Source organism: Streptomyces coffeae, assembly GCF_016741875.1.
Lineage (GTDB): Bacteria > Actinomycetota > Actinomycetes > Streptomycetales > Streptomycetaceae > Streptomyces > Streptomyces coffeae.
In genome coordinates, this window is sequence record NZ_JAERRF010000006.1 from 112,714 (window position 1) to 228,056 (window position 115,343).

At 71.6% G+C, this 115,343-nt stretch carries 71 protein-coding genes (2 of these 71 only partly in view); 42 read left to right on the forward strand and 29 right to left on the reverse strand.

All coding sequences use genetic code 11. The features are described from left to right. Both JK363_RS11920 and JK363_RS11925 read right to left on the reverse strand, forming a co-directional pair. Nucleotides 1–1,102, reverse strand: partial view of a HAMP domain-containing sensor histidine kinase gene (locus JK363_RS11920; protein ID WP_236075701.1) — the 5' portion only. 332 nt of this gene lie to the left of the window's left edge; 1,102 of the gene's 1,434 nt are visible here — the first part of the coding sequence; the start codon lies at nt 1,100–1,102; the stop codon falls past the left edge of the window. Then, nucleotides 1,099–1,845 (reverse strand): response regulator transcription factor, encoded by a 747-nt coding sequence (locus tag JK363_RS11925; protein WP_236075702.1) that lies wholly within the window; start codon nt 1,843–1,845, stop codon nt 1,099–1,101. The genes JK363_RS11920 and JK363_RS11925 overlap by 4 nt, the downstream gene beginning before the upstream one ends. 74 nt (nt 1,846–1,919) lie before the next feature. On the opposite strand from JK363_RS11925, the gene JK363_RS11930 reads away from it, so the two are divergent. Both JK363_RS11930 and JK363_RS11935 read left to right on the forward strand, forming a co-directional pair. Then, nucleotides 1,920–2,564 (forward strand): GNAT family N-acetyltransferase, encoded by a 645-nt coding sequence (locus tag JK363_RS11930; protein WP_215910843.1) that lies wholly within the window; start codon nt 1,920–1,922, stop codon nt 2,562–2,564. Nucleotides 2,565–2,685: 121 nt separating this feature from the next. Beyond that, a complete protein-coding gene (locus JK363_RS11935) occupies nt 2,686–5,811 on the forward strand; it encodes an endo-alpha-N-acetylgalactosaminidase family protein (protein WP_215910844.1) in 3,126 nt (1,041 codons plus the stop codon). An 18-nt stretch (nt 5,812–5,829) separates the two neighbouring features. Here JK363_RS11935 and JK363_RS11940 read toward each other — a convergent pair whose 3' ends face one another. Next, nucleotides 5,830–7,617 carry a beta-galactosidase gene (locus tag JK363_RS11940; protein ID WP_201874609.1) on the reverse strand — a complete coding sequence of 596 codons (1,788 nt, stop codon included), beginning with the start codon at nt 7,615–7,617 and terminating at the stop codon, nt 5,830–5,832. 208 nt (nt 7,618–7,825) lie between these two features. Between JK363_RS11940 and JK363_RS11945 the strand changes: the two genes are divergently transcribed. The 4 genes from JK363_RS11945 (at nt 7,826) to JK363_RS11960 (ending at nt 13,586) form a co-directional block, all read left to right on the forward strand. Continuing rightward, nucleotides 7,826–8,728: a helix-turn-helix domain-containing protein gene (locus JK363_RS11945; protein ID WP_201874611.1), complete on the forward strand. Its 903-nt coding sequence runs from the start codon at nt 7,826–7,828 to the stop codon at nt 8,726–8,728. Between the two features lie 162 nt (nt 8,729–8,890). Next, nucleotides 8,891–9,994 (forward strand): hypothetical protein, encoded by a 1,104-nt coding sequence (locus JK363_RS11950; protein WP_236075703.1) that lies wholly within the window; start codon nt 8,891–8,893, stop codon nt 9,992–9,994. Continuing rightward, nucleotides 9,991–11,151 (forward strand): S8 family peptidase, encoded by a 1,161-nt coding sequence (locus JK363_RS11955; RefSeq protein ID WP_236075704.1) that lies wholly within the window; start codon nt 9,991–9,993, stop codon nt 11,149–11,151. The genes JK363_RS11950 and JK363_RS11955 overlap by 4 nt, the downstream gene beginning before the upstream one ends. Before the next feature lie 143 nt (nt 11,152–11,294). Continuing rightward, nucleotides 11,295–13,586, forward strand: coding sequence for a HelD family protein (locus tag JK363_RS11960; RefSeq protein ID WP_236075705.1), 2,292 nt, complete (start codon nt 11,295–11,297; stop codon nt 13,584–13,586). On the opposite strand, the gene JK363_RS11965 is transcribed toward JK363_RS11960, so the two are convergent. Next, nucleotides 13,567–14,352, reverse strand: a complete 786-nt coding sequence (locus tag JK363_RS11965; protein WP_307821711.1) for a DUF427 domain-containing protein — start codon at nt 14,350–14,352, stop codon at nt 13,567–13,569. The two genes, JK363_RS11960 and JK363_RS11965, sit on opposite strands and share 20 nt — an antisense overlap. Before the next feature lie 150 nt (nt 14,353–14,502). Continuing rightward, nucleotides 14,503–15,264 carry a GNAT family N-acetyltransferase gene (locus JK363_RS11970; protein ID WP_201874617.1) on the reverse strand — a complete coding sequence of 254 codons (762 nt, stop codon included), beginning with the start codon at nt 15,262–15,264 and terminating at the stop codon, nt 14,503–14,505. Nucleotides 15,265–15,811: 547 nt separating this feature from the next. Here JK363_RS11970 and JK363_RS11975 point away from each other — a divergent pair. Continuing rightward, entirely contained in the window at nt 15,812–16,594 is a 783-nt protein-coding gene (locus JK363_RS11975) for a CAP domain-containing protein (RefSeq protein ID WP_201874619.1), read from the forward strand. 84 nt (nt 16,595–16,678) lie between these two features. On the opposite strand, the gene JK363_RS11980 is transcribed toward JK363_RS11975, so the two are convergent. From JK363_RS11980 to JK363_RS43755, 4 genes are all read right to left on the reverse strand, one after another. Next, nucleotides 16,679–17,095 carry a (2Fe-2S) ferredoxin domain-containing protein gene (locus tag JK363_RS11980; RefSeq protein ID WP_201874621.1) on the reverse strand — a complete coding sequence of 139 codons (417 nt, stop codon included), beginning with the start codon at nt 17,093–17,095 and terminating at the stop codon, nt 16,679–16,681. A 69-nt stretch (nt 17,096–17,164) separates the two neighbouring features. Further along, on the reverse strand, nt 17,165–17,827 hold the full coding sequence (locus JK363_RS11985; protein WP_201874623.1) for a M15 family metallopeptidase: 663 nt from the start codon (nt 17,825–17,827) through the stop codon (nt 17,165–17,167). Nucleotides 17,828–17,883: 56 nt separating this feature from the next. After that, on the reverse strand, nt 17,884–29,295 hold the full coding sequence (locus JK363_RS11990; protein ID WP_201874625.1) for a type I polyketide synthase: 11,412 nt from the start codon (nt 29,293–29,295) through the stop codon (nt 17,884–17,886). A 32-nt stretch (nt 29,296–29,327) separates the two neighbouring features. After that, nucleotides 29,328–42,830: a type I polyketide synthase gene (locus tag JK363_RS43755; protein WP_201874627.1), complete on the reverse strand. Its 13,503-nt coding sequence runs from the start codon at nt 42,828–42,830 to the stop codon at nt 29,328–29,330. A gap of 208 nt (nt 42,831–43,038) precedes the next feature. On the opposite strand from JK363_RS43755, the gene JK363_RS12000 reads away from it, so the two are divergent. Genes JK363_RS12000 through JK363_RS12015 form a run of 4 tightly spaced genes read left to right on the forward strand, consistent with a single transcriptional unit; the run spans nt 43,039 to nt 50,773 of the window. Next, nucleotides 43,039–46,653 (forward strand): amino acid adenylation domain-containing protein, encoded by a 3,615-nt coding sequence (locus JK363_RS12000; RefSeq protein WP_201874629.1) that lies wholly within the window; start codon nt 43,039–43,041, stop codon nt 46,651–46,653. Between the two features lie 21 nt (nt 46,654–46,674). After that, a complete protein-coding gene (locus JK363_RS12005; protein ID WP_201874631.1) occupies nt 46,675–47,805 on the forward strand; it encodes an adenine nucleotide alpha hydrolase family protein in 1,131 nt (376 codons plus the stop codon). A gap of 20 nt (nt 47,806–47,825) precedes the next feature. Further along, nucleotides 47,826–50,393 carry a type I polyketide synthase gene (locus JK363_RS12010; RefSeq protein WP_201874633.1) on the forward strand — a complete coding sequence of 856 codons (2,568 nt, stop codon included), beginning with the start codon at nt 47,826–47,828 and terminating at the stop codon, nt 50,391–50,393. After that, on the forward strand, nt 50,390–50,773 hold the full coding sequence (locus JK363_RS12015; protein ID WP_201874635.1) for a LuxR C-terminal-related transcriptional regulator: 384 nt from the start codon (nt 50,390–50,392) through the stop codon (nt 50,771–50,773). Before JK363_RS12010 ends, JK363_RS12015 begins: the two co-directional genes overlap by 4 nt. A gap of 61 nt (nt 50,774–50,834) precedes the next feature. Here the strand turns inward: JK363_RS12015 and JK363_RS12020 are convergent, their stop codons facing one another. After that, complete coding sequence (locus JK363_RS12020) at nt 50,835–51,569, reverse strand: SDR family oxidoreductase (protein ID WP_201874637.1); 735 nt, start codon at nt 51,567–51,569, stop codon at nt 50,835–50,837. Nucleotides 51,570–51,708: 139 nt separating this feature from the next. On the opposite strand from JK363_RS12020, the gene JK363_RS12025 reads away from it, so the two are divergent. After that, nucleotides 51,709–52,542: a helix-turn-helix transcriptional regulator gene (locus JK363_RS12025; RefSeq protein ID WP_201874639.1), complete on the forward strand. Its 834-nt coding sequence runs from the start codon at nt 51,709–51,711 to the stop codon at nt 52,540–52,542. Between the two features lie 26 nt (nt 52,543–52,568). Here the strand turns inward: JK363_RS12025 and alr are convergent, their stop codons facing one another. The 4 genes from alr to JK363_RS12045 all read right to left on the reverse strand — a co-directional run bounded on the left by alr (nt 52,569) and on the right by JK363_RS12045 (nt 57,593). Beyond that, nucleotides 52,569–53,813, reverse strand: coding sequence for an alanine racemase (gene alr, locus JK363_RS12030; protein WP_201875054.1), 1,245 nt, complete (start codon nt 53,811–53,813; stop codon nt 52,569–52,571). 160 nt (nt 53,814–53,973) lie between these two features. Beyond that, on the reverse strand, nt 53,974–55,611 hold the full coding sequence (locus JK363_RS43760; RefSeq protein WP_201874641.1) for a PucR family transcriptional regulator: 1,638 nt from the start codon (nt 55,609–55,611) through the stop codon (nt 53,974–53,976). A 148-nt stretch (nt 55,612–55,759) separates the two neighbouring features. Beyond that, complete coding sequence (locus JK363_RS12040; RefSeq protein WP_201874643.1) at nt 55,760–57,094, reverse strand: hypothetical protein; 1,335 nt, start codon at nt 57,092–57,094, stop codon at nt 55,760–55,762. A 94-nt stretch (nt 57,095–57,188) separates the two neighbouring features. Then, nucleotides 57,189–57,593 (reverse strand): DUF6336 family protein, encoded by a 405-nt coding sequence (locus JK363_RS12045; protein WP_215910845.1) that lies wholly within the window; start codon nt 57,591–57,593, stop codon nt 57,189–57,191. A 186-nt stretch (nt 57,594–57,779) separates the two neighbouring features. Here JK363_RS12045 and bglX point away from each other — a divergent pair, with 186 nt between their 5' ends. Continuing rightward, nucleotides 57,780–60,074 (forward strand): beta-glucosidase BglX, encoded by a 2,295-nt coding sequence (gene bglX / locus JK363_RS12050; protein WP_201874645.1) that lies wholly within the window; start codon nt 57,780–57,782, stop codon nt 60,072–60,074. 22 nt (nt 60,075–60,096) lie between these two features. Here the strand turns inward: bglX and JK363_RS12055 are convergent, their stop codons facing one another. Together JK363_RS12055 and JK363_RS12060 are read right to left on the reverse strand one after the other, a co-directional pair. Then, nucleotides 60,097–60,651, reverse strand: a complete 555-nt coding sequence (locus tag JK363_RS12055; RefSeq protein WP_201874647.1) for a GNAT family N-acetyltransferase — start codon at nt 60,649–60,651, stop codon at nt 60,097–60,099. An 86-nt stretch (nt 60,652–60,737) separates the two neighbouring features. Then, the gene (locus tag JK363_RS12060) at nt 60,738–61,547 is read right to left on the reverse strand and encodes a class I SAM-dependent methyltransferase (RefSeq protein WP_201874649.1); all 810 of its coding nucleotides are present in this window, start codon (nt 61,545–61,547) and stop codon (nt 60,738–60,740) included. A 365-nt stretch (nt 61,548–61,912) separates the two neighbouring features. On the opposite strand from JK363_RS12060, the gene JK363_RS12065 reads away from it, so the two are divergent. The 4 genes from JK363_RS12065 to JK363_RS12080 all read left to right on the forward strand — a co-directional run bounded on the left by JK363_RS12065 (nt 61,913) and on the right by JK363_RS12080 (nt 67,229). Next, nucleotides 61,913–62,809, forward strand: coding sequence for a LysR family transcriptional regulator (locus tag JK363_RS12065; RefSeq protein ID WP_201874651.1), 897 nt, complete (start codon nt 61,913–61,915; stop codon nt 62,807–62,809). 91 nt (nt 62,810–62,900) lie between these two features. Continuing rightward, nucleotides 62,901–63,989: an SMP-30/gluconolactonase/LRE family protein gene (locus JK363_RS12070; protein ID WP_201874653.1), complete on the forward strand. Its 1,089-nt coding sequence runs from the start codon at nt 62,901–62,903 to the stop codon at nt 63,987–63,989. Nucleotides 63,990–64,037: 48 nt separating this feature from the next. After that, nucleotides 64,038–65,906: an amidohydrolase gene (locus tag JK363_RS12075; protein ID WP_201874655.1), complete on the forward strand. Its 1,869-nt coding sequence runs from the start codon at nt 64,038–64,040 to the stop codon at nt 65,904–65,906. An 87-nt stretch (nt 65,907–65,993) separates the two neighbouring features. Then, nucleotides 65,994–67,229: a cytochrome P450 gene (locus tag JK363_RS12080; protein WP_201874657.1), complete on the forward strand. Its 1,236-nt coding sequence runs from the start codon at nt 65,994–65,996 to the stop codon at nt 67,227–67,229. Nucleotides 67,230–67,278: 49 nt separating this feature from the next. On the opposite strand, the gene JK363_RS12085 is transcribed toward JK363_RS12080, so the two are convergent. From JK363_RS12085 to JK363_RS12105, 5 genes are all read right to left on the reverse strand, one after another. Further along, a complete protein-coding gene (locus tag JK363_RS12085; RefSeq protein WP_201874658.1) occupies nt 67,279–68,145 on the reverse strand; it encodes an SAM-dependent methyltransferase in 867 nt (288 codons plus the stop codon). Nucleotides 68,146–68,260: 115 nt separating this feature from the next. Next, nucleotides 68,261–69,490 carry an ABC transporter permease gene (locus tag JK363_RS12090; protein WP_201874660.1) on the reverse strand — a complete coding sequence of 410 codons (1,230 nt, stop codon included), beginning with the start codon at nt 69,488–69,490 and terminating at the stop codon, nt 68,261–68,263. Next, entirely contained in the window at nt 69,487–70,275 is a 789-nt protein-coding gene (locus JK363_RS12095) for an ABC transporter ATP-binding protein (RefSeq protein ID WP_201874662.1), read from the reverse strand. Before JK363_RS12095 ends, JK363_RS12090 begins: the two co-directional genes overlap by 4 nt. Continuing rightward, nucleotides 70,272–71,351, reverse strand: a complete 1,080-nt coding sequence (locus JK363_RS12100; protein WP_201874663.1) for a peptidoglycan-binding protein — start codon at nt 71,349–71,351, stop codon at nt 70,272–70,274. The genes JK363_RS12095 and JK363_RS12100 overlap by 4 nt, the downstream gene beginning before the upstream one ends. After that, complete coding sequence (locus JK363_RS12105) at nt 71,348–71,992, reverse strand: hypothetical protein (RefSeq protein WP_201874665.1); 645 nt, start codon at nt 71,990–71,992, stop codon at nt 71,348–71,350. The genes JK363_RS12100 and JK363_RS12105 overlap by 4 nt, the downstream gene beginning before the upstream one ends. Before the next feature lie 133 nt (nt 71,993–72,125). On the opposite strand from JK363_RS12105, the gene JK363_RS12110 reads away from it, so the two are divergent. The 3 genes from JK363_RS12110 to JK363_RS12120 are packed head-to-tail and all read left to right on the forward strand — an operon-like array spanning nt 72,126 to nt 74,781. Then, nucleotides 72,126–72,812 carry a response regulator gene (locus JK363_RS12110; protein WP_201874667.1) on the forward strand — a complete coding sequence of 229 codons (687 nt, stop codon included), beginning with the start codon at nt 72,126–72,128 and terminating at the stop codon, nt 72,810–72,812. Beyond that, complete coding sequence (locus JK363_RS12115) at nt 72,809–74,281, forward strand: ATP-binding protein (RefSeq protein WP_201874669.1); 1,473 nt, start codon at nt 72,809–72,811, stop codon at nt 74,279–74,281. Before JK363_RS12110 ends, JK363_RS12115 begins: the two co-directional genes overlap by 4 nt. Continuing rightward, complete coding sequence (locus tag JK363_RS12120) at nt 74,278–74,781, forward strand: hypothetical protein (RefSeq protein WP_201874671.1); 504 nt, start codon at nt 74,278–74,280, stop codon at nt 74,779–74,781. Before JK363_RS12115 ends, JK363_RS12120 begins: the two co-directional genes overlap by 4 nt. Before the next feature lie 44 nt (nt 74,782–74,825). On the opposite strand, the gene gdhA is transcribed toward JK363_RS12120, so the two are convergent. Next, complete coding sequence (gene gdhA / locus JK363_RS12125; protein ID WP_201874673.1) at nt 74,826–76,169, reverse strand: NADP-specific glutamate dehydrogenase; 1,344 nt, start codon at nt 76,167–76,169, stop codon at nt 74,826–74,828. Nucleotides 76,170–76,612: 443 nt separating this feature from the next. Between gdhA and JK363_RS12130 the strand changes: the two genes are divergently transcribed. The 8 genes from JK363_RS12130 (at nt 76,613) to JK363_RS12165 (ending at nt 85,674) form a co-directional block, all read left to right on the forward strand. Next, the gene (locus tag JK363_RS12130) at nt 76,613–77,950 is read left to right on the forward strand and encodes a S8 family peptidase (protein WP_201874674.1); all 1,338 of its coding nucleotides are present in this window, start codon (nt 76,613–76,615) and stop codon (nt 77,948–77,950) included. Then, nucleotides 77,947–78,195 carry a hypothetical protein gene (locus JK363_RS12135; RefSeq protein ID WP_201874676.1) on the forward strand — a complete coding sequence of 83 codons (249 nt, stop codon included), beginning with the start codon at nt 77,947–77,949 and terminating at the stop codon, nt 78,193–78,195. Before JK363_RS12130 ends, JK363_RS12135 begins: the two co-directional genes overlap by 4 nt. Nucleotides 78,196–78,534: 339 nt before the next feature. Then, a complete protein-coding gene (locus JK363_RS12140) occupies nt 78,535–79,902 on the forward strand; it encodes an MBL fold metallo-hydrolase (protein WP_201874678.1) in 1,368 nt (455 codons plus the stop codon). 238 nt (nt 79,903–80,140) lie between these two features. Beyond that, on the forward strand, nt 80,141–80,548 hold the full coding sequence (locus JK363_RS12145) for an SAV_915 family protein (protein ID WP_201874680.1): 408 nt from the start codon (nt 80,141–80,143) through the stop codon (nt 80,546–80,548). Nucleotides 80,549–80,562: 14 nt separating this feature from the next. Further along, nucleotides 80,563–81,909: a diaminopimelate decarboxylase gene (lysA, locus tag JK363_RS12150; RefSeq protein WP_201874682.1), complete on the forward strand. Its 1,347-nt coding sequence runs from the start codon at nt 80,563–80,565 to the stop codon at nt 81,907–81,909. Nucleotides 81,910–82,021: 112 nt separating this feature from the next. After that, nucleotides 82,022–82,357, forward strand: a complete 336-nt coding sequence (locus JK363_RS12155) for a YnfA family protein (protein ID WP_201874684.1) — start codon at nt 82,022–82,024, stop codon at nt 82,355–82,357. Nucleotides 82,358–82,531: 174 nt separating this feature from the next. Continuing rightward, entirely contained in the window at nt 82,532–84,523 is a 1,992-nt protein-coding gene (locus tag JK363_RS12160; RefSeq protein WP_201874686.1) for a LodA/GoxA family CTQ-dependent oxidase, read from the forward strand. After that, nucleotides 84,520–85,674, forward strand: a complete 1,155-nt coding sequence (locus JK363_RS12165) for an FAD-dependent monooxygenase (RefSeq protein WP_201874688.1) — start codon at nt 84,520–84,522, stop codon at nt 85,672–85,674. Before JK363_RS12160 ends, JK363_RS12165 begins: the two co-directional genes overlap by 4 nt. Before the next feature lie 148 nt (nt 85,675–85,822). On the opposite strand, the gene glpK is transcribed toward JK363_RS12165, so the two are convergent. Together glpK and JK363_RS12175 are read right to left on the reverse strand one after the other, a co-directional pair. Beyond that, nucleotides 85,823–87,325, reverse strand: coding sequence for a glycerol kinase GlpK (gene glpK / locus JK363_RS12170; RefSeq protein ID WP_201874690.1), 1,503 nt, complete (start codon nt 87,323–87,325; stop codon nt 85,823–85,825). Between the two features lie 42 nt (nt 87,326–87,367). After that, nucleotides 87,368–88,135 carry an IclR family transcriptional regulator gene (locus JK363_RS12175; RefSeq protein WP_201874692.1) on the reverse strand — a complete coding sequence of 256 codons (768 nt, stop codon included), beginning with the start codon at nt 88,133–88,135 and terminating at the stop codon, nt 87,368–87,370. Between the two features lie 302 nt (nt 88,136–88,437). Between JK363_RS12175 and JK363_RS44175 the strand changes: the two genes are divergently transcribed. Then, on the forward strand, nt 88,438–89,088 hold the full coding sequence (locus JK363_RS44175) for an ATP-binding protein (RefSeq protein WP_307821692.1): 651 nt from the start codon (nt 88,438–88,440) through the stop codon (nt 89,086–89,088). 50 nt (nt 89,089–89,138) lie between these two features. Here JK363_RS44175 and JK363_RS12185 read toward each other — a convergent pair whose 3' ends face one another. From JK363_RS12185 to JK363_RS12195, 3 genes are all read right to left on the reverse strand, one after another. Further along, nucleotides 89,139–90,308 (reverse strand): PP2C family protein-serine/threonine phosphatase, encoded by a 1,170-nt coding sequence (locus JK363_RS12185; protein WP_307821693.1) that lies wholly within the window; start codon nt 90,306–90,308, stop codon nt 89,139–89,141. Between the two features lie 129 nt (nt 90,309–90,437). Beyond that, entirely contained in the window at nt 90,438–91,736 is a 1,299-nt protein-coding gene (locus JK363_RS12190) for an MFS transporter (RefSeq protein ID WP_201874694.1), read from the reverse strand. Further along, on the reverse strand, nt 91,733–92,344 hold the full coding sequence (locus tag JK363_RS12195; protein WP_201874696.1) for a winged helix-turn-helix domain-containing protein: 612 nt from the start codon (nt 92,342–92,344) through the stop codon (nt 91,733–91,735). Before JK363_RS12195 ends, JK363_RS12190 begins: the two co-directional genes overlap by 4 nt. Before the next feature lie 279 nt (nt 92,345–92,623). On the opposite strand from JK363_RS12195, the gene JK363_RS43765 reads away from it, so the two are divergent. The 9 genes from JK363_RS43765 (at nt 92,624) to JK363_RS12240 (ending at nt 108,767) form a co-directional block, all read left to right on the forward strand. Beyond that, nucleotides 92,624–93,283, forward strand: a complete 660-nt coding sequence (locus JK363_RS43765; protein ID WP_201874698.1) for an MFS transporter — start codon at nt 92,624–92,626, stop codon at nt 93,281–93,283. Continuing rightward, nucleotides 93,187–93,954 carry an MFS transporter gene (locus JK363_RS43770; protein WP_201874700.1) on the forward strand — a complete coding sequence of 256 codons (768 nt, stop codon included), beginning with the start codon at nt 93,187–93,189 and terminating at the stop codon, nt 93,952–93,954. Before JK363_RS43765 ends, JK363_RS43770 begins: the two co-directional genes overlap by 97 nt. 39 nt (nt 93,955–93,993) lie before the next feature. After that, entirely contained in the window at nt 93,994–95,016 is a 1,023-nt protein-coding gene (locus JK363_RS12210; RefSeq protein WP_307821694.1) for a 3-oxoacyl-[acyl-carrier-protein] synthase III C-terminal domain-containing protein, read from the forward strand. Nucleotides 95,017–95,230: 214 nt separating this feature from the next. Then, complete coding sequence (locus tag JK363_RS12215; RefSeq protein ID WP_201874702.1) at nt 95,231–100,984, forward strand: type I polyketide synthase; 5,754 nt, start codon at nt 95,231–95,233, stop codon at nt 100,982–100,984. Nucleotides 100,985–100,997: 13 nt separating this feature from the next. Beyond that, nucleotides 100,998–104,249, forward strand: a complete 3,252-nt coding sequence (locus JK363_RS42285; protein ID WP_236075707.1) for a type I polyketide synthase — start codon at nt 100,998–101,000, stop codon at nt 104,247–104,249. 77 nt (nt 104,250–104,326) lie between these two features. Next, nucleotides 104,327–105,160: a class I SAM-dependent methyltransferase gene (locus JK363_RS12225; protein ID WP_201874706.1), complete on the forward strand. Its 834-nt coding sequence runs from the start codon at nt 104,327–104,329 to the stop codon at nt 105,158–105,160. Nucleotides 105,161–105,317: 157 nt separating this feature from the next. Then, the gene (locus JK363_RS12230; RefSeq protein ID WP_201874708.1) at nt 105,318–107,744 is read left to right on the forward strand and encodes a hypothetical protein; all 2,427 of its coding nucleotides are present in this window, start codon (nt 105,318–105,320) and stop codon (nt 107,742–107,744) included. Nucleotides 107,745–107,782: 38 nt separating this feature from the next. Then, nucleotides 107,783–108,064: an acyl carrier protein gene (locus JK363_RS12235; RefSeq protein ID WP_201874710.1), complete on the forward strand. Its 282-nt coding sequence runs from the start codon at nt 107,783–107,785 to the stop codon at nt 108,062–108,064. A 220-nt stretch (nt 108,065–108,284) separates the two neighbouring features. After that, on the forward strand, nt 108,285–108,767 hold the full coding sequence (locus JK363_RS12240; RefSeq protein WP_201874712.1) for a DUF2867 domain-containing protein: 483 nt from the start codon (nt 108,285–108,287) through the stop codon (nt 108,765–108,767). Between the two features lie 86 nt (nt 108,768–108,853). On the opposite strand, the gene JK363_RS12245 is transcribed toward JK363_RS12240, so the two are convergent. Continuing rightward, on the reverse strand, nt 108,854–109,852 hold the full coding sequence (locus JK363_RS12245) for a beta-ketoacyl-ACP synthase III (RefSeq protein ID WP_201874714.1): 999 nt from the start codon (nt 109,850–109,852) through the stop codon (nt 108,854–108,856). A gap of 100 nt (nt 109,853–109,952) precedes the next feature. Beyond that, entirely contained in the window at nt 109,953–111,581 is a 1,629-nt protein-coding gene (locus tag JK363_RS12250; protein ID WP_201874716.1) for an AMP-binding protein, read from the reverse strand. A gap of 614 nt (nt 111,582–112,195) precedes the next feature. Here JK363_RS12250 and JK363_RS12255 point away from each other — a divergent pair. The 4 genes in view from JK363_RS12255 to JK363_RS12270 are tightly spaced (at most 37 nt apart) and all read left to right on the forward strand, a layout consistent with a single transcriptional unit that may run on beyond the window. Then, a complete protein-coding gene (locus JK363_RS12255; protein WP_307821695.1) occupies nt 112,196–112,450 on the forward strand; it encodes an acyl carrier protein in 255 nt (84 codons plus the stop codon). Next, entirely contained in the window at nt 112,447–113,310 is an 864-nt protein-coding gene (locus JK363_RS12260) for an SAM-dependent methyltransferase (RefSeq protein ID WP_201874718.1), read from the forward strand. The genes JK363_RS12255 and JK363_RS12260 overlap by 4 nt, the downstream gene beginning before the upstream one ends. 37 nt (nt 113,311–113,347) lie before the next feature. Continuing rightward, entirely contained in the window at nt 113,348–114,670 is a 1,323-nt protein-coding gene (locus JK363_RS12265) for an NAD(P)/FAD-dependent oxidoreductase (RefSeq protein WP_236075708.1), read from the forward strand. After that, a protein-coding gene (locus tag JK363_RS12270; protein ID WP_201874721.1) for an SDR family oxidoreductase crosses the window boundary here: on the forward strand, nt 114,667–115,343 show its 5' portion. Its footprint extends 352 nt past the window's final position; 677 of the gene's 1,029 nt are visible here — the first part of the coding sequence; its start codon is at nt 114,667–114,669; its stop codon lies beyond the right edge, outside the window. The genes JK363_RS12265 and JK363_RS12270 overlap by 4 nt, the downstream gene beginning before the upstream one ends.

The following is a 115,343-nucleotide window of genomic DNA, read 5'->3' on the forward strand; positions in this document are numbered from 1 at the left end:
GCAGCCGGGCCAGCCGCGCGGGCACCCCGTCCACGGTGACCTCGGCAAGCTCCGTGGTGAAGGCGGTGTGTGCCCAGTGCGAGCGCGCCTCCTCGACACAGCGCGCGGCCAGCAGATCCAGCCGCACCGGCTCCACCAGCGGCTGCGGCTCCTCGTCCCGTGCCAGCTCGATCAGATCGTTGACCAGGCCGGTCACCTCGCGCAGCCGGCCGCCGAGCGCCGACGCGGCCCGGTCCCGCTGGGCGGGGGAGAGCCGGTCGGCACGGGCCAGCAGCTCGGCGTTGGTACGCAGTGCGGTCAGCGGGGTGCGCAGCTCATGGGAGGCATCGGCCACCAGACGGCGCTGGGCGGCCACCGACTCCTCGAGCTCACCGAGCATGGTGTTGAAGCTCCCGGCCAGCCGGGTGATCTCGTCCCCGCGCCGCAGCTCCTCCGGCGGCAGCTCGATGCGATGGGCCGGGTCGCGGGTGGCGGCGATCCGTTCGGCGGTGGCGGTGAGCCGGGTGACGGGCGCCAGCGCCCGGCGGGAGGCCAGATAGCCGAGCCCGGCGGCGAGCAGCGCCCCCGCCGCGCCGATGGCGGCGAGCAGCCGCGCGGCCTGGCGTTCGCCCTGCTCCACGGTGTCGGAGCGCAGGGCGAGCTGAAGTGCGCGATGACCGCGCAGCGGGGTGGTCAGCGTCCGCATCCGGTGCCCGCGCACGGTGACGTCGCTGTGGTACGCGCCGCGGGAGCCCGCGGCCACCTGGCGGGTGGCGTCGGTGACCGGGACCACCAGGTCCTTGCCGAGCGGGTGTCCCGGGGTGCCGGTCTTCTGGGTGACGACCTGCGCGCAGGCGGGCGCGGCGAGCCAGCGGCATTCCCCGTACAGCGTCCCGGTGCCCTCGTCGCGCCGGTCCTGGGCCAGCAGGGTGGCCTGCTGGGTGAGCTGGAGGTCGAGCTGACGCACCAGCTCGTAGCGGATGACCACGTACGCGGCCGCGCACACCCCGACCGTGACCAGCGCCACCGCGACCGAGGTGATCAGCGCCATCCGGGCGCGCAGCGGCAGACGCCCCGTCAGCCGGCCCGTCGGACGGCCTCCGGTCCGGTGGGCGGCGCTCATCGCTCGGCCAGTGCGTAGCCGGTGCCGTGCACCGTGTGGACCAGCCGCGGGGCGCCGTCCGCCTCCAGTTTGCGGCGCAGATAACCGATGTACACCGCCAGCGAGTTGGAGTCCGAGGCGAACTCGGTGCCCCACACCAGCTCCTGGATCAGCTCCCGCGGCAGCACCTGGCCCGGATGGCGGAGGAACACCTCCAGCAGCCCGAACTCGGTACGGGTGAACTCCATCCGCCGTCCGCCGCGCACTCCGGTGCGGCTCTCCGGATCGACGGTCAGATCGGCGAAGGACAGCGCCCCGGACACGTTTTCGTCGAGCGGCCCGGCGGGTGCGGCACGGCGCAGCAGCGCCCGCAGCCGGGCCAGCAACTCGTCCAGCGCGAACGGCTTGACCAGATAGTCGTCGGCCCCCGCGTCCAGGCCCGCCACCCGCTCGCTGATCTCGTCCCGGGCGGTGAGCACCAGGACGGGCGTACGGTCGCCGAGCCCGCGCAGTCTCCGGCACACCGCCAGCCCGTCCATCACCGGCATGCCCAGGTCCAGCACGATGGCGTCCGGCGGCTCGGCGGCGACCGCGCTGAGCGCCGCCAGACCGTCCCCGGCCACCCGTACCTCGTACCCCTCCACGGCCAGCCCGTCCACGAGGGCGGCGCGGACCTCCGGATCGTCGTCCACCACCAGCACGGCCGCCGTCCGGGGGTCGGTGGGCTTTCCCCGGCCGGACGGGGAGGACGCGGCAGCGGACATCACGGGGCCTTTCGGATGGGCACAGGTCAGTCCCTACCCTGGCAGAACGCGCTCTTAGAACCCTCTTAACCGCCATGGGCGACAATCGTCGGGTGCAGATCCTGTCCTTCCCCGAGGCCGAGACTCCGCCCCCGCTCCGCGCCCAGGTGTGGGAGCTCCAGCAGGAGGCGTGGCCCCCGGTGGAACCCGGTGCCGAGGGTGAACCCCGGCCCGTCCACGATCCCGCCCTGCGACCGCTGACGATGCTGCTCGTGGACAGCGGGGACGGCACCTACGACGGCGAACAGGGCGGTGGCGTGGGGGGCGGCACGGTGCTGGCCGCCCTGGACATCCTCACCAAGACGATCACCCACGTGGGCCGTTCCTACCGGGCCGGGGGCCTCAGCACCGTGGTGACCCGGCGGGCGGTACGCGGCCGGGGATACGGCGCGCGCCTCGTCGCCGCCGCCCACCAGGCCATGGCCGCCTCCGGTCTTGACCTGGGCGTCTTCACCTGCGACCGGGAGCTGCAAGATTTCTACACGGGCGCGGGATGGCAGCCGCTGCCCGGTACGGTGCTCATCGGAGGCACACCCGAGGCTCCTTTCCCCAGCGACCGGCCCTCCTTCGACAAGGTCACCATGGCGGACTTCTTCTCCGCCGCGGCCCGGTGCCACCGCGCCGACTTCGTGTCCGCCCGGATCGAGCTGTACCCCGGCGAGATCGACCGCCTGTGGTGACCGGCGCGGGAGACACGGCCCGTTAGTCCAACACTCCCGCGCACTTGTCCATGGGCGCCCGGCCCGCCGCGGTTCCAGGGTGGAGCACTGTTCCCACCAGCGAGGCGGAGGAGCCGGCGCGTTGACTCACACAGAGGAGAGGCGGCCTGAGGAGGGGCGTCCCGGCCGCAGAGCGGTCGTGGTCACCACCACACTGGCCGGAATCGGAACGGCCATCGGCGCGGGCGGCGGCACCGCACACGCCCGTGACACCGCACACGCCCGCGCCACCGAGCGCACACTGCGGACGAAGCGGCTGGAGGTCCGGGTGGACCCCGACTTCCCGCGCATCATCGCGTACACCGACCGCGAGAGCGGCGCGGTGCTGTACGGACAGCGGGAGCCGGTGCGTTCGCTGCTCATCGACGGCACCGAACACACTCCCCGCACCACCGCCGTCACCAGCGGCCCGGACCACATCACCTACACCCTCGCCTTCGGCGCGGACACCGCCCCGGACGCCGAGATCGACATCCGGATCCGGGTCAGCGGATGGCAGGCCGAGTGGCGGGTCACCCGGATCGCGGACACCAAGGCACTGCGCGTGGGCACCCTGCGCATCCCCGGTCTGGCGTTCCTCAGCGTCCGCGCCGACCAGCCGGGGGCCACCCTGCTGGCCGCCCGGATCGAACTCGACAAGGCCAAGAGCGGTGACACCGTCGTCCGCCCGGCGGCCGACACCCCCACCGACAGCGAACCGATCGGCTGCGCCTACGCGGTCGTTCATACCGACCGGCTCGCCGCCGCCGTCGAGACCAACACGGTCTGGGACAAGCCCTCTTCCGCCGCGGGCACCACCTGGGAGAACGGACGGCTGCGGCGGCAGACCGTGCGGGAGGACGGCCAGATCACCGTCCGCCTCACCTGCGGTGAGTGGACCCACCGGGCCGCCACCGCCACCGTCGGCGCCACCGAGCCGCTGCCCTGGGCCACCGTGGTCCTCACCCGGGACCGCAACGGTGACGGTGTGGTCGACTGGCAGGACGCCGCCATCGCCTTCCGCGACATCATGGTCAATCCGCGCGGCGCCGATGAGCAGCATCTGCGGGTCGTCCCGCATATCCCGTTCAACTTCGCGAGCCAGGCCACCAACCCCTTCCTCGACACCCTCGACAATGTCAAGCGCATCGCGCTGGCCACCGACGGGCTGGGGCAGTACACCCTGCTCAAGGGCTATCAGTCGGAAGGCCATGACTCCGCCCACCCCGACTACGCGGGCAACTACAACACCCGCGCCGGCGGCCTGGCCGACCTCAACACCCTGCTGCGTGCCGGACGCCGCTGGAACAGCGACTTCGCGGTGCACGTCAACGCCACCGAGTCCTATCCGGTGGCCAACGCCTTCTCCGAAACGCTCGTCGACAAAAACGACAAGCAGTGGGACTGGCTCGACCAGTCCTACCGCATCGACGCCCGGCGCGACCTGGTCTCCGGTGACATCATCCGGCGCTTCCAGGACCTGCGGAACGACACCGACCCGGCCCTCAGCGCCCTCTACATCGATGTCTTCCGCGAGTCCGGCTGGAACTCCGACCGGCTCCAGCGCGCCCTGCGCGACCAGGGCTGGCACCTCACCACCGAATGGGGCCACGGCTTGGAGCGTTCCTCGCTGTGGTCGCACTGGGCCACCGAGACCGACTACGGCCCGGACAGCTCGCGCGGTATCAACTCCCGGCTCATCCGCTTCATCCGCAACCACCAGAAGGACGTCTTCGCCGACAAGTGGCCCACCCTGCTCGGCATCCCCCGGATGGGCAACTTCGAGGGCTGGACCGGCAAGACCGACTGGACCGCCTTCTACAAGCTCATCTGGACCCACAGCCTCCCGGCCAAATACCTCCAGGCGTACCCCATCCGCACCTGGGGCGACCATGAGATCACCTTCGAGGGGCCCGGCCGTACCTCGGTCACCGACACCGGGGGCGTCCGCCGCATCACCACCGACGGACGGTTGGTCTACGACGGTGGCGGCTATCTGCTGCCCTGGGAACCGCGCGAGGCCACCGACCCGGCCAAGCTCTACCACTACAACCCGGCGGGCGGTACCACCCGTTGGCGGCTGCCCCGCGGCTGGTCGGGGCAGCGCTCCGTGGTGCTCCACCGACTGACCGACCAGGGGCGTGCCGAGCCCGTCACCCTGCCGGTGCGCGACGGCGGCGTCAGCATCACCGCCGACGCCGGTGCCCCCTATGTGGTGCTGCGCTCCCGCGCCCGTGCCCAGGCGGCACCCGGCTGGGGCGAGGGCACCCCGCTGTACGACCCCGGATTCCACTCCGGCTCACTGCGCGGCTGGCAGACCACCGGTCCGGCGACCGTCGAACGCAGTGAACTGGGCGATTACGAACTGGTCATCGGCGAGGGCGCGGCCGCCACCGTCGGCCAGCGGCTCGACCGGCTCGCCCCCGGCGGCTATGTGGCCTCCGTACAGGTGGAAGTGGGAGCGAAGGCCGGTGAACGACGGCGGGCAGCGCTGCGGGTGCACACCGCCGACGGTGTCACCGCGGAGAACTGGACCGAGACCTCCACGGCCGCCAACCACATGGCCGCCGACCGCAAGCACGGCACCCGTTTCCAGCGGATGTTCACCTTCTTCACCGTCCCCGACGGCGGCGGACCGGTCACCCTCACCCTGGCGGCGGCCGAGGGCCGGGCCAGGGTCCGCTTCGACCGGCTGCGGGTGGTACGCGCTCAGCGCACCGAGAAGCCCGGCACCCTGGTGTACGAGGACTTCGAGCGGGTGCCGCAGGGCTGGGGCCCGTTCGTCAAGGGCGACGCGGGCGGTGTCACCGACCCCCGCACCCATATCGCCCAGCGGCACGCCCCGTACACCCAGGCCGGATGGAACGGCAAGGTGATCGACGATGTGCTCGAGGGCGGCCAGTCGCTGAAGTCACGTGGTGAGAACGCCGGGCTGGTCTACCGCACGGTGCCGCACACCGCCCGCTTCCGCCCCGGACGGCGCTACCGGGTGAGCCTGACCTACGCCAACGAGGCGGCCGGTCAGTACGCGTGGATCACCGCCGTGGACGAGCCCTCTGCGCGGGAGCTGGAACGTACCCCGCTGCCCGCCGCCACCGGGCGGGCCACCCACACCTACACCGTCACCGCGCCCGCGGACGGTGAGATGTGGGTCGGGCTGCGGAAGACCGGTGACAGCGGAACCGCGGAGTTCACCCTGGACTCCTTCACCGTGGAGGAGCTGGACTGAGAAGGGTGAGCGGGGGCGTCAGCGCAGGAACACTGCCCGCTCACCCGCGCCCTCCAGCTCCAGCACCAGCACCGTGTTCTCCCCGGCCCGCAGCAGCGGGCCGGGGACGTACAGCGTCCGCTGCGGGCCCACCGACCAGTAGCGGCCCAGACAGTGGCCGTTGACGAGGACAAAACCACGGGTCCAGCCGGGCAGTTCGAGGGTTGCGTCCCCCACGGCGGACACCGTGAACAACCCCCGGTACAGCCCTTCACCCGGACCTTCCGGGCCCTCCTCCGCCAGGTCCCGGAACGGCACCCGGGCCACCGCGTCCCTGTCCTCCACCGCGCTGAGCCGCAGTGGCCGCGCCCGTACCCCGTGCAGATACTGGCGCTCGTGGAGCACCCCGCCGGTGATGCCCTTCGGCTCGGCCAGCCGCGGCCCGTAACCGACCCGGCCCAGCGACTCCACCCACAGCTCCACCGCGGCCGGACCGGTCACCCCCTCGACCACCGCGTCCGTCTCGTCCAGCACCGCGCGGCGCTCCCCGTCCACCGAGCACACCGCGCGGTCCCGCAGCCCGGTCACCCGCAGCGGATACGAGCCGCGCGGGCCCGGTACGTCGAGGCGGTAGCGGACCACACCCCGGTCCACATCCAGTTCCTCGAAGGTCGGTGGCATCGGCGCCACCACTTCCTCATCGCCCAGCGCCCCCAGCACATCGCTCAGCGGCGCCCACTGCGTCAAGGCGATCCGCACCGGCTCCGCGAGGACGGGAGGCGACGGCGGCACATCCGGCAGCGGCCGGTCCGCGTACTCCGCCAGCACCTCGCGGAACCGCCAGAACTTCTCCGTGGTCCGCCCCCGTTCGTCCACCGGGGCGTCGTAGTCGTACGAGGTCACCACCGGCCGCAGCGCGCCGAGGTGGTCCTCACCGGCGCGGTTCGCGCCCGCCCAGCCGCAGGTGTTCGTTCCGCCGTGCGCCATGTAGATGTTGACCGACGCACCGCACTCCAGGATCTCGCGCAGCGCCGCCGCGGCGTCCGCCGCGTCCCGGACCGGGCTTTCCGCACCCCAGTGGCCGAACCAGCCGCACCAGAACTCCATGCACATCAGCGGCCCCGAGGGCCGGTGGCGACGCAGCGCGGCGAAGGCGTCCCGCGCCCCGGATCCGAAATTGACGGTGGCCAGGACGCCCGGCAGGGAACCACCGGTGAGCATATGGTCCTCCGGTCCATCGGAGGTGAACAGCGGTACGCTGACGCCCAGTTGCCGCAGGCGCCGGGCCAGCCGCCGCAGATATCCCCGGTCCGAACCGTAGGAGCCGTACTCGTTCTCCACCTGCACCATGAGCACCGGACCACCGTTCCCGGACCCGGATCCCGGCGTCGCCGGGGCCGTGATCTGGCGTGGCACCACCTCGGCCATCAGCCGCTCGAACCACCCCTCCACCGCCGCCAGATACTCCGCGTCCGCGGTCCGTACCCGGCGGCCCACCGGTCCGGTCAGCCAGTGCGGCAGTCCGCCGTTCTCCCACTCCGCGCAGATGTACGGCCCGGGGCGCACGATCGCCCACAGCCCGGCCTCTCGCACCGCGTCCAGGAACCGCCCGAGCGCTTCCACATCCTCGAACCGGCCCGGCGAGGGTTCGTGCAGATTCCACGGCACATAGGTCTCCACACAGTTCAGCCCCATCGCGCGCAGCATCGCGAGCCGGTGTCCCCAGTGGCCCTCGGCCACCCGGAAGTAGTGCAACGCCCCCGACAGCAGCCGGACCGGCCGCCCGTCCAGCTCGAAATGCTCAGCCCCGACCACGAACTCCGGCACAGTCCGGCCCCGCCTCTCGTGCGTCCGCTCTCGTCCATCCGCTCCGACCGGGTCACCCTTTCCCCCTGGCGGGCGGGCGGTCCATGGACAAAGATCGGCGATTGATTGGACGCAGCTGAGACGCGGCTGTGAAGCAGCTGACGGGAGGCGGTGGCGGCACCGGCGCCACCGCGCCCTGGACAACACCACCGGCCGGACAGGAGCGCGGATGTATCACACCTGGATGCGGTACTTCACGCCCAGCCCGGCCCATCACCGGCTCGGCCTGGTGTGCCTGGGCGTCGGTCTCCAGCACGGCGCCCTGCCCGTCGTCGGCCCGCGCGTCCTCGGCCACCATGTGGCGGTGGTCATCAGCGCGGGCGGCGGATGGTTCCGCGGTGCGGACGGCCGCCGCCGTACTGTCACCGCGCCCGCACTGCTCTGGCTCACGCCCGGTGTCACCCACCACTACGCCCCGGACCCGGACACCGGATGGGACGAGGCGTTCGTCGACTTCACCGGACCGGCCACCGCCGCCTACACCGACCTGGGCTATATCGACCCGGACGAGCCGGTGGTCGCGCTCACCGACACCGCCACCGCCCGTACGGCCATCGGCCGGATCGTCCGCGCCGCCCGCCAGGGCAACCCGTTCCTGGAGGTCGAGACCGCCGCCGCCGTCCATGAACTCCTCGTCGCCCTGCGCCGCGTGCGCGCCGACACCGGTGCCGATGGACATCCGGTGCTCCAGGCGCTGGCCCGGGACGCCTTCCAGCCGCTGTCGGTGGCCGAGCACGCCGCCCGGCACGGCATGACACCGGCCGAACTGCGCACCGCGGTACGGCGCGGCGCGGGGTGCAGCCCCAAGGACTACCTGCTCGGGATCCGGCTGGGCCGTGCCAAGGAGCTCCTCGTCGGCACCGAACTGCCGGTGGCCGCCGTCGCCCGCCGTGTCGGCTACGACGACCCCGCCTACTTCAGCAGGCTGTTCGCCCGCCGGGTGGGCACGGCACCGGTCCGCTTCCGTGAGCAGCAGGGCCGTTCGGTGCCCGGCGGCTTCACCGATCGGATCCCGGACCCGGACCGCCCGCCGACGATTCCGCCCTCCGCGCCGGTGGACGGCGGCGGATGACGCGACGTCGGGTCGCGGAGTGGCGGAAGGGGGCCCGGTGACACGTTGTCCGAGGTGATCGATAGTGTCGTGCCTCGCACGTGCGGGGGCGTGTGCTGGAGGAGTGCTGTCTTCCTGCTGTTCTGCGCCCGCTCAGGGACGCCGACACCGAGGAGGGGAGCCATGTCGTACCCAGGGCCGCCCGAGTATCCGGGCAACGCCGGGGCCTACGGCCAACAGCCGCAGGGGCCCTGGCAGCAGGGCCAGCTACCAGGCCAGGGCCAGGGCGGGGCCGCGCCACCACCGATGCCATCGCCCATGCCACCGCCGCCACCACCGTCCCAGGCGCCGCCGGGCCGGCAGGGCGCACCCCAGCAGCCGGGCCCGATATCCCATCAGCCGGGCCACCCGGGCCACCCGGGCCACCCCGGCCACCCCGGCTACCCCGGTCAGCCGCCCGCCGGGCCGTGGGCGTCGCCGGGTATGCCGCCCGGCGGTATGCCCGTTCCGCCCCAGACCCCGGCCGCGCAGAAGAACGCGGGGCGCACCTGTCTCACCGTCGGCCTCGGCGTCGTCGGTGTGCTGGCGCTGCTCGGCGGTGGTGGGCTGACCGCCCACGCCTTCTCCAACCACAGCCAGACCATCCCCAACCGCTCCGCGTACGGCCCCGCGATGTGGCGGAACGAACCGGCGGACACGCTGTTCCCGGAGACCCTCTCCGTCCGCGAGAACGCCCAGTCCCAGTCCACCGACCGTACCCGGGCCATGTGGCACCGGATCGGTATCTCCGAAAAGAGCGGCTGCGACGAGGGGTTGGCGGGCGCCACCGCGGCCGAGGCGAAGAAGCTGGGCTGCAAGGCCGTGCTGCGTGCCACCTATGTCGATCCGACCGGTAACACCGTGGCCACCGCCGGCCTGATCGTCTTTCCCAAGGGCGATGCCGCCAAGACGGAGATGAGCACGTTCTTCGACGCCGAGAAGGACAAGCGCAACCCACTGCCGGGAGTGAAGGCGTACGCGGTGCCGGGCACCGCCGGCGCCCGGTGGAGCGATCAGCACAGCAACGGCTCGGCCGGGAGGTCGGTCACCGAACTCAGCATTCCCTGCGCCGTCGTGGCTTCCGCCGGTGCGGTCGACGGCCGCAAGGCGGGTCCGCTGCCCGGTCAGTGGGGCGGTTCCAGCCTTGACGCGAAGCAGGACCGCGCTCCGTGGCGGGGCGCCGCCGACAGCCTGGCGGGCGCACTCGACCAGCACCTCGGTGCTCTGCTGTTGGAGGAGACGTCATGAGTGTCCGGCGCAACGCCACGGCGTTGACCGCGGCCGCGCTCGGCGCGCTGCCGGCCGTGCTGCCCGCCACGTCCGCGTCCGCCGCCCCCGTCCCCACTCCGGCCGGCTGGGAGTCCCAGGCGCTCGGCCTGCCCGCGGCACAGCGGATCGCCCAGGGCGAGGGCATCAAGGTCGCCGTGCTGGACAGCGGGGTGATGACGAACCATCCGGCGCTCCGCGGCAAGGTGACCACGGGTCCCGACTTCTACCGCGACGGGCTTCAGCCCGGCAATCCGCGCTGGGGACGGCACGGTACGGCAATGGCCTCGGATGTGCTCAAGGTGGCCCCGAAGGCCGACATCCTGTCGGTCCGGGTGATCGACGACAAGCATGAACACGACGTCGACGAGGGTCCGTCCGGTCCCAGTCCGGTCGGTCAGGGCATCGACTACGCGGTCGACCATGGCGCCGATGTGATCTCGATGTCGCTCGGCGGTGAGATGTGGGGCGACCGTTACGACGACACCGAGGTCAACGCCCTGGCGCGAGCCGCGCAGAAGGGCATTCCGGTGATCGCGTCCGCGGGCAACGAGGGGGATATGTTCAACGAAGCCTCTTTCCCCGCCGGTTATCCGGGAGTGGTCGCCGTCGCCGCGACCCAGAAGGGCGGCACCCGCGCCGCATTCTCCACGGTGCGGACCTACAACGCGGTGGCCGCGCCGGGTGTGGGCATCGTGAGCGCGAAGCACACCGGCGGCTGGGCATCGGTCGACGGCACCTCGCCCGCCGCGGCGCTGACCTCCGGTGTGGTGGCGCTGATGCTCTCCCACAACAACAAGCTGACACCGGCGCAGGTGCGCGCGGTGCTGACCAAGACGGCCACCCATCCGTCCGGCGGGCGCAACGCCCTGGTCGGATACGGCCCGATCAACGCCGCCGCGGCGGTGCGGTCCTCGGCGAAGCCGCCGCACGGGCAAGAAATTCCTCGCGGAACCGGACGGCACCCCCAAAACGGAGCATCCGCCGATGGAGACCGAAGTGCTCACCGTCGGTCTCGGTGCCGCGGGGGCGGGGTTGTTGATGATTGCCGCGGCGGTGCTGATCCGCCGTGCGGGCCGCCGTCGCGCGGCCGCTCTGACGTAGTCGTCGGAAAAGCGGAAACACCCCGGTCGCCTTGACGACCGGGGTGTTTCTCTGCGTATATTGGGGATTTGCATGCCCTTATGAATTCCAGGCACGGCTAAGTCTGATGCAGTGATATTACCCGGCGGGAGTCGAATTGTCAAATGAGGAATTGCGTCGAGAACAACAATTTCTTGACATGCTCTACGGACGTCTCGCCGAGCTGAGGGACGAAGCGGAAAGGGCCGTGTCCGAGGCCCTGACCCTGGGCGACACCACCTCCCAGGGGCGGCTGGAGCGGGATGTGCTGGTCGCCGAGCGGTCCGGTCTCCTCGCCGCGTTCGACGCGGGAGAGCGCGGGCTGTGTTTCGGCCGGCTGATGTTCCGCGACGGCCGTGACCACCACATCGGGCGCATCGGTATGCGGCGCGACGACGCCGAGCGCACCCCGCTGGTCGTCGACTGGCGGGCCGATGTGGCGCGCCCGTTCTACCTCGCCACCGGACACACCCCCATGGGGCTGCGCCGCAGACGGCATATCAGCACCGAAGGCCCGCGGGCCACCGCCCTCCATGACGAGATCCTGGACCTGACCGACACCATACGGACCGGTCATGAGGGCAGCGACGCGGACGCCGTGCTGCTCGCCGCCCTGGACACCGCCCGCACCGGCCGGATGCACGAGATCGTGCAGACCATCCAGGCCGAACAGGACCGGATCATCCGCGCCCCGCACACCGGTGTCCTGGTCGTCGAGGGCGGCCCCGGCACCGGAAAGACCGCCGTCGCCCTGCATCGTGCCGCGTATCTGCTCTACGCGCAGCGGGAGTTGCTGGCCCGCCGTGCGGTGCTGATCGTCGGCCCCAACCCGGCGTTCCTCGGGTACATCGGGGAGGTGCTGCCCTCGCTCGGCGAGACGGGGGTCATGCTCGCCACCCTCGGTGAGCTGTTCCCCGGGGTGACGGCCACCGGTATCGACACCCCCGCCGCCGCGGAGGCCAAGGGCCGCGCCACGATGGCCGACGCGCTGGCCCGGTTCGTACGGGACAAGCAGTCCCTGCCCGACCCGGCGATCGTCATCCCCCATGAGGACGGTGACCTGGTGCTGGACGCGGACATCGCGTCCGACGCCCGCTGGCTGGCGCGTGGCACGCGGCTGCCGCACAACCTCGCCCGTCCGCATTTCGCGTTCTCCGTCATCGACGCGCTGACCGACCAGTTGACCGACCGCATCGGCGCCGACCCCTACGGCGGCCCCAACCTGCTGGGCCCCGATGACATCGCCCAGCTCGGCAAGGCGATCGCCACCAGCTCCGAGGTGCACGCCGCCATCGGGGAGCTGTGGCCCCACCTCACCCCGCGGCAGCTGGTCGCGGACTTCCTCAGCGAGCCGGTCCACCTCCCCGAGGCCGACGCCGAGGCGATCCGCCGCACCGGCGGTGCGTGGACCCCCGCCGACGTTCCGCTGCTCGACGAGGCCGCCGAACTCCTCGGTGAGGACGACTCCGCCGCCCGCGCCGCCGCCGAGGGCCGACGACAGCAGCGCATCGCCTACGCGCAGGGTGTGCTCGACCTCTCCTACGGCTCCCGCACCCAGGAGTTCGAGGACCGCGAAGACGAGGACTCGGAGGTGCTGGCCGCCCATGACCTGATCGATGCCGAGCGGCTGGCGGAGCGGAACGAGGAGGCCGATCACCGCAGCGCCGCCGAGCGCGCCGCGGCCGACCGCACCTGGGCCTTCGGCCACATCATCGTGGACGAGGCGCAGGAGCTGTCCACGATGGCGTGGCGGCTGCTGATGCGGCGCAGCCCGACCCGTTCGATGACCCTGGTGGGCGACCCCGCGCAGACCGCGGAGCCCGGTGGCTGCGGCTCCTGGTCGGAGATCCTTGCCCCGTACGTCGAGGACCGCTTCGAGCACACCCGGCTCGGTGTCAACTACCGCACACCGGCCGAGATCATGGCCATCGCCGCGGAGGTGGCTCGGTCCGCGGACCCCGCCTTCGAACCGCCCAGTTCCGTCCGCGCCACCGGAGTACGCCCCTGGGCCCGGCATACCGCGGATCTGCCGGGCGCGGTGGCCGGGGCCGTGGCACGGGAGACACGGGAGGAGGGCCGGATCGCGGTGATCGCGCCACGCGATCGCCTCGATGCCCTCCGTACCGCCCTGCCGGACGCCTCCGCCGGACGCACTCCGGATCTGACCCGCCCGGTGGTCCTGCTCGACCCACGGCAGGCCAAGGGGCTGGAGTTCGACACCGTGATCGTGGCCGAACCGGCGGAGTTCGGGACGAGCGACCTCTATGTGGCGCTCACCCGGGCCACCCAGCGGCTGGGCGTGGTGCACACCGGACCGCTGCCGAGGGGTCTGGACGGCCTTGCGGCGGATGGTCCCACGGCGGGTCCCGAGCCGGAGGAGGGGACGCCGGGAAACGGGACACCGGGGAACGGGACGCCGGGGGAGGGGACGCTCACCGCTCCGGAGAAGTGAGGAAACCGGTGACCGGGCGCTCCTGGCGTACACCGTCGACCGTGATGTCGACCGCCTCGTTGTAGAACGCCACCCGGTCCCTGATGACCTCCACGGCCGGCAGCGGATCCGGATAGCTCCAGGCGATGCCCGGTGGCACCTCGCCACCACCCGCCCAGGACCAGTACGCGGTGGCCACCCCCTTGTACGGGCAGCGGGTGGTCAGCTCGGCCGAGGTGAGCAGATCCAGCCGGACGTCCTCGCGCGGGAGGTAGTAGCGGACGGGCAGATGGGTCTCGAAGAGCAGCACCGGGGAGTGCGAGTCCGCCACCACCGTCCCCTCGATCGAGACCTGGACATGGCGGGTGCTGGGCAGTGCGTCCACGCGCTTGTGGGGGTCGCGGGGATGTACGAAGATCTCCTCCTCCTCTTCGTACCAGTGGTCCAGCACGTCCCTTCCGAACCAGGCGAAGGAGAGGTATCCCGCCAACTCCTCACCGGGGTAGGTCCAGGCCGCGTCCGGGACGATCGCCTCGCCGGTGTCCAGGTCGTAGTGGGTCGCCCCCGGTGTCGGGTTGGCGGGCGGTGCGCTCTCGCGCAGCAGATCCATTCGGACGTCCTCGCGGGGAAACGCGTACAGCGGGACCGGGCGCCCCGGCTCCCACACCAGGATCGGACGGCGGCTGTCCACCACAGTGATCCCGCCCTTGGTGCCACGCACCCAGCGCTCGCTGGGCTCCCACACCAGGGCCCGGTCGGGCCCGGAGTCCCGCCGCCTCACGGGCACGGGCTCGCCCCCGCCACCGGTGTCCGCCACGAACGCCACCTCACCCCTGATTCCGGTCCGGTCCCCCTCGGCACGGTGTGCACCGTGCCAACGGTCGACCTCCACCATGCCCGGTCGGAGGGGATTCCGCAGCTCCGCCAGGGGCGACCGTCAGCGGGCCGTGATCCGCGCGGCCACGCAGGGGTCCTCGTTGCGGTAGCCGAGCCGGTTGTACAGCCGGTCCGCGGGGGCGTTGTCGGCCAGCTGCCACAGGGTGCAGAACCCGTGGCGGCGTACCGCGTACCGGGTCAGCCACGAGGTCAGCGCCGCGCCGAGTCCCTGGCCGCGCATCCGGGCGTCGGTGGCCACCGACGCCATCAGCGGCGCCCCGCTGTCCCGTAGCGTGCTCAGGGCGCCGCACGCCACCATCCTGCCGTCGTCGTCCCGGATGCCGGCCCACAGGCTGACACCGGCGGAACCGGGACCGGTGGAGTGGGCCGGGCTGTGCTCGTTGAGGAACGCCAGCAACTCGTCGTGGTGACGCGCGCCGCACTCGACCACCCGCTCCTCGCCACGCTGGACCGGTGGCTCCTCCAGTGTCCAGCGGAAGACCCACTCGACCACGTCGGTCACCGGCAGATGGCGAGCGACCAGGGTGTCGGTCCCCCGCGGCCCGGTGAACTCACGCACCCGGTCGGGACGGCGCTGCGCCGCACGCAGCACGAGGGCGGCGGCGGCCACCGGCTCACCGACGCTCCACACATGGCCACGGGTGTCGTCCAGCCAGGCCGCGGCGCCGTCGGCGGTCCAGCTGATCCGGTCGGTCGGGCGTTGTCGTGCGGCGCCGAACCTCAGCAGGGCGGAGCCCGGCCGCTGTTCCAGGCCCTGGTCGAACAGGTCCGCGGGGCGGGGGAGGACAGTCGTTGCCTGCATCGCTACTCACACGAAGACATGAGGAAGGACAAGGAAGGACGGCTGAGGAGCCACGGGGAGGGGGTATGGGGGAGGCGGCCGACCACTCTGGCACACCGCCCCTGGTCGGGGGCAAATCCGTGGCGGCGGCACCGCGCCATGCCATGAGATCTGTCACATCGATCCGTGGAGCAAAAGGTGCGTGAAGGTCGATATCTCCTAGGCGACATAAGAGGGTTTTTCCGCTCTGGTGGACATGTGTACTCCGGCTCGCGATGCCGTCCGGATCGGAGCGCCATGGTGTCCAGTCACGTCGGTGCCAGGTGTTCTGACGGGGTGGCAGTGCGGTGGCGAAGTTATGAAGCCGCACCAGCACGCATCGGCGAGGAGTGCAAGCCACATGAACCACTACGAAGCCGCATAGGACCGAACACTTGTTGCCCCGGACCTCCGGCGGATCTAAGAATGGCGGCCCGCAAGGCGCCCCGGCGGCTCATGCGCGACATCGTGCGGAACCCCGCCGGACCAGGGGGAGAGGGCGTGCCGCGATTACCGAGTGAGGTCATGTATGAGCAAGCACCGCAGCCAGAAGACGCACCACCGGAAGATAGCCGTCGCGGCCGTGGCCGTCGCCGCCGTGGGTGTGCCTTCCGTTGCCATGGCCTGTCTGGACGGGCAGGACAACAAGGGCTCCGAGGCCCGCGGCGAATGGACCACGACCGCCCGCCACCATGGGCACACCGACTCGGACAAGAAGAACGACCACCGGTGGAAGCACCGCGCCGACCGGTCCAAGCCCGCCCCGAGCGCATCGCGGTCGGCCTCGCCGCGTCACACCCCGTCCGCTCGCCCCTCCTCCGCGGCACCGTCCTCCGCCGCCCCCACCCGCACCGCCCCGGCCAAGGCCACCACCAAGGCCGCCTCGCCGTCCTCCGCGGCCCCCGCGTCGAGCACCGCCACCAAGAGCTCCGGTTCGTCCCTCCAGGACCAGATTGTCGCGCTGGTCAACAAGGAGCGCGCCAAGGTCGGCTGTAAGCCGGTGACTGTCGACGCCAAGCTGACCAAGGCCGCCCAGGCTCACAGTGAGGACATGGCGGCGCACAGCAACATGTCGCACACCGGGTCCGACGGATCGTCCCCCGACGACCGCATCGAGCGGGCCGGATACTCCTGGAGCACCTACGGCGAGAACGTGGCCTACGGCTACAGCTCGCCCGAGAGCGTCATGCAGGGCTGGATGAACAGCTCCGGCCACAAGGCCAACATCCTGAACTGCGACTTCAAGGAGATCGGCGTCGGCCACGCGCAGCCCGGCCACTACTGGACCCAGGACTTCGCCGCCGCCCGCTGACCCACTCGGCCACTTCGCCCTGCGGTGCCCGGCCGCCAACGGGCACCGCACACGGCACCCGCGCACACCGGCCGGGGCCGGCGCTCAGCCGTCGGCCCCGACCGCCCGCGCCCGCGCCTCGCCGGGCGGGCGGATGAACTGGAGCTCCAGTGTGGCCGGTGGCTCGGCCACACCCGGCCCGCCCGCGAGCGCCCAGGCGAGCAGATCGTCGGTGCTCTCGTCGTCCAGCGCCCAGCCGACCCAGGTCGGCCGGCCACCGACGCGGCGTCCGGTGGCGGAGGGCTGGACCACCACCACATTGGCCTGACCGCAGGGGCCCAGACAGTCGGTCGTCCGGACCGCCAGACACCCCGGCGCGGCGTCGGCCGCCGCCCGCAGCCGGTCCAGCTGACCCTGGTGATCCGTACGCGGGTGCTTGGCCGCATCGCCGCAGCAACAGCCCCGGCAGACAACGAGGGTGCACGGCCGTTCCGGTACGCCGCGCCGCGGCCAGCTCTGCATCAGAGCATTGTGGCACGGCGGTTCAGCGCCGCGTCCGGCCCCGAACGGTGCCCACCGCGAGGCGCGCGTTCAGCCGGGTGTCCGCTCCCGGGGCCCGTAGAGCGCCTGGTCCTGGCCGGTGGCCAGGGCCCAGTACCGGTCGCCGTAGGACCAGTGCCACCATTCGGTGGGGTAGTTGACCATGCCCACCGCCGTCAGTGCGTCGGCGAGTATCCGCCGGTTGGCGCGGGCCTGTGCACCGATACCGGGAGCGTCGGTGTAGCAGGCGCCGTCGCTCTCCTCCGGGCTGGCGTTCATCGGGGTCCCCATGTCGAGTTCCCGCCCGTCGGCCGTGGTGGCGAGAGTGAGGTCGACCGCGGCACCGGCACTGTGCGGGGCGATCTCGGGAGGGGACACATAGCGGCTCGCGGCGCGGTGGACCTCCTCGGCGGACCAGCCGGGATGGGACGCGCGCAGCTCGTCGGCGTACTCCTGGAAGTAACGCCGTTGCAGGGCGGGCGGCCGGTAGCCCTCGACCATGAGCAGCCCGATGCCGTCCGGCAGCAGCTTCCGCGCCTCCAGCAGCCGGGCCAGCACACCTTCCCGCAGCCAGGCGAACGCACCCTCGGCGTCCGCTCTTTCGGGGGCGGTGGCCAACGACGCATGGAGCCGGACGTCGAGGAGCGGTTCACCGCAGTCCACCACAGGGATGGATGTGACTCTCGGATCTGACATCAGGACAACATCGGTCATGGACCGATCATCGCCTGCCGGTGGCGGCGTGGTGGGAGGCCGCGTTGTGATCGTGGTCACCGGAGCGTGTCCCCATGTGCGACAAGCCATTCCTGGACGGCCCGGCCGGTCGCCTCGGAGTGGTCCTCCATGATGGTGAAGTGGTCTCCTGACACATCGATGGGGATATGCGGCAGCGGCCATGTCGCCTGCCAGGCGCCCTCGGCCGCCTCGACGGGGGTCGCGGCGGTGGATCCGCCGGGTGGATAGGCCGCGCGCACCAGCAGGGTGGGCGCGGTGACCGGCACCGGGCTCCAGTTCTCGAACGCGCGCAAGTAGCAGCCTTCGGCGGTGAGTTGGGCGCCGGTCAGCAGCTCGAGCTCCTCCGGGGAGGCGGCGTTGACCCGGGCCACGATCTCGGGCCACAGCTGGTCGTCAAACCTGTCGGTCACGGGGTAGGTGTCCAGCAGCACCACCGCGCCCACCGGGACACCCCACTGTTCCAGGCGCGCCGCCACCGCGTTGGCCATCAGACCGCCCGAGGAGTAACCGGCCAGGGCGAACGGGGCGCCGCCGGTGTGGGCGCGCACCACCTCCGCCTGGAAGTCCACCGCCTGCTCCACCCCGGCGGGCAGTGGCTCCCCGGTGCGGAAGCCGGGATAGGGCAGTACGGTGACCTTCCGGTGGCCACCGAATACCGTGGCGAAGCGGGTGTAGAAGTGCGGACCGGACGGCGCCACCAGCGGGGGGAAACAGAGCAGTTCGGTGGCGCTGCCGGTGGCCAGCCGCACCGGCGGCGGAGGGGGGGCCACCTCGGCCGCCACGGTGAACGTGGGCCGCAGAACCGCGGCCGCCCGCAGCAATTCCACACTCTCCACCCACAGACCGAGGCGACACGCCTGGAGATACAGCCCGCGCAGGGTGTCCTCGGGGGCGATGGCCGAGGCCTCGTCACCGAGGGCGAGTTCGGCGCACAGGTGGGCGCACAACGCCTCCCCGCTGGGGTGGTCGAAGGCGAGGGTGGCGGCCAGGCTCAGCCCGGTGGCTTCCGCCAGCCGGTTGCGCAGCTCCAGCGCGGTCAGCGAGTCGAAGCTCCACTGCCCCCGGGCATCGGTCATATCGAGCTCGTCGGGCGAGGCGTAGCCGAGGACGGCGGCCGCGTGGTCGCGCACCACCTCCGTCAGCACACGCTCCCGCTCGGCCTCCGGCAGTCCGGCCAGCCGGGTGGCGGTGTCCCCACCCGTGGCCGTCGCGGCCGCCCGAGCCGCCCGCTTCACCGGTGCCCGCACCAATCCGCGGAGCATCACCGGCACGGCGTCCGGGGTGGCGCGCAGCGCACCGGTGTTCAGCCGCATCGGCACCACCACGGACGTCGGTGACTCCAGGCCCAGGTCGAACAGGGCCAGCCCCTCGGCCGCGGACAGCGCGGCCACACCCGACCGGGAGAGCCGGGACACATCGGCCGCCGACATCCCTCCCGTCATACCACTGCTGTCCGCCCACAGACCCCAGGCCAGGGACACCGCGGACAGGCCCGCCGTCCGGCGGTGGTGGGCCAGCCCGTCCAGGAAGGCGTTGGCCGCCGAGTAGTTGCCCTGGCCGGGGCCGCCGAGCGTACCGGCCGCCGACGAGAACAGCACAAAGGCCGACAGCTCGCTGTCGAGGGTGAGTTCATGCAGCAGCCAGGCGGCATCGGCCTTGGGCCGCAGCACCCGCCGCACCCGCTCGGAGTCGAGGGCGCCGATCACCCCGTCGTCGAGCAGCCCGGCCGTGTGCACGACTCCGGTGAGCGGATGTGCCGCGGGCACAGCGGCCAGCAACGCGGCCAGCGCGGCACGGTCGGACACATCACAGGCGGTGAGCGTCACCTCCACGCCCAGCGCGGTCAGTTCGGCGCACAGCTCCTCGGCACCGGGTGCCGCCGGCCCGCTCCGGCTGACCAGCAGCAACCGGTCCACACCGTACGCGGTCACCAGATGGCGGGCGACGAGGGCACCGAGGGTTCCGGTGGCGCCGGTGACCAGTACGGTGCCACCGGGCACGAAGCGGGCCACGTCGGCGCCGGTGGCGCGGGCGGTACCGGCCCGGGTGAGCCGTGGCACCCGTACCTCGCCCTCGCGCAGGGCGAGTTGGGGTTCGCCACCGGCCACCGCTTCGGCCAGGGCCGTCGGCAGGGCCGTGTACGAGGCGGCGGATCCGTCGAGGTCGAGCAGGACGAACCGGCCGGGGTTCTCGGTCTGGGCGGACCGGATCAGCCCCCACACCGCGCTGCGCGCCAGATCGGAAACATCCTCCTCCTCGCAGGTCGCCACCGCCCGCCGGGTGACCAGCACCAGCGGAACGCTCGCGAATCGCTCATCGGACAGCCACTCCTGGGCATGGCGCAGCGCCTCCAGCGTGGCTTCTCCGGCGGTGGCCGCCGGATCAGCGCCGGACACATCGCCGAACGACACCAGCACCGCGTCGGGTGACCCCTCCCCCGCGCCGATGGCCGAGGCCAGACCGGCGCGGGGGGTGACGCTGCCGCCCCCGGCGGCGCACGCGGGCCCCAGCCCGAGGTGGTCAGGACCGGCCACCACCCAGCGGAGAGCCGTGGCCGGGGCGGACTGCCGCGGCCGGGCCACCCAGTCCAGCCGGAAGAGCGCATCGGCGGGTGCGCCACGGCCCGTTCCGAGCCGGTCGGCATCGACCGGCCGCAACACCAGCGACTCCACGGTGGCCACCGGTTCACCCGCGGGGTCCGTCAGCGACAGGGCGACCGCGTCCGGTCCGGCCGGGCTCAGTCGCACCCGCACCACAGCGGCGCCGACGGCGTGGCGCCGCACCCCGCGCCAGGAGAACGGCAGCCGGACCCGGCCCGCGTCCTCGAGGAGTCCGCCGAGGTCGATCGCGTGCAGACAGGCGTCGAGCAGCGCGGGATGCACCCCGTAGGCGTCGGCCTCGGTCCGCTGCTCCTCGGCGAGTTCCACCTCGGCCAGCACCTCGTCCCCGTGGCGCCACGCCGCGCGCAGCCCCTGGAACGCCGGGCCGTAACCGAGCCCCGCGGCGGCCATCGTCCGGTACACCCCGTCCACGTCCAGTGGCTCCGCTCCGGCCGGTGGCCAGACCGGAACGGAGTCCGGTGCTCTACCGCCGCCCACGGTGAGCACACCGACCGCGTGCCGGGTCCACTCCTCGGCGCCGTCCATGCCGCCCGCCCCGTCCTCGCCGGACGGGCTCTCCGAGCCGTCCGGACGCGAGTCCACGGTGACCGTGCGACGCCCGGAACCGTCGTCCCCGGCCACGGTGAGCCGCAGCCGCACCCCGCTGTGCTCGGGCAGCACCAGCGGCGCGGTGAGCGTCAGCTCCTCCAGCGTGTCACAACCGGTCAACTCACCTGCGGTCAAGGTCAGTTCCACCAACGCGGTACCCGGCAGCAGGGTGCTGTCACCGACCGTGTGATCGGCGAGCCAGGGGTGGGTGGCCGTCGCCAGCCGGGCGGTGCAGACCAGCCCCTGCCCGTCGGCCAGTTCCACCGCGGCACCGAGCAGCGGATGCGCTGCGGAGGTGAGCCCCAGCTCCGTCACGGCGGCCTCGCCGGCCGCCACCCGGGGCGCCTCCAGCCAGTAGCGCTGCCGCTGGAAGGCATAGGTGGGCAACTCCACCACCGGCCGGTCCCCGGACACAGGCTCCGCCCAGACCACCGCCGCGCCCCGGACATACGCCTCGGCCAGCGACAGCCGGAACCGTCCGCGGCCTCCGTCGTCGCGGCGCAGTGTGCCCAGGGTCGCGCCCTCGGTGTCCCGCAGGGTGTCCTGCATCGGCAGGGCCAGTGTCGGATGCGGACTGACCTCGATGAACACCTGGTGTCCGGCATCCGCCAGGGCCCGGGTGGCACGCTCGAAGTCGACGGTGTGCCGCAGACTGCGGTACCAGTAACCGGCGTCCAGACAGGCGGCGTCCACCCGTTCGCCCGTCAGCGCCGAGTAGTACGGCACCCGCGGCACCCGCGGCCGGATACCGCCCAGCGCCTCGGTGAGGTCGGCCTTGACCGCCGCCACCTGCACCGAGTGGGAGGCGTAGTCGACCGCCACCCGGCGGGCCCGCACCCCGTCCCGTTCGGCCGAGGCCAACAGCTCCGCCAGCGCGGCCGGTTCCCCGGACACCACCACCGCCCGCGGTCCGTTGACGGCCGCGACCGACAGCCGGTCGGCCCAGCGGGCGATGCGGCGCGCGGTGTCCTCCGCGGACGCCACCAGCGAGACCATCCCGCCGTGCCCGGCAAGGATGCGCAGGGCACGGGAGCGCAGCGCCACCACCAGAGCGGCGTCCTGGAGCGACAGCGCACCGGCCACACACGCGGCGGCGATCTCCCCCTGGGAGTGGCCCACCACCGCCGTCGGGGTGACACCGTGCGCACGCCACACCTCGGCCAGCGACACCATCACCGCCCACAGAACGGGCTGCACCACATCCACCCGGTCCAGACCCGGAGCGCCGGGCGCGCCACGCACCACATCGAGCAGCGGCCAGTCCGTATGGGGTGCCAGCGCGGCGGCGCACTCCGCCATCCGCGTGGCGAACGCCGGTTCGGCGTCGAGGAGTTCACGGCCCATGCCGACCCACTGGGAGCCCTGGCCGGGGAAGACGAACACGGGCCGTGGGTCCGGCCCCACCACCCCGCGCACCACCGACGGCAACTGCTCGTCCCGTGCCAGCGCGGCCAGTCCGTCCAGCATCGCCGCACGGCCGTCGGCCACCACCACGGCCCGGTGGTCCAGGGTGGCCCGGCCGGTGATGAGCGCATGGCCCACCTCGGCCGCGTCCAGTCCGGGCCGGGCCAGCAGATGCGCATGGAGCCGTTCGGCCTGACCGCGCAGCGCGGCAGCCGAGTGCCCGGAGAGCACCCACGGCACCGGTGGCAGCGGCGCGGCGGAACGCGCCGGTTCGGCCGGTGCGCCCTGCTCCACGATGACATGGGCGTTGGTACCGCTCACCCCGAACGACGACACCCCGGCCCGGCGCGGGCGCGAGCTCTTCGGCCACGGCCGCCCCTCGGACAGCAGCCGCACCGTCCCGGGGGACCAGTCCACCAGCGATGACGGCTCCTGGGCGTGCAGGGTCGGCGGCAGTACACCGTGCCGCATCGCCATCACCATCTTGATGATCCCGCCGACCCCCGCCGCTGCCTGGGTATGGCCCACATTGGACTTCAACGAGCCCAGCCACAGCGGCCGTTCGCGATCGCGCTGCCGTCCGTAGGTGGCCAGCAGCGCCTGGGCCTCGACGGGATCTCCCAGCCGGGTGCCGGTGCCGTGTGCCTCGACCGCGTCCACCTCGTGCTCGGTGAGCCCCGCGTCGGCGAGCGCCTGCCGGATCACCCGCGCTTGCGACGGGCCGTTCGGCGCGGTCAGGCCGTTGGACGTACCGTCCTGGTTGACCGCGCTGCCCCGGACCACGGCCAGCACCGGATGCCCGTGGCGGCGCGCGTCGGACAGCCGCTCCACCAGCAGCATTCCGGTGCCTTCGCTCCAGCCGGTGCCGTCGGCGCCGTCGGAGAACGCCTTGCACCGGCCGTCCGGCGCCAGCCCGCGCTGCCTGCTGAACTCGATGAACGGAGCCGGGCCCGCCATCACCGCCACCCCGCCCGCCAGCGCGAGCGAGCACTCGCCACGGCGCAGCGCCTGCGCCGCCAGATGCAGTGCCACCAGTGACGACGAACACGCGGTGTCGACCGTGACGGCGGGGCCCTCCAACCCGAACGTGTAGGACACCCGGCCGGACGCCACACTCCCGGCGCTGCCGACCCCGAGATGGCCCTCGAACCCCTCGGGCATCCGGTGGTGCAGCCGGGACGCGTAGTCGTGGTACATCACACCGACGAACACACCGGTCCGGCTGCCGCGCATCCCGGCCGGGTCGATCCCCGCCCGCTCGAACGCTTCCCAGGTGGTCTCCAGCAGCAGCCGCTGCTGTGGATCGATCGCCAGCGCCTCACGCGGGGTGATGCCGAAGAACCGCGGATCGAAGTCTGCGGCGTCGTACAGAAAGCCACCGTGGCGGGTGTACGAGGTGCCGGGCCGGTCGGGATCGGGGTCGTACAGGTTCGCCACGTCCCAGCCGCGGTCCTCGGGGAACCCGCCGATCGCGTCGCCCCCGCTGTCCACCAGCCGCCACAGCTCCTCCGGGGACCCGACACCGCCCGGATAGCGGCAGCTCATCCCGATGATGGCGATCGGCTCGTCGACCGCGGCCGCCGTGGTGGCCACGGGAGCCACCGGGGCGCCCATGACCTCCTCGTCCAGATGGCGGGCGAGCGCGTCGGGTGTGGGGTGGTCGAAGACCAGGGTGGGCGGCAGCCGCAGACCGGTGGCCGCGCCGAGCTGGTTGCGCAGCTCCAGCGCGCTGAGCGAGTCGAAACCGATCTCGCGGAAGGTGCGTTCGGCCGCCACCGCACCGGCCGAGCCATGGCCCGCCACGGCCGCAGTCTGCCCGGTGACCAGCTCCAGCAGGGTACGAGCCCGTTCCTCCGGCGACATCGCGGCCAGCCTCCGCACAAACGCCGAACCGCCGTGCCCCAACGCCCCACCCTGGTCCGCCGTCCGCCGGGTCACCGTCCGCACCAGACCGCGCAGAAGCGGTGGCACCGGCCGCACCCGGGCATCCCGGTGCACGGCCGGCAGATCCAGCCGGGCGGGCACCAGCAGGGCCCGGTCCGCCCCGTGCGCCACGTCGAACAGGGCGAGCCCCTGCCCGGGTGTCAGCGCGGTCAGACCGGCCCGGCTCATCCGCCGCCGGTCGCCCTCGTCCAGCCCGCCGGTCATCCCGCCGTCCTGGCCCCACAGCCCCCACGCGAGCGACAGCGCCGGAAGCCCCCTGGCCCGCCGGTGGCACGCCAGCGCGTCCAGGAACGCGTTCGCCGCCGCGTAGTTGGCCTGACCCGGGGAGCCGAGCGTGCCGGACAGCGACGAGAACAGGATGAACGCCGAGAGACCCAGGTCACGGGTCAGCTCGTGCAGATGCCAGGCCGCGTCCGCCTTCGGGCGCAGCACCGCGTCCACCCGCTCCGGTGTCAGCGACGCGAGGACACCATCGTCCAGGACGCCCGCCGTGTGCACCACGGCGGACACCGGACAGCGCGCCAACAGGTCGGCCACCGCGTCCCGTTCGGACACATCACACGCCACCACGGCCACGTCGGCGCCCAGCTCCGTCAGCTCCGTACGCAGCTCCGCCGCGCCCGGCGCACTCCCGCCACGGCGGCTCACCAGCAGCAGCCGACGCGCCCCGTGCTGCTCCACCAGGTGCCGGGCCACCAGTCCGCCCAGTCCGCCCGTACCACCTGTCACCAGCACCCGGTCCGCACCGAGGTCGAGACCGGCGCCGGCGGCCGGGGTGTCCGCCGGTCCCTCCGCCGCGGGCACCCGGGCGAGCCGCGGGGCACACACCGCACCGGACCGCACCGCGAGCTGGGGTTCGTCCGAGGCCAGCGCGGACGGCAGCACCGCGAGCGAGGAATCCTCACCGTCCTCGTCCACCAGGACGAGGCGTCCGGGATTCTCCGACTGCGCGGACCGGACAAGACCCCACACCACCGCGCCCGCCGGATCGGGTACGTCCTCGCCCGTGTTCGCCGCCACCGCACCCCGTGTCACCAGCGCCAGCCGTGCTCCGGCGAACCGCTCGTCCGCCAGCCACCACCGGACCGTGTCCAACGCCCAACGAGCCGCCGAGCGCACCGCGTCGGGCCCCGCGGCGGCATCCGGTGCGGAGCGGCGCAGCACCACCGTCTCCGGCAGCGCTCCGCCGTCCGCCACCACGGCGTCCACCGCCGCCCTGCCGCCGAATTCACCGACCGACGTGGTGACCTCGGAGGACACCGCCACCGGCGCCCACTCCACCTGGAACAACGACTCCCACACACCGTCCGGGGCGGTCAGCTGCCCGGCCGACACCGGCCGCAGCACCAGGGACGCCACCGACGCGACCGGGGCACCCATGGCATCGGCCAGCTCCAGGGACACCGCGTCCGGACCCGCCGGGGCGATGCGCAGCCGTGCCGTCCGCGCACCCGACGCATACAGCCGCACCCCCGACCAGGCGAACGGCAGCCGCGCGCCGTCCACCGCGCTCTCCACGCCCAGGCCGATCGCGTGCAGCGCGGCATCGAGCAGCGCCGGATGCAAACCGAACGCCGCCGCCTCGGTTCCGTCCGCCAACGCCACCTCGGCGAACACCTCGTCGCCGCGCCGCCATACGGCCCGCAGCCCCTGGAAGACCGGTCCGTAGTCGAACCCGTCCTCCTTGCGGCGTTCGTAGAAGCCCTCCAGATCGACGCCCCGGGCCTCCGCAGGTGGCCACACCTCCAGGGCGGCCGGTCGATGCCTGTCGTCCACGCTCAGCACACCACGGGCATGGCGGGTCCAGGGCGCGTCGGCGTCCCCGTCCTCGGCCCGTGCGTACACCGTCAGCCTCCGGCGACCGGCCTCCTCCGGTGCCCCCACGACGAGTTGCAGCCGTACGGCACCCCGCTGGGGCAGCACCAGCGGGGCCTCCAGCGTCAGTTCCGCCACCACCGCGCACCCCACCTCGTCGCCCGCGCGTACAGCCAGCTCCACCAAGGCCGTACCGGGCAGCAGGACGGTGCCGAACACGGCATGGTCGGCGAGCCAGGGGTGGGTGGCGAGTGAAAGCCGCGCGGTGAACAGGTACCCCTCCGTGTCGGCGGTCGGCACCGCCGCGCCCAGCAGGGGATGATCCGCCGAACCCAGCCCGGCCGCGCCCATGTCCCCGGCCGCCACCGGGGCGTCCAGCCAGTAACGGCGGCGCTGGAAGGCGTAGGTCGGCAGATCCACCCGGCGCGCCCCGGTCCCGGTGTAGTACGCGTCCCAGTCCACCGGCACTCCGCGGACATGCAGCTGCCCCAGCGCCGACGCCAGGGCCGACGGCTCGGACCGCTCCTCGCGCAGGGTGGGGACGAACACCGCGTCGGACGCCACCTCCTGGCCCAGGGCCGAGAGTGCCGCACCCGGACCGACCTCCAGAAAGGTCCGCACCTCCTGCCCGGCCATCGTGGCCACCGCGTCCCCGAACCGCACCGGTTGCCGTGCGTGCCGCACCCAGTGGCCGGGATCCGCCCACTCCTCCGGCGTGGTGATCCGCCCGGTGAGCGTGGAGACCACCGCGATCTCCGGCGGGGAGACGGCGATTCCCGCCACCACCTGCCGGAACTCCTCCAGCATCGGTTCCATCAGTGGCGAGTGGAAGGCATGGCTGACCCGCAGCCGGGACACCTCACGGCCCCGGCCCCGCCACTCCTCGGCCAACGCGACCACCGCCGCCTCCGGGCCCGAGAGGACCACGGACCGCGGCCCGTTGACCGCCGCGACACCGACCTCGTCGGGCAGTCCGGAAGCCACCTCGGCCTCCGACGCCCGTACCGCCACCATCGCGCCGCCCGCGGGCAGCGCCTGCATCAGCCTGCCCCGTGCGGACACCACCGACGCCGCGTCCGCCAGCGACAGCACACCGGCCACCTGCGCGGCGGCCAGCTCCCCGACGGAATGTCCGGCCACGACGTCCGGCCGCACCCCCCACGACTCCAGCAGCCGGAACAGCGCCACCTCGACCGCGAACAGCGCGGGCTGGGCGCACCCGGTCCGGTGCAGCGCTTCCTCGTCGTCGCCGAACAACACCTCGCGTACGGAACCGTCCAGCCGCTCCAGTACCGCGTCCAGCGCCTCGGCGAAGGCGCGGTACCGGACGTACAGCTCGCGCCCCATGCCCAGCCGCTGCGCGCCCTGACCCGAGAACACCATGCCCAGCCCGCCGGGTACCACCGCTCCGGAGAGCACCCGGGGGGAGGGGATGCCCTCGGCGAGTGCCGAAAGTCCCTCCGTGAACCCTTCGAGGTCCTCGGCCAGCACCGCCGCGCGGTGCTCGAATGCCGAGCGTGTTGTCACCAGGGAGTAGCCGATGTCCAGCGGTGTCGCGTCGCTGTGGGTGGTGAGGTGGGTGTGGAGTTGTTGTGCTTGGGCGGCGAGTGCGGTGGGTGTTTTGGCGGTGAGGATCCAGGGGGTGGTGGGTTGGGGTGTGGGTTGGGGTGTGGGTGTGGTTTCTGGTGTGGGTGGTGCTTGTTCGATGATGGTGTGGGCGTTGGTGCCGCTGACGCCGAAGGAGGAGATGGCGGCGCGGTGGGGTTGGTGGGTGTGGGGCCAGGGTTGGGGTTGGGTGAGGAGTTTGATGGTGTTGGTGGTCCAGTTGGTGTGGGGTGTGGGGTGGTTGATGTGGAGGGTTTGGGGGAGGGTGTGGTGGTTGATGGCGAGGATGGTTTTGATGAGGGCGGCGATGCCTGCGGCGGCTTGGGTGTGGCCGATGTTGGTTTTGAGGGAGCCGAGGTGGAGGGGGTTGTCGGGGGTGTGGTGGGAGCCGTAGGTGGTGTGGAGTGCTTGGGCTTCGATGGGGTCGCCGAGGGTGGTGCCGGTGCCGTGTGCTTCGACGTAGTGGATGTCGGCGGGGGTGAGTTGGGCGTTGGTGAGGGCTTGGGTGATGACGGTTTGTTGGGAGGGTCCGTGGGGTGCGGTGAGTCCGTTGGAGGCGCCGTCCTGGTTGATGGCGCTGCCGCGGATGACGGCGAGGACGGGGTGGCCCAGGCGTTGGGCGTCCGACAGCCGCTCCACCACCACCATCCCCACACCCTCGCCCCAGCCGGTGCCATCGGCCGCCTCGGCGAACGCCTTGCAGCGCCCGTCCGGGGCCAGCGCCCGCTGCCTGCTGGTCTCGATGAACGTCCGGGGTGTGGCCATGAAGGTGGCACCCCCGGCCAGGGCCAGCGAACATTCGCCCCGGCGCAGTGCGTGGCAGGCCAGATGGAGTGCCACCAGGGAGGACGAACAGGCGGTGTCCACTGTGAGCGCCGGACCCGTCAGCCCGAGGGTGTACGCGATCCGGCCCGAGGCGATACTGCCCGCGCTGCCGTTGGCCAGATAGCCTTCGACGTCCTCCGGCACCTGGGCGAACCGCGCCGCGTAGTCGTTGTACATGACGCCGGCGAACACCCCGGTCCGGCTGCCCCGGATCCGTGCCGGATCGATCCCGGCCCGCTCCAGCGCCTCCCAGGAGGTCTCCAGCAGCAGCCGCTGCTGCGGGTCCATGGCCAGGGCTTCGCGCGGGGTGATGCCGAAGAACTCCGCGTCGAAGTCGGCGGCGTCGTGCAGAAAGCCACCGTGGCGGGTGTACGAGGTGCCGGGCCGGTCGGGGTCGGGGTCGTACAGCGCCTCGAGGTCCCAGCCCCGGTCGGTGGGGAACTCGCTCACCGCGTCGACACCCTCGATCAGCAGCCGCCACAGATCCTCGGGGGACATCACACCGCCGGGCAGCCGACAGCCCATGCCGACGACGGCGATGGGCTCCCGCTCCCGCTCCTCGGCGTCGCGCAGCCGCCGCCGCGCGGTGTGCAGATCGGTGCTCGCCCGCTTGAGGTAGGAGCGGAGCTTTTCCTCGTTCTCCATCTGACGACTCTTCCTGGTGGCGGGGGACACGGTCACTGATCGGGGTCCTGGGTTTCGAGTTCCTGGTCGAGGAAGTCGAAGAGTTCGCTGTCCGTCGCGGTGCCGAAGTGGTGTTCGGCCTCGGGCTCCGGCCCGGTGCGCAGGGCGCCGCCCCACCGGGCCATCAGGGTGCGCAGCCGGGTGTCGATCCGGTCGGTCGTGGCACTGTCATGGGCGGGGTCCCCGGCGAGGCCGAGGACCGCGGCCTCCAGCCGGTCGATCTCCTCGAACACGTCGTCCGGTCCGTCATCGGGCCCGTCCAGGCCGTACTGGGCGAGCACATGGGCGGCGATGGCGGCGGAGGTGGGGTGGTCGAAGGCGAGGGTGGCGGACAGCCGCAGACCGGTCACGGTGTTCAGCCGGTTGCGCAGCTCGATGGAGGTCAGCGAGCCGAACCCGAGGTCGCTCAGCGCCCGTTCGGGATCGATCCGGTCGGTGCCGGAGTGGCCGAGAACCTCCGCCACCTGGGCGCGCACCGCCGCCAGCGCGGCGGCATGGCGTTCGGCCACGGGCAGCGCGGCCACGGTGTCACGCAGGCTCACGGCCGGGGCGGGCGCCACCCGCACCGGACGGCGTGCGGCGGGCAGTCGTACGCCCAGGCCGCTGAGCAGGGGCGGAAGGGTGCCTGCCGTGGCCTGGTCGCGCAGCGCCACGGGATCCAGCCGGAGCGGCACCAGCAACTCCCTGCCGTCGGCGACCGCCGTGTCGAACAGCGCGAGTCCGTCCCGCGTGGACAGCGCGGCGATACCGGACCGCCGATACCGTGCGTGATCGGCCCCGTCGAGCGCGGTAGTCATCCCGCTCGCCTCCGCCCACAGCCCCCACGCCAGGGACACCCCGGGCAGACCGGCCGCCCGGCGCCGCTGTACGAGGGCGTCGAGCGCGGCGTTCGCGGCCGTGTATCCGGCCTGTCCGGCGCTTCCCATCACCCCTGCCGCCGACGAGAACACCACAAACGCCGACAGGTCCGACTCCCTTGTCAGTTCGTCCAGATGGACCGCGCCGTCGACCTTCGGCGCGAGCACCCGTTCCACACGTTCGGGATTCAGCGAGCCGAGGACACCGTCGTCGAGCACCCCGGCGGTGTGCACCACCGCGCCCACCGGACGGTCCAGGGACGCCAGCAGCCGCGCCACCGCCCGCCGGTCGGACACATCGCACGCCACCACCGACACCTCGGCACCCCGCTCGGCCAACTCGTCCCGCAGGGCTTTCGCGCCCTCGGCCTCGGGCCCACGGCGGCTGATGAGGACAAGCCGCCGTGCGTTCCACCCGGTGACCAGATGGCGTGCCACTGTGGCCCCCAGGGTGCCAAGACCCCCGGTGACCAGGACCGGGCGCTCCGGATCGAAGCGGGCGGGCACGGTGAGCACCAGCTTGCCGATATGCCGCGCCCCGCTCAGGAAACGGAACGCCTCGGGAGCGCGCCGCACATCCCAGGTACGGGTGGGCAGGGGCCGCAGCGCGCCCCGCCCGAACAACTCCACCAGCTCCGTCAGAATGTCCTGGACCCGGTCCGGCCCCGGGCGGCTCAGATCGAAGGTGTCGTAGCCGACCCCGGGGTGCGCGGCCGCGATGGCGTCGGGCTCGCGTACATCGGCCTTGCCCATCTCCACGAACCGGCCGCCCCGCGGCAGCAGCCGCAGGGAGGCGTCGATGAACTCGCCGGTCAGGGAGTTCAGCACCACATCCACGCCGCGCCCGCCGGTGGCCGTGGCGAACCGGTCCGCGAACTCCACATCCCGGGAGGAGGCCAGGTGGGTGTGCGGAACTCCGGCCGACCGCACCGCGTACCACTTGCCGGGTGCCGCCGTGGCGAACACCTCGGCGCCCCAGTGACGGGCGAGCTGGACGGCCGCCATACCCACACCGCCCGCCGCCGCGTGGATGAGCACCGACTCGCCACCGCGCAGTCCGGCGAGGTCGTGCAACGCGTAGTACGCGGTGAGAAACGCCACCGGCACCGACGCGGCCCGTGGATACGACCACTCGTCCGGCATCCGCGCGACCAGCCGGTGGTCGGTCACCGCAAGCGGTCCGAAGCCACCGTGGACCAGGCCCATCACCCGGTCACCCACGGAGAGTCCGGTGACATCGGCGGCCACCTCGGTGACCACCCCGGCAGCCTCACAGCCCAACGGCGCATCCCCGGGGTAGGAATCGAGGGCGATCAGCGCGTCCCGGAAGTTCATACCGGCGGCGCGGACGGCAAGACGCACCTCACCGGCCGCCAAGGGGCGTTCCGCCTCCGGGTGGGCGATGAGCGCCAGTTCGTCCAATGAGCCCCTGCGCGGGATGTCCAGCCGCCAGGCATCGGCCCCCGGGGGCACCGCCAGCGGTGCCCGCCCGGCGGCGCGGGTCAGCCGCGGTACGAGCAAGGCGCCGTTGCGCACCGCGAGTTGCGGATCCGCCGTGGCAAGTGCGGCGGGGAGCGCCTCATGGGAGGCCGGATCGTCGTCGAGATCCGCCAGGGCGAAGCGCCCCGGGTGCTCGGCCTGCGCCGTACGCACCAGCCCCCAGACGGCCGCCTGCGCCGGGTCGGGCGACCCGGTGTGCACCGCGCCCTGGGTGAGGAACACCAGCCGACCGGCCGGGCACCGTTCGTCGGCCGACCACGACCGTGCCAGCTCCAGCGCCCAGATGGTGGCCGCGCGGACCGCCCCGGCCACGTCCTCGCCGCACCGCACCGGGCAGGGCGCGAGAAGCACCACCCCGGCGCCGTCCGCCGCCTTGAGCTCGTCGAGATCCGTGATGCGGGTGACGGACCGCGCCGGATCCGCGAAGCCGAGGTCGCCGAGCAGGAACAGCCGTTCGGAGGAGGGGACTTCGGAGCCGTTGACCGGTGACCACACCACCTCGAAGAGGCAATCCGCGGCCACGTCGCCGGGCGCGGCGAGCCGGTCCAGCTCCACCGGCCGCATCACCAGCGAATCGACTGCCGCCACCGGCCGGCCATCGCCGTCCGCGAGGGACAGCGCCATCTCGCCGGAGCCCTTCGGCGACCAGCGCACCCGCAGGGAGGTACCGCCCGCGGGGGCGTACAACCGCACCCCGGACCAGCTGAGCGGCAGCCGGGCCCGGCCGCCCTCCTCCTCCAGAGCGGCCAGCACCGGCGCGTGCAACGCCGCGTCCAGCAGCGCGGGATGCAGTCCGAACGACGTACCGTCCCCGGTGTCGGCGCCGCCGGGCAGGGCGACCTCGACGCACATGTCGTCACCGCAAGCCCACGCCGCCCGCAGTGCCCGGAAGGCCGGGCCGTAGGTGTAGCCGAGCCCGGCGGCCCGGTCGTACACATCGGAGACGTCCAGGGGGACCGCACCGCGCGGTGGCCATGCGGTCGGTTCCCTGGGCGGCCGTTCGCCCATGGTCAGGGTGCCGCTCGCATGGTGGATCCACGGGGCGTCCCGTTCCGCGTCCTCGGCACGCGCGTGGATGTCCACGCTGCGGCGCCCCTCGGTCTCGGCCCCGGCGGTGACCCGCAGCGCGACCGCGCCCCGCTCGGGCAGCGCCAGCGGAACCCGTAGTGTCAGTTCCTCGACCTGGTCGAACCCACAGTGCCGGGCGGCGTGCAGCGCGAGTTCCACGAAGCCGGTGCCGGGGAACAGGATCCGGCCGCCCACCACATGGTCGGCCAGCCACGGGTGTGTACGCACCGACACCCTGCCGGTGAACAGCACACCGTCGTCCTCCGGCAGGGCGACCGCCGCGCCCAGCAGCGGATGGCCGGTGGGAGTGAGCCCGAGCCCGGACGCGGCCGTGTCCGCCACGGCGGCCTTCAGCCAGTAGTGCTCCCGCTGGAAGGCATAGGTGGGCAGTTCGGTCCGCCGGCCGGACCGGCCGGAGAGAAACGCGGGCCAGTCCAGATCCGTGCCCCGCACGAACAGGTGCGCCGCGGCGGCGGTCACGGCGGCCGCCTCCGGACGGTCGGTGTGCAGCGACGGCAGGAAGGACGCATCGGGAGCGCACTCCTGGCCCATCGCGGTGAGCACACCGCCCGGGCCGATCTCCAGCAGGGTGGTCATGCCCCGGGCCACGAGCGATCCGACCCCGTCGGCGAACCGCACCGTGGACCGCGCGTGGCGGACCCAGTAGTCGGGCGAGCACAGCTCATCCGGTCCGGCGGGCCGCCCGGTCAGCGTGGACACCACCGGAATCCGGGGCGGCTGGAACGACACCTCCGCCACCACCTGCCGGAACTCCGCAAGCATCGGTTCCATCAGCGGCGAGTGGAACGCATGGCCCCCGCGCAGCCGGGTGGTCTTCCTGCCCTGCCGCTCCCACTGGCCGGCGGCGTCGAGGACGTCCGCCTCGGCTCCGGACAGCACCACGGCCCTCGGCCCGTTGACGGCGGCGATGGCCACCTGCCCGGACAGCAGGGGAGTGACCTCGTCCTCGGTGGCCCGCACCGCCACCATCGCCCCGCCGGGCGGCAGCGCCTCCATGAGGGCGCCCCGCGCCGCCACGACGGCGCACGCGTCGGCGAGCGAGAGCCCCCCGGCCACATGGACGGCGGCCAGCTCACCGACGGAGTGACCGGCCAGCGCGTCAGGCCGCAACCCCCACGATTCCCACAACCGGAACAGCGCCACCTCCAGGGCGAACAGCGCGGGCTGGGTAGCGGCGGTGCGGTCGAGGAGACCGGTGTCCTCGCCGAACATCACCTCGCGCAGCGGGCGGTCCAGCAGGGGATCCAGATGTGCGAAGACGGCGTCGAGGGCATCCGCGAACACCGGATAGCGCTCGTACAACTCCCGTCCCATGCCGGAGCGTTGGGATCCTTGTCCGGAGAACAGCAGGGCCACTTTCCCGCCGTCGGCCACCCCGCACGGTACGGCGGGGGTGTCGGTACCGTGGGCCACCGCCTCCACCCCGGCCAACAGCTCGACCCGTGTCGCGCCGAGAGCCACCGCCCGGTGTTCCAACCCCGCACGGCCCGAGACGAGGGAGTACGCGATGTCCGCCGGGTCCGCCTCATGGAGTTCCGTGACGGACCCGCCGCCGAGAGCGCCTTCCGCGACGGACTCGCCGCCGAGAAAGGTGTGCAGCCGCCGGGCCTGCGCGCGCAGTGCCTCCGCGTTCCGCGCGGACATCACCCAGCCCACCACCGCTCCTTCAGGCCCCTCGGGGGGCCCGGACGGGGCGGCGTCGGCGGGCTCTGCCTGCTCCAGGATGACGTGGCCATTGGTGCCGCTGACCCCGAAGGAGGACACCCCGGCCCGGCGCGGACGTCCGCTCTCCGGCCACGGCCGGGCCTCGGTCAGCAGCCGCACCGCGCCCGAGGACCAGTCCACGTGGGACGACGGACGGTCCACATGCAGGGTCTTCGGCAGGACACCGTGCCGCATCGCCAGCACCATCTTGATGACACCGCCGATACCGGCCGCCGCCTGCGCATGGCCGATGTTGGACTTCAGAGCCCCCAGCCACAGCGGATGGCCGTCGTCCCGGCCCTGTCCGTACGTGGCCAGCAGCGCCCGCGCCTCGATCGGATCGCCCAGTGTGGTGCCCGTACCGTGGGCCTCCACCGCGTCCACCTCGGTGCCGGACAGCCCGGCGCCCTCGAGCGCCTGACGGATCACCCGTCGCTGTGCGGGCCCGCTGGGCGCGGTGAGGCCGTTGGACGCGCCGTCCTGGTTGACCGCGGTGGCCCGCACCAGCGCCAGGACGGGATGGCCGTGGCGGCGCGCGTCGGACAGCCGCTCCAGCAGCAGCATTCCGGCGCCCTCGCTCCAGCCGGTGCCGTCGGCCGCGTCGGCGAACGGTTTGCAGCGGCCGTCCGGCGCCAGTCCGCCCTGACGGCTGAACTCGGCGAACGACGTGGGCGCCACCATCACCGCCGCACCACCCGCCAGCGCCGTCGAGCACTCGCCCCGCGACAGCGCCGAGCAGGCCAGATGCAGCGCCACCAGCGAGGACGAACACGCCGTGTCCACCGTCATCGCGGGTCCGCGCAGACCCAGCGCGTAGGCCACCCGCCCGGACACCACACTCAGCGCGTCACCGGTGAGCCGATAGCCCTCCGTACCCAGCGCGGCCTGCTCCAGGGTGCCGGCGTAGCCCTGCGGCGAGGCACCGATGAACACCCCGGTCGCGCTCTCCCGCATCGTCCCGGGGTCGATACCCGCCCGTTCCAGCACCTCCCAGGACAGCTCCAGCACCTGCCGCTGCTGCGGATCCATCGCCAGTGCCTCACGTGGCGAGATACCGAAGAAGTCCGCGTCGAAGTCGCCCGCGTCGTAGAGGAAACCTCCCTCGGCCGTGGTGCTGTGGCCGACCGCTTCGGCGTCCTCCTCATACAGCCGGTCGAGGTCCCAGCCCCGGTCGGTGGGGAACGGCCCGATCACATCCCGCTCGGCGAGCAGCAGTTCCCACAGGTCCTCCGGGCCGCGCACTCCGCCGGGATAGCGGCAGGCCATGGCGACCACGGCGATCGGCTCGTCCGCGGCCGTTGCCACGTCGGACAGAGCGGGCCGGGCGTCGTCCGGACGGTCCTCCAACAGACCGGCCCCGAGATGGCGGGCGAGCTCCCGGGGGGTCGGATGGTCGAACACCACCGTGGTGGGCAGGGGCAGACCGGTGGTGTCGCACAGCCGCTTGCGCAGCTCCACCGCGATCAGCGAGTCGAACCCCAACGCACGGAAGGGCCGGTCGGCGGCGATCTCCCCGCCTCCCGACAGCCCCAGCACCGCCGCGGAGTGCGCGCGCACCAGCTCGAGCACCACCCCGTGCCGCTCGGCCTCCGGTAACCCGGCCAGCCGCTCGGCGAGTTCCGACCGGTCGCCGGACATCGGATCCTGGGCGCCCCTCGTCCCCTGGCCGGCGGCCGTCAGATGCGCCACTTCGGGGAGGTCACCGATCAACGGACGCGGCCGGGCCGCGGTGAAGGCCGCCGCGAACCGCGCCCAGTCCACATCCGCCACGGCCACCGTGGTCTCCCCGCCGCTCAGCGCGGCACCGAGGGCGGCCACCGCACGCTCCGGAGCCATCGGCCGCAGGCCGATCCGCCGCAGCCATCCGCTGATGGCGCCGTCGGCCATACCACCGCCGTCCCAACTCCCCCAGGCGACCGAACACGCGGGCAGCCCACGGGCCCGGCGCCACTCGGCGAGCCCGTCGAGAAAGGCGTTGGCCGCACCATACGCACCGAGCCCGGCGCTTCCCCACACGGCCGACGCCGACGAGAACAGCACAAACGCGTCGAGCTCCCGGCCCTCCAGCAACGCGTCCAGATGCGCGGCCCCGGTGGCCTTCGCGCCCAGCACCTCGGCAAGCTCGGCCGGACCGGTGTCCATCAGAGGCAGCGACGGTCCGACACCGGCCGCATGGAACACCGAACGGACGGGTGTACCCTCCGCGTCCAGCCGCTCCAGCAGACCGGCGAGCGCCGCACGGTCGGCGGTGTCGCAGGCGGCCACCGTCACCCGCGCGCCGAGCGCGCCCAACTCCCGTTCCAGCTCATCGGCGCCGGCCGCGTCCGCTCCGCGCCTGCTTACGAGCACCAGATGCGCCGCACCACCGACGGCCAGCCACCGGGCGACCTGGCCGCCCACCGCGCCGGTGCCCCCGGTGATCAGCACGGTGCCGCGCGGACGCCACTCGGGTACGCCTCCGGTGCCGTTGAGCGGCGCGGGAACGAGCCGCCGCACCGACACCCCCGAGGGGCGGACGGCGAACTGGTCCTCGTCGCCGATACCGGCGAGCACCGCGGCCAGCCGGTCCGCGGCCCGGCGGTCGGCCGCCTCGGGCAGATCGAGAAGACCGCCCCACCGGTCGGCGTGCTCCAGCCCCGCCACCAGACCGAGCCCCCACACCTGCGTCTGCGCGGGGCTCACCACCCGATCGGACCGGCCGACCGCCACCGCGCCCCGGGTGGCCAGCCACAGCGGTGCGTCGACCCCCGCGTCGCCGAGTGCGCCGACGAGAGCCAGTGTGGCGGACACCCCCCTGACGAGGGAGGGCTGTTCGGGTTCGGGGCGCTCGTCCAGCGCCAGCAGCGACAACACCCCCGTGGGCCCGCACTCGCCCAGGGCCTCGTTCAGCCGCCCGGTGAGCGCGGCCCGGTCGGTGCCGACGCAGTCGACGGTCACCACGGACGCGCCACGGCGGCGCAGCGCCTCAGCGGCGGCCTCGGACCAACCGGACGCCGGGCCGTCCGCATCCGCCGGGACGAGCAACAGCCAGCGGCCGGTCATCTTGTGCCCGGCCGGTGTGTCGACCGGCCGCCAGATGACGCGGTAGCGCAAGGAGTCGATCGCCGCCCGTTCGTTCCGCCGCCGTCGCCAGTCGGCCAGCGTCGGCAGCAGCGCCGCGAGGGATGCGTCGGCCGGAGCGTCCAGCGCCGTGGCCACCGCCGCCATGTCCTCCCGTTCGACGGCGGACCAGAACGCCTCGTCGGCGGCGTCCCGCGGATGCGACGACGCGGATGCGTCGGGGGAGGGGCGATCGATCCAGTAGCGGCGCCCTTCGAACGGATAGGTCGGCAGATCCACCCGGGTGGCGTTGTCCGGAAACGACAACCTCCAGTCCACCGGCACACCGTGGACGAACGCCTCCGCCATCGAGGTGGTCAGCCGGGCCGTACCACCGTCGTCGCGGCGCAGTGTGCCCACCACGGCGATGTCATCGGCGAGCGCCTCCACCGTCGCCCGGACCCCCACGGTCAGCACCGGATGCGGGCTGACCTCGACAAAGCTCCGGTAGCCCGACCCGACCAGCTCCGTGACGGCCCGCTCGAACTCCACCGTCTCGCGCAGATTGCGGTACCAGTACCCGGCGTCGAGCTCCGGTCCGGACACATAGTCCCCGGTGACGGTCGACAGCAGTGGCACCTTCACCGGGCCCGGCCGGATCCCCGCCAGCTCGGTCAGCAACTCCTCGCGCACCCGCTCCACATGGCGTGAGTGCGAGGCGTAGTCCACCGGAAGCCGCCGGGTGTCCACACCGTCGGCGGCGCACGACTCCTCCAGCGCCTCCAGCGCGTCGGGGTCGCCCGCGACGACCACCGAGGCGGGGCCGTTGACGGCGGCCACCGAGATCCGGCCGTCCCACGCCGTCAGCCACTCCCGGACCCGCGCCACCGGCAGGGCAACGGACACCATCGCACCGGTACCCGCCAGGGCGGTCAGCGCCCGGGAGCGCAGCGCCACGGCCCGGGCTCCGTCGGCCCGCGACAGCGCGCCCGCCACACAGGCCGCCGCGATCTCGCCCTGGCTGTGTCCCACCACCGCCCGTGGACGTACGCCCGCCGACCGCCAGACCGCCGCCAAGGACACCATCACCGCCCACAGCGCGGGCTGCACCACATCCACCCGGTCCAGGGACGCCGCACCGGGCAGCCCCCGGACCACGTCCACCACCGACCAGTCGACGTACGGTTCCAGGGCATCCGCGCACGCCCGCAGCTCCGTACGGAACACCGGCGACGCCTCCCACAGTTCGGTACCCATCCCGAGCCACTGCGCGCCCTGGCCGGGGAAGACGAACACCACCTTCCTGGCGCCGTCGGCGACCCAGCCCGTCACCACCCCGGCCGCCGGAGCGCCGTCGGCCAGGGCCACCAGGCCGCGGAGCAGTTCGTCGCGGTCGCCGCCGATGACCACCGCGCGGTGCTCGAACGCCGAGCGGGTCGTCACCAGAGAGTGGCCGATGTCCCCGATGGCCGGCTCCGGCCTCGTGCGCAGGTGGGTGTGGAGTTGTTGTGCTTGGGCGGTGAGTGCGGTGGGTGTTTTGGCGGTGAGGATCCAGGGGGTGGTGGGTTGGGGTGTGGGTTGGGGTGTGGGTGTGGTTTCTGGTGTGGGTGGTGCTTGTTCGATGATGGTGTGGGCGTTGGTGCCGCTGACGCCGAAGGAGGAGATGGCGGCGCGGTGGGGTTGGTGGGTGTGGGGCCAGGGTTGGGGTTGGGTGAGGAGTTTGATGGTGTTGGTGGTCCAGTTGGTGTGGGGTGTGGGGTGGTTGATGTGGAGGGTTTGGGGGAGGGTGTGGTGGTTGATGGCGAGGATGGTTTTGATGAGGGCGGCGATGCCTGCGGCGGCTTGGGTGTGGCCGATGTTGGTTTTGAGGGAGCCGAGGTGGAGGGGGTTGTCGGGGGTGTGGTGGGGTCCGTAGGTGGTGTGGAGTGCTTGGGCTTCGATGGGGTCGCCGAGGGTGGTGCCGGTGCCGTGTGCTTCGACGTAGTGGATGTCGGCGGGGGTGAGTTGGGCGTTGGTGAGGGCTTGGGTGATGACGGTTTGTTGGGAGGGTCCGTGGGGTGCGGTGAGTCCGTTGGAGGCGCCGTCCTGGTTGATGGCGCTGCCGCGGATGACGGCGAGGACGGGGTGGCCCAGGCGTTGGGCGTCCGACAGCCGCTCCACCACCACCATCCCCGCGCCTTCCGCGAGGCCGAATCCATCGGCGTCGTCCGAGAACGCCTTGCACCGGCCGTCGGGCGAGAGCGCCCGCTGACGGCTGAACTCGATGAACAGCCCCGGTGAGGAGAGCACGGTGACCCCACCCGCCAGCGCCAGCGAGCATTCGCCCCGGCGCAGTGCCTGACCGGCCAGATGCAGTGCCACCAGGGAGGACGAACAGGCCGTGTCCACCGTGAGCGCCGGACCCGTCAGCCCGAGGGTGTACGCGATCCGCCCCGACGCCACACTCACGGTGTTGCCGGTGAGCAGATGCCCCTCCAGGTCGGCCGGTGCCTCATGGAGTCGTGGCCCGTAGTCCTGGGCGATGGCCCCGATGAACACCCCGGTCCGGCTGCCGCGCAGGGTTGTCGGGTCGATCCCCGCCCGTTCCACGGCCTCCCAGGAGATCTCCAGCAGCAGCCGCTGCTGCGGGTCCATCGCCAGTGCCTCACGCGGTGAGATCCCGAAGAAGGCCGCGTCGAACCGGTCGGCGTCGGTGAGAAAGCCCGCCTGGCGCTGATAGCAACGGCCGGGCCGGCCGGGCTCCGGATCGTACAGCTCCGCGAGCCGCCAGCCCCGGTCGGTGGGGAAGGGGCCCAGGGCTTCGCCGCCCGAGGACACCAGATCCCACAGCTCCTCCGGGCTGCGCACCCCGCCCGGCAGTCGGCAGCTCATGGCCACGATCGCGAGGGGCTCGTCGTCCTCCGCCGCGGCGATCGGCGGCAGCACGGCGTCATCCTCGGCGGAACGGCCGGTGATGGCCCGGTCGAGACAGTCGGCGAGAGCGGTCACCGTGGGGTGGTTGAACACGGTCGTCACCGGAAGCCTCAGACCGGTGGCCGCGTTGAGCAGTGCGCGCAGCTCCACCCCTGCGACCGAGTCCACGCCCAGCCCGGACAACGGCGTCCGCTCGTCGACCGGATGGCCGGGGTCCCGGTCGAGCACCGTGGCGATCTGGGCTTGGACCAGATCCAGCAGTTCGTCGTACCGTTCGGCCGCCGGTGCGGAAGCGAGTCGGTCACGTGGGGAGACCGCGTCGTCGGCAGGGCGCTCGGGGGCGGGGCCGGTACGGAACGGATAGGTGGGCAGCGGCACCCGCCGTACCACACGGCCCGCGAACGCACCGCCCCCGAACACACCGCCCCACTCCGGCTCCACCCCGTGCGCGTACAGCTGGGCCAGCGAGGTGAGCACCCGGCGCGCACCGCCCTGGCCACGGCGCAGGGTGCCGGTCACCAGGGCTCCGGACCGCGCGTCCTCCGCCGTCTCCTCCAGCGCGTGGGTGAGCACGGGATGCGGGCTGACCTCGAGCAGCACACCGTGTCCGGAGTCGAGCACCGCGCGGGTGGCGCCCTCGAAGTCCACCGGGGTACGCAGCGCCCGGCACCAGAAGTCCCCGGTGAGCGCGAGCGGGTCGACTCTGCCACCGGCGGCCGAGGAGTAGAACGCCACCTCGGTCGGCCGGGGCCGGATGGACGCGAGGTCGGCGCCGAGTTGTCCGAGCACCGGATCGACCTGGCGGCTGTGTCCCGCGAGCCCGAGCGCGATCCGCCAGGTACGCACCCCGTCGGCCACGAGTTCGGTGTGCAGCCGCGCCACGGCGTCCTCGGGGCCGGAGACCACCACCGAGTGGGGCGCGTAGACGGCCGTGAGCTCGAGTTCACCGCCGAACCGGGCCAGCCGGGGCCGTACGGTGTCGGCGGATGCCATCACCGACAGCATCACCCCCTGACCCACCAGCTCCCGCTGCGCCCGGCTGAACAGCGCCACGGCCCGCGCCCCGTCGTCGAGCGACAGCGCACCGGCCACCGTGGCCGCGACGATCTCGCCCGCGCTCGCGCCCAGCACCGCGCTCGGGGTCACACCGAACGACCGCCACATCTCCGACAGTGCCACCATCACCGCCCACAGCGCGGGCTGGGCCACCTCCGGGCGGCTCAGGGCGGGGCCGTCCGGCGCCGCGTTGCGCAGGACGTCCATGACCGGCCAGTCGACATACGGCGCGAGAGCGTCGGCGCAGCTGTGCAACCGCTCCCGGAATGCCGTCGATGTCGCAAGCGGTTCCCTGGCCATGTCCGGCCACTGCGGGCCCTGTCCGGGGAAGACGAAGGCCGCACGGCGCCGGTCGCCCGCCGTGCCGTGCACCAGTCCCGGCCAGGGGGTCCCCTGGGCCAGCCGGTCGAGTTCGGCGGCGAGTTGGTCCCGGTCATGGCCGACGAGGACGGCCCGGTGGGGCAGGGCCGCCCTGGTGGTGGCGAGTGAGTACGCGATATCCGCGAGCGGCAGCCCGGGGTGTGCGTCGAGGTGGCTTCGCAGATCGCGGGCCATGTCCCGGAGCGCGTCCGGCCTGTGCGCGGACAGCGGCAGAGCGACCGGCTGTCCCTCGTCGCCCGATCCGGCCCCGGCCGCGGATCGCTGAAGCGCGGGACGTCCGCCCCGGAGTGCGGCCTCGACCACATCCCACACCCGCGTGGTCACACCGGGGGACAGCGCGCCCGGATAGCCGAAGCCCTCCCCTTCGCCCGTCGCGTACCCCTCCGCGCATCCGTTGTCCGGGGAGTCGTCGGGGTGCTCGTCGGCGCTCTCCTCATAGCCGTCGTCCCAGCCCTCGTCATGCTCCTCGCCACCAGGCCCGCCCGAACCGACTGCCTCCTCCGCGCGCAAGGACGAGGAGCCCGAGAGCAGCGCGGCCACCGCCCCCTCCACGGGGTCCACGGCCACCGCGAGGGCGAGGCCGCACGCCCCCTCGCGCAGACTCACGACCGCAGCGGCCACCGGATCCGCACCGGTCCAGCGCGGCCCGGTGAGGCCGAGCACCCGGGCGGGTTCATCGGCGCGGGGCACATCATCGGCAGATCCTTCGTCATCGGCGGCGAACACCCCGACTCGACAGGAAAGTTGGCCGGGAGCCAGCCCCGCGTCCTCCACCGCCGCCCACACCGCCTCCAGGAGGAGCAGATGTCCGGGATCCGGTTCGGCGCCGCACACCTCACGGAACGGACCGCGCTCCGCCGGTGTGCGAGCAGCGTCCGGCCCCCGCTGATCAGGACGGCGACGAGCCACTCCGACCACGGTGAGCGCATCGCCGTTCAGCAGATCAGTGACATACATGGAGCCCCCTGGCTGAATGGTCACGAGGCAAGCCAAGCCACCCCGAGTCGACGGGGGCAATGGATGGCGGCGCTCATGAGGAGAAACCCTGAAATTGTGCAGCAGATTTCCGATCGGACCGAAAATCAAGTGAAGTTCGATTGAGGGTGGCTACGAATGGCCTCCGACGTGGCGCGGACCGCGCTGAACGAGGAGAGCAAGGAGTCGCGTGCACATTTCACCCGGCATATACCCGGAAGACGACGATCGCCGTTCCACACGGTTCCGCTGCCTCCTCGTCGGAGCGAACGCGCTGGTCGTGAGCTGCGCGGAACTACTGCTGAGCCGTGGCCACGAGGTGGTGGGGCTGGTGTCCGAGGACGCCGGCATCCGTGACTGGGCCCGCCAACGGAAGCTGTCGACCCATGGCTTCGGAACCGATCTGACCGATCGGCTGAGCGCGGAACCCTTCGACTATCTGTTCAGCATCGCCAATCTTCGGATTCTTCCGGCCCCCGTACTCGATCTGCCCCGCCGACTGCCGGTGAATTTCCATGACGGACTGCTTCCGCGGCACGCCGGGCTGTACGCGACCACGTGGGCCGTGGCGGACCGCGAGGTGTCCCACGGGGTCACCTGGCACATCATGACGGAGCGGGCCGACGAGGGAGACATCCTGGTCCAGCGGGCGGTCCCGGTGACCGACCAGGACACCAGCCACACCCTCAACGCCAAGTGTTTCGAGGCTGGTTACGCCTCCTTCGGCGAGTTGCTCGACGGCCTGGAGAGCGGAGGTGTCCCGCGGACACCACAGGACCTGAGCGCCCGGAGCTACCACGGCCGCTTCGACCGTCCACCGGGCGGCGGGTTCCTCACCTGGGACCGGCCGTCCGCGGTGCTGCACGCCGCCGTCAGGGCCGCCGATCTGGGGCCGCACCCCAATGAGTTCGGCACCGCGAAGATCGTCATCGGGGACACCCCTGCCCTGGTGGGCGGTCTGACTCCCCTTCCCGGTCCCCCCGCGGCGCCACCGGGCTCCGTACTGCGCAGCGGCCAGGACGGTCTGGTGGTGGCGACCGTGGACGGCGCCGTACGGCTCACCCGGCTCACCACCCCCACCGGGGAACCCCTCACCGCCACCGCGCTGGCCGCGCGCGGGGTACGCCCGGGACACCGGCTGCCCGGCCCCGACCCGGGGCTGCTCGGCGCCGCCAGTGTGGCCCAGACCGGCAGTCTGCGGGACGAGCGCTACTGGGTCCGGCGCCTCGCCGAGTTGACTCCCGCCGACCTCATCCGGGCCGAGGGTGCCGAGCGGGGCAGCGGCGGCCATGTCACCGTGTCCGTCCCCGTGCCGCCGGCCGCCACCCGCGCCGCCGCCATCACCGGGCTTCGGCGCGATCAGTGGCTGCTCGCCGCCCAACTCGCCTTTCTCGCCCGGCTCGGCACGGACGGTGAGACCGATGTGCACTGGCGGGCCGCCCACCCCGCCACCGGACATCCGGCGGTGGACGCGCTGTACGCCTCCTTCGTACCGCTGCGTGTCCCGTGTGTGGACGGCGCGGACATGGCCACCTTCGGCGCGCTGCTGGCCGAACGGACCGCGGAGGCGGACCGTCACCGGACCCACCCCCATGACCTGTGGGTCCGTCACCCCCGGCTGCGCGCCCACCGCCCACCGGCCCCCGGTCTGCCGATCGCCGTCGAGGTGTGCGACGACCTCGCCGTGCCCGCCGCACCCGCCGACGGCACGTCCCTGCTCATCCGCATCCCGCGCGGGAGCGGCGGGCCCGGCCAGTGGGTCGCCCGCGAGGACACCTGCGACGGCCGGACCCTCGCCCTGCTCGCCGACTACGCGACCGCCTTCATGGCCGCGGTGGCCACGGGGGAGGGGAGCGGCGATCTGACCCGTATCCCGCTCGGCAGTCCGGCACACCGCCGCGCCGCCACCCGCTGGAACGACGCGGCGGCGGGCGGTCCGCCACCGGACGGCTGTGTGCACCAGCTGGTGGCGCGGCAGGCCCGGTTGCGCCCGGACGCCCCCGCGGTGTCCTGCGGTGAACGCGTCGTCAGCTACACGGAGTTGGACCGCGGATCGTCGGCGCTGGCCGGCCATCTGCGGGACCGGGGCATCGGCGCCGGATCCCTGGTCGGGGTGTTCCTGGACCGGACCGCCGAGCTGCCGGTCACGCTGCTGGGCATCATGAAGTCGGGAGCGGCCTATGTGCCGCTGGACCCCATCTATCCGCCCGAGCGCATCGCGTACATGCTCATCGACACCTCGCTCTCCCTGATCGTCACCGAATCACGGCTGGCCGGGCGGCTTCCCGAGGGCCACGGCGAGGTGCTCGTCCTGGACCGGGACCGGCCGGTGATCGCCGCGGCGCGTCCGGAGCCCGGTGACGACGTCCGCGGTGACCAGGACGTCTATGTGCTGTACACCTCGGGCTCCACCGGCCGCCCCAAGGGCGTACGGATCGGCCACCGCGCCCTGACCAACCTGGTCCGCTCCATGTGCCGCACGCCCGGGGTGACCGGGCGGGACACCCTTCTCGCGGTCACCACCGTGTGCTTCGACATCGCCGGGCTGGAGCTGTACTGCCCGCTGGCCGCCGGTGGCCGGGTCGATGTGGCCCCGGTCGAAGCCGTCGCCGACGGCGCCCGGCTGCGCGAGGTGCTGGAGCGTGTCCGGCCCACCGTCATGCAGGCCACCCCCGCCACCTGGCGGATGCTCCTGGACGCGGGATGGCCCGGCACCACGGACATTCCCCTGCCCCGCATCCTGTGCGGTGGCGAAGCCCTCACCGCCGATCTCGCCGGAGAACTGCTCGCCCACGGCGCCCAGCTGTGGAACATGTACGGGCCCACCGAAACCACCATCTGGTCCGCCGTCAAACGGATCCGCCCCCGGCAGCCGGTGACCCTCGGGCGGCCCATTGCCCACACCCGGTTCCATGTCGTCGACCGCTGGATGCGCCCGGTGCCACCCGGTGTCCCCGGCGAACTGCTCATCGGGGGAGCGGGGGTGGCCCAGGGCTATCTGCACCGCCCCGACCTCACCGCAGAACGTTTCCTGCCGGACATCTACAGCCGCTCGGACGGCACCGTCTACCGCACCGGCGATCTGGTGCGGCAGCGCGCCGACGGTGAACTGGACTACCTCGGCCGCCTGGACGACCAGGTCAAACTGCACGGCTATCGCATTGAACCGGGTGAGATCGAGGATGCTCTGCGCCGGCATCCCGGCGTCGCGGAGGCGGTCGTGGTGGTCCGCGAGGACCGCCCCGGCGACCGGCGGCTGGTCGCGTACACCGTCCCCGCCCGGCCCGGTGCACGCCCCGCCGAACTGCGCGGCCATCTGCGTGCCACACTCCCCGACTACATGGTGCCCACCGCCTTTGTGGAGCTCGGCGCCCTACCCCTGACCGCCAACGGCAAGACCGACCGGCAGGCCCTGCCGCGCCCCGCACGCACCACCGGCGGTGGTACCGAACCCACCGGATGCCTCGAACGCGCCATCGCCACCGTGTGGTGCCAGGTGCTGGGAGCGGACACCGTGGGCATCGACGACAACTTCTTCGAGGCGGGTGGCACTTCACTGCTGCTGATGCGGGTGATGGCCCGGATCAACGCCGATGTCGGCGCCTCGCTGACACGCGTGGACATGTTCATGTATCCCACCGTCCGGTCGCTGGCCCGGCACCTGGACGGTCAACGGCTCGGCCGCACCGCCCCCCGCCCCGACCCGGCCGCACACCGGGGCACCGGGCGCTCCCGCTCCGGCCTCGGCGATCTGCGCAGACGGCGGCGGCAGCACCACCCGGCCGACGAGACCTCAACGGGCTGAAGCGGAAAGGAACCACCCACCATGCGCGTGTGCTCGGTATGCGCCCTGAACGAGGACCACCCCGGCGTCACCCTCGACGCGGACGGGGTGTGCAGCCTGTGCCGCCTCAACCTCGTCGGCGATCTGCTGGAGAACTTCAGCTACACCCAGCAGGTCCACGACGCGTTCACCCGCAGCGGTCCCAATCCCGACGGGCCCTACGACTGCCTTTTCATGTACAGCGGCGGCAAGGACAGCACCTATATGCTGGACAAGTTCGTCAATGAATACGGAAAGCGCGTCCTGGCCTACACCTTCGATGTGCCGTTCGAAAGCACCCATGCGGCCGACAACATCGCCCTGGCCCGGAAGAAGATCCCCGCCACCTTTGTGGTCGACTCGGACGACGACAACATCAAAACGGTGATGCGGGAGGTCTTCAACCGGCCCGTCGCCAAACCGGGAAAGTATCTCGACGAAAAGCTGCCCTGCGTCTCCTGCCGCACCTTCTTCGTCATCCGCGCGATTCTCTACGCCTTCCGCCACCGCATTCCCTACATCGCGCTGTGTGCCGATCCACAGCAGATCCTCACCATGGAATCCGACACCCGGGAGGTGGTGCGCGGCTTCTACCGCACCTTCGGCGCGAAGCTGACCGACACGGTCTTCCAGGGCGAGGCCGAGCAGGTGCTGTTCGCCGAGGAGGAGCGGCTGCCCCGGATCGTCTTCCCGTTCGTGGCCATGCGCTACGCCTACGACCCCGACCGCATCGTGGCCGATCTGAAGGCCAAGGGCCTCTACGACTCCTCCCCGCTGGAGACCCACTGCACGCTCTTCCCGCTGCTCAACTACTACTCCTTCGCCCACTGGAACTGCATGTTCTACAAGCTCAACGCCGCCAGTCAGCGGCGCGCGGTCCAGCGCAACAAGCACTACGACCGCTCGACCTTCAGCATCACCTTCCCGCGCGCCGCCGATCTCCCCGCGATCGAGGAACGGATGAAACACGTGGTCCTCGACATCGCCGAGGGCCGCGGTGAACCGGAGAAGCAGCAGCACGAACTCGTGGACCTGTTCCAGGAACTGGGCGCCACCGCGGACGCGGCACGGTTCGTCGCCGGAGGCTTCCTCGGCATGCGGACGCTCGCCGCCGAACTGGGCATCGCCCTCTAGGGCGGGGAGACGGAGGAATCATGGAACAGGCGACGGCGATCCGCGAAACCGACATCGCGGTCATTGGAATGGCATGCCGCTTTCCCGGCGCCACCACCCCGGAGGGCTTCTGGAAGAACCTCCGGGAAGGCCGGGAGAGCGTGGTGTTCTACACCGAGGAGGAGCTGCTGGCCGCCGGGGCCGACCCGGCCGAGCTGAGCCACCCGGGCTATGTCCGCGCCGGTCATCCCCTGCCCGGTGTGGAGCTGTTCGACGCCGGACACTTCGGCGTCCCCGACGACGAAGCGGAGATCCTCGACCCGCAGCACCGCCACTTCCTGGAGTGCTCCCTGGCCGCCCTCGAGGACGCCGGATACGACCCCTCGAGCTGCCCCGACGACATCGGCCTGTACGCCGGAGCCGGGATGAACACCTATCTGCTCACCCATCTCGCCGAACGCTACCGGCGTGAGACCTCGGTCGGGCGCTACCGCCTGATGCTCGCCAACGACAAGGACTTCCTCGCCACCCGGGTCTCCTACAAGCTGAATCTGCGGGGGCCGAGCCTCAGCGTCAACACCGCCTGCTCGACCGGGTTGGTCGCGGTCCACCAGGCGTACCTGAGCCTGCTCGCGGGCGAGTGCCGGATCTCGCTCGCCGGAGCCGTCCATCTGCGGGTGCCCCAGGTCGAAGGCCATGTCCACCAGGAAGGCATGATCTTCTCTCCGGACGGCCACTGCCGCGCCTTCGACGCGGACGCGGGCGGCACCGTGATCTCCAGCGGTGTCGGTGTGGTGGTCCTCAAGCGGCTGGCCGACGCGTTGGCGGACGGCGACACCGTCCACGCGGTCATCAAGGGCACCGCGGTGAACAACGACGGCTCGGCCAAGACCGGTTACACCGCCCCCAGCGTGGCCCGGCAGGCCGATGTCATCCGCGACGCCCAGCGCGTGGCCGACTGCGCGCCGGAGACCATCGGCTATGTGGAGGCGCACGGCACCGGGACACCCCTCGGCGACCCCATCGAAGTGGCGGCGCTGACCGAGGCGTTCGACGGGGTGGCGCCCGGCGGTGTGCACCTCGGCTCGGTCAAGACCAACATCGGCCACCTGGACACCGCGGCGGGGATGGCCGGGCTCATCAAGACCGTCCTCATGCTCCGCCACCGAACCCTGGTGCCGAGTCTGCACTTCCGCACCCCCAACCCCGATATCGACCTCACCGACGGCCCGTTCCGGATCGCCACCACCACGGCCGAGTGGGCGGGCGGCACCACTCCCCGGCGCGCCGGGGTCAGCTCGTTCGGCGTCGGCGGCACCAACGCCCATGTGGTGCTCGAGGAGCCGCCCGGCACCCCCGCGCCCTCCACCCCCGACGCCCCCGAACTGCTGGTCCTCTCGGCGCGCACACCCGCCGCACTCGACCGGGTGACCGACGAGCTCTCCCGCCACTTGGGACGCCACAAGGAGCTGGACCTCGCCGCGGTCGCCCACACCCTGGCCGTGGGCCGCCGCGCCCACGCCCACCGGCGTGCGGTGGTGTGCGAGGACGTCGCCGACGCCGCTCTGACGCTCGCGATCGGCGAACCGTCCCGGGTGATGGACGGAGCGGGCGACAGCGGCGCCGCCGCGTTCGCGTTCGTCCTCCCGCACATGGCCACCACACCGGTCGAGGACGCCGCCGCGCTCCACCGCTCCCTGCGCCCCTTCCGCGAGGCGGCCGATGCCTGCGCCGCCGCGCTCCCCGGGGGCGGCCCCGACGTCCTGGGTCTGCTGACCGGCGGTGGCGGCGACCGTCTCGCGTCGTTCACGGCCACCTACGCCCTGGCCCGCACCTGCCAGGCCGCGGGGGTGACACCCGCCGCACTGTGCGGCTCCGGCGTCGGAGGTGTGGTCGCCGGATGCCTGGCGGGTGTGTTCGGGCTGACCGAGGCCCTCGCCCTCCTCTTCGGCGAAGCTCCCGCCACCCTGGCCGTCCCGGAGCTGCCGCTCAGCCTGGGGGCGAACGGCCAGTGGCTGCGGCCGGAGGAGAGCTGCGACCCGGCCACCTGGACCACACTCGACCACGGCGGCGAGTGCGCCCAGGAGGCTCTGCTGAAGGAGCGGGATCTGATCGCCCTCGACCTCGCGCCCTCGCCGGGAGCCGCGGCGCCGCTCCGGCACACCCTGCTGTACGCCCTCGGCCGTGCCTGGACCCAGGGCGCGGAGGTCGAGTGGCCCGTCTGGTACGGCACCGAACACCGCCGCGTACCGCTGCCCACCTATCCCTACCAGCGCAGTCGGCACTGGGTGGAGCCGGAGCACACGTCCGGCCGGGAGAGCGCGGGGGACGGCGCCTCCGGGCTGCGGGACCGCTTCACCCGCGGTGACCGGCCCGCCCGTCAGGCCCTGGTGGAGGACTTCCTGCGGCACCAGATCGCCACCATGCTGCCCGAGCCCGGCGACACCCTCCCGGAGGCCGACGCCGACCTCTTCGAGCTGGGCATGGACTCGCTGATGCTCATCGATGTCATCGCCCGCCTCGGCGACGCGCTGGGAAGCCCCGTCACCGCCATGTTCAGCAGTGAACACCCCACGATCAGCGCGCTCGCCGGTGAGGTGGCGCGATGACGGCGGCGCGCCCGGCCACCCCGCCCCGTCCCCGGCCACCGTCCCGGACAGGTCCCGGCACGGCCACCCTCGACCCCGGGCTGACCGTCCGCCAGGCCGGCGACCTCCCCCCGCGGCACACCGAACTCCCCTGCCACCACGAGAGGTTCCTCACCGACCCCGACGCCCGCATCATCGAAGGCATCGCGGTCGGTCTCTCCACGCTGACCCTCGCCTCCCGGCTGCACTTCAGCCCCAAGTACGTCGACTACCGCATATCGCGCCTCATGCGCAGGCTCCACGCGCCCAACCGCACGGCACTGGTCGCGCGCGCCTTCTCGCTGGGCATGCTCGACGCCACCAACTGGCCCCCGAAGGTGGTGGAGGACTTCGTCGCGTAGACGCCGCACGGCGGGCACGGCGCCCCCTCGCCAGAGGGGGCGCCGTGGCCGTGACACCGGTTCACTGGGCGCTCGCGACGGGACGCACCACGATCTCGTTGACGTCCACCGCGGCCGGGGTGTCCACGGCGAAGGCGATGGCGTCGGCGATCGCCGACGCGGGGATGGCCACCGAACGATAGGTCTTCATGTCCTCACGGGCCTGCGGATCGGAGATCGAGTCCGCGAGCTCCGACTCGGTCACCCCCGGGGACACCACGGTCACCCGGATGTCACCCGCCGACTCCTGGCGCAGCCCCTCCGACAGCGCACGGACCGCGAACTTCGTGGCGCAGTACACCGCGGCGGTGGGCACCACCTCGTGCGCGCCCACCGACGCGATGTTGACGAAGTGTCCGCCACCCTGCTCCCTCATCACCGGCAGCGCTGCCGCGATCCCGTGAAGCACACCCCGCACATTCACATCGATCATGCGGTCCCACTCCGCGACCTTCAGCTCCGCCAGTGGCGACAGCGGCATCACCCCGGCGTTGTTCACCATCACATCCACCCGCCCGAACCGTTCCCGCGCGGCGGCCACGAACTCCCGTACGTCCGCGGCGTCCGTGACGTCCAGCCGCCGGAACGCCACCCGGTCCTCGCCATCCGCCAACTCCTTCGCCAGCGCGGCCAGCCGGTCGGTGCGCCGCGCCCCCAGGAAGACCCGGTGGCCGTCGGCGGCCAGCCGGCGGGCCGCCGCCTCCCCGATCCCACTGCTGGCCCCCGTCACCAGAACGACCTTCTCGGTGCCCGTCATCCCTGTCCATCCTCTCGATCGTGGAGCGGTTCCGCCCGTCACCGAGTCTGAGGAGAACGCCGCAGGTCAGCCAGGAAGCACACTGCCTGGGTGCGGCACACCCAGGCAGCACCCCGCCCGGCTGCCTAACCTTGAGGCCATGGCCGACAACGCACTCGGAGACTTCCTGCGCGCACGCCGCGCGGCGCTGCGCCCGGACGACGTTGGTATGGCGTACCACGGCCTCCGCAGGGTCCCGGGACTCCGCCGCGAGGAGGTCGCCGTTCTCGCCGGGGTCAACGCCGACTACTACACCCGGCTGGAACAGGGACGTGAACGCCACCCCTCACCGCAGGTCCTCGACGCCCTCAGCCGCGCCCTGCACCTGGACACCGACGCCCGCGCCCATCTGTACCGGCTGACCGGCACCGTCCCCGACGACCGCCACACCCCAGCCCCGGACACCGTCAGCGCGGCGCTGCGGCGGCTGATGGACGGCTACGCCCACACCCCCGCCTTCGTCATCAACCGCACCCTGGACGTCCTCGCCGCCAATGCCCTCGCCGAGGCGCTGTACTCGCCCTTCCGGCTCATGGACAACCTGGCCCGGATGATCTTCCTCGACCCCGCGGCCCGCCACTTCTTCACCCGCTGGGAGTGGAGCGCCCAGGCCACCGTGGCCAATCTGCGCCAGGCGGAGGGCTATCCCGCCGACGGCCCCCGGCTGAACGCCCTCGTCACCACCCTCACCCGGCGCAGCGCCGACTTCACCACCCTGTGGAACGCCCACGCGGTGCGTGGCAAGACCCAGGACGCCAAACACCTCCACCACCCCGAGGTCGGCCCGCTGACCCTCACCTACCAGTCCTTCGACGTCCGGGACGCCCCCGGTCAGCAACTGGTCATCTACCACGCCGAACCCGGCAGCCCCAGCGCCCAGGCACTCGGACTGCTCGGAACCCTCGACGCCACGCGGCGGCAGTCGGCCGAATAGCACCGGGCCCGGTCAACCGGCCGCGTTCATCGGCCGGTCGACCGTGCGGCGGACCGTGCACGGGACCTGGACCGGCGCGACGGCGGAGCGCAGCTACCGGTGTAGACGCGCGGTACCCGGTCGCCGACCCGGGTGACGATCTCGTACCCGATCGTGCCCGCGGCCCGAGCCCAGTCCTCCGCACCGGGCTCACCGTGGTCGCCGGGACCGAAGAGCACCACCTCGTCGCCGACCTCCGCCGGGGCGTCACCGAGGTCCACGACGAACTGGTCCATGCACACCGTGCCCGCCACCGTGCGCCGTTCACCCGCGGCCAGCACCGGACCGGTGTCGGAGGCGTGGCGCGGTATCCCGTCGGCGTACCCCAGCGGCACCACACCGAGGGTGGTCCGACGGGGTGTGCGGTAGCGGTGGCCGTAGGAGACCCCCTGCCCGGCGGGGACACGTTTGACGGAGATCAGCCGGGCGGAGAGCGTCATCGCGGGCCGCAGCCCCAAGGCCGCGGCGTCGGCGGTCTCGGGCACCGGGCTCAGCCCAAATACCGCGATCCCGGGGCGTACCAGATCGAAATGGGTCCGCGGAAGCTTCAGCGTGGCAGCGGAGTTGGCCAGGTGCAGCACCTCGGGGCGCAGCCCCGCCTTCCGCGCCATGGCCACCGCGGCACGGAAGTTCTCCACCTGTGTGTCGGCCACCGGGTGGCCGGGGGCGTCGGCGTCGGCGAGATGGGACCAGATCCCCACAACCCGGATATGCCTGGTCGCCTCGGCGCGCGCGGCGGCCTCCAGCAGCGCGGGCCACTCGGCGGACGTGGCACCGCCGCGGCCCATACCGGTGTCCGCCTTCAGATGCAGCAGACAGGGACGGCCCGCCGCCCGCGCCGCCTTCTCCGCGGCCTCGACCGCCCAGATCGCCCCGGCCGACAGCTCGATGTCCGCGGCGACGGCGGCGGCCCAGTCGTCGCCGGGAGCCAGCAGCCAGGCCATGATGCGGATCCGGTTGGTGATGCCCGAGGCACGCAGGGTCAGTGCCTCATGGATCCGTGCGGCGCCGAGCCAGGTGGCACCACCGGCCAGCGCCGCGCGGGCGCTGGGGACGATGCCGTGGCCGTAGCCGTCGGCCTTCACCACGGCCATCGTCTCCGCGGAACCCGCGGCCTCCCGCAGCCGCGCCACATTGGCGCTGATGGCCGCGAGGTCGATCCGCGCCTGTGCGAGTGGCGCGTCCTCGTGGGCCCCGTCCGCGCGGTTGCTGACCTCGTAGGAGCTGCCGATCGCCACACCGTTGTCCTTCCGTGGAGACTTCACCGGGCCCCGAACGGGCCGGGTGTGAAGCCATCGTGTCGTCGGGGACAACGCTCCGTCATCGTGCAAACGCCACTGTCGTACGGCACCGGGGAGTGCCGAACGGACAACGGGGACCGGGAAGGGGCTGTCAGACGGGGTCGAGCGCCGTGGTGTGCGGGTCGCCCTCGGAGGCTGTGGCGCTGTCGTTGCCGTACCGCCGGGCCGTGAGCTGGAGGAGCAGCGCCGAGCGCACCTCCGGGCTGTCCAGCCGCAGATCCACCACCTCCTGCATCCGGCGCATCCGGTGACGGAGCGTGTTCGGGTGGATGTGCAGCCGGGCCGCGGCCGCCTTCGCGTCACCCATCTCCTCCAGCCAGGTGTACAGCGTCGGCACATGGCTGGTGTGGTGCTCGCGGTCGTGCTCCAGCAGCGCTCGCAGCGGCCCGATGTCCGCGGTCCGGGCGCCGGTGGCGGACCGGGCGGTACGGCGGAGGACCACGGTGGCCCACACCTCGTCGTGGACAGCCGCGCCACCGGGGACCAGTCCCGCCGTGAGCAGTCCGAGGGTGTCATCCGCCTGTTCCCGGGAGTCGGCCAGCCCAGGGACGGTGGTGGCGAGTCCGCCCATGGCCACCAGGGGCGCGGCCGCGTCCCCGGAGGTCCCGGCGACGTCGCCCAGCCAGTCGGCACGGGCCCCGGACGCGGAGTTCACCGCGTCGGCGTGCACGATGCCGTAGACCACATCGCCGATCACGGCCGCGGGGGAGCGCAGCCGGGTGCCGGGGAACCGGCACAGCCGCTCCCGTACCGTCAGCCGCTGCCGCTCGGCCTCGTCGGCGTCCTCACTGGGCACCCCCACGGCGATCACCCGCCAGGGGCCGCTGGTCAGGCCGAGGAGATGCGCCGCGTCCGTGGCCCCTTCCTGCCCGTGCAGCACCTTCGCCACCATGTCCGCCAGGGCCAGCCGCTGCCGGTCCGCCTCCGCGCGCCGGCGCAGCAGATGCAGGGCGGCCGCGTCCGCGGCGTCGGCGAACGCCGCCGCCCGCTCGGGCTCGACCGGGCCCGGCACGATCGCCCAGATGGAGCCGAGCACATCGCCTCCCGCGTGCACCGGCACCACCAGCCGCGGCTTGGTGCCCTCGACCACCGCCGGGACGTAGATGGGGGTGGTGTCCTGGGCGATCCTGCGGAACACACCGTGCCGCCGGAAGTGCTCGTTGACATCCTCGGGCGCATGGCGGCCCATGATGGTGGCCACCCGCGCCTCGTCGCTGCGCTCCTGGCGGGTGGAGTACGCCAGCACACGTGAGCTGCGGTCCTCGATGGTCACCGGGGCGTCGATGATCCGGGCGATGGCATCCGCCACCCCGAACAGATCCCCGGCCTCCGCCACTCCCAGCCCGGCGGCAGACGCGGTCAGCCCCTCGCTGTCGAGCGCCGCGCGCAGCAGCGACAGCACCTGGACCCAGCCCGCCTCCGCGGAGACCCGCAACAGCGCCACGCCCGCCTCGTCCGCCGCCGCGGCCATCTCCGCGTCCACCGCCACCGGCGCCTTGAGCAGCAGGGCGGCGGCCGACCGACGGGCACACTGCGCCAGCAGCCGCAGCGCCGCGTCCCGGTCGGTGAGGTTCACCCCGAGCACCACGTCCCCCGTCCGTGGCTCGAGCTCCCCGTCCGGTTCCGCGATCACCGCGTCGCCGACCGTGACGGACAGCCGCTCAGGGGCGCACATCCCCGACAGCACTGCTGGTCCCACGGCGTCGAGAAGCCGTTGCAGACTGATCATGGCCACCACCCGCTCACCGATTGCCCACCATCCTCCCCCACGGCAGCGATGGGGGAGCAGTCGCGTCCGGGATAGGTGTGGGACACGGGGAGCGCGGCACGAGAAGGCGCGCGTGGCGAGGACGGAGCACATCCCCGGCGGACCGGGCTCAGCCGCCGTCGCCGAAGCCTCCGCCGAAACCGCCTCCGAAGTCACCGTCACCGAAGCCGCCGCCGTAGTCGCCGCCGTCACCGAAGCCGCCGTAGTCGCCGGCGTCCCCGAACGCTCCGGCCTCGTCGTAGCCGGGGCTCAGCGATCCGCCCAGCAGCGTCCCGACCAGCAGCGCGGGCAGCAGCGCCGCCCCGTAACCGCCGAAGTACCCGCCCGCCCAAGGGCCGTAGGCGGGGCCCGCCTCCCAGTACGGACGGCGTTCGCCGCCGACGGGGACGGTACGCGCGTCCGGGTCGAGGCCCTGCTCGACCCGCGTGGCGTCCGCTGCGCACGCGGGCACCGACCGCTCGGCGCCGCCGGCCGGGGCCCAGGTGACATCCCGGACCGACGGCCCGTGCCGCGGATCGAAGAAGCACGGCGGCCGCCGCTCGGGAAGGGGTGTGCCCTCACGGCGGGCGCCCAGCACCGCCAGCGAGAAGTGGCCGTCCTCCAGCGCCTCGGTGACCGCCCGTACGTCCTCGGGGCGCCGGGCGGTGTCCGACTTCGTCTTGGCCTTCTCGTACGCGTCCAGCGCGCGGCCGTAGTCATCCACCATCTCCGGGGTGGAGGACGGGTCGGACGGGTTGAAGGCGAGCCCGCTCAGCTTCTCGCCGTACGCGGTGATGTCCTCCTGGACCGCGCCGCGCACCTGCTCCAGCTCGGCCCGCTCACGCTCCCGGCGGCGCTTGCGGGTGCGCCCCATCGCGAACAGAGCGCTTCCGGCCAGCACCACCAGGATGATCAGCAGCACCAGAGCGGCGCCCATCGACGATCCGGTGGAGTCCGGGGCGCCCTGATCGCCGTCGGCCGACCGGCCGTGGATGGCCGCGGCCACATCCGCCACAAAGCCGTCCAGAACCTTCGGCAGGTCACCGGGGTGGCGGCGCAGATTCTGCTCGGCCAGCGCCTGGGATGTGCTGCCCGGCAGCACCGAGGCGTCGGACGCGGCGCCGAAGGAGGAGCCGAGTGCCACCGCGTACACACCGGGTCGGTCGGTGGCCTCACGCAGCCGCAGGAAGATGCGCTCCCCTCCGTAGGCGCGGTCGTCCGGCAGAACAGCGACGTAGACGGGCACATCCGCCGCGCGGATACGGTCCGCGAGGGTCCGTGCTTGCTGGGTGCTCAGAGCGTCGGAGGCGCGGGGATCGACATACACAGGGCGGCTGCGCAGCGCCTGGCCGATCTTGTCCACGTCCGTCTCGGCACGCGCGCTCCCGGCGGCGAACAGGGTCGCCACCAGGGCAACGAGGACGGCCAGCACCAGCGTGGCCCGTCGCCGTGTCTTACTGGGCACACCGGGCTTTTACCCACTCATACGCCTTATCGCACACGTTTCCCTGTTTTGCCGATATGCGCGTGCACACCGGCTATGTCGCCGCCGTCTACCCTCAGCTGCCGTGGATCAAGCTGTCGTAGTCGGCGTTGTCGACCAGGTGGTAGAGGCCGAACGCCCCCGGGAACAGCGCGAGTGCCAGCATGCCGAGCCGCAGCAGGACCGGGGCCGCGACGGTGACGCTCTCGGTCTGGCCCTTGATGGTGCGCCAGTCGCGGCAGCGCCGGATGTCACCGCCGCAGGCGGCCCAGAACCCGAGCCCCGTCACCGTGAACACACCCCCGCCGATCATGGCGAACCCGGCGATGACCGCCAGGAACGTCATCCGTGCGTGGTGATCGCTCACCCCGAGCGAGCCGATGCCGACGAGGGGTATCGCGGCAAGCCCGTAGAGCACTCCGCGCAGCATCACGTCCCGCAGGCGCAGCAGTGGCTGGTGTATCTCGTCCTCCCCAGTCATGCGCGCACGATATCCCAGCGTGATCCCCGTGCCACGACCGGCGAACCCGGTGGTGGGAAACTGCCCGAGGGGCGCCCCGGCGAGGCCGCCCTACGCTGGGGAAGAGGTGCGCGTTCAGCGCGTACCGGGCGCGGACGATACGGATGTCCGGCAGAACCACCTGATGCTCTTCATGAGGCGAAGACCATGGATGGTGTGCGCAGACGTACGGTGCTCGGGGCGCTCGGCGGCACCGTCGCCGGGGGCGGAGCCCTTGGACGATTCCGGCGCGGTGAGCCCCCGCCCGGCCCTCCGGACGGTGTGCGGCAGCCGTCGGAGCGCCCCCGCCCGTATGAGCCCCGGGTGCAGGCGCTGCTCGGGCGGATGACGGTGGACGAGAAGCTGGGGCAGTTGCAGCAGCTGGCCTGGAGCGCCGACACCGGCCCCGGCCGCGGGCAGAACGCGGAGGCGGTGCGGGCGGCGCGCAGGGGCGCGCTCGGGTCGGTGCTCAACCTCTACGGGGCCAGGAAGACCAACGCGTTGCAGCGGATCGCGGTGGAGGAGTCCCGGCTCGGAATCCCCCTGATCTTCGGGCTCGATGTGATCCATGGTCTGTGGACCACCTTTCCGATTCCGCTCGCCCAGGCGGCCGGCTTCGATCCCGCGGTGGCCGTGCGGGACGCCGAGGTGTCCGCGCGGGAGGCCCGTTCCAACGGGGTGCACTGGACCTTCTCCCCGATGATGGACGTCACCCATGAGCCGCGCTGGGGGCGGATCGCCGAGGGCAACGGGGAAGACCCCTATCTGACCGCGGCGTTGGGGGCGGCCAAGGTCCGCGGTTACCAGGGCGACGACCTTGCCGACAACGACCGGGTGGCGGCCTGCGCCAAGCACCTGGCCGCCTACGGGGGCGCCGAGGGCGGGCGCGACTACAACAGCGTGGATGTGTCCGAGGCGCGGCTGCGCAATCTCTACCTCGGGCCGTTCGCGGCGGCCGTGGAGGCCGAAGTGGCCACCGTGATGGCCGCCTTCAACACCGTCAGCGGCATTCCGGCCCACGCCAACCGGCATCTGCTCACCGACATCCTCAAGGAGCAGTGGCAGTTCGACGGTGTGGTGGTCAGCGACTACCTCGCCATCCGGGAACTGACCGTCCACGGCTTCGCGGCCGACGGCGCCGACGCGGCCCGGCTGGCGTTCAACGCCGGTGTGGACATGGAGATGGCCAGCACCCTTCTTGCCCGGAACGGCAAACGGCTGCTCAGAAACGGCCGGATCACCATGGCCCGGCTGGACGACGCGGTGGCGCGCATCCTGCGGCTGAAGTTCCGGCTCGGCCTGTTCCGCCGCCCCTATGTGGATGAGGACGCCGCCATCACCAAACCCACCAAGGCCGCTCGGTCGGCGGCCCGCGAAACCGCGGCGCGGTCCATGGTGCTGCTCAGAAACCACACGTCGGCCCTCCCTCTGAGCACATCGGCCCGCTCCATCGCGGTGGTCGGCCCGTTCGCCGACTCCCCGGACCTCAAGGGATCCTGGGCCGGGCCCTGGGCGGTCACCCCCCGTCCGGTCACGGTGGCCGACGCCGTCAAGGCCGCTGTCCCGAAGGCGAAGGTGACCCATGTCCGGGGTGTGGACGCCCAGGGCAAGGACACCGACGACATCGTGAAGGCGGTCGCGGCGGCGAGGGCCGCCGAGGTGACGGTCGTGGTCATCGGCGAAGGCGCGAAGCTGAGCGGTGAGGCGAGCGTGCGCGGTGACATCAGTCTGCCCGGGAAGCAGGAGGAACTGATCGCGGCCATCGCGGAGTCCGGTGCGCCGTTTGTGGTGGTGCTGGTCAACGGGCGTCCGCTGACGATCGGCGGCTGGCTGGAGTCGGCCCCCGCCGTCCTGGAGGCGTGGCATCCAGGACTCGAGGGCGGAAACGCCATCGCGGATGTGCTGTTCGGGAAGGTCAACCCTGGTGGCAAACTGCCGGTGTCCTTTCCGCGCGCGGTCGGCCAGATCCCCGTCTACTACAACCACGAGAACACCGGCCGCCCCTACGACCCGCACAACCCCTACACCTCCCGCTATCTGGACCTGCCCGACGGCCCGCAGTTCGCCTTCGGATACGGGCTGAGCTACACCACCTTCGACATCGGTGAGCCGAGACTGTCGACGCGCCGGATCGCGGCCGACGCGCTGCGCCAGGGCGACACCGTCGACGTGGCGGTGACGGTGCGCAACACCGGGCGGCGCACGGGCGATGAGGTCGTCCAGCTGTATCTGCGCGATCCGGTGGCGAGCATCGTGCAACCGGTGCGCAGGCTCTGCGGTTTCCGCCGGGTCACCCTCGACGCGGGGAGGTCCACCACCGTGCGCTTCCGGCTGAGCGCCGAGGACCTGGGCTTCTGGACCCATGACCGCGACGGCAACTTCGTGGTGGAGAAGGGCGAGATCCGGCTGTACGCGGGCAACAGCTCGCTGGCCGAGGCGGAACGCACCCTGACCATCACGTAGCACGCCCTCCCCCCATCGGACCTCATCCGCGCCGAGCGCGCCACTCCGGCGCCAGCACCGACCAGACCTCGATGTCCACGCGTTCTCCCCGGTGCGGATGGCTCTTCCGCAGCACTCCGTCGCGCACCATGCCCAGCCGACGGGCGGCTTTGAGGCTCGCCGTATTGCCGGACGCGGCCCGCCACTCCACCCGGTGGATGCCGCGCACCTCGACCGCCCAGTCGATGAGCACCCCGATGGCCCGGGTGACCAGCCCGCGTCCGGCAAACGCCTCCTCCAGCCAGCAGCCGACCTCACAGCTGCCGGACTGGGCGTCGAAGATCCGGAAGAGGACCCCGCCGATGAGCGTCCCGTCGACCCAGATGCCGTAGATCCGTCCACTGTCGGTGGCCGCCTTGTCCGCGTACATCTGGAGGAAGGCAGTGGCCGACGACAGGTCGGTGGCGCGGTCCGCCAGCGAGATATGCGTCCCCACGTACTCCCGGCAGCGGTCGATGTGGGCGAGGTACTCCTCGGCGTTCCACGGCTCCAGCGGGCGCAGCTCCGCACCGTCGTCACCCAGCGATATCCCGAACACCTTGCTCCTTCACAGGTAGTCGGCCTGGTAGTTGGCCTGGGCCCAGTCTCCCTGCCGCGAGAGGCGGATCGGTATCCGGGTGGGGGTCAGGCGGCCTCGGGCTCCGACGGCCGCCCGGCGGCCGGGCCATGGGTGACGCGGATCTTCGACTGGCCGTGCGGCAGCGCCTCCCAGTCGTCCATGAAGCGCGCCTCCAGACCGTGTTTCACGGCGAGGGCGACGAGGGTCTCGGTGCGGTAGTAGAAGTCCTCGCGCAGCACCTGGTGCTCGGCGCCGTCGGTGCGGTCGAAGGTGAAGTCGAACCAGCCGCCGGGGGCCATCACCCGGCCGACGTTGGCCAGGCACTCCTCGATGACCGGCAGCGGGGAGTGCGAGAAGACACTGTGCGCGTGGATGACATCGAACCATGCGTCGGGCAGGAACCGCAGGGTGAGGTCGCGGACCGGGGTCAGATGCGGCAGCCGGTCCTGCAACCCCGACTCCACCAGGGTGTCCTGGGCCGCGGCGAGGATATCGGGCGAGATGTCGATGCCGTAGTAGTGGCCGGACTCCAGATGCCGGATGAACCGCCAGCCCGCCCGCAGGTTGCCGCATCCGATCTCCAGCATCCGGTGTTCGGGTCGCAGCCCGTGGCCGACGAGGTAGTCGAACTGCATCGCGCCCAGGGCGAGCCACCGCTCGCGGCTGGAACTGCCCACCGCGGCATCCGGGTTGGCGCGGGTGTCCGAGCGCATCACCGCGCGGTAGTAGGAGATGTGGTCCGGGAAACGATGACGCAGCCAGGCATCCCGGGCGGCACGGGTCAGATAGCGCGGTACCCGGTAGGGGTGGCGCAGCGCGTAGCTGAGGCGATGGCCGAGCGACGCTCGGTTGACGCTGACGTTCCTGGCGGGCATGGGCGGCCGGTCCTCTCGTGATGGTGATCTGGTGTCCTGGGCCTCGGTCGCGGCCTCCGTACCCCGGCGATGGTCCGGGGTCGGTGGACCGGCCACGGTGCGGACGCGGCGCGGTGGACCCCGGTATCAGCCGATCGGCTGATGGGGGAGGTGCGCCAGGCGCGTGAGGACTGGCCGCGGAGGTTTCGGACGTTCCCTCCCGGCCACCGGCTCCCCGACGAAACCCTCGGGAGCCCGCGCACCCCTCCCCGTCACTGCCGCTTCACACCGATGCGCTACGCTCCGGGAGAACGATGGTTCCCCGTGTGGGGCACAAGGCCGGAGAGGCGAGCGATGCGGTACACACCCCCCGTGGGGCACCGGCCATGACCCACCGCGCGGACCTCGTGCCGCTCCGCTCGTTCCTCACCATCTACCGCACGGGCGGAGTGGCGAAGGCCGCCGACGCCCTGAACCTCTCCCAGCCCGCCGTCTCCCGCCATCTGAAGTCGATCGAGGAGACGGTGGGGCGGCCGCTGTTCGTCCGGGCCGGGCGCGGGATCGCCCCCACCGAAGCCGGACACATCCTGGCCGCCGAGGTGGCCGGGCATGTCGACGCGCTGGAGAACGCCGTCGAGGTGTTCCGCTCGGGCGGGGACAGCGACGCGGGGCCGGTGTTCGTCGGCGGGCCGGGGGACATTCTGGCGGGCCATGTGATGCCACGGCTGACCCCGCTGCTGGCCATGGGGATGACCGTGCACTGCCGGATCGGGCTGTCACCGGACCTGGCCACCGCGCTGTTGCGCGATGAGCTCGATGTCGCCGTCATCACCAAGATCGAAGGGGCTCCGACCAAGCAGCTCTTTCTCAGACACGCCCACGACGAGGAGTTCGTGCTCGTGGGGCGCAGCGGTGAGAAGCCCTATACGCCCCGGTCGGAGCGGCGGTTCGTGGGCTATTCGCAGGGCATGCCCATGGCTCGTCGCTACTTCCGCTCCTGCTGGGGCATCGCGCCCCCGCAACCGTCGCTGACCGTGGCCGACATGCGCGCGGTGGTGGTGGCCGTGGCCGCCGGGGCCGGGCTCAGCGTCGTTCCCCGCTATGTGGCGCGGGAGGGCATCGACGCAGGCACCCTGAGTGTGCTGCACACCCCCGAGGAACCGGTGATCAACCCGATCTATCTCGCCGCCAGGCGGGGCAAGGAACATCTGCCGACTGTCCGGGCGGTGTTCGCCCAGCTCACCGACGCCCACGAGAACGCCGTCAGCGCACACAATTCCTGATAGGTCGGCGTTCCGATCGTTATGGCTCCTCTCGCGCGGATCGGATTGGCTGAGCGCGGTTCCCTTCCCCACCGCGTCACAGAGGAGTTCTATGTCCACGCCGTCACGTCCGCAGCACACGTCCACCCGGCAGCGCGGGATCCCCCGGCGGGCTGCCCTGGCGGCCGTGGCCGCCTCCGTGCTGGGAGCCTCCGCCACCCTCGCCACCGTCGCCCAGGCCGAGCCGCCGCAGCGGTCCGCCGCCGGGCAGCCGGAGTCCGCGTCCGCCGGCGCCGCGCGCCACGGCTCGGCGTTCACCGCGCTGCCGGGCGCCGAGGTCTTCCCGGAGAGCATTGCCATCGACCATGCCACGGGGGTGTACTACGTCGGCTCCGTCAAGGACGGCACGATCTTCCGGGGCCAGGTCGGCAGCGACACGGTGTCGGTGTTCTCGAAGTCCGGGGCGGACGGCCGCACCATCGCCAACGGCCTGGCGCTCGACGGAAACCGGCTGATCGTGCTGTCGCGGCAGACCGGCAAGGTCTACGCCTACGACACCCGCAACGGCGCCCATCTGGCCACCCTCGACAACGGTCTCGGCGCCACCGGCACCTTCCTCAACGACATCAGCGTCACCCAGGACGGCACCGCCTATCTCACCGACTCCGTCAACCCCTGGCTCTACCGGATGACCCGGACCGCCTCCGGCGGCTACCGGCTGGAGAAGTTCCTCGACTTCACCGGCACCCCCCTGCACTACATCTCCGCCCCCGGTGCGGCCGGCATCAACGTCAACGGCATCACCGCGACCCCCGACGGCCGCCATCTCATCGTTGCCAAGCGCAATGAGAACGCCCTGTACCGCATCACCCTCGCCGACCGTTCGGTGGAGAAGGTCCAGCTGCCCGCCGGGGCACTGGAGACGCCCGACGGCATCTTCCTGCGCGGCCGTACGCTCTACGCCGCGCAGAACACTCCGCGGTCCGTGGCCGTCCTCCACTTCAGCGCCGACTACCGGTCTGCCACCGCGGGCACCCCGCTCACCGACCCCAGCTTCCGCTTCCCCACCTCGGCCGCCGTACACGGCAATCGGCTGCTGGTGGTCAACGCGCAGTTCGACTCCAAGGGCAGCCCGGCCGCCGTCAGCGGCCCCAATCCGCCGGTCCTTCCGTTCGGCGTCACCACCCTCCGGCTGCACTGAGCCCGTCCGTCCACCGGCCCGGCACATCACCACCCCGAGGAAAACACCGTGAGTCCCCACCCATCCCGTCAACCCCACCAGACCGCCTCCCAGGAGCGGGAGGTCTCCCGCAGACGCGTTGTCGCCGGACTGACCGGCGCGGGCGCCGCCCTGGCCACCCGGTTCGCCGTCAGCGACACCGCCGCCGCGGCACCCGGTACGGCCGGGAGCAGGACGGACGGAACCACCGGCCACGCCGACACCGTGTTGCTCGGCGGCCGCATCACCACACTCGACCCACGCCACCCGGACGCCACCGCCCTGGCCGTCCAGGGGAGCAGGATCCAGGCCACCGGCACCGACCACCGCATCCGCGCGCTGATCGGCCCGCAGACCCAGGTGATCCACCTGGGCGGACGCCGGGTGATCCCCGGGCTCAACGACTCCCACACCCATCTGGTCCGGCAGGGGCTCAGCTACACCCAGGAGCTCTCCCTGGCCGGAGTGCGGTCCGTCTCCGAGGCGCTGCGGCTCATCGCCTTCCAGGCCGCGCGCACCCCCGCCCCGCAGTGGGTCCGGGTGGTCGGCGGCTTCAGCAGGTTCCAGTTCGCCGAACGGCGGCTGCCGACCCTCGACGAGCTGAACGCGGCCGTCCCCGACACCCCCGTGTTCCTCCTCCACCTCTACGACCGGGCCCTGCTCAACCGGACCGCCCTGCGTGTCCTCGGCTTCGGGAAGGACACCCCCGACCTCCCCGGATCACAGATCGAGCGGGACGCGGCCGGACATCCCACCGGGATGCTGATCGCCAAGCCCAACGCCACCCTGCTCTACTCCACCCTGGCCCGGCTGCCGCGACTCGACCCGGAGAGCCGGACCATCTCCACCCGGCACTATCTGCGGCATCTCAACGCCCGCGGAGTGACCAGCGTGATCGACGCGGGCGGCGGCCACCAGACCTTCCCCGACGACTACGAGGTCATCAACCGGCTCCATCGGGAAGACCAGTTGACGGTCCGCGTCGGCTACCACACCTTCACCCAGGCCCCGGGCAAGGAACTCGCCGATTTCCAGCGCATCGCGGAACTGGTCACGCCCGGCGACGGAGACGACCATCTGCGGATGATCGGGGCGGGGGAGATGCTGGTCTACTCCGCCGCCGACTTCGAGGACTTCGCCCAGCCGCGGCCGGAGCTCGCCCCCGCGATGGAAGGCCAACTGCGCGACGTCCTGTCCTTCCTGGCCGAGAAGAAGTGGCCGTTCCGGCTGCATGCCACCTACGACCAGTCCATCACCCGCTTCCTCGACGTCATCGAGCAGGTGCACGGCCCCGGCGGACCCGGCGTCCGGTTCATCCTCGACCACGCCGAGACGATCAGCGAGCCCACCATCGACCGGGTCGCCCGGCTCGGCGGCGCCATCGCCCTGCAACACCGCATGGCCTTCCAGGGCGAGTTGTTCCGCGACCGCTACGGGGCACGCGCCGCCGCCCATACCCCACCGGTGAACCGCATCCTGCGTGCCGGGGTGCCGGTCGGGCTGGGTACCGACGCCACCCGGGTGGCGAGTGACAACGTCTGGAACGCGCTGTACTGGATCACCACCGGACGGACCGTCGGCGGAGAGCGGCTCTACCCGGCCGCCAACCGGCTGGACCGGATCGCCGCGCTGCGGCTGATGACCCAGGGCAGCGCCTGGCTCTCCCACGAGGACACCGTCAAGGGCATGCTCGGCCCCGGCCACTTCGCGGACCTCGCCGTGCTCTCCGACGACTACCTGACCGTCCCGGCCTCCCGGATCCCCGCCCTGACCTCGGTGCTCACTCTCGTCGGCGGACGCGTGGTGTACGCGGCGGCGGAACACGCCCGGCTCGACCCGGCCCTGCCGCCCGTACAACCGGCGTACTCGCCCCTGGTGACCGGCGCCAACACACTGTAGTCGGGCCCATGGTGCGGCCACCGCCCGGTGGCCGCACCGCGGACGCGCCCCGACCTGCCCGAACCCGGTTCAGCCCGTGGAGCGACCATGACCATCACACCCCAGGACGTGCCCGACATCCTCTCGCCCGCCTTCGCCGCCGACCCCTATCCGGTGTACCGACGGCTCCGTGACGAGACACCGCTGCTCTGGCACGCCCCCACCCGCAGCTATCTCCTCTCGCGCTACGAGGACGTCCGGCGCGCCTTCAAGGACCCGGCCTTCACCAGCGAGAACTACGCCTGGCAGCTCGAACCCGTACACGGCAGGACCTTCGTCCAGATGAGCGGGCGCGAACACACCGTCCGCCGCGCCCTGGTCGCCCCCGTCTTCCGCGGTACTGCGTTACAGGAGCGACTGCTGCCGTTGATCGAACGCAATGCCAGGGAACTTATCGACGGCTTCCGCGACACCGGCAGGGTCGAGCTGGTCTCCCAGTTCGCGGGCCGCTTCCCCATCAACGTCATCGTGGACATGCTGGGCCTGGACAAGGGCGACTACGACACCTTCCAGCGCTGGTACCGGTCGATCGTCGCCTTCCTCGGCAATCTCTCGCAGGACCCGGAGGTGACCGCCGCGGGGCTGCGCACCCGTGAGGAATGCGCCGCCTACCTCCTCCCGGTCATCCGCCGACGGCGTGACGCGCTCGGCGACGATCTGCTGTCCAGCCTCTGCACGGCCGAGGTCGACGGCACCACCATGAGCGACGAGGAGATCAGGGCCCTTTGCAGTCTGCTGCTGTCGGCCGGAGCCGAGACCACCGACAAGGCGGTGGCCGCCGTCCTGCTGAATCTGCTCCGCCATCCCGAGCAGTTGGCCGCCGTTGTCGAAGATCGCGAGCTCATCCCACGGGCGTTCATCGAGACCCTGCGCTACACACCCCCGGTCCAAATGATCATGCGTCAGGTGGCCGGGGATGTGGAGGTGAGCGGCGGGCTGATCCCCGACGGCTCCACCGTCATCTGCCTCATCGGCTCGGCGGGCCGTGATGAGCGGCAGTACGCCGACCCGGACGCGTTCAACATCTTCCGTGCGGACCTGACGGCCAGGACCGCCTTCTCGGCCGCCGCCGACCATCTCGCCTTCGCCCTGGGACGGCACTTCTGCGTGGGCGCCCTGCTGGCCAAGGCGGAGATCGAGGTGGCAATCGGTCAACTCCTGGACGCCATGCCGGACCTTCGGATCGAACCCGACTTCACCCCGGTGGACCAGGGCACCTTCACCCGCGGACCGGTCTCCCTGCCCCTGCGGTTCACCCCGGTCCGCGAGCGGATCCGTACATAGCACCTGGCGGCCCCGCCCGGCCGTACGCGGTGGGGCGGGGCCGCGGCGGTCAGGAAGCGGGCTTGCGGGCCACTCCCACCCAGAAGGAGACCTCTTCGTCGGTGACATCGCCGGTGGCCACCTGAGGGCCGGTGGCCAGGTCCGGACGCCAGCGGTGGGGCACCTCGATCCCGGGCTCCACCAGCTCGAGACCGGTGAAGAACTCCTCCACCTCCGCCCTGCTGCGGATCTTCCCCTTGATCCCACCGTTGTGGTAGATCTCCACGGTCCGCTGGGTCGCCACCGGGTCGAAGTCCGGGGTGATGTGGCTCAGCACCAGATACGAACCGGGCGCGAGCGTGTCGACCAGCCGCCGCACAATGGCGTACGGGTCCCACTCGTCCGGTACGAAGTGCAGCAGCGCGCACAGGCTCAGCGCCACCGGCTGGGACAGGTCCAGCACCTCGGTGAGGTCCGGGGAGGTGAGGATGGTCTCGGGGTTGGCCACATCCGCGTCGACATAGGCGGTGCGGCCTTCGGGATGACTGGTGAGCAGGGTCTGCGCATGAGCCAGCACGATCGGGTCGTTGTCGACGTAGACGACCCGCGACTCCGGCGCGACCTCCTGGGCGACCTCGTGCAGATTGGGGCTGGTGGGTATGCCGGTGCCGATGTCGAGGAACTGCCGGATACCGCACTCGGCGGCCAGATACCGGGTCGCGCGCTGCATGAAGGCACGGTTGGTGCGGGCGGCGATCATGACGCCCGGCCACAGGGTGAGCACCTTCGCCGCGGCCTGCCGGTCCGCGACGTAGTTGTCCTTGCCGCCCAGGAAGTAGTCGTACATCCGGGCGCTGTGCGGACGCCCCTGGTTGATGGGGCTGTTGGGCGGCTCCGGCCCGCTCGTCGTCTGGGATGCTGCCCCGTGACCGGTCACGTCGTGTTCTCCTCCACTACTGGGCGCGATCGTTGCATCGCGGCGGGCCCACCCCAGGATCGTATGCCGCCTCGATCCCCGCCCACATCTGTGGGTGGGGATAACTGTGAGGCATTCAGGAGGCGTTGAGGGCCACGGTGGGGTGGAGCCGGGAGGCACGGATGGCGGGGTAGAGCCCCGCGAGCATGCCGATCCCCAGTGTGGCGCCGAAACCACCGGCCAGCGCCCAGGGCGGGATGACCGTCGTCCAGCCCTGCGCCAGGGCGAACGCCCAGGTCGCCAGCGAGCCCAGTGCCACTCCCGCCAGCCCGCCGAGGGCCGACAACAGCAGTGATTCGGTGAGGAACTGAAGCCGGATGGCATTGCGGGTGGCCCCGATCGCCCGCCGCAGGCCGATCTCCTGACGGCGTTCCAGTACCGAGATGACCATGGTGTTGGCCACCCCGACCCCGCCCACCAGGAGCGCCACCGCCCCAAGCCCGAGCATCAGCGCCGTCAGCCCCTCGTCGGTGGTCGCCTTCGCCTCCAGGGCGTCGGACGGCCGTGAGACCTTGACGGTGCCCTCATGGCCGGGGTCGACGCTGCGGGCCAGCACCGCGGCCACATCCTCCACCGACGCGTCCGTGGAGCGCTCGAAGATGGTGGTCGGATGGCCGTTGAAGCCGAAATACCGCTCGGCGGCCGGGAATCCGACCAACGCCACCCGGTCCAGCGTGGGTACCAACTCGACCGGTCGGAGAATGCCCACGACCACCACATAGCGGTCATTGACCATGATCTTCTCACCGGGATGGGTGATGCCGAGCCGCTTCGCGGCGATCGACCCGAGCACGGTCACCGGCAGCCGCTCATTGGCGGGGTTCAGCCAGACCCCCCGGTCCACCTCGGCGCCGAGCGTATCCAGCAGATCGGGCCGGGCGGCCTGGGTGGTGACCCCGGCCGTCCGCTCCTCCGGCACCACATCGCTGCGCCGGATCCGGGTATCCACCTCGCCGGTCGCCGTGGCGTGCTGCACCGGGCCGATGCGTTCGACCATCGCGACGGCGTTCTTGGGCAGGACGATGTCGTTCCCCGTCTGGTCCTCTCCGGCCTCGGCGGTGAGCAGATTGGTGCCCAGCCGGTCCAGCCGGGCCATCAGATCGGCCCGGCTGGAGGTGGAAAGACCCACCACCGCCACCATCGTGGCGATGCCGATCGCGATACCGAGGGCGGACAGCACCACCCGGGTCCGGCGCGCCCGCAGCCCGACGGCGCCCACGCGGAGGATGTCACGGACGGCCAGCCGGGAGGGTTTCAGCCTGCGGCCGCTCCCGGACGTCGCTTGTGCGGTCTTCCGGTCGGTCATGACCTCACCTCGTGCGACGCGGAGTCGGGCGTGACGGAGTCGGGCGTGGCGGAGCCGTCCGTCGGAGAGCCGTCCGTCGGGGAGCCGGGCGTCCGGGAGTCCGCGATGACCTCGCCGTCACGGAACCGGACCCGCCGTGGCAGCGCGTCGGCGATCTCGTGGTCATGGGTGATGACACACACCGTGGTGCCCGCCGCGTTCAGCTCCCGCAGCAGCTCCATCACGATCTCGCCCGATCCCGAGTCCAGGGCGCCGGTCGGCTCGTCCGCAAGCAGCAGTTCGGGCTCGCCGACCAGCGCCCGCGCGATGGCCACGCGCTGCTTCTCACCGCCGGACAGCTCATGCGGCCGGTGGTCCAGCCGGTGGCCGAGGCGCACCCGCTCCAGCGCCGTACGCGCCAGCGCCCTGCGCTCGCGCAGGCCCACCCCCGCGTACAGCAGGCCGTCCGCCACATTGTCCACCGCGTCCCGCCCGGGGGAGAGATGGAAGTGCTGGAAAACAAAGCCGATATGACGGGCGCGGAGGGCGGACAGCTGCGCGTCGGACAGTGTGTTCACATCGTGCCCGGCCACCCGGACCGTACCCGACGTGGGACGGTCCAGGGTGCCGATGATGTTCAGCATGGTCGACTTCCCGGACCCGGACGGGCCGACGATCGCCAGGAGTTCACCGGAGACCACGGTCAGATCCACCCCGCGCAGGGCATGGACCTCACCGGGATAGGTCTTGGTGGCACCCACCAGCTCGATCACGGCCGCCGGGCGGGGCGGTGCGGTGGCGATCACTGCTCGGCCACTCCCACCGCCATGCCCTCGCGCAGCTCCGCACCGCTGACCTCGATCTGCCCGTCGGCCGTCATCCCGGTCTCGACCCGCACCATCCGGGTGGTGCCGCCCTTCACCAGTTCCAGTCCGTAGCCGCCTTGCTCACCGCGCAGCGCCACCACCGCCTCGACCGGGACGGCCAGCACGTTCTTGCGGCTCTCGCTGGCGAACGTCACGTTCACCGTCGCCTTGGTGTCCTCCTCGGACACCGCGGAACGGCCGCCGTCCAAGGTCACCTCCACCGTGATCCCGTCCTCGCTCGCCGCCGACGGATCGTCGTCGGAGGTCTCGGGGCGGACGGTGCCCGACACCTTGCCGCGTTCCGTGCGTCCGCTGGGCATCGTCACCTTCACCGTGGTGCCCTTGGAGGTGAGAGACACATCCCCCTGCTCCAGCTGGGCCCGGACCACGGGCTTGGTGGAGGCGACGGTGAGCACCTTCGTGTCCGGGCCCACCTGGTCCGCGGCCGCGGCGTCCGCGGAGACGACCTTCACCCGGTCGGGCTGGAAGACCACGTCCCCCTGGCCCACGGTGCCGGTGGGGGTGCGGTTGAGCGACTTCTGCCAGCGCTTGACGGCCGCCTTGGTCGCCGCGTCGTAGCGCGGATCGATGTACAGCCCGGAGCCGTACCCCAAGTCGCGTAGATTCCGCTCCAGTTGGAGGACGTCGGAGCCGCGGTCCCCGGGCTTCATGGTCCGGAACATCGGGATCTGCCCGTACAGCAGGGTGACGGGCTTGTCGTTCAGCTCGTACAGCGCCTGCCCCTGGGTGACCGTGCTGCCCGCTTTGGCCGCGACGGTCACGGTGCCGTCGACGGCGGAGGACACCTTGCGCCGCTGGGCGTAGTCGAGTTCTCCGTCGACGGTCTTGCTCTGGACCAGATCGGTACGGACGATCTTGGCCGTGGCGGGTGGCCGGTCACCGTCCCCGGACGAGGCGTCGGCACCGTCACCGCCGCCGAGGACCAGGGCCGTGGCCCCGGTCGCGGCGGCGGCGACGGCGATGCCACCCGCGATCCACGCGGTACTGCGCCTCACTGCATACCGTCCAGACCGTCGAGCAGCTTGCCCTTGCACGCCTCACGAGCCTGCTTGTACACCGAGGACTCGGGGTCGATACGGGGGCTGGCGGGGTCCGGTTCACCACCGGGCACCGCGTTGCCCGAGGACATGGTGGGGTTCTGGAACTCCGATACGCCGTGGTCCCGCATGCACTTGGCGTGCGCGAGCATGGACTCGAAGTCCTTCTGCGCGTCCCGCTTGGGCTCGAGATTCATCGCCTTCCGCATCTCGGTGGCACAGGCGCCGTCCTTCCCGCCCTTCGTGACCTCGCCCTTGCCGTCGGGATCGGGAAGCTTCTCGATCTTGCCCCAGTCGAGATGGCCACTGAGCTTGGGGTCGGGGAAGTCCTTGGCTCCGCCCTTGGCGCGCATACAGCGCACATACTCCATCTGGGCGTCGTAGAAGGCGCTCTTGCCCTTGCCGGAGCCACTGCCGGTGTCCTTCGAAGAGCCGCCGGAGTCGCCGGTCTTCTCGCCCGGGACGGAGGCGACCCCCTCGTCCTTGGAGTCGGATTCGCCGCCCCCGCCGCAGCCCACCGCCAGGGCCAGCACGGGCAGGGCGGCGAAGACGGCCAGAGTGCGCCGGAAGGCGGCGCGGGAGGTGGTGTGTCGTGTCATGGCGAACACCTTCCGGCGATCACATGATGGCCCGTCCATGACCACATGATGGCTGTGTAACAAAGCGCGCGCGCCTTGCATTCGCCGGTCTGACCAGCGGATTCCGGCGATTTCCTGGGTCATAATCGACCGTATGCCGCATGTACTGCTCATCGAGGACGACGACTCCGTGCGCGATGGCATGGAGCTCGTCCTGCGCCGCCACGGCTACCAGGTGTCGGTCGCCGCCACCGGCGAGGAGGCCCTCGCGCTGCTGGACACACCGGCGGAGACGGCCGTCGAACTCGCGGTGCTCGATCTGATGCTGCCCGGCATGGACGGCTTCGAGGTCTGCCGCCGGATCCGGGCCCGCTCCACCATGCCCGTGATCATGCTGACCGCGCGCGGCGACGACCCGGACATCGTCGGCGGACTCGAGGCCGGGGCAGACGACTACGTGGTCAAACCGGTCACCGCACCCGTACTGGAGGCGCGGATCAAGGCGGCACTGCGGCGCGCCGACCCCGTACCGCGGCAGCCCGGAGAGGTCTATGCCGGGCTGGTCATCGACCGGGCGGGGCTGACCGTCAGCCGCGACGGCACCCCCGTCCCGCTGCCGCCCACCGAGTTGCGGCTGCTGCTGGAGCTGTCCGCCTCCCCGGGTCGGGTCTTCAGCCGTGACCAGCTGCTCGCCTCGGTGTGGGATCACTCCTTCCTCGGCGACTCACGGCTGGTCGACGCCGCCGTCGGACGGCTGCGCGCGAAGATCGAGGAAGTGCCCGCACGGCCGCGCTACATCCAGACCGTGCGCGGCTTCGGCTACCGGTTCGGTCCGATATGAAACGTTTCCGGCCGCGGCTGGGCGGGCTGCGCACCCGGCTTGTCATCGCCTTTGTCCTCGTCGCACTGATCAGTACGGTCACCGCCACCGCGCTCGCCTACCGCGAATCCCGCACCGCCGTACTCACGCGCACCCAGGACGCCTTCCAGGCCGACTTCCGTGACCGCGTCGACAGCATCGCCCCCGACTTCGACACCCCACCCGACGTCCGCACCCTGACCACGCTCGCCGACTCCGTCTCCTCCGGGCTCTCCGGCGCCCCGCTCGTGGTCGCCCGCTACCACGACCTCACCGCCTCCAGCGACGGTCTGGCCGACCGCACCCGGATCACCCCCGAACTGCGCGCCTCGGTGCGCTCCTCCGGCCACACCCGCTTCCAGCGCGTGGAGTACCGGGGCGAGCCGTATCTGGTGGTCGGCACTCCCGTCACCTACGACGACGGCCGGGTCTCCGGGCTCGAGGTCTTCGCGGTCACCTCCCTCCGGGCGGAGGAGGAGCACACCGCGGCCCTGCTGGACTCGGTACGCGGCGGACTGCTCCCGGTGCTGGGCCTGGCCGCGCTGCTCGCGCTGCTCGCCGCCGGGACCGTACTGCGGCCGGTGCGCGAGCTGGGGCGGGCCACCCGGCGGCTGGCCGAGGGCGATCTCGACTCACGGGTCGAGGTCAAGGGGCGTGATGAACTCGCCGGGCTGGCCGCGGACTTCAACACCACGGCGGATGCCTTGCAGCGCTCGGTGAACGACCTGCGTGACCAGGAGGCCAGGGCACGGCGGTTCGTCGCCGATGTCTCGCACGAGCTGCGCACCCCGCTGACCGCCATGACGATGGTGACGACCGTGCTGGACGAGGACGCGGCACACCTCCCCGCGGATGCCGCCCGTGCCGCCCGTACCGTCAGCGACGAGACGGCGCGGCTGGCCAGGCTGGTGGAGGACCTGATGGAGATGTCCCGCTTCGACTCGGGCGCGGCCCGGCTCGACGCGGCGGATACCGATCTCGCGCAGACCATCCGCGGCACGCTGGAGCTGCGCGGCTGGACCGACCAGGTGGAGGCGTGCCTCCCGGAGGGAGTACGGGCGGTGGTGGACCGGCGGCGGGTGGACGTGGCCGTGGCCAATCTCGTGGGCAACGCGCTCCGGCACGGCGAGCAGCCGGTGACGGTCACGCTGTCCGCCGACACGGACCGGGTGACGGTGCAGGTCACCGACCGGGGGCCGGGGCTGCCGCCCGACACCCTGGCCCAGGTCTTCGACCGCTTCTACAAGGCGGACAGCGCCCGGACCCGCTCCGAGGGCAGCGGCCTGGGCACCGCCATCGCGCTGGAGAACGCCCGGTTGCACGGCGGTACGATCGAGGCCGGCAACCGGCCCGCGAAGCAGGGCGGCGGAGCTGTGTTCACCCTGCGGCTGCCCCGCCACCGCGAGGTACCGGACGGGCGGGGAACGGCGGCAGACGGAGGTGTGCGGTGACCCGCGTCCGTAAGGCGACCGGTGTGCTGGCCCTCGCCCTGGCGGCGACGGCCGGTTGTGGTGTCCAGCCCACCGGGGTGGTGGACGGTGGTGAGCCCGCGAGCGGGCTCACCAAGGATCTGCGGATCTACTACGTCCATGGCTCCCGGCTCCAGGGCGTCACCCGCCCCGACATCTCCCTCCAGGCACCCGAAGGTGTCCTCAAACTGCTGTCGCAGGAGCCGACCCGGGCCGAGGAGGAGCGCGGGCTCGTCAACCTCGTCCGGCTCGAGGGGTACTGGACGACCGGTAGGGACCATCGGATCACCCTGCACTCGCCCGGCGCCTCCTTCGACAGCCCACGCGACCGGCTGCCCAACGGCCAGCTGGTGTGCACCCTCGCCCGCGCCCAGTCCTACGTGCACCGCGACGAGGGCGTCCGGCCCGATGATGTCCGGGTCTCCCTGGACGACGGCGAGCGGACCTACGGTCCCTACCAGTGCTCGCAGTTCCTCACCTGAACGCGAATGCGAGCTGACGCGAGCCGAACGCGGACGAGCCCCGCTCAGATGACCCCGTGCGCCTCCATGGCCTCCGCCACCCGCAGGAAGCCCGCCACGTTCGCGCCCAGGACGTAGTCGTCGGGAGAGCCGAACCGCGCCGCGGTGGTACGGCACAGCTCGTGCACCTCGGTCATGACGGAGGCGAGCCGGGACGCGGTCTGTTCGAAGGTCCAGCGGTCGCGGGAGGCGTTCTGCTGCATCTCCAGCGCCGAGGTGGCCACCCCGCCCGCGTTGGCCGCCTTTCCGGGGCCGAAGAGCACATCGGCCTCCCGCAGAATGTCCACCGCCGCCGGAGTGCAGGGCATGTTCGCGCCCTCGGCCACCGCCAGCACACTGTTCTTCACCAGGGCCACGGCATGGTGCTCGGTCAGCTCGTTCTGGGTGGCGCAGGGCAGCGCCACATCGCAGGGCACATCGAAGACCGAACCCCGCTCGGAGTGGGTGGCGCGGGGCCTGACCTCGGCGTAGGCGGACAGCCGCGCCCGGCGGACTTCCTTGATCTCCTTGAGGAGTTCCAGATCGATACCGTCCTCGTCGACCACATACCCGGCGGAGTCCGAGCAGGCCACCACCCGCCCGCCGAGGGCGTGCACCTTCTCGATGGCGTAGACGGCCACATTGCCGGACCCGGAGACGATCACCCGCCGCCCGTCGAAGTCCTTGCCCCGGGTACGCAGCATCTCCTCGGCGAAGTGGACGGTGCCGTACCCGGTGGCCTCGGTGCGGGCGTGCGAGCCGCCCCACCCGGTGTGCTTACCGGTCAGCACCCCCGCCTCGAAGCGGTTGGTCAGCCGCTTGTACTGGCCGAAGAGATAGCCGATCTCCCGGCCGCCCACCCCGATGTCCCCGGCCGGTACATCGGTGTGCTCACCGAGGTGGCGGTGGAGCTCGGTCATGAACGACTGGCAGAACCGCATCACCTCGGCCGCGGAACGTCCCTTGGGGTCGAAGTCCGCACCGCCCTTGCCACCGCCGATCGACAGCCCGGTCAGTGCGTTCTTGAAGATCTGCTCGAAGCCGAGGAACTTCACGATCCCCAGGTTGACGCTGGGGTGGAAGCGCAGACCGCCCTTGTACGGGCCGAGCGCGCTGTTGAACTCCACCCGGAAGCCCCGGTTGACCTGGATGTTCCCCTGATCGTCCACCCAGGGCACCCGGAAGATGATCTGACGCTCCGGTTCGCACAGCCGCTCGAGGATCCGGGAGTCGAGGTATTCCGGGTGTGCGGTGAGCACCGGTCCGAGGCTCTGCACCACCTCTCGTGCCGCCTGATGGAACTCCGCCTCACCGGCGTTGCGGTCCACCACCTGCGCGTACACGGCCTCGATACGAGCGCTGACGTCCATGAAGTGCCCTTTCTACCAACCCGTTGGCGCGTCAGTCTGTCAGCCTCCGGTCGCTCTTGGTGGCAAAACCGCCCGAGATGTGGTGGACGGCGCGTCGTGGCGGGCCCGAACTGAGTGGATCACTAGCGGCCGCCATCGGACCGGTGGCCGTCGGGGGTTGACGACCGAGTTGCGACGCCCCGTGGCCGGAGGGACGGTGGAAAGGGGTGTTGCACAAGTGCCCGGCCATGCCCCGTCCGGGAGCACGGCCATGTACATACGCGAGCACGCGCGTACGCGACACGCGCACGCGCGATCACGCACATACGCGATGGCGACGCGCCGGTACACGGCAGTACGGCTCTTCCACCGGAACCGCTCTCCTGTCCTGGCCCTCTGAACACTCCGCGCATCGGCGCGTCCCCTCCCAGCCCGGGGGCAGCGCACAGAAAGCGGAGACAGCGATGACCAACGGACCCATGGGCAGGCGCCCCTTCGGCAGCGAACCGCCGGAGCGGGCCGATTCCCCCATGATGAGGCAGAACACCGAGTACACGGGCCGCTATGTGGTCCTGCTCGACCAGCAGGAACCCCAGCGCGGTATCGACGCCCTCCAGTCCTCGGTCGGCATCCAGTCCGTCGAGCGGGTCCGGGGAGCCGAGGCCGAAGACGCCACCGAACTCCTCCAACGCCCCGACACCTCGGTGCTCTTCGACGACCTCGCCACCGCCGTCGTCGAAGTACGCCCCGACCAGCGCCATGCGCTGGTGACCACCGCCGAGGCGGAATCCACCATCATCGCGGCCGAGCCGGAACGCATGGTCTACACCTCGGTGATCACCGAACCTCAGCGGACGCTGACCGGCTTCTTCCCGACCTACCGCAGTGATGAGGACGAGGTGAACCGGCACACCCGCGCCGAGCTCGCCGCCTCGCTGGGCCCGGCCTGGGACGAGCAGAACACCACCTGGGGACTCCAGGCGATCCGGGCCAACTGGTCCACCCTGACCGGGCGCGCGGTCAAGGTCGCCGTTCTCGACACCGGTGTGGACACCGACCACCCGGATCTGACCGGCTGCCTCGAGGCCACGGCCTCGTTCGTCCCCGGTGAGACCGTGGAGGACGGCAACGGCCACGGCTCCCACTGCATCGGCACCGTGGCCGGACCGGCCAAACCCGAGCACGCGCCCCGCTACGGGGTGGCGGGCGAGGCGCGTGTGCTCGCCGGGAAGGTGCTCAGCGACCGCGGTGTGGGCACCGATGGCCAGATCCTCGCGGGCATGGCCTGGGCGGTCTCCCACGGCGCTCGGGTGGTCTCCATGTCCCTGGGCGCTCCGGTGGAGCCGGGTGAACTCTTCCCGCAGACTTACGAGAACGTGGCGCTGCGCGCGCTCGGACGCGGCACGCTGATCGTCGCGGCGGCGGGCAACGAGAGCCGCCGGCCCCGGGTCATCACGCCCGTGGGCCGCCCGGCCAACTGTCCGTCCATCCTCGCGGTGGCCGCGCTCGGCAAGGACCTGGCGACCGCGTGGTTCTCCTGCGGGGCGATCAACGGCCCGGGCGGCGAGGTCAATATCGCCGCTCCCGGTGTGGACATCTTCTCGGTCGCGCCGGACGGCACCTACCAGACGCTGAGCGGCACCAGCATGGCCACTCCGCATGCGGCGGGAGTGGTCGCGCTGATGGTCCAGGCCCACCCCGAGGCCACCGCCGCCGACCTCCGCTCCCGGCTGCTCTCCAGCGCCTATCCGCTGCCGCAGCCCGTTGCGGACATCGGCTCGGGTCTGCTCCAGAGCCCGTGAACCGCGCATCCCGGTCCGGACCGGTCGGGGTGATCCTCTCGGTCGACCCGGACCGGTTCGCCGAGGTGGTGGCGGCCGCGCGCCGGGCCGGGCTGACCGTCACCAGTGAGCAGGAGGTGCTCGGTTCGCTCTCCGGGACCATCGAGGAGGGCCGGATCCCGGCCCTGAAGGCCGTTGACGGCGTGGAGTCCGTCGACCGGGACCGGACCGTCCGCCTGCCACCCCCGGACGCGCCGATCCAGTGACCGGCCGGGGTCAGTCCCGCTGGTGGCAGAACACACAACCATCCCACATCGGCAGGGAGTTCAGCACTCGGTGCCGCACACGACGCCACCATCGCCCGGAACCGGCGCAGATACGACGCGGCGAACACCGGCTCGTAGCCCAGCTCCTGCCGCCGTTGGACAGATCCAGCACCTGTCCGTCCGCGCCCCCGAAGACGTTGACATCGCACCAGCCTACGCCGGGCGGTGGCCGCGCCGTGGCCGTCGTGGAGCGCCCCGCCACAAGCTCGCCTAGGGTGGAATCCCGAGGGGCACAGGCCACCCGCCCGCCGGGGCCCGGTCCGGAAAGGAGCCGCCGTCGTGTTCGCCGTCGACACCCTGGCGATCGAGGGGCTGGGCAACCGCAGCTATCTGGCGGGCGGGCCGCACCAGGCGGTGGTGGTGGACCCGCCGCGCGATATCGACCAGGTGATCGCCGCCGCGGCCCGGCGCGGGGTGCGGATCGCGTATGTGGCCGAGACCCATGTGCACAACGACTACGTCAGCGGCGGTCTCGAACTGGCCCGGGTCACCGGTGCCGGATATCTGGTGCCCGCCCGGGCCTCGGTGTCCTTCGACCGCACCCCCGTCGCCGACGGTGACACCCTCGCCCTCGACGACGGGCTGGTGCTGCGGGCGCTGGCCACCCCCGGCCACACCCCGCACCACACCTCCTACGTCGTGGAGGAGGGCGGCCGCGCCGCCGCGGCGTTCACCGGTGGCTCACTGCTGATCGGCGCCGTCGGACGGCCGGATCTCGTCGAGCCCCGGCTCACCGAGCCGCTGGCCCGCGCCCAGTACGCCTCCGCCCACCGGCTGGCCGACGAACTCGACGACGAGGTCCCGGTGCTGCCCACCCACGGCTTCGGCAGCTTCTGCTCCTCCGCCCAGGCCACCGGGGAGTCCACCACCATCGGCCGGGAACGGGCGCGCAATCACGCCCTCACCGAGGACATGGACACCTTCGTCGCCGAAACCCTCGCCGGTCTCGACGACATCCCCGCGTACTACGCGCACATGGGCCCGGCCAACGCCGCCGGACCCGCCCCCGTCGACCTCACCCCGCCGCACCGGGCCGGTCCCGACGAGATCGCGGCGCGGCTCGCGGCGGGGGAGTGGGTGGTGGACCTGCGCAGCCGGGTCGCCTTCGCCGCCGGGCACCTGGCCGGATCGTTCAACTTCGAGGGCGACGGCAACCCCGCCACCTATCTGGCCTGGCTGATCCCCTGGGGCAAACCCGTCACCCTGCTCGGGCACAGCCCCGGCCAGATCGCCGCCGCCCAGCGCGAGCTGGTACGGGTGGGTATCGACCACCCGGCCGCCGCGGCCACCGGTGGCCCCGCCGCCTGGGTCCGGCCGGGCGAGGAGACCCGGTCCTTCCCCCGGACCACCTTCGCCGACCTGGCCGCTGCCCGCCGGAGCGGCGCGGAGACGGTGGTGCTCGACGTCCGCCGCGACTCCGAACGCCGCCGCGGCTTCATCGACGGCTCGGTCCACCTCCCCGTCCACCATCTGCACGACCGCATGGACCAGGTGCCGCCCGGTGTGGTGTGGGTGCACTGCGCGAGCGGAATGCGCGCGGCGATCGCCGCCTCGCTGCTGGACGCCGCCGGACGCGAAGTCGTCGCCGTCGACGACAGCTTCGAGGCGGCCGCCGAGGCCGGACTGACGGTCATCCGGCCCCGCTGAGCGCCCCGCCGCGCGCCGCCGCCCGCGCCGCCGGGAACCGGTCCGGGATGTGAACCGGGCCACGTTCCCTCCCCGTGGCACGCCAGTATCGCGTCAACACCCCACTGAATCCCGTCAGCGTCGCGTCAGGGGCGGCGTCTGTTCCCGGACCGGGGGAAGGAGCAGCCCGACGCGCCCCCGGACCCGCCCGGCCCGTGGCCGCACACCGTTGCTCACCACTCCTCCAGGGAGGACCGCCATGACCGAGCTGTTGTACGGGGACGACCCGGAACCCTCAGAACGGATCCCGGCCGGACCGCTCTACGTCCCCGTCCGGCCGGGACCCGACAGCTGTGCGGTGCGGGTGTTCCGCACCCCCGTCGGCGGCCGCACCGCCGTCGGCTTCTCCAGCCAGCGGCGTCTGACGGAGGTGCTCGGCGTCCGGCAGCCGTGGATCAGGCTCGCCGAAACCGCGTTGCGCGCCCTCACCGAACCGCTGGGCGTCACCCATCTCACCGTGGACCCGAAGGTGGCGGCCGGCCGCGGTCTGCTCCCCTGCCGTCCGCTGGAACGGCGCATCCGGCGCCCCCGGGACCCCGAGGGCGTCACCCTCGCCGCACTGCTCTCCGGCCGCGGCACCGGAACCCTCGGTACCGGCATCGGCTGAGGGGACGACGCTCCATGGTCACACCGCTGCTCCCGGACACCGGGCACCCGGTGCCCGGCCCCGACGACGAGCTGACCGTCTGGCCCGCCTCGGCTGCCCGGCTCGCCCACGGCGACCTCGCCGTGGGCGGGGTGCCGCTCACCGAGATCGCCGACCGCTTCGGTACCCCGGCCTATCTGCTCGACGAGACCGAGGTACGCGCCCGCTGCCGCTCCTACCAGCGGGTCTTCCCGAGCTCAACCGTCCTCTACGCGGCCAAGGCGTTCCTGTGCCGCGCCATGGCCCACTGGGTGGAGGACGAGGGCCTGGGGCTGGACGTCTGCTCGGCAGGGGAGCTGGAGCTCGCGTTCACCAGCGGCTTCCCACCGGACCGCATCGTGCTGCACGGCAACGCCAAGAGTCCGCAGGACCTGGAGGCCGCGCTGCGCTTCGGCGTCGGCCGCATCGTGATCGACAGCCCCTCGGAGATCGCCCGGCTGGCCGTCGCCGTGCCCGAGGGCAGCCGCCAGAAGGTCATGGTGCGGGTCGCGCCCGGGATCGCCGCGGGCGGGCACGTCAAGATCCGCACCGGTACCGAGGACCAGAAGTTCGGCCTGTCCCTCACCGACGGCTCCGCCCACCACGCCATCGCCCGGATCCTGGATCAGCCACGGCTCGAACTGGTCGGTCTGCACTGCCATCTGGGCTCCCAGATCACCTCCGTCAAGCCCTATGTGTCCGCGGTCCGCCGCATGGTGGGCCTGATGGCCCGGGTCCGGGAGCTGCACGGAGTGGTCCTCCCCGAGCTGGACCTCGGCGGCGGCCACGGCATCGCCTACCGGCCCGGCGAACCCGCGCTCGACATCGCCGCCCTGGCCGGGCGGGTGCGGGCGGAGCTGGCCGGGGGCTGTGCGGCGGCCGGGCTGCCTGTCCCGCGGCTGATCATCGAACCGGGGCGTGCGGTGGTGGGACAGGCCGGGGTGGCGCTCTACCGGGTGCTGGCCGTCAAGCGCACCGGGGAGCACACCTTCGTCGCCGTGGACGGCGGGATGAGCGACAACCCGCGGCCCGCGCTGTACGGGGTGCGCTACGCGCCCCGGCTGGTCGGCCGCCGCTCCTCGGCCCCGCTGGTCCCCGTGACGGTGGCCGGACGCCACTGCGAGGCCGGGGACGTCCTGGCGGGCGGGGCCGAACTGCCCGCCGACCTCCACCCCGGCGACCTGCTCGCGGTGCCGGTGGCGGGCGCGTACCACCTGTCCATGGCCTCCGGATACAACCTGGTCGGCCGTCCACCCGTGGTCGCCGTGGCCGACGGCCATGCCCGGCTGCTGGTCCGGCGCGAATCGCTGGCGGACTTCCGCAGCCGCGACGTCGGGCTGTAGCGGCGGAGGGGCGGCGGATGCGGCCGTCCCTCCGCGCGCGGTCTACGGTCGGGGCGTGCCTGGCCAGCTGGGCACGCCCCGACCGTAGGCCGTCCGAGAGAAAGTCCGTACCGTGCTCATCGCCCGCTCCGTCGCTCTGTTCGTGGTCGCCGCCCTCTTCGAGATCGGCGGTGCCTGGCTGGTGTGGCAGGGGGTGCGGGAACACCGGGGCTGGATCTGGATCGGCGCCGGGGTGATCGCCCTCGGGCTGTACGGCTTTGTGGCCACCCTCCAGCCGGACGCCGAGTTCGGGCGCATCCTCGCCGCGTACGGCGGGGTCTTCGTCGCCGGATCGCTGGCCTGGGGCATGGTCGCCGACGGCTACCGCCCCGACCGTTTCGATGTGATCGGCGCTCTGGTGTGCCTCGCCGGAGTGGCCGTGATCATGTACGCCCCGCGCGGCCACTGACCCCCGACGTTGGTCGTCGAGGAGTGAACCCCGGGCCTGCGGTGGCGGCCTGGGCCGAGGCGAGGGACGGTGGTGGAAGGGGAACGGAACCGGGGGGATCGTGGAGCCGGGGTTTCGGGCAACCCGGGGGATCTCGGGGAACCGCATACGCACCTCCACCACAGGTGGTCCACCATGGCAAGGGACATCGTCCGGATCGGCATCCATCCCGCGATCGGGATCGCCCGGGTCGGCAACAGCGCCACGGAGTTCTTCTTCGGCCCCGAAGTACCCGACGAGAAACCCGCGAGCCCCGGCTTCTACCGGGACGCGCAGGGCGCGATCAAACGACAGGGCGCGCGATTCCGGCTGTACGGCTACGACGCCGACGGCCGGGTCGTCCAGGAGGTCACCAAGGACAGCCGCACCCAGATCACCTGGCGGGCTCATCTGGCGAACAAGAAGGCCGCCTGGTACCAGTTCCACCTGGCGCTCGACATCCCCGACGCCCGAGCCCTCGGTCAGGACCGGCTCGCCCTGCGCAACAAGGCCGATCCGGACCGCAGATCACTGATCATCGACCCCGGAAGCCGGACCCTGAGCGGATCGTCCGCCGGTACGGCCGCCTTCGACACCGGGAAGATCAAAGGCGTGACGGTCCGCCTCGGCGAGATGCGTACCGACACCCTCGGACGGCTGACGGTCCTCGGTGGCATCGGCCGCTCCGGCTCGTGGAACCAGAGCCCGCTGACCGGATTCGCCAACAACGACGGCTGGTTCGACGACACGTCGGACGGACCGGTGACCGCGACCGTCACCATCGACGGACGGCAGATCCCGGTGGATCCCGCCTGGGTGGTGGTGGCACCGCCCAACTACGCACCGGGGCTGAAATCCCTCCGCACCCTCTACGACCTGCTCCAGGACGTGTTCATCAACAAGGGCTGGCTGCCCCGGCCCGAGAAGGTGTCGTTCTCCGCGCATATCGAACCGGTCCTGCGGCGGTTCTGCGAACTCCAGTGGGTCAACCGGGGCTTCGCCGTCCAGTTCGGCTGGGGCGCCCCGAACCACTTCCTCGACCCTCGCAGACGGGCCCGGCTGGCCGCCCCGGACGACCGCAACCGAGAGGCGCGCCGCCAGTTCTACCTGGCCCTGCGCAACTACCCACGCGACGGAGCCTCCCCGGCCCCCTGGCCGTGGATCTACGGCGACGCCATGGCCTCACGCCCCCGGTCCGTCCTCCAGCACCTCGCTCTGACGGACCTTCAGGACTCTCTGCTCCAGCGGTGGGTGGCCGGTGACTTCGCCCCCGGCAGCACCGCCGACGGCCCCGCCACCCTGGCCGACGTGCCCCTGTCCGAACAGCCCGCGCGGCTGGACCGCGCCGCGCTGGACCACTGCCTCGCCGACGCCTTCCACCCCGGCTGCGAGGTCACCTGGCCCCTCCGGCACGACACGCTCTACACCGCCCCGTTCCGCCTCCGGCACCGCGCCGCCGATCAGCCCGAGCCCTCCTACGGCCCCGAACTCACCCCGGGCGTGGCGCTGTCGGCCCGCGGTCCGCTCCATGCCCAGGGGCCCGGCGATCTCACCCGGTGGATGGCCGTCCCCTGGCAGGCCGACACCGCCAGCTGCCGCTACGGATACGAGAGCCTCGCGGGGCTCGGCCCGCGCTACGACCCCTATCTGCCCACCTTCTGGCCCGCCCGGGTGCCCAACCAGGTGCTCACCGAAGAAGACTTCCGGACGGTGAACACACCACCGCCGGCAGCGGCGTCCGACCGCGACGCGGCAGCGCCCGACCGCGAGGCGGCCTTCGAGCGGCGCGCCGTCTGGCTGCGCGGACTCACCGGGGCGACCAACCTCCAGCAGATGGCCCAGATGGTCAAGGACTGGCACAAGCTCGGCATCGTCGAAGTGCGCGACTACACCGTGGGCGACGGCAGATTCCCCCCTCGTATGCAGGTGGAATCCACACCGCTCGCACCCCTGCACGCCGCGCCCTACGACCGGAACCTGATCAATCTGCACGTCCCCGAAGCCGGACTGCCCACCATCGGTGCGGACGCCGCGGAAACCGCCCTCACCCGCGCCCTCCGCGCGGCCGTCGAACGGTGGGGCTACAGCGAAGCCGAGGTCACCGTCGGCTACATCGACAAGATCGACCCGTTCCACGAGGGTTGGTGATCCCCGTTCCGGCCCCCCTCCGCGCCCACTACGACGTCGTGGTCGCCGGTGGCGGACCCGCCGGAGCCGCCGCGGCCCTCACCCTGGCACAGACGGGCCACCACGTCCTGCTCGCCGACGCGGGCAGCGGCCCCGCGAAAACCGGCGAGGCGCTCCCCGCCGCCGCCCGGGTCGTCCTGGCCGACCTCGGCATGGCCGACCGCGTACCGGGCCCCGGCCATCTGCCCGGCTACGCCAACGTCTCCGCGTGGGGCTCCACCGCCCTGTACCGGGTGGACTCGCTCAACGACCCCCACGGCACCGGCTGGCACCTCGACCGCGGCCTGTTCGACCAGCGGCTGCGCGACGGCGTACGCGCCACCGGAGCCGAGGTGGCCGAGCACACCGCCGTCCGCCGCCCCGTCCGCGCACCCGGCGGCGGCTGGACCCTGCCCCTGCGCGGGCTCGAGGGGCCCGCCACCGTCCACTGCGCCTGGGTGGTGGACGCCACCGGCCGCCTCGGCGCCATCGCCACCCCGCTCGGGGCCCGCCGCCACCGCCATGACCGGCTCCTGGCAGTCCGGCTCGCCCTGGAGCCCGGCCCCGGCGCGGCGGACGGCTGCTCGCTCGTCGAATCGGACCCCGACGGCTGGTGGTACACCGCCCTCCAGCCCGGCGGCCACCGGATCGTCGTCTACTTCACCGACGCCGACCTTCCCTCGGCCGCCCTCCACAGTCGCGAGGACGTTCAGCGGCGCCTCGCCACCACCCGCCATCTGGCCCGGCGTGCCGCCGTACATCCCCTCGCCCCCGACGCCGTACCACGGCGGGCGCCCGCCCACAGCGCCCATCTGGAACCGGTCTGCGGCGACGGCTGGATCGCGGCGGGCGACGCGGCCGTCGCCTTCGACCCGCTGTCCTCCCAAGGGGTGCTGACCGCCCTGTGCACCGGACTGCGCGCCGGTCAGGCCGTCGACGCCCGGCTGCGCGGGGACCGCGAGGCGCTGCGGGAGTACGCCGCCCAGCTCCGGTGGATCCGCGCCGTCCACGTCCGCCATCACGACGACGCCTATCGCGCCGAGCGCCGATGGCCCGCCCGTCCGTTCTGGCGGCGACGGCACACACGGTGCGGAGGGCTCGCACCGGGAGAAGTCCGGGTCGGGCAGACGTAAACCGCGCGCCCCTGGGTACCCGCCGCGCAAGCTGTCGACGGAGCCCCCGGGGGAACGCGGCGGCCAGGCTCTTCCGGTCCGGAATGAGGGCCGGTGGAGCCGCCCGCCGGCCGGGCCCGGTACGTGCGCCGCACATGCGGGGCCGCCGCTACGACCGTATCCACCCGAACGACCGCTCCACCGCGCGCCGCCAGTTCTCGTACTCCGCCTCCCGGCGCCCGGGGTCCATCGTGGGCATCCACTGACCGGCCCGGTGCCAGTTGTGGCGCAGCCCCTCGAGGTCCGGCCAGTAGCCGACGGTCAGGCCCGCGGCGTAGGCCGCACCCAGGGAGACGGTCTCGGAGACCATGGGCCGTACCACCGGCACATCGAGCACATCGGCCACGAACTGCATCAGCAGATTGTTGGCCGTCATACCGCCGTCGACCTTCAGGGCCTTCAGCGGCTCGGGCGAGTCGGCGTTCATGGCGTCGATGACCTCGCGGGTCTGCCAGCCCGTGGCCTCCAGCACCGCACGGGCGAGATGACCTTTGGTGATGTACGAGGTGAGACCGACGATGACCCCGCGGGCGTCGCTGCGCCAGTGCGGGGCGAAGAGCCCGGAGAACGCGGGAACGATGTAGCAGCCGCCGTTGTCCTCGACGGTACGGGCGAGGGTCTCGATCTCGGGGGCGCTGTGGATCAGACCCAGTCGGTCCCGGAACCACTGCACCAGCGAACCGGTGACCGCGATCGGCCCCTCCAGTGCGTAGACCGTCGGCTCGTCCCCGATCTTGTAGCCGACGGTGGTGAGCAGTCCGTGGCGGGAGCGCACCAGGTTGGTGCCGGTGTTCATCAGCAAGAAGCTGCCGGTGCCGTAGGTGCACTTCGCCTCCCCGGTGGCGAAGCAGGTCTGCCCGAAGAGCGCCGCCTGCTGGTCGCCGAAGGCGGCACAGATACGCACATCGGGCAGCAGCGCACGGGCCACGCCGTAGCACTCGGCGGACGGACGGATGTCCGGCAGCATGGCACGGGGCACCCCGAAGTAGCTCAGCAGTTCGTCGTCCCAGGCGAGGGTGCGGATGTTCATCAGCATCGTGCGGCTGGCATTGGTGGCGTCGGTGATGTGCAGTCCGCCGTTCGGCCCACCGGTGAGATTCCAGATCAGCCAGCTCTCCACGGTGCCGAACAGCACCTCGCCGCGCTCCGCGCGCCCGTGCAGACCGTCGACATGGTCGAACAGCCAGCGGATCCGTGGCGCGGAGAAATAGGTGGTGGGCGGCAGACCGCAGCGGTCGAGGAAGAAGTCGTCACCTCTGGTGCGCCGCAACTCGTCCACCAGGGCGTCGGTGCGGGTGTCCTGCCAGGTGATGGCGTTGCCGATGGGGACGCCCGTTCCGCGGTCCCAGAGGACCGTGGTCTCGCGCTGGTTCGCGATGCCGATCGCCGCCACCTGGTCCGGGCCGATACCGGCGTTGTCGAGCGCCCGGGGCACGATCCGCTGGAGGTTGTCCCAGATCTCGGTGGCGTCGTGTTCCACCCAGCCGGGCTGGGTGAAGTACGCCTGGTGTTCCCTCTGTGCGACGGACACCAGGCGTCCCTGGTGGTCGAAGAGGATGCACCGGGTGGAGGTGGTGCCCTGGTCGATGGAGATCACATAGCGTTCAACCATGGCCTGGCCTGCCTTCGCGCGGATTCGAGCAGGACATGGGGGTCACCAGCGGGACGCGCCGAGGTCGCGGGAGACCGCCCGTGCGGCATCGCGCACCAGGCCGACGAGCGGAGCGTTCGGCCGGCCCTTGCTGTCGCAGAGGCGTTCCACGGAACCGGACACCCCGATGGCGCCGACCACCAGGCCGCCCTGTCCGCGTATCGGTGCCGCGAGATCCGCTTCACCCATGATCATTTCTTGGACCGCGGCCGCCCATCCGGCCTCCCGTATCTCGCCGAGTGCTCTGCCCAGCTGCTGGGGGGAGACGAGGGTGTGCCGGGTGTAGCCCTCTCGTTCTGCTTCCATAACCGGCTCCAGGGGTGTCGTCCCGTACGCCAGCAGGATCTTGCCCAGGGCGCTGGCGTGCAGGGGCAGCAGGGATCCCACGTCCAGGGTCTGAAATGTGTCATCGGGACGGAAGACGTGGTGGACGATGAGTACCTTGCCCTCGAGGGGCACGCCGAGCCGGACCGCCTCACCGCTGCGGGCGGCGAGCGCGTCGGCCCAGTTGATGGAGCGGGAGCGCAGCTCGTTGATATCGAGATAGCTGGTTCCCAGGTGGAGCAGCGCGGCGCCGAGCTGGTACTTGCCGGTCTCCTTGTCCTGCTCGACGAAGTCCACGCTCTGGAGGGTGCGCAGTATGCCGTGTGCGGTGCCCTTCGCCAGGCCCAGCGCGGCGGCCACTTCGCCCAGGCCGAGCCGTCCGGAGCCCTGGGCGAGCAGCCGCAGGATCGCCGCCGCCCGCTCGATCGACTGCACCGGGCCGGCCATGTCGCGATCGTAGCTCTATGTCCTCTGATCCAGCTTGTTGGCCGGGTTTTTCGCTTTCCTGAAGCAATCCCGCTTCAGGGCTCTTAGCTGCGTGTTTCTAGGTTTGTTCAGCGTTGCACAAGAACGTTCGGTAATGCCGACCTCCATTCGTTGACCGCGCCCCTGTGCGCCCATAGCGTCCGTATCAGGACAGCTCCGACATCAGGGGCGACCTTGCCGGTCGTTATTCGGCCGGCCACCGACAGGCAACCCACTGGGCGCTCGACAGGGCAGTGCCCGGCAGAGCACCCGGAGGAGGAGAAGTGGCGGACCAGCTGAATCTTTCGACCGTCGGCGACGCACCGCCGACTGATCCCGCCATGGGAATGGCTCCCCAGGTGGGAGCGGGCGGCTGGAGCGTTCCCGCAGCCTTCGGCTTCGTGGGGCCGTCCGCTCATACGGAGACACCGGCGCCGCTCATCGGTCCTCAGGTGCGCGGAGCGGCCTCCGCGCATGGGACGGTCCCGGGCGGCGGGCAGGCCCCCGCCGCGCGTGCGCCGATCGGCCATGTCGACCACCGTGCCGACCACCATCTCCCGGTGCCGCACATCCACGGGGCCGTCGCCACCGTACGGCACCGGGCGCGGCTGCTGCTGGACGAGTGGGAGCTGCCCGCCGAATGCCTCGACGACGCGCTCATGGTGATCTCCGAGCTGATCACCAACGCGGTGCTGCACGCCCTTCCGCCCGCCGTACTGCGGCTGCGCTCGAGTGAGACCGATGGCTGCCGCACCCTGCACATCGAGGTCACCGACGGCGGCCCCGCACCCCGGACCGAGCGGCCGGACGAGGAGATCGAGCCGGACGAGCACGGCCGTGGGATCGGCATCGTTTCCGCGCTGTCGTCCTGCCACGGCACCCGGGTGGGCTGCTCCGGTGTCACCCGCTGGGCGGAGCTGCCGGTGGCCGTCTGACGAGCGGACCCACACCGCGCCGCACCGCGCGCACACCGCGTGGCCGGGTGTCAGAGGCGTCCGTGCGGGGCGATGGCGAGGATGGCGACGTCGTCGTGGCGCTTGCTCGCATGGCGCGGCAGATCGGTGTTGAGGAAGTTGATGACATCCAGGGGGTCCGGGACCGGGCGGCCCCCGAAACGGTCGCTGAGCCGGTCCAGCAGGGGGTAGAAGTTCCCGTTCGCATCGCGGGCCTCGATCAGCCCGTCGGTGCACATCAGCAGCACATCGCCGCGCAGCAGCCGGTACTGGGCGGCGGCGGGCGGTTCATCGGCCAGAGTGCCCAGGCCGAGGGGGAGACACGGGGTCCCGGTCAGCGTGGTCACCTCGCCGCCCGAGATCAGGATGGGCTCGATATGCCCGAAGTTGACGATCGTCACCCGGTGGGCCACCGGGTCGTACTCGATCAGCGCGGCGGTGACGAACAGCTCGTCGTCGGGGATGTCCGCGGCCTCACCGGCCATCCGGCGCTCCAGCCGGTTGGCCACCTGGAGCAGATCCCCGGGGTCGTAGACGGCCTGGCGGAAGCTGCCGAGTACATCGGCCACGGTGCGTACCGCCTGGAGCCCCTTGCCGCGCACATCGCCGATGATGGCGCGCTCACCGTGCTGGGTGGCGCGGATGTCGAAGAGATCCCCGCCGATCATGGTGCCCGCCTCGGCGGGGCAGTAGAGCGCCGCCACCAGCACATGGCCCACCTCGTGCGGCAGCGGACGCAGCAGCGTGCGCATCAGGGCCTCGGCCACCGAGCTGGCGTGCATCAGATGGGCTTCCTGACGCTTCCGGTGCGCCGCCAGCCCCGTGCCGAGGGCGCCGACCAGGGTGGTGGCGATGTAGGTGGCCACATAGTGGCGGTCCCAGAGGTAACCCACGCTGCGCCCCGCACAGCACGGGGTGCCCGCGAGGGTGGCCTCGAAGCCGACGGCGAAGACCGTGATGGCGGCCACGGTGACCGGGCCGTGGCTGAAGGCGGCCACCACAGGCAGTGCGATGAGCAGGAAGCTCACCGGCCACTGCACGGGGGTGATGGGCTCGACCACCAGGATGACCGCGACATAGATGGCCGGCAGCCAGCGCATCCAGGCGGGGGGAGAGGGGATCTCCAGATCGCCGTTGCTCAGCCGTGGCGCCTTCCGGGCTTCGGCGCCGTGGCCGGCTGTGCCGCGGCCCGGCCGTCTCACGGCTCGCTCCGGGGCGGTGGCGCCTCAGCCGACCTGTACACACGGGCTCCTGATACGGCTGTGATCAACATGCACAGCCTGCCGGGACCGGCGGCCCCCGGCGACCCATGCTGCGCCATCGGCGGCATGTCATCCGGTGGGAGGCGCCACCCGGGTGTCCGCCGCCTCGCCCGGCGGCCGGGCCGTCGGCAGATCGCGGGACCACCGGATGGGGGAGCGGAGCAGGATCACCCCGGCCAGCGGAATCCCCGCCGTGGTGATCCACATCGCGGTGCGGACACCGAACGCGGTGCCGAGCGCACCCCCGAGCAGCGCGCCGAGCGGAATCGTGCCGTAACTGATGAACGCCGTGCTCGCGGTGAGCCGACCGAGCAGCTCCGGCGGGCAGTAGCGCTGCTGGAAGCTCGCCTTGATCACATTGCCCGCCACCACGCCCAACGCGACGCAGAAGCCGCCCGCCACGAAGCACAGCACCCCGGGTCCGGCCACGGTCAGCGGGATGAGCAGTGCGCATACGGCGAGGCCCAGTTCGAACACCAGGGTCGCGCGGGCCGTACCGACCCGGGCGGCCACCCGCCGCGCCACCAGCGCTCCGGCGACGCCTCCGGCGCTCACGGCGGCGATGAGCGCGCCCACCGTGCCCGGAGCCAGCCCCACGGTCCGGACCAGGAAGACCACCCGTATCGACTGGTATCCCACGAGCGCGAGGTTGGAGACGGCGGAGAAGAACGCGAAGGTACGGAACCACGGGTCACGGGCGATCAGCCGCAGTCCCTCGCCGACCTCCTCGGCAAGCGCCCGCCGCGGACGTACCGACGCCGCGGTGGCGGCCGGTTCGCGGTGGCGGATGGCGGACACACAGCAGAGGGTGACGAGGAACGTGGCGGCATGGGTGAGCATGCCGTTCACCGCGCCCGCCCACTGGGCGATCACACCGGCCGAACCCTGCCCGGCGATCTGCGCGGCGGAAGCGCTGCCGTGCAGGGCGGCATTGCCCTCGGGCTGGTCGTCGGCGTGCAGCACGCTGGGGAGATAGGCGCGGTAGGCGGTCTGGAAGAACACCGCGGCCGAGCCCGCGAGCAGGGCGACGGTCAGCAGCAGACCGAAGCCCAGCAGACCGCACCAGGCGGCGACGGGGACACTGGCGAACAGCAGCAGCGAGACCGCGGAGGCCGTCAGCATGATCGGTCTGCGGGGCAGCCGGTCCACCCAGACTCCCACAGGCAGACCGATGACCAGCCAGGGGATCCAGGAAGCGGCGGTCAGCAGACCGATCTCGAAGGTCCCGACGTGCAGGGTGGAGACGGCGATCAGCGGCATCGCCACCGTCGTGACGGAGGCGCCGAAGTTGCCCGCCGTCTCACCACACCACAGCAGCCGGAAGTCGCGGTGGCGGCGCAGCACGCCACCGCGTATCCGCGAGCTCATGCGCCGCCACGCTCCCTGCGGGGGAAGGACTGGAGCTGGACCACGACCGGCAGCGCCTCCGGGTCGGGCGCGGTGTCCGCGGCGGGGGCATGGCGGGCGATCACGCCCATCAACTCGGTGTTCAAAGCGCGAAGTTGAGAGGGCGTCATCCGAAGATCGCGCCAGTCGGCGACGGTGCCCGCGTTCCGCCACCGCTCGTCCCAGTCCTCGCCGACGTAGGTCATGACCCGGCTGAAGTACTGCTGTATCAGCTCGCGCAGATAGACCGACAGCGCGCCGTGGGCGTCGGGGTCATCACGGAAATCGGCGATCCGCAGGTCATTGATGACCCCGGTGCCACGCCACCACCGCTCGCGCTTGGTGCCCCGTGCGGTGTCCTCCTCGATGAACCCGTGCTCGGCGAGATGGCGCAGATGCCAGCTGACGGTGCCGGTGTTCTCACCGAGCCGCTGGGCGAGCAGGGTGGCGGTGGCCGGGCCGTCGAGGCTGAGGAGTTCGTACAGCCGCATCCGCAACGGGTGGGCCAGCCCCCGCAGACTGTGGGCGTCCAGCCGCCGGGCGGGGCCGGGGAGCGGGGGCGGGGGTGGGGGTTCGGGGGCGTCGGTCATGCTCGCATCGTAGGTTGCAGAGGATCCTCTGCATAGAGATCTCTGCAAGCTGCCCTCCCGAACGTGATGCCAAGTGCCCGTGCAGGGTGCGCCCTTGACCCCGGGCAGACGACTCGATGGGATCGGACCGCGTGGTCCGTTTCGTTCAACGCATGGGGGAATCCACGTGGATGCAGAGCGGCCCGTCAGATCTGCTGGTTCCGATCCCTCCGTCGGCGGAGGGGATTCGCCGCTGGAGAGCCACCGGCCCTCCTCGCCACCACCCTCGGGCGCCTCGAAGTGGTGGACGCTGACGGCGGCCGTGCTCGGGACGTCATGCTGATGCTCGACCTCAGCGTGGTGAACGTGGCCCTGCCGGTGATCCGTCAGGACGCCGGTTTCGAGGAGGTGCAGTGGGTCCTTGACGCCTATGCCCTCACCCTCGCGGTCTTCCTGCTCACCGCCGGGGCGCTCGCCGACACGCTCGGCCGCAAAAAGATCTTCCAGGTCGGGTTCGCCGTCTTCACCCTGGCCTCGCTGGCCTGCGGAGAGTCCGACACCGGCCTTGCCCTGGACATCTCACGCGGTGCCCAGGGCGTCGGCGGAGCGGTGCTGTTCGCCGTCGCCCCGGCTCTGATCTCCCATCAATTCCACGGCAGGGAGCGGGCCGTCGCGTTCTCGGTGTTCGGGGCCATCATCGGACTCGCCGTCGCTCTGGGCCCGCTGATCGGCGCGGCACTGGTCACCACGGCGAGCTGGCGGTGGATCTTCTACCTGAACATCCCGATCGGGATGTTCGCCATCGTCATCACCGCCGTGTTCGTCCGGGAGTCCCGCGATCCCCGGGCCCGTGGTGTGGATGTGTGGCCGGTACCACCTCCATCTTCCTGGAGGCGAACTACGTCGAGAACGTCCTCGGACTCAGCGCTTGGGAGACCGGTGTCCGGTTCCTGCCATTGACCTTCGGCATGCTCGTCGCCGGGACGGTGGCGGGTATGGTGATGAACCGCATCCCTACCCGGCTGCTGCTGTTCGGCTCTGGAGCGTTTCTGTGTGCCGCCATGCTCCTGGTACTGCTGGCCGACCAGGACTCGTCGTGGACGGCGCTGCTTCCGAGCATGATCGCCGCTGGTATTGGAATGGGGGCCTTCAATCCGCCACGTGCGTCGGTCGCGATGCTGGTCGCCGAACCGGACCGAGCCGGGATGGCTTCGGGGGCGAGTGAGACATTCCAGCAGATCGGAGTGGCACTCGGAATCGCCGCCACCGGTTCGCTGTTCCAGAATCAGGTGGCGCGGGAATTCTCCGACACCGCGGTCGGAAAACAGCTCGGCGACGCCGGAGTGGACACCCATGCCCTCGGTGTCACGATTGCCAACGGTGGTGCCGGAGAAGCGAGTAGAGCCATTCCGGAACCCCTGCGCCAGGACTTCCTCCGCTCCGCCGACAGCGTATTCGTCAGCAGTATGCATCTGTGTTTTGTGGTGCTGGCCGTGGTCGCCGGGATCGGCGCCGTCATCGCCCTGCTGTTCATCCGGCGGCGCGACATGCGCGAGGACGTGCCCGAAGTCGGGGAAGCCGAGGGCGACATGCCGAAGCCGACCGTTTCGGCCCGGACCCGTGACGCGTAAGCTCGTCGCACCATCAGAACAGTGGGAGGGAAACGGGGCGTGCCTGGGTTAACTTCCTCGATCGGCATGGTGGGAACCGGGAATTACCTGCCGCATGAGCCGATCAGTCTGGAGTCGTATGTCGAGGCGGGTCTGGAACTGAGCCCGATGGACAACGGGCCGCTGGTGCGCGCACCGCAATGGCGCCACCATGTCGCACCGGGGGACCGGGCAAGCGAGATGATCGAGCGGGCCGCGGCGCCCATGTTCGAGCGGGTCGGTGTCGATGTCCGCGATGTGGACGTCCTGATCACCAATGTGCTGCTGCCCGACGACATGTTCACCGGATGCGGCGCCGACACCGCCCACCGGATGGGGATGTCGCCCGAGTGGATCATCGATCTGCACAACGGCGGCTGTGCGTCCTTCCAGTACATGCTGAAGCTCGTGGGGTCCATCATGGCCACCGAAGGCGCCAGGACCGCGCTGATAGCCAATGTGCAGAACACCGCCGGCCAGATATTCGCCCAGGAGGGCAACCGCTTCAAAGCGCACTGTGTCGCCGCCGGTGACGGCTGCGGAGTCGCCCTGGTCACCGCCGAGCCCGGCCCCGATACGCCCCGGCTGCTGGGGACCTGTACCCGCAACACCCCCGCCACCGCACGCGATCTCGGCATGGCGACCTCCGACGGCCGCCACCACTGGCAGACCGGCGACAGCGTCCTCGACGTGCAGTTCGACGCCGCGAAGACCAAGGAGACCCTGGAGCTCGGCAATCGGCTGGTGCCGGAGCTCGTCCGCGAGCTGAGCGAGCAGTGCGCGTTCGGTATCGACGAGATCGACGTGCTGATCACCAACCAGCCGAACCGCATCTTCTTGCGCAACTGGCGCAACGCCCTCGGAATCGACGCCGAGCGCCATATCGACACCTACGACCGATTCGGCAATCTCTACGGAGCCGGGGTGCCCGTCACCCTGCACGAAGCGGTCACCGCCGGCCGTATCAAGCCGGGCAATCTTGTGGTCACCGCGGGCTTCGCCCATGCCGGGGATTTCGCCGCGGCAGCCGCCTTCCGATGGTGATCCGGCACCGGTTCGGAAAACGACCGCACACTCAATGACCACAAGTTGTCGCGGAGTTGACAGTGCAGAAAACGGAGTTGTTTCCTCGCATTGATGAGCCGTGCGGCGCGTATCACGGACGAGGGAAAATCTCACATCCGCCGCCCAGCTCATGACCGGGGCCACCGGCCCCCTTTTGCGGCCCGACCGAAGGTTCGTGGAAAGGGTGGACAACGTGGGCACTTCAGAAACTGACGGCGCGCCGTCCGGAGATTCCCTGGCCGTGCGGCTGGCGGAGACCGCGGCGGATGAGCGGCTGCGCATCGTGCTCGATGTGGTGCTGCGGGAAACGGCGGCGTTGCTCGGCCGGCCGCCCAGTGCCATCGATCCGCAGCGGCCTTATCTCGACTACGGCTACAACTCCCTCGCCGCTGTCGCGCTGACCGAGGAATTGAGTTCCGTCTGTGGTCTCGAGTTGCCGCTGACCATGTTGTTCGACCAGCCCAATCCCGATGCGGTCGCCCGCTATCTGCTCTTCCGCATGGGGCTGTCGGACGCCGGGCCCGCCACCGAACCCGAGGCGCCTTCCGAGGGCGCGACCGACGGCGCGGAGGACCTCATCGCCGTCGTGGGCGTGGCATGCCGTTATCCGGGCGGTGTCGGATCCCCCGCCGAGCTGTGGCGGCTCGTCGACGAGGGCCACGACGCGATCACCGGCTTCCCGGCCGACCGTGGCTGGCCACTGGACGAGCTGTACCACCCCGACCCGGACCACCCCGGCACCGCGTACGCGACATCGGGTGGCTTCGTCCACGCCGCCACCGAATTCGACGCCGAGTTCTTCGGGATCAGCCCGCGCGAGGCACTGGCGATGGACCCCCAGCAGCGGCTGCTGCTCGAGGGTGTCTGGGAGGCGTTCGAGGACGCCGGGATCGACCCCGGCACCTTGCGCTCCAGCCGCACCGGGGTGTTCGCGGGTGTCTCCGGCGTCGACTACAGCTATGTGGCCCGCTCCGGTGGCGCCGGTCTCCAGGGCTATTGGGGGATCGGCACCCTGCCTGCCGTCGCCTCGGGCCGGATCGCTTACACCTTCGGCTTCGAGGGCCCGGCGCTGACCGTGGACACCGCGTGTTCCTCCTCGTTGGTGGCCACCCATCTGGCGATGCGGTCCCTGCGCCACGACGAATGCTCGATGGCCGTGGTGGGCGGGGTGACCGTGGCCGCCACCCCCACCGTCTACCTGGAGTTCTCCCGTCAGCGGGCGCTCTCGCCGGACGGCCGCTGCCGGTCCTTCGCGGAGGCGGCGGACGGCACCGGGTTCTCCGACGGGCTCGGGGTGCTGCTGCTGGAGCGCCTCCCGGACGCGCGCCGGAACGGCCACCGGGTGCATGCGGTGCTGCGCGGCTCAGCGGTGAACCAGGACGGCGCGAGCAACGGTCTCACCGCGCCCAACGGTCCGTCGCAGGAGCGGGTGATCCGGGCGGCCCTGGCGGACGCCGGACTGTCACCGGCAGAGGTGGACGCGGTGGAGGCACATGGTACGGCCACCGTGCTGGGTGACCCCATCGAGGCGCAGGCGCTGCTGGCGACCTATGGTCAGGAGCGTCCGGTGGACCGGCCGTTGTGGTTGGGGTCGTTGAAGTCGAACATCGGGCACACGCAGGCCGCGGCGGGTGTCGGTGGTCTGATCAAGATGATCACGGCGATGCGGGCGGAGGTCCTGCCCGCCACGCTGCATGCCGAGAAGCCCACCATGAAGGTGGACTGGTCCTCGGGCGCGGTGGAACTGCTGACCTCGGCGCGCCCCTGGCCGCGTGCCGAACGACCGCGCCGGGCCGGGGTGTCCGCCTTCGGCGCCAGCGGCACCAACGCCCACATCATCCTCGAGGAGGCGCCGGCCGAGCAGTCCGCCGAGCCCGGACCGCCGCCCGCCGGGCACCGGCCGTCCGCGGACACCCCGACCGTCTGGGTGCTGTCCGGGAAGCAGCCGTCGGGGCTCTCGGCGCAGGCGCGCAGCCTGCGCGCCTGGCTGCTGACGGATCCCGGTCGTGACCCGGTGGACGTCGGCTACTCACTCGCCACCACCCGCGCCCCGCTCTCGCACCGCGCGGTGGTCGTCGGCCACGGCCGCGACGACCTGCTCGCCGGACTGGACCGGATCGAGCACCCCGGCCCCGGACATGAGCCCGTCGGCGTCAGCGCCCGGCCGGGCCGGGTGGCGTTCGTCTTCCCCGGGCAGGGCACCCAATGGGCCGCAATGGCCGTGGAGTTGCTGGCCTCCTCGCCGGTGTTCGCCGAGCGGATACGGGAATGCGCTCAGGCGCTCGAACCGTACACCGGATGGCAGTTGCTCGATGTGCTGAACGGTGTTCCGGAGGCGCCTCCGCTCCACCGGGTCGATGTGGTCCAGCCCGCCCTGTTCGCCATGATGGTGTCCCTCGCGGCCCTGTGGCGTTCCTATGGTGTGGAGCCGGACGCGGTGGTCGGCCACTCCCAGGGTGAGATCGCCGCCGCCTGTGTGGCCGGTGCCCTGACCCTCGACGACGCCGCCCGCGTGGTCGCCCTGCGCAGCAAGGAGATATCCACCCTCGGCCGCGGCGGCGGGATGCTGTCCATCGCCGAATCCGTGGAGGACGTCCGGGCCAGACTGGCCACGGTGCCCGGTGAGGTGTCCGTGGCCGCGGTCAACGGCCCGTCGTCGGTCATCGTCTCCGGTGACTCCGCCTCGCTGGACGAACTCTTCGAGGAGTGCGTCGCGGAGGACGTCTGGGTCCGCCGGATCCCGGTCGACTACGCCTCCCACTCGCCGCACATCGAGGACCTCCGCGAGCGGCTGCACACCGCGCTCGCCCCGGTGGAACCACGGGCGGGCCAGATCGCCTTCCACTCCACCGTCGTCGGCAAGGCCATCGAGACCACCGCCCTCGACGGCGACTACTGGTACGGCAATCTGCGCAACCCCGTGCTCTTCGAGCACACCGTCCGCGACATGGCCGACCAGGGGTACCGCGTCTTCGTCGAGATCAGCCCGCACCCGGTGCTGACCGCCGCGCTCCAGCAGTCCATGGAGTCCCTGGGCGACCCCGACGCGGTGGTCCTCGGGTCGATGAAGCGGGACCACGGACGGCTGGAGGACTTCCTCGGTTCCCTCGGCGAAGCGTATGTGCGCGGGGTCGCGGTGGACTGGTCGGCCGCGTTCGCCGGACGGGCCGCCCACTGTGTCGACCTGCCCCGCTACGCCTTCACCCGGCAGCGCTACTGGGCCACCGGTGGCGAGGGTGCGGGCGATCCGCGTCCCGCCGGACTCACCTCCGCGCGCCATCCGCTGCTGGCGGGCCAGGTGCGGCTGGCGGGCGGACTGGGCACGGTGTTCACCGGGCGGCTCGAACTGGAACAGCTGCCGTGGCTCGCCGACCACACCGTGTTCGGCGAGGTGTTCGTGCCGGGCACGGCGCTGGTGGACCTCGCCGCGAGCGCGGGCGACCGACTCGGCCTCCCCGTCGTCGCGGAACTCACCCTGGAATCCCCGCTGGTGGTCCGGGACGAGGGGATCGGCATCCAGCTCCAGGTGGCCGAGTCCGACACACGGGGCCGCGTCGCCTTCACCCTGCACTCGGAGGACGGGGCGGACGGCTGGACACAGAACGCCTCCGGCGTACTGACCGCTTCCGCCGACGCGCCGCACGAAGAGGACCCGCCCGCCGTCTGGCCTCCGGAGGGCGCCGTCACCATCCCGACCGGCGAACTCTACGACCGTCTGGCCGACCGGGGCATGGAGTACGGAGGGATGTTCCGGGGACTGCGGGCCGCCTGGCGGTGCGGGGACGAGATCTGTGCCGAGGTCCGGCTCGACGGCGGTGGCGAGGACATCGACCCCCGCCATCTGCTCCATCCCGCGCTGCTGGACGCCGCGTTCCACGCGGCCTTCGCCGACCGGGCGGACGAGAGCGGTTCCGGCTCCGCATGGCTGCCGTTCGCCTGGTCCGGGGTACGGATCCGGTCCGGTGAACACACCGCCCGGGAACTGCGGGTCCGGCTGACCCCGCTCGGCACCGGCTCCCTGCGGATGTCCGCCCGGGACACGGACGGACAGCTCCTGGTCTCCGTGGACTCGGTGCTGGCACGGCCGGTGTCCATGGCTCAGCTCGCCGCCGCCCGCTCGGTGACGGCCGACTGTCTGTTCGGCGTGGACTGGGCGCCCGCCACCGCGGCCGCTCCGGTGTCCCCCGGCACCATGGCCGTCCTCGGCACGGGGGAGGGGCTCATCGAGCCGGACGGTACGCCACCGTGCGCCTATCCCGACCTCGGCTCGCTGCTGGAGGGGACCGACGGCAGCCCGCCCCGGTGGGTCGTCGCGCCCATCGGGCCGCCGGACGCCACGACCCCACCCGAGGCGGTGCGGACGGTGCTGGGCACCGTGCTGTCCCTGCTGCGGGAGTGGCTGGCGGCCGACGGACTCCAGGACACCCGCCTGGTGTTCGTCACCAGGACGGCGGTGGCAGCGCTCCCCGCCGACGATCCCGCCCTGGGGCTCGCGCCGCTGTGGGGCCTGGTGCGCAGCGCACAGGCCGAGAACCCCGGCACCTTCCGGCTGATCGACCTCGACACCGTCTGCGGAACGGACGGCCTCGCCACCGCCCTGGCCCTCGACGAACCACAAGTCGCCGTACGCGGCGGTGCGTTGCTGGTACCACGCACGGTCCGGATCCACCCCGCCCCGTCCACCCCGTCCTTCGACCCAAACGCGACCGCACTGATCACCGGTGGCACCGGCGGTCTGGGGGCGCTGGTGGCACGCCATCTGGTGGCCGAACACGGAGTGCGCCATCTGCTGCTGGCGAGCCGCCGCGGCCCGGCCGCCGAGGGCGCCCAGGCCCTGACGGACGAACTGACCGCGCTGGGCGCGGAGGTCAGAGTCGCCGCGTGTGATGTGTCCGACCGTGACGCCATGGCCGGTCTGCTCACCATGGTCTCCGCGGACCACCCGCTGAAGGCCGTGGTCCACGCCGCCGGTGTGCTCGACGACGGTCTGATCACCTCCATGACCGGCGACCGGCTGGACCGGGTGCTGCGTGCCAAGGCCGACTCGGCATGGCATCTGCATGAGCTGACGGCCGACCACGACCTCACCGCGTTGGTGCTGTTCTCCTCGCTCGCCGGGATCGTCGGCGGCCCCGGACAGGGCAACTACGCCGCCGCCAACACCTTCCTGGACGCCCTGGCACACCGGCGCCGTATCCAGGGCAGGCCCGCCGTGTCCATCGCCTGGGGGCTGTGGGAGGAGGCCGGAGATATGACCGGCCACCTCAGCGGGGCCGACACCGCCCGGCTGGCCGACAGCGGGGTGATCGCCCTGACCGTCGAGGAGGGGCTGCGGCTGCTGGACGCCACCCTCGAAGCGTCCGCCCCCCTGGTCCTGGCGGCCCGCCTGGACATGGCCGCCCTGCGCACCCAGGCCGCCGCGGGCGTGGCACCCGCCCCGCTGCGCGGGCTGGTGCGCACCGCGCCCGCCCGCCCCGCCGCCACCTCCGCCGTACTCATGGAGGAGCTGGCGGCACGGCCCGGGCCGGAGCGCGCACGTGTACTGCTGCATCTGGTGCGCACCGAGATCGCCGCGGTACTCCGGTACCCGGGGCCGGACGCGGTACCCCCGGACCGGGCCTTCCAAGAACTCGGCTTCGACTCACTGGGAGCCGTGCAACTGCGCAACCGCCTGAACCTGGCCACCGGACTCGGACTGCCGGTGACGGCGGTGTTCGACCACCCCACACCACGGGCGGTGTCCGTCTTCCTGGCGGGCAGGCTCTTCTCCGCCGGGGACGCCGGGGACGCCGGGGACGCCCCCTCGGACTCCGCCGGGAACATCGCCCAGGACCCGGCGGGCAACACCTCCGCAAGCGGCGACGGCGCGCCCGACGCTGCCGCCGAGCTCGACGACATGGACGCCGAAACCCTCGTCCGCCTGGCCCTGCGCGGCAACGACTCGTGATTGGACCCCACCTATGCCCGTCGACAACGAGGATGTCGTAGAAGCACTGCGCGCGGCCATGAAGGACAACGTCCGGCTGCGGCAGGAGAACGAACGCGCCCGGGAGCCGATCGCGGTCGTCGGCCTGGCCTGCCGTTACCCCGGCGATGTGATGTCCCGGGCGGATCTGTGGGAGCTGGTGGCAGACGGCCGGGAGGCCATCTCCGGCTTCCCCGACGACCGTGGCTGGGACCTGGACGCCATCTACCACCCCGACCCCAGCCATCCGGGTACCAGCTATGTCCGCACCGGTGGCTTCCTGTCCACCGCCACCCGGTTCGACCCCCGGTTCTTCGGCATCAGCCGCCGTGACGCCCTCGCCATGGACCCGCAGCAGCGGCTGCTGCTCGAAGGCGTGTGGGAGGTGTTCGAGGACGCAGGTATCGCCCCGGACGCGATGCGCGGGACCCGTACCGGAGTGTTCGCCGGGGCCATGTTCCAGGACTACGCCTGGCTGGCGCGTCAGCGCGACGACCAGGTCGGCGGCCGCTGGGGGCTGGGCAACCTGGGCAGTTTTGTCTCCGGCCGGGTGGCGTACACCTTCGGCTTCGAGGGCCCCGCCATGACCGTGGACACCGCCTGTTCGTCCTCGCTGGTGGCCACCCATCTGGCGATGCAGTCGCTGCGCCGCGGCGAATGCTCGATGGCCCTGGCCGGCGGGGTGACCGTACTGGCCACACCGGGTGTCTTCGTGGAGTTCTCCCGGCAGCGGGCGCTCTCGCCGGACGGCCGCTGTCGGTCCTTCTCGGCCTCGGCCGACGGCACCGGATGGGCGGAGGGCATGGGGGTGCTCCTGCTGGAGCGGCTCTCGGACGCACACCGCAACGGCCACCCGGTCCACGCGGTGTTACGTGGCTCCGCGGTCAACCAGGACGGCGCCAGCAACGGTATGACGGCCCCCAACGGCCCCTCGCAGGAGCGGGTGATCCGGGCGGCGCTCGCCGACGCCGGGCTGTCACCGGCCGAGGTGGACGCGGTCGAGGCACATGGGACCGCCACCGTGCTCGGCGATCCCATCGAGGCGCAGGCGCTGCTCGCCACCTACGGCCAGGACCGCCCGGCGGACCGGCCGCTGTGGCTGGGGTCGCTGAAGTCGAACATCGGGCACACCCAGGCCGCCGCGGGCGTCGGCGGCCTCATCAAGATGATCACGGCGATGCGGGCCGGGACCCTTCCGGCCACCCTGCACGCGGACGAGCCCACGACCAAGGTGGACTGGTCCTCCGGCGCCGTGGAACTGCTGACCTCGGCGCGTCCGTGGCCACGCGCCGAACGGCCGCGCCGGGCCGGGGTGTCCAGCTTCGGTGCCAGCGGCACCAACGCCCACATCATCGTCGAGGAGCCGCCCGCCGACCCGGCACCCATCCGGGACCGGCCCGCCATCGCTCCCGGTGAGCCGGTGGTGTGGGCGGTGTCGGGCAGGATGCCGTCCGGCCTCACCGCACAGGCACGCCGGTTGCGGGAGTGGCTGACCGCCCACCCCGGACTCGACCCCGTGGACATCGGCCACTCCCTGGCCACCGGCCGCGCCCAGCTCTCGCACCGCGCGGTCGTGGTGGGGCGCGACCGGGACGAGCTGATGGCCGGCCTGGACCAGGTGATCAGCGGGGACGGGGGCCCCGGGGTGCTGCTCAACTCCGGGGCGCGGGCCGGAAGTGTGGCGTTCGTGATCCCGGCTCCCGACAAGCAGTCCCTTGAACCGGCCCGCCAACTCCTGGCCACCGCACCGGCGTTCGCCGCGCGGATGGAGGAGTGCGCCCAGGCGCTCGCCCCGCACACCGGCTGGAATCTGCTCGACGTGGTAAACGGCGCCCAGGGCGCACCCGCACTCGACGACCCCGGAGTCTTCGGCCCCGCCCTCTTCGCCGTCCAGGTGTCACTGGCCGCGCTGTGGCGCGCGTACGGTGTGGAGCCTGACGCCGTGGTGGGTGAGCCCGGCGCCGAACGTGCCACCGAGGTGATCGACGGACGGCGCACCCTCGAGGACGCGGCGCACACCGTGGCCACCGCGTCCGCCACCGGCGCGGCCGACACTCTGCGGGAGGCCCTCCGTACCCACATCGAACAGGGCTTCCGCGCCTTCGTCGAGATCAGCCCGCAGCCGTCGCTCACGGCGTCCCTGACCGGCGCCGTGACCGCCGCGGGCGGCGACCCCGCCGAATTCATGATCACCGAGGCGCCGGGAGACCCCGACGGCCTGGCCACCTTTCTGCACACACTGGCCCAGGCGTTCGTGGGAGGCGTACGGGTCGACTGGTCGCCCTCGTTCGCCGGGCGCGACGCCCGTACCGTCGAGCTGCCGACCTACCCCTTCCAGCGCCAGCGGTACTGGCTCGACGAGACCAAGGACGGGCCCGCGGCACCCCCGCCGGAGCGTTCTGCCCCGGCCCCGGCCGAGGACAGCCGTGGCACCTTCACCGTGCTGCTGCGCCGCGCCCATGTCGAGAACGCCATCCCCGAGGCCGTGCCGATGGTGGTGGCCGCCTCGCGGTTCCGGCCGTCGTTCTCCTCGACGGCGGAGCTGGGCGGTGCGCCCGGCTCGGTGCTCGCCGCCGAGGGCGCGGCCTCGCCCGCGGTCATCTGCGTACCGTCCTTCCTGGCTGGTTCAGGGCCGCACCAATTCGCCCGGCTGGCCTCGGAGTTCACCCCGCGGCTGCGGACCTCGGCGCTGGTCATGCCGGGGTTCGGCAAGTCCCGGCTGCTGCCCGCCTCCTGGACGGTGGCGATCGAGGCGATGGCGGACGCCACCCTGGCGGCCGCCGCGGACAAGCCCTTCTTCCTGGTGGGCCACTCCGTCGGCGGGCTGGTCGCCCAGGCCATCGCGGAACGCGTGCGGCACACCGGCCATTCCGCCCGGGGTGTTGTCATGATCGACACCTATGACATCGACGTCCGCAGCGAACGCGAGGCCCTTTTCGTCTGGGCGATGAGCGAGATCCTCGACCGGGATCCGACCGGTCTGGTGGTCAACGACAACAACCTGATGGCGATGGGGGCCTATCTGCGGCTGTACGACGAGTGGACTCCGGGCGGCTGCGAGGTTCCGACCCTCGCGGTGCGGGCGGTGGCCGCCGACACCCCGCTGAACCTGCCCGTCGAACCGGTCTGGAAGACGGCGGACACCAGCGAATCCGTCCTGGCGGACCACTTCTCGATCCTGGAGGACAAGGCCGCGACCACGGCCCTGGTGGTCGGGGACTGGTTCGCCCGAATGTCCACGCCCTGACCGCGGACCGCCTGACGCGGCGGATCCACCCGTCACCATCGCGGGCCGGCAGCACACGCAGCACAAGGGGAGAGCCCATGGCCAAAACGGTGTTTCACCACGTCTCCGACACCGCGCGCTGGGTCGCGGAGTACCGGGCACAGGAATCCGCCCGTCCGGACGCCCTGTTCCACGATCCACTGGCGGCCGGGCTGGCGGGCGAGCGCGGCAGGATCATCGCCGAGGCGGCCAAGCGGTCATTCGGCAACGGCTGGTTCTTCATCGCGCGCACCAAGCTGATCGACGACCTTGTCGAGCGGTCCCTCGCCGAGGGGTGCGACCGGGTCGTCAACCTTGCCGCCGGTCTGGACACCAGACCGTACCGGCTGGAGGTGCCGCCGTCGCTGGAGTGGATCGAGGTGGACCTCCCGGTGATCATCGAGGAGAAGAACCGCGTCCTCGCCGATGAGTCCCCGCGCTGCAAGCTCTCCCGGGTGCCGCTCGATCTCACCGACGCGGCGGCGCGCCGCGGCTGTCTGACCGACGCGGTCAAGGGGGCCGCGAAGACACTCGTCATCACCGAGGGACTTCTGCTGTATCTGCCGGAGTCCGAGGTGCGTGAGCTCACCACGGAGCTGAACAGGCCCGAAATCGCCTGGTGGGTCGCGGACATCATCGGACCCACCATCCTCAAGATGTCCAGCAAGCCCGGCAGAAGGAATAATGCGCCGGTCATCTTCGGGCCGGAGAACGGGATTGCGTTCTTCGAACGGGCGGGCTGGACTGTCGATCGCTTTGCCTCGCAGTTGCCCGCGGCAGCCCAATGGAATCGGCTGTCGGCCGCGATGCGAATCGTGGCCCGGCTACCCAAGGGGAATCCACGCCGCCCGGGCCGTTCTCTGTGGTCCGCCGTACTCCGGCTGACCCCCTGAAAAAGCCTGTATCCGCAATGCGTTGACACCGAGTACAGAGGACTGCCAGGATCGAAATTGGGATAGTCGCACGATGTCGGATCGAGGGCGACGGAACGTCAGAACCACTCTCCGACCTTGGTCAGTCCTGATCACGCCTACTGTTGGGATGTTCTAGATGCCCGAGATGGCTCATATCAGTCCCTTCCGCCGGCTGGTGGTTGTCGTCACCGATAGCGAGGTGATGGGCCCGGCGGCAGGCCGCGCGCTTTCCGATCTGGCCGGCGCACGTGATGTCGACATCGCCGTTTCATCGTCAGGCAGTCCGGCGAATGACGAATACCGTGAAGTGGTCAAGCGGGGTTTGCGGTTCCTTGACCTCGTCGCGCCCGAGGACCGGTTCACCCTGGTGACCGTGGATTCGCTCGACGCCGTCCGGGACGCGGTCATCAAGGCGGCACAGGACCAGAAGACCGTCCTCAGCCTGCTGGTCCTGGACCACGGGGACCACCGCTACCGCATGACCTCTCCCGACGACCTCAATGAGCGGCTGGGCACGCTCTCCCAAGAGCTGAGCGGAACGGTCGAGTTCGAACCGAGCCCCTACACGGTGCATGTCTACACCGATGCCGACATCGAGAACTTCTACTCGGTGGAGCACTTCACTCCGCGTTGGAAGCCCACCGAGGAATGGGTCGTCCCGGCCGACATCGCCTGCGCGTTCGTCGACTCCGTGCAGTTGCAGAGCAACAGCCGGCTGCGGCCCGCGATGAAACCGAGCACCATCGCCGACGCCATCGCCGACTTCCTGACCGACCGGGCCGGATCCGAGTGGGGGCTGCACTACTACACCGGCTCCGGGGTCGCCACCTTCATCGACGACATCGAGCAGCGCGCCGTCGCGGGCGGGAATCCGATCGTCCGCGGCCCCAGCGAGCACAGCCTCGCCTGCTCCGCGCTGGCGCGCTACACCCTCGACGGCGCCCCGTTCGCCATCGTCGCCACCAGTGGTATGCACGAGGAGTTCCGCGGCACGCTCGCCAACCACGTGGCCGTCCGCACCAAGGGCTTCATCGTCTGCTGCGATTCCCGCGCCGACCAGTGGCACCCGTTCCAGGGCACCATCCACCGGACCGAGGACAGCCGGCCGTCGCTGCTGGCCCGCGGCTTCCCGGTGGTCCACATCCCGCGGTCCGACGACATCCCCCGCGGCCTCGCCGAGGCGTTCGAGGCATACTCGGCCGACCGCGGCCCGGTCATGGTGATCGCCCCTCGCGACGTTCTCCAGACCACACTCGACCTCGACGAGCGGCCGGGGGCGGGGGCCACGGCGGCACCCACGGTGGAAGCCGTCCGCACCCCCGAGGTCGACCGGCTGTCCCAGCTGCTCAACTCCGAGCGGCGCAGGCTGCTCTGCCAGGTCGGCCCGCTCGGCGACACCGCAAAGGAGCTGCTGTACGAGCTGGCGCACAAGGCGGGCATCGGCCTGGCCGACTCGGTGGCACAGCCCGGCACCGTGTCCCGCTACCACAAGGGGCGCACCGTCGAGGAGTTCATCGGCACGCTGAGCATGTACGGCTACTCACCGCGCGTCTACGAGTACCTGTACCGCGACGGGCGGCTCCGCCCCGGCGACGAGCAGTCGGTGATGTTCCTCGGCACCCAGATCCCGCAGATCGACACCCCGTTCTCCGAGTCCCATCTGCGGCAGCTGGCCCCGATCCAGATCACCGAGCGGGAGATCGACCGGGCGCCGTTCACCGGACTGGGCATCGTCGCCGACATCGAGGGTGTGCTGCGCACCCTGCTGGACCGGCTCGACGTGGACCCGGAGGTGCTGGCCTACCGGCGGGACGCCATGGCCTCCACCACCGACTCCGACGGTGATGTGATCAGCCTGCTGCCGGTGCTGCCCATGACCACCAACTACTTCTTCCGGCGGCTGCGCGGCGTCCTGGACGGCATCATCCGTGAGCACGACTACGCTTACGTCGGCGTCTACGACATCGGCCGCGCCGGACTGTCCGCGGTCAACAGCCTGCCGCGTACCGGCCCCTGTGTGTCCGGCTGGTACGGCCGGGGGCTGATGGGCGACGGTCTGATGGCCCTGCCCGGCATCCTCACCCGGCGCGAGCAGAACGTCATCTCCTTCACGGGCGACGGCGCCGCCGCCATGACGCCGGACATCGTGCCCACTCTCGTCCAGCAGGTCGCGGTCGACCGTGAGCCGTTCCGCCGGAACCTCAGCATCTTCCGGTTCGTCAACGGCAGCCACTCCGTGATCCGCACCTACCGGGAGAGCGTCAAGCCCTCCGCGGTCAGCGGCCAGACCGGGGTGTTGACCTTCACTCCGGAGGACTACGAGCGGCAGTACGGCGGGCTGACGGTCCGCCACCGCCGGATCGCCGGATTCGACGATGTGCCCTTCGCCGAGCAGCTCCAGGAGCCCGGGACGATCAACCTGTACTCCGTGCTGGTGGGACACAACAACGAGGGCGACGGGCTGAGCCGGTTCTCCTCGCTGGGCTGGCAGCGCGATGAGCTGTCCCCGAAGGCGCTGGCCATGGCCGGAGTGCCGATCTCGACGCAGGCGCCGACGCCGTGACCGGGGTCGGCGTCGGGACATCGACCGAAGGAGCGGATATGGAGCGCGCCCAGCTCGAGGAGCGGGTGATCACGCTACTGGCCGAGGCCGTGGTGATGCCGAGAGAGGACGTGGAGGACCCGCGCACCAATCTCCGGGAAGACCTCGGCATGGACTCGATGGACTATGTCGACCTCATCACCGTGCTGGAGCGGGAACTCGGCCAGCATGTGGAGCGGGAGCAGCTCTCCTGGGTCCGCACCGTCGGTGATGTGGTCGACCTGGTGTGTGAGCTCGCCGCCAAGCGGGACGGCACCGAGACCTCGCAGGCGAGTTCCTGAGCACATCGTGCCGGGAACCATTCGGTGATCGGGCGCAGCCGTCAGCCGGCCGGAGGAATCCGGTCGGCCGATGTGTTCCGCGGCGAGAGCGAGGGGGTGGAAGCGGGGGATATCGAAGCGCCGTCTTCCGGCTGTTCGTCAGCAGCGGGTAAAATGCGACGCCATCATGGGGCCGTCAGGCCGTAAGTCTCCGCCCGCGATTCCCAAGGAGCCCTCTTCCATGGCCACTGCGCGCGCACAGCGTGTTGACGTTCCGCAAGCACTTCAGGACGGGCAGAAATTCACGGGATTCCAATACGAGTCGGCGTATCAATTGCCCGTCGAGGACGCGCGGAAGCTGACCCCGGAACAATGGGCCCGGGCCACCTTCGAGGACGCCCCAGCCGTCCTGCGGTGGTTTCTCCGGTTCGGCTGGACCAAGGTGCTCGGCTTACGGATGGGGCCGAAGACCACGTCACCGCGGCATGTCCTGGGCTGGCACATCACGGATTCCGACGACGCGACGATGACCGTCGAAGCCCATTCCGGGATCGTGGCCACCTACAACGTTGTCATGGTGAACGACGGGGATGTTGTCTGGGTGACCTTTGTGCGCTTCAACAAGGGAATCGCACGCGCCGTCTGGGGTATGGCCCGACCGATCCACCAGATGGCCGTGCCCTATCTGCTGAAGCGTGCCGACCGTACCCGGGCCACCGGCTGACCGGACGGGCCGACGCGTCCGAGGGGGCGGACCCAGCATGGGCCCCGCCCCCTCGCACGTGGTGAGGAGACGGCTCACGCCGCGCCTCAGGGCAGTGCGACGACGGTGGCCGCGTACGACAGCCCGGCGCCGTAGCCGACCAGCAGCGCCAGATCCCCGGGGCTGGTCGCGTCGGAGGACATCAGCGCCTCCATCGCCAGCGGGATCGAGGCGCCCGAGGTGTTTCCGGTGGTCACGATGTCCCGGGCGATGACGGTGGACTCGGGCAGCCCCAGCCGCTTGGCCATCGCGTCGATGATCCGCGTATTGGCCTGGTGCGGAATGAACGCGTCGAGATCGGCGGGGGAGACCCCGGCGGCGGCCAGGGCCCGCTCCGCCACCTTCGACACCTCGTAGACCGCCCACCGGAACACCTTCTGCCCCTGCTGCTGGAGGGCGGGCCACCGTTGATCGCGGTTGCTGCGCAACGCGTCCCACGACACGGTCTGCGAGATCGCCTCCGCCTGGGAGCCGTCGGCGCCCCAGACCATCGGGCCGATCGCGGGTGTCCGCGACGGTCCGACCACCACCGCGCCCGCGCCGTCGCCGAAGATGACCGCCGTCGAGCGGTCCTCCAGATCCAGCAGATCGGTCATCCGCTCGGCCCCGATCACCAGCACATGGCCGCCCCGGGAACGCACCGCGTCCGCGGCCAGCGAGAGACCGTGCACAAACCCGGCACACCCGGCGGACACATCGAAGGCGGCGGCGTGGGTCCCCAGCCGGTGAGCCACCTCGGCCGCCACCGCGGGCGTCTGCCGCAGATGGGTGAAGGTGGCCACGATGACGCAGTCCAGGGCGTCGGCCGGGACGCCCGAGGCGGCCAGCGCCTTCCCCGCGGCGGGCACCGCCATGTCGGCGATGGACTCGTCGTGCCCCGCCCAGCGGCGGGTGGTGATCCCGGTGCGGGTGCGGATCCACTCGTCGGAGGAGTCCACCCGGTGGCACAGTTCCTCATTGGTCATCGCATGGCGAGGCCGGTATGCGCCCACGCCGAGGATACGGGCGTGCGGTGCGCCCATGGACGGTGTGATCCGCGCCTTCATACGCGATGCCTCCGGGACGAAGGGACGGAGCTGCCCGCGGTCGCCCGAACCCCCGCCGGGGGAAGGGCCGTTGGTGTGGCGGTCACCGATGTCCTCCCCGTCAGGCGAACGGCACACGGGCCAGCGGCTCGAGCCGGTCCTCGTCCAGCATCGCCCGGCAGCGGAACCGCTGGATCTTTCCGCTCGGGGTCTTCGGCAGGGCGCCACGCGGCAGGAAAACACACTCCGACAGCGCGACACCGCACTTCTCCCGTGCCACGGCCGCCGCCTGGTCCGCGATCGGCCGGAAGTCCCGCGGCTTGCCCTGGGGCTCCAGCATCAGCACCAGCCGGGGCAGTTCCCCGGAAGCGCCGATGTCCACCACCGCCGCACACCCCTTGCGCACCTGGGGGAAGGAGTCCACGGCCGACTCGATCTCGGCGGCGTAGATCTTCCGTCCGCCGACGGAGAGCATGTCGTCGACACGCCCCATCACATACAGCTCGCCGTCATGGACGAAGCCCAGGTCGCCGGTGCGCAGCCGGCTGTTCACAAAACGGTCGGCGGTACGCTCGGGATCGGCGTAGTACCCCTGGGCCAGGCTCGGTGAGCCGACCTCGATCTCGGCCACCTCGCCCGAGGACCCGGCCACCACCTCGACACCGGGGAGCGCCACTCCGTTGGAGACCAGCCGGGTGGCCCGGGGGTGGTCGGCGGACACCTCCACCGCCTTCCGATCCAGCAGCGCCGCACCGTCGAAAACCAGCGAGGACGGGGCGTCGGCCCATGGCTTGCCGGTCACCGCGAGGGTGGCCTCGGCCATACCGTAGGCGGGCTGGAAGGCGGTACCGGACAGTCCGAACCGGCCGAACTTCCCGGTGGCCGTGGACAGCGTGTCCCAGTCCACGCGCTCGGCCCCGATCACCGCGGCGCGCAGCCGCAGCTCCTTGGGGAGTTCCGCGCGTCCCTGGGCGCGGGCGGCGAGATGGACCGCGGTGCTGGTGCCGGCGGTCATGGTGGCCTCGTACTCGGACATGTCACGGAACCAGCTGCGGGGCGCCATCGCGAAGCGCTCGGGCGTGGACAGCACGAAGTGGAAGTCGTACGCCCAGGCGTAGAGCAGACAGCCGAACATCCCCATGTCGTGCGAGAGCGGCAGCCAGGACACCACGGTGTCATGGGCGGGCCGACCACCGGTCAGAGCAAGGATGATCTTCATCTGCTCTTCGATGGCGCGGGTGGTGAGCGCACATCCCTTGGGGGTGCTGGTGCTGCCCGAGGAGTACTGGATGAAGGCGATGTCCTCCGGCCCCGGCGGACTGGGCTCGATGGTCCCGGAGCCGCGCAGGGACGCCCACCCGGCCACCGGCAGCTGAGCGGCCAGCTCCTCGGGCACCAGGGATGTCAGCCAGTCGTCCATCAGCAGCAGCGTCGGGTCCAGCCGCGCGGCGACGGCGGCGAATTGGCACCGGTACTCCGCCGGGCTCTGGCCGCGGGTGGGCAGTGGCAGCGAGGCCACCGCGCCGCCCGCCAGCCAGATGGCGAGCAGTCCGCGGACCGTCTCCGGGGTGTTGGTCAGGACGGTGGCCACCCGGGTGCCGGGCCGCACTCCGTGGGCGCGCAGCCGCGTGGCCATCCCCTGGGCGTCGGCGACCACCTCGCGCCATGGTGTGTGCTCGAATTCCTCACCGGACCAGGCGTGCAGGGTGCCGCCCGACGAGCGGTTGGTCAGGGCGTTCCACAATTGCATGGGTTGTCCCCCGTCGTCTCGCTCCGCCGGCTGATCCGGTCGCCCGGCCGCCGTCCCCTTCTTCGCCGGTGGATAAGCCGGACGTCGACGAGGTCGACGTATCTCCGTGCTCCCCTAATTGATCAGGCATGTCACCTCTGATCGTCACAGCGGCTTGGCCATCTCCCGTAGGTCGAACTGGCGCTCGGGGTGGCGATGGTCCACACGCCATTTTTTGGTACCCCGGCAAAGGAGTTCAACCCCCCACCCGGTGGCAGGACGTTGCCAATTTTCCGGAGGTTCTCTGTGGCAGGTCCTTGCCATTTTCCGCGACACGCATGGCCACACGTGCTTCAGCGGTTGTGATGGGGGCGATCCTGAAGCCACGGCCCCGGTTCACACTCTTTCATGGTCCGAAACTCTACGGCACGGCGGGGAGTTGGCGGAGACACTCTGGCGATGACCTTGTCGGTCGGGCAAGATGGCAACCGAGTTCGACGGGGGACAGCTCGGGTTGGTTTCTGCGCCATTCATCGCGAGTGCCGGGAGTGGTTCCGCGCAGCCGTGCCCGCGTTCCCGCACCATGAGCATCCAGTTTCGGACCGGTTTACGGTCGCGTAACCAATCCAGGAGAGGTGAAGCTCGTGATTACCGTCGAGGACGTCTGCGGTCTCATAGCCAAGAAGCTCGGCAGCAAGGCGGGTTCGTTCACGCTCAACGCCGATACCGCCTTCGAGGAGGTCGGTCTGTCGAGTCTCCAGATCGCCGACATCGTCTACACCATCGAGGACGACGCGGGCATCGAATTCGACCCGAGTCAGGCCGCCGGCGTGAAGACCGTGGGCGATCTTGTGAAGCTGGCCGAGGCCACCAAGGCGAGCGCCCAGTGACGGTCGGCTATCAAGGTGCCACCGCGGAATCGATCAGGCACCACTACGACGTCTCCAACGATTTCTATGAGCTGTGGCTGGACGAGGAGCTGACCTACACCTGCGCCTTGTGGGGCGAGGGGGACACTCTGGAGGACGCCCAGCGGCGGAAGCTGGACCATCTGATCGAAGGCGCCCGCGCGCCGGGTGCCCGGCGGGTGCTCGACATCGGCTGTGGGTGGGGCAGTCTGCTCAAGCGGCTGGTCGGGACGTATGGCGTCGGGCAGGCCGTGGGGCTGACGCTCAGTAGCGGTCAGGCGGAGTATCTGAACCGGCTGGAGTTGCCCCGCACCGAGATCCGGGTGCAGAACTGGCTGGACCACGAGCCGGGGGAGGGGTACGACGCCATCATCTCCATCGGCGCCTTCGAGCACTTCGCGCGTACCGGACTTTCCCGCGCCGAGCGGGTCGCGGCCTACCGGGAATTCTTCCAAAGATGCCGGTCCTGGCTCCCCCGGGGCGGTCGGCTCGCGCTCCAGACCAATATCAAGGGCAACAATACGATCATGGACAAGCGGACGGTCCGTGACTTGATGTTCATCATGGAGACGATCTTTCCAGAGTCCGAGATTCCTGCGCTCTCCGAGGTCCTGGAGGGCAGTGAGAAACACTTCGACGTCGTCACCTTGCGCAACGACCCGGACCACTACAGCCGCACCTGTCAGGAGTGGCTGAACCGGCTGCGGACGAATCGCCAGAAGGCCGTGGAATGTGTCGGCGAGCGCAATGTCACCCACTACGAGCGGTACTTGGGTGCAACGGTCGAGCACTTCGCCAAGCGTCACCTGGGGCTGTCGAGAATGGTTCTCGAAGCGGTGTGAACGGAAAACACTGGTGGTTCGTGTCAAGGGGCCCTCATTGAGCAACCTGAAACATGTCGTGTACTGGCACGACACCGAGTCCGTGGTGTCCGGACCCCCGCTGCGGGAGTCGGTCGACTGCGATGTGTGCATTGTCGGTGGTGGATTCACCGGACTGTGGACGGCCTACTTCCTCAAGGAGGCCGAACCAGCGCTGGACATCCATCTCGTGGAAGCGAAACATTCCGGTTACGGAGCCTCCGGGCGGGCGGATGGATTTATCACCCCGACCATCGGCAAGGACCTCCAGGCGCTCGTCAAGAAGTTCGGCGCACAGCGGGCCCTGGAAGCCACCCAGGCCGTCGGCCGCTCCATCCTGGAAATCGGCCGGTTCACCCGGAAGAACAAGATCGACGCCGGATACGAGGCCAATGACTACCTGATGGTCGCCACCGACCGCGGGCAGGTCAGACGATTACGGGAGGACCGGGAACTGGCCGGGCGCATCGGCGGAGTCGCGCCCGAGATCCTCACCGGGCAACAGGCCCGGGAGATCATCGACTCGCCCGCCGTCCAGGCCGGTATGCGGGTCGGCGGCGCCCTGGTCAACCCGTTCCGGCTGGCGCGCGGAATCGCCCGGGTGGTCCGGGACAAGGGCGTGGTCATCCATGACAGCACCCCCTGTCTGCGGGTCGAGCCCGGTGTGCGGACCACCGTCGTCACCGCGGGCGGACGGGTCACCGCCGACAAGGTGGTGCTCGCCACCAACGTCCACATGGACGCGTTCCGGCCGTTCCGCCACCGGGTCATCCCCATCTGGACCTACGCGATGGTGAGCGAGCCGCTGACGGACCGGCAGGCCGCGCGGGTGCGCTGGGCCGGACGTGAGGGCATGGTGGAGGCCAAGTCCCTGCTGACCTGCGCCCGTTTTACCCATGACAACCGCATCATGTTCGCCGGTGGTCCCGCGCCGTACTACTACGGTCGTGACAAGCGGCAGCGCAACATGAACCGCGCCGAGGTCTACCGCGCCATCCGCCATGAGTTCCAGCGGTTCTTCCCGCAGTGGGACGACGTGTCCTTCACCTACGCCTATGGCGGCACCGCCGACGTCGTCCGTGACTACGCACCGCACTTCGGCCGACTGGGCCACGGTGTGTTCTACGGCTACGGCTACTGCGGCAACGGCATCGCGGCCACCCACACCGGTGGCAAGGTCCTGCGTGACCTGGTGCTCGGCAAGGACACCGACTACTCACGGCTGCTGCTGGTCGACAACGACCGGCGCAAGCCCCCGCCCCCGTTCCCGCCCGACCCCTTCCTCTTCGCCGGAGCCCGGATGGCACCGCGGCTGATGGACTGGAAGGACGCCCGGCCATGAGCGCACCACGGACCGTACTGCTCACCGGTGCCTCCGGTGTGGTCGGCCGATCCCTGCTGCGGGAGAACACGAGCCCCACGGACGGCCGGGAGGCCGCGGGGCTGCGCATCATCGCCGCCTCCCACAGCGCCCCCGCGCCCGAGGCCGAGCGGTCGGTGGCATGCGATGTCACGGCGGAGCGCTTCGGGCTGGACAAGGAGAGCTACGCGGCGCTGGCCGGTGCGGTGGATGTGGTCATCCACTCCGCCGGGCTGACGGAATGGGGGCTGCCCGCCGAGCGGTACCAGCCGGTCAACATCGACGGCACCCGGCGGGTCGTCGAGTTCGCCGAACGGGCCGGCGCGGTCGTCCACTTCATGAGTACGGCCTTCGTGGCCGCGCTCGCCGACACCGCCCCGACGCCACTCGGCGAGGGCAATGTGTGCCGCCGCTACATCGAGTCCAAGCACCGGGCCGAGGAGTTGCTGCGCGAGTCCGGAGTGGCGCACACCGTGTTCCGGCCCACCAATCTGGTCGGCGACTCGGTGACCGGCTGGACCTCCCAGGGCCAGATCGTCCAGCTGATGTCCGACTGGATCGGCCGTGGCCGGGCGCCCTTCGTCCCGGCCCACGCCGGGATCCGGATGGACTTCGTCCCGCAGGACCTGCTGTCCAAGGCGGTGCTGCGGGCCAT

Excerpts from the sequence above, each read along its gene's own strand:
- lysA (WP_201874682.1), top strand. The coding sequence starts at position 80,563 with ATGGTCACACCGCTGCTCCCGGACACCGGGCACCCGGTGCCCGGCCCC.
- JK363_RS43755 (WP_201874627.1), bottom strand. The coding sequence starts at position 42,830 with ATGTATGTCACTGATCTGCTGAACGGCGATGCGCTCACCGTGGTCGGA.
- JK363_RS11975 (WP_201874619.1), top strand. The coding sequence starts at position 15,812 with ATGAGCAAGCACCGCAGCCAGAAGACGCACCACCGGAAGATAGCCGTC.
- bglX (WP_201874645.1), top strand. The coding sequence starts at position 57,780 with ATGGATGGTGTGCGCAGACGTACGGTGCTCGGGGCGCTCGGCGGCACC.
- JK363_RS11955 (WP_236075704.1), top strand. The coding sequence starts at position 9,991 with ATGAGTGTCCGGCGCAACGCCACGGCGTTGACCGCGGCCGCGCTCGGC.
- JK363_RS12160 (WP_201874686.1), top strand. The coding sequence starts at position 82,532 with ATGGCAAGGGACATCGTCCGGATCGGCATCCATCCCGCGATCGGGATC.
- JK363_RS12240 (WP_201874712.1), top strand. The coding sequence starts at position 108,285 with ATGGCCACTGCGCGCGCACAGCGTGTTGACGTTCCGCAAGCACTTCAG.
- glpK (WP_201874690.1), bottom strand. The coding sequence starts at position 87,325 with ATGGTTGAACGCTATGTGATCTCCATCGACCAGGGCACCACCTCCACC.
- JK363_RS12065 (WP_201874651.1), top strand. The coding sequence starts at position 61,913 with ATGACCCACCGCGCGGACCTCGTGCCGCTCCGCTCGTTCCTCACCATC.
- JK363_RS12250 (WP_201874716.1), bottom strand. The coding sequence starts at position 111,581 with ATGCAATTGTGGAACGCCCTGACCAACCGCTCGTCGGGCGGCACCCTG.
- JK363_RS12020 (WP_201874637.1), bottom strand. The coding sequence starts at position 51,569 with ATGACGGGCACCGAGAAGGTCGTTCTGGTGACGGGGGCCAGCAGTGGG.
- JK363_RS42285 (WP_236075707.1), top strand. The coding sequence starts at position 100,998 with ATGCCCGTCGACAACGAGGATGTCGTAGAAGCACTGCGCGCGGCCATG.
- JK363_RS11970 (WP_201874617.1), bottom strand. The coding sequence starts at position 15,264 with ATGCAGGCAACGACTGTCCTCCCCCGCCCCGCGGACCTGTTCGACCAG.
- JK363_RS12080 (WP_201874657.1), top strand. The coding sequence starts at position 65,994 with ATGACCATCACACCCCAGGACGTGCCCGACATCCTCTCGCCCGCCTTC.
- JK363_RS11925 (WP_236075702.1), bottom strand. The coding sequence starts at position 1,845 with ATGTCCGCTGCCGCGTCCTCCCCGTCCGGCCGGGGAAAGCCCACCGAC.
- JK363_RS12225 (WP_201874706.1), top strand. The coding sequence starts at position 104,327 with ATGGCCAAAACGGTGTTTCACCACGTCTCCGACACCGCGCGCTGGGTC.
- JK363_RS12175 (WP_201874692.1), bottom strand. The coding sequence starts at position 88,135 with ATGGCCGGCCCGGTGCAGTCGATCGAGCGGGCGGCGGCGATCCTGCGG.
- JK363_RS12245 (WP_201874714.1), bottom strand. The coding sequence starts at position 109,852 with ATGAAGGCGCGGATCACACCGTCCATGGGCGCACCGCACGCCCGTATC.
- JK363_RS11945 (WP_201874611.1), top strand. The coding sequence starts at position 7,826 with ATGTATCACACCTGGATGCGGTACTTCACGCCCAGCCCGGCCCATCAC.
- JK363_RS11980 (WP_201874621.1), bottom strand. The coding sequence starts at position 17,095 with ATGCAGAGCTGGCCGCGGCGCGGCGTACCGGAACGGCCGTGCACCCTC.
- JK363_RS11990 (WP_201874625.1), bottom strand. The coding sequence starts at position 29,295 with ATGGAGAACGAGGAAAAGCTCCGCTCCTACCTCAAGCGGGCGAGCACC.
- JK363_RS12110 (WP_201874667.1), top strand. The coding sequence starts at position 72,126 with ATGCCGCATGTACTGCTCATCGAGGACGACGACTCCGTGCGCGATGGC.
- JK363_RS12045 (WP_215910845.1), bottom strand. The coding sequence starts at position 57,593 with ATGACTGGGGAGGACGAGATACACCAGCCACTGCTGCGCCTGCGGGAC.
- JK363_RS11960 (WP_236075705.1), top strand. The coding sequence starts at position 11,295 with ATGCTCTACGGACGTCTCGCCGAGCTGAGGGACGAAGCGGAAAGGGCC.
- gdhA (WP_201874673.1), bottom strand. The coding sequence starts at position 76,169 with ATGGACGTCAGCGCTCGTATCGAGGCCGTGTACGCGCAGGTGGTGGAC.
- JK363_RS12105 (WP_201874665.1), bottom strand. The coding sequence starts at position 71,992 with ATGACACGACACACCACCTCCCGCGCCGCCTTCCGGCGCACTCTGGCC.
- JK363_RS12235 (WP_201874710.1), top strand. The coding sequence starts at position 107,783 with ATGGAGCGCGCCCAGCTCGAGGAGCGGGTGATCACGCTACTGGCCGAG.
- JK363_RS12195 (WP_201874696.1), bottom strand. The coding sequence starts at position 92,344 with ATGACCGACGCCCCCGAACCCCCACCCCCGCCCCCGCTCCCCGGCCCC.
- JK363_RS12130 (WP_201874674.1), top strand. The coding sequence starts at position 76,613 with ATGACCAACGGACCCATGGGCAGGCGCCCCTTCGGCAGCGAACCGCCG.
- JK363_RS12190 (WP_201874694.1), bottom strand. The coding sequence starts at position 91,736 with ATGAGCTCGCGGATACGCGGTGGCGTGCTGCGCCGCCACCGCGACTTC.
- JK363_RS11950 (WP_236075703.1), top strand. The coding sequence starts at position 8,891 with ATGTCGTACCCAGGGCCGCCCGAGTATCCGGGCAACGCCGGGGCCTAC.
- JK363_RS11930 (WP_215910843.1), top strand. The coding sequence starts at position 1,920 with ATGGGCGACAATCGTCGGGTGCAGATCCTGTCCTTCCCCGAGGCCGAG.
- JK363_RS12010 (WP_201874633.1), top strand. The coding sequence starts at position 47,826 with ATGGAACAGGCGACGGCGATCCGCGAAACCGACATCGCGGTCATTGGA.
- JK363_RS43760 (WP_201874641.1), bottom strand. The coding sequence starts at position 55,611 with ATGATCAGTCTGCAACGGCTTCTCGACGCCGTGGGACCAGCAGTGCTG.
- JK363_RS12025 (WP_201874639.1), top strand. The coding sequence starts at position 51,709 with ATGGCCGACAACGCACTCGGAGACTTCCTGCGCGCACGCCGCGCGGCG.
- JK363_RS12070 (WP_201874653.1), top strand. The coding sequence starts at position 62,901 with ATGTCCACGCCGTCACGTCCGCAGCACACGTCCACCCGGCAGCGCGGG.
- JK363_RS11985 (WP_201874623.1), bottom strand. The coding sequence starts at position 17,827 with ATGACCGATGTTGTCCTGATGTCAGATCCGAGAGTCACATCCATCCCT.
- JK363_RS12005 (WP_201874631.1), top strand. The coding sequence starts at position 46,675 with ATGCGCGTGTGCTCGGTATGCGCCCTGAACGAGGACCACCCCGGCGTC.
- JK363_RS12230 (WP_201874708.1), top strand. The coding sequence starts at position 105,318 with ATGCCCGAGATGGCTCATATCAGTCCCTTCCGCCGGCTGGTGGTTGTC.
- JK363_RS12115 (WP_201874669.1), top strand. The coding sequence starts at position 72,809 with ATGAAACGTTTCCGGCCGCGGCTGGGCGGGCTGCGCACCCGGCTTGTC.
- JK363_RS12145 (WP_201874680.1), top strand. The coding sequence starts at position 80,141 with ATGACCGAGCTGTTGTACGGGGACGACCCGGAACCCTCAGAACGGATC.
- JK363_RS12090 (WP_201874660.1), bottom strand. The coding sequence starts at position 69,490 with ATGACCGACCGGAAGACCGCACAAGCGACGTCCGGGAGCGGCCGCAGG.
- JK363_RS12015 (WP_201874635.1), top strand. The coding sequence starts at position 50,390 with ATGACGGCGGCGCGCCCGGCCACCCCGCCCCGTCCCCGGCCACCGTCC.
- JK363_RS12060 (WP_201874649.1), bottom strand. The coding sequence starts at position 61,547 with ATGCCCGCCAGGAACGTCAGCGTCAACCGAGCGTCGCTCGGCCATCGC.